Annotated in this window: 97 protein-coding genes and 2 tRNA genes (2 of these 99 running past the window's edge); 20 read left to right on the forward strand and 79 right to left on the reverse strand. The window is 71.9% G+C overall.

The window, feature by feature from the left end; genetic code table 11:
* From D0Z67_RS08985 to D0Z67_RS08995, 3 genes are all read right to left on the reverse strand, one after another.
* Positions 1-49, reverse strand: the 5' portion of a protein-coding gene (locus D0Z67_RS08985) for a questin oxidase family protein (protein ID WP_031179628.1). 959 nt of this gene lie to the left of the window's left edge; only the first 49 of its 1,008 coding nucleotides appear in the window; the start codon lies at positions 47-49; the stop codon falls past the left edge of the window.
* Positions 50-114: 65 nt separating this feature from the next.
* Complete coding sequence (locus tag D0Z67_RS08990) at positions 115-666, reverse strand: EF-hand domain-containing protein (RefSeq protein WP_031179627.1); 552 nt, start codon at positions 664-666, stop codon at positions 115-117.
* A 94-nt stretch (positions 667-760) separates the two neighbouring features.
* Positions 761-3,028, reverse strand: coding sequence for a tetratricopeptide repeat protein (locus D0Z67_RS08995; RefSeq protein ID WP_234312630.1), 2,268 nt, complete (start codon positions 3,026-3,028; stop codon positions 761-763).
* A gap of 244 nt (positions 3,029-3,272) precedes the next feature.
* On the opposite strand from D0Z67_RS08995, the gene D0Z67_RS09000 reads away from it, so the two are divergent.
* A complete protein-coding gene (locus D0Z67_RS09000; protein WP_051887493.1) occupies positions 3,273-3,644 on the forward strand; it encodes a hypothetical protein in 372 nt (123 codons plus the stop codon).
* Between the two features lie 6 nt (positions 3,645-3,650).
* On the opposite strand, the gene D0Z67_RS09005 is transcribed toward D0Z67_RS09000, so the two are convergent.
* The 4 genes from D0Z67_RS09005 to leuA form a co-directional block, all read right to left on the reverse strand.
* The gene (locus D0Z67_RS09005; RefSeq protein ID WP_051887492.1) at positions 3,651-4,439 is read right to left on the reverse strand and encodes an SCO4651 family lipoprotein; all 789 of its coding nucleotides are present in this window, start codon (positions 4,437-4,439) and stop codon (positions 3,651-3,653) included.
* A 102-nt stretch (positions 4,440-4,541) separates the two neighbouring features.
* A complete protein-coding gene (locus D0Z67_RS09010) occupies positions 4,542-4,955 on the reverse strand; it encodes a DUF3052 domain-containing protein (protein WP_037774437.1) in 414 nt (137 codons plus the stop codon).
* Positions 4,956-5,023: 68 nt separating this feature from the next.
* Positions 5,024-5,668: a hypothetical protein gene (locus D0Z67_RS09015; RefSeq protein WP_031179622.1), complete on the reverse strand. Its 645-nt coding sequence runs from the start codon at positions 5,666-5,668 to the stop codon at positions 5,024-5,026.
* A 190-nt stretch (positions 5,669-5,858) separates the two neighbouring features.
* Entirely contained in the window at positions 5,859-7,580 is a 1,722-nt protein-coding gene (gene leuA, locus D0Z67_RS09020) for a 2-isopropylmalate synthase (protein ID WP_031179621.1), read from the reverse strand.
* Positions 7,581-7,906: 326 nt separating this feature from the next.
* On the opposite strand from leuA, the gene D0Z67_RS09030 reads away from it, so the two are divergent.
* Genes D0Z67_RS09030 through D0Z67_RS09040 form a run of 3 tightly spaced genes read left to right on the forward strand, consistent with a single transcriptional unit; the run spans position 7,907 to position 10,649 of the window.
* Positions 7,907-8,983 (forward strand): M4 family metallopeptidase, encoded by a 1,077-nt coding sequence (locus D0Z67_RS09030; protein WP_031179620.1) that lies wholly within the window; start codon positions 7,907-7,909, stop codon positions 8,981-8,983.
* A gap of 23 nt (positions 8,984-9,006) precedes the next feature.
* Entirely contained in the window at positions 9,007-9,273 is a 267-nt protein-coding gene (locus D0Z67_RS09035; RefSeq protein WP_031179619.1) for a protealysin inhibitor emfourin, read from the forward strand.
* Positions 9,274-9,320: 47 nt separating this feature from the next.
* On the forward strand, positions 9,321-10,649 hold the full coding sequence (locus tag D0Z67_RS09040; RefSeq protein ID WP_165507341.1) for a GH1 family beta-glucosidase: 1,329 nt from the start codon (positions 9,321-9,323) through the stop codon (positions 10,647-10,649).
* Between the two features lie 21 nt (positions 10,650-10,670).
* Here D0Z67_RS09040 and era read toward each other — a convergent pair whose 3' ends face one another.
* Entirely contained in the window at positions 10,671-11,624 is a 954-nt protein-coding gene (gene era / locus D0Z67_RS09045; protein WP_030814808.1) for a GTPase Era, read from the reverse strand.
* A 180-nt stretch (positions 11,625-11,804) separates the two neighbouring features.
* On the opposite strand from era, the gene D0Z67_RS09050 reads away from it, so the two are divergent.
* Both D0Z67_RS09050 and D0Z67_RS09055 read left to right on the forward strand, forming a co-directional pair.
* A complete protein-coding gene (locus tag D0Z67_RS09050) occupies positions 11,805-13,091 on the forward strand; it encodes an ammonium transporter (protein WP_031179617.1) in 1,287 nt (428 codons plus the stop codon).
* A complete protein-coding gene (locus tag D0Z67_RS09055) occupies positions 13,088-13,426 on the forward strand; it encodes a P-II family nitrogen regulator (protein ID WP_031179616.1) in 339 nt (112 codons plus the stop codon). Before D0Z67_RS09050 ends, D0Z67_RS09055 begins: the two co-directional genes overlap by 4 nt.
* A 21-nt stretch (positions 13,427-13,447) precedes the next feature.
* Here D0Z67_RS09055 and D0Z67_RS09060 read toward each other — a convergent pair whose 3' ends face one another.
* Both D0Z67_RS09060 and D0Z67_RS09065 read right to left on the reverse strand, forming a co-directional pair.
* On the reverse strand, positions 13,448-13,798 hold the full coding sequence (locus D0Z67_RS09060; RefSeq protein WP_031179615.1) for a cytidine/deoxycytidylate deaminase family protein: 351 nt from the start codon (positions 13,796-13,798) through the stop codon (positions 13,448-13,450).
* On the reverse strand, positions 13,795-14,652 hold the full coding sequence (locus D0Z67_RS09065; protein WP_031179614.1) for a helix-turn-helix transcriptional regulator: 858 nt from the start codon (positions 14,650-14,652) through the stop codon (positions 13,795-13,797). The genes D0Z67_RS09060 and D0Z67_RS09065 overlap by 4 nt, the downstream gene beginning before the upstream one ends.
* Positions 14,653-14,773: 121 nt before the next feature.
* On the opposite strand from D0Z67_RS09065, the gene D0Z67_RS09070 reads away from it, so the two are divergent.
* Positions 14,774-16,189, forward strand: a complete 1,416-nt coding sequence (locus tag D0Z67_RS09070; RefSeq protein WP_031179613.1) for an MFS transporter — start codon at positions 14,774-14,776, stop codon at positions 16,187-16,189.
* Between the two features lie 100 nt (positions 16,190-16,289).
* Here the strand turns inward: D0Z67_RS09070 and D0Z67_RS09075 are convergent, their stop codons facing one another.
* The 7 genes from D0Z67_RS09075 to D0Z67_RS09105 form a co-directional block, all read right to left on the reverse strand.
* Complete coding sequence (locus D0Z67_RS09075) at positions 16,290-16,649, reverse strand: MmcQ/YjbR family DNA-binding protein (RefSeq protein WP_031179612.1); 360 nt, start codon at positions 16,647-16,649, stop codon at positions 16,290-16,292.
* Positions 16,646-17,944, reverse strand: coding sequence for a hemolysin family protein (locus D0Z67_RS09080; RefSeq protein WP_031179611.1), 1,299 nt, complete (start codon positions 17,942-17,944; stop codon positions 16,646-16,648). The genes D0Z67_RS09075 and D0Z67_RS09080 overlap by 4 nt, the downstream gene beginning before the upstream one ends.
* Positions 17,945-17,960: 16 nt before the next feature.
* Positions 17,961-18,458: an rRNA maturation RNase YbeY gene (gene ybeY / locus D0Z67_RS09085; protein WP_031179610.1), complete on the reverse strand. Its 498-nt coding sequence runs from the start codon at positions 18,456-18,458 to the stop codon at positions 17,961-17,963.
* Positions 18,459-18,470: 12 nt separating this feature from the next.
* A complete protein-coding gene (locus tag D0Z67_RS09090) occupies positions 18,471-19,523 on the reverse strand; it encodes a PhoH family protein (protein WP_078873070.1) in 1,053 nt (350 codons plus the stop codon).
* Positions 19,524-20,083: 560 nt separating this feature from the next.
* A complete protein-coding gene (locus tag D0Z67_RS09095) occupies positions 20,084-21,238 on the reverse strand; it encodes a carbohydrate kinase family protein (RefSeq protein ID WP_031179608.1) in 1,155 nt (384 codons plus the stop codon).
* A gap of 118 nt (positions 21,239-21,356) precedes the next feature.
* Positions 21,357-22,637: a glucarate dehydratase family protein gene (locus D0Z67_RS09100; protein WP_031179607.1), complete on the reverse strand. Its 1,281-nt coding sequence runs from the start codon at positions 22,635-22,637 to the stop codon at positions 21,357-21,359.
* The gene (locus D0Z67_RS09105; RefSeq protein ID WP_031179606.1) at positions 22,634-23,584 is read right to left on the reverse strand and encodes a 5-dehydro-4-deoxyglucarate dehydratase; all 951 of its coding nucleotides are present in this window, start codon (positions 23,582-23,584) and stop codon (positions 22,634-22,636) included. The genes D0Z67_RS09100 and D0Z67_RS09105 overlap by 4 nt, the downstream gene beginning before the upstream one ends.
* A 544-nt stretch (positions 23,585-24,128) precedes the next feature.
* Here D0Z67_RS09105 and D0Z67_RS09110 point away from each other — a divergent pair.
* Positions 24,129-25,445 carry an MFS transporter gene (locus D0Z67_RS09110; protein WP_031179605.1) on the forward strand — a complete coding sequence of 439 codons (1,317 nt, stop codon included), beginning with the start codon at positions 24,129-24,131 and terminating at the stop codon, positions 25,443-25,445.
* On the opposite strand, the gene D0Z67_RS09115 is transcribed toward D0Z67_RS09110, so the two are convergent.
* From D0Z67_RS09115 to hrcA, 10 genes are all read right to left on the reverse strand, one after another.
* Complete coding sequence (locus D0Z67_RS09115) at positions 25,446-26,450, reverse strand: adenosine deaminase (protein ID WP_031179604.1); 1,005 nt, start codon at positions 26,448-26,450, stop codon at positions 25,446-25,448.
* Positions 26,451-26,479: 29 nt separating this feature from the next.
* Positions 26,480-27,394: a ribonuclease Z gene (locus D0Z67_RS09120; RefSeq protein ID WP_031179603.1), complete on the reverse strand. Its 915-nt coding sequence runs from the start codon at positions 27,392-27,394 to the stop codon at positions 26,480-26,482.
* A gap of 6 nt (positions 27,395-27,400) precedes the next feature.
* On the reverse strand, positions 27,401-27,754 hold the full coding sequence (locus D0Z67_RS09125) for a histidine triad nucleotide-binding protein (protein WP_031179602.1): 354 nt from the start codon (positions 27,752-27,754) through the stop codon (positions 27,401-27,403).
* 97 nt (positions 27,755-27,851) lie between these two features.
* Positions 27,852-31,064 carry a S41 family peptidase gene (locus tag D0Z67_RS09130; RefSeq protein ID WP_031179601.1) on the reverse strand — a complete coding sequence of 1,071 codons (3,213 nt, stop codon included), beginning with the start codon at positions 31,062-31,064 and terminating at the stop codon, positions 27,852-27,854.
* 50 nt (positions 31,065-31,114) lie between these two features.
* Positions 31,115-31,642 (reverse strand): hypothetical protein, encoded by a 528-nt coding sequence (locus D0Z67_RS09135; RefSeq protein ID WP_078873068.1) that lies wholly within the window; start codon positions 31,640-31,642, stop codon positions 31,115-31,117.
* A gap of 77 nt (positions 31,643-31,719) precedes the next feature.
* Positions 31,720-32,112 carry a VOC family protein gene (locus tag D0Z67_RS09140; protein WP_031179599.1) on the reverse strand — a complete coding sequence of 131 codons (393 nt, stop codon included), beginning with the start codon at positions 32,110-32,112 and terminating at the stop codon, positions 31,720-31,722.
* A 1-nt stretch (position 32,113) separates the two neighbouring features.
* Positions 32,114-32,860 carry a 16S rRNA (uracil(1498)-N(3))-methyltransferase gene (locus tag D0Z67_RS09145; RefSeq protein ID WP_031179598.1) on the reverse strand — a complete coding sequence of 249 codons (747 nt, stop codon included), beginning with the start codon at positions 32,858-32,860 and terminating at the stop codon, positions 32,114-32,116.
* Positions 32,857-33,957, reverse strand: a complete 1,101-nt coding sequence (locus tag D0Z67_RS09150; protein ID WP_051887491.1) for a nitronate monooxygenase — start codon at positions 33,955-33,957, stop codon at positions 32,857-32,859. Before D0Z67_RS09150 ends, D0Z67_RS09145 begins: the two co-directional genes overlap by 4 nt.
* A 76-nt stretch (positions 33,958-34,033) precedes the next feature.
* Positions 34,034-35,173, reverse strand: coding sequence for a molecular chaperone DnaJ (gene dnaJ / locus D0Z67_RS09155; RefSeq protein ID WP_031179596.1), 1,140 nt, complete (start codon positions 35,171-35,173; stop codon positions 34,034-34,036).
* A complete protein-coding gene (gene hrcA / locus D0Z67_RS09160) occupies positions 35,174-36,190 on the reverse strand; it encodes a heat-inducible transcriptional repressor HrcA (protein WP_031179595.1) in 1,017 nt (338 codons plus the stop codon).
* Between the two features lie 169 nt (positions 36,191-36,359).
* On the opposite strand from hrcA, the gene D0Z67_RS09165 reads away from it, so the two are divergent.
* Together D0Z67_RS09165 and D0Z67_RS09170 are read left to right on the forward strand one after the other, a co-directional pair.
* A complete protein-coding gene (locus D0Z67_RS09165; protein ID WP_031179594.1) occupies positions 36,360-37,082 on the forward strand; it encodes an MBL fold metallo-hydrolase in 723 nt (240 codons plus the stop codon).
* Positions 37,083-37,116: 34 nt separating this feature from the next.
* Positions 37,117-37,926, forward strand: coding sequence for a DUF3097 domain-containing protein (locus tag D0Z67_RS09170; RefSeq protein ID WP_031179593.1), 810 nt, complete (start codon positions 37,117-37,119; stop codon positions 37,924-37,926).
* Here the strand turns inward: D0Z67_RS09170 and D0Z67_RS09175 are convergent.
* The 5 genes from D0Z67_RS09175 to lepA form a co-directional block, all read right to left on the reverse strand.
* Entirely contained in the window at positions 37,904-38,482 is a 579-nt protein-coding gene (locus tag D0Z67_RS09175) for a Uma2 family endonuclease (RefSeq protein WP_031179592.1), read from the reverse strand. The genes D0Z67_RS09170 and D0Z67_RS09175 overlap by 23 nt on opposite strands.
* Positions 38,483-38,586: 104 nt before the next feature.
* A complete protein-coding gene (gene hemW / locus D0Z67_RS09180) occupies positions 38,587-39,819 on the reverse strand; it encodes a radical SAM family heme chaperone HemW (RefSeq protein ID WP_031179591.1) in 1,233 nt (410 codons plus the stop codon).
* 47 nt (positions 39,820-39,866) lie between these two features.
* Positions 39,867-41,729 (reverse strand): SpoIIE family protein phosphatase, encoded by a 1,863-nt coding sequence (locus D0Z67_RS09185; RefSeq protein WP_031179590.1) that lies wholly within the window; start codon positions 41,727-41,729, stop codon positions 39,867-39,869.
* Positions 41,730-41,899: 170 nt separating this feature from the next.
* Entirely contained in the window at positions 41,900-43,774 is a 1,875-nt protein-coding gene (locus D0Z67_RS09190; RefSeq protein ID WP_031179589.1) for an AMP-dependent synthetase/ligase, read from the reverse strand.
* Positions 43,775-44,079: 305 nt separating this feature from the next.
* On the reverse strand, positions 44,080-45,957 hold the full coding sequence (gene lepA / locus D0Z67_RS09195) for a translation elongation factor 4 (RefSeq protein ID WP_031179588.1): 1,878 nt from the start codon (positions 45,955-45,957) through the stop codon (positions 44,080-44,082).
* A 228-nt stretch (positions 45,958-46,185) separates the two neighbouring features.
* Between lepA and rpsT the strand changes: the two genes are divergently transcribed.
* Positions 46,186-46,452, forward strand: a complete 267-nt coding sequence (gene rpsT, locus D0Z67_RS09200) for a 30S ribosomal protein S20 (RefSeq protein WP_030814907.1) — start codon at positions 46,186-46,188, stop codon at positions 46,450-46,452.
* Positions 46,453-46,633: 181 nt separating this feature from the next.
* On the opposite strand, the gene holA is transcribed toward rpsT, so the two are convergent.
* The 10 genes from holA to leuS form a co-directional block, all read right to left on the reverse strand.
* Complete coding sequence (gene holA, locus D0Z67_RS09205; protein ID WP_031179587.1) at positions 46,634-47,623, reverse strand: DNA polymerase III subunit delta; 990 nt, start codon at positions 47,621-47,623, stop codon at positions 46,634-46,636.
* A 64-nt stretch (positions 47,624-47,687) separates the two neighbouring features.
* The gene (locus tag D0Z67_RS09210) at positions 47,688-47,933 is read right to left on the reverse strand and encodes a hypothetical protein (RefSeq protein ID WP_037774430.1); all 246 of its coding nucleotides are present in this window, start codon (positions 47,931-47,933) and stop codon (positions 47,688-47,690) included.
* A 54-nt stretch (positions 47,934-47,987) separates the two neighbouring features.
* Positions 47,988-48,878 (reverse strand): YceI family protein, encoded by an 891-nt coding sequence (locus D0Z67_RS09215; protein WP_031179585.1) that lies wholly within the window; start codon positions 48,876-48,878, stop codon positions 47,988-47,990.
* 116 nt (positions 48,879-48,994) lie between these two features.
* The gene (locus D0Z67_RS09220) at positions 48,995-49,786 is read right to left on the reverse strand and encodes an arylamine N-acetyltransferase family protein (protein ID WP_031179584.1); all 792 of its coding nucleotides are present in this window, start codon (positions 49,784-49,786) and stop codon (positions 48,995-48,997) included.
* A 64-nt stretch (positions 49,787-49,850) separates the two neighbouring features.
* The gene (locus D0Z67_RS09225; RefSeq protein ID WP_031179583.1) at positions 49,851-50,963 is read right to left on the reverse strand and encodes an FAD-dependent oxidoreductase; all 1,113 of its coding nucleotides are present in this window, start codon (positions 50,961-50,963) and stop codon (positions 49,851-49,853) included.
* A 170-nt stretch (positions 50,964-51,133) separates the two neighbouring features.
* Complete coding sequence (locus tag D0Z67_RS09230; RefSeq protein ID WP_131589625.1) at positions 51,134-53,632, reverse strand: ComEC/Rec2 family competence protein; 2,499 nt, start codon at positions 53,630-53,632, stop codon at positions 51,134-51,136.
* The gene (locus D0Z67_RS09235) at positions 53,629-54,312 is read right to left on the reverse strand and encodes a ComEA family DNA-binding protein (RefSeq protein WP_420824429.1); all 684 of its coding nucleotides are present in this window, start codon (positions 54,310-54,312) and stop codon (positions 53,629-53,631) included. The genes D0Z67_RS09230 and D0Z67_RS09235 overlap by 4 nt, the downstream gene beginning before the upstream one ends.
* 438 nt (positions 54,313-54,750) lie before the next feature.
* Positions 54,751-55,596: a DegV family protein gene (locus D0Z67_RS09240; protein ID WP_031183660.1), complete on the reverse strand. Its 846-nt coding sequence runs from the start codon at positions 55,594-55,596 to the stop codon at positions 54,751-54,753.
* Positions 55,597-55,659: 63 nt separating this feature from the next.
* Entirely contained in the window at positions 55,660-56,373 is a 714-nt protein-coding gene (locus D0Z67_RS09245) for a hypothetical protein (protein ID WP_031183659.1), read from the reverse strand.
* 184 nt (positions 56,374-56,557) lie between these two features.
* The gene (gene leuS / locus D0Z67_RS09250; protein WP_031183658.1) at positions 56,558-59,455 is read right to left on the reverse strand and encodes a leucine--tRNA ligase; all 2,898 of its coding nucleotides are present in this window, start codon (positions 59,453-59,455) and stop codon (positions 56,558-56,560) included.
* A gap of 402 nt (positions 59,456-59,857) precedes the next feature.
* Between leuS and D0Z67_RS09260 the strand changes: the two genes are divergently transcribed.
* Complete coding sequence (locus D0Z67_RS09260; RefSeq protein WP_199812240.1) at positions 59,858-61,063, forward strand: cytochrome b/b6 domain-containing protein; 1,206 nt, start codon at positions 59,858-59,860, stop codon at positions 61,061-61,063.
* Positions 61,060-62,670: an NADH-quinone oxidoreductase subunit NuoF family protein gene (locus D0Z67_RS09265; protein WP_031183656.1), complete on the forward strand. Its 1,611-nt coding sequence runs from the start codon at positions 61,060-61,062 to the stop codon at positions 62,668-62,670. Before D0Z67_RS09260 ends, D0Z67_RS09265 begins: the two co-directional genes overlap by 4 nt.
* Before the next feature lie 60 nt (positions 62,671-62,730).
* Here D0Z67_RS09265 and D0Z67_RS09270 read toward each other — a convergent pair.
* From D0Z67_RS09270 to D0Z67_RS09305, 9 genes are all read right to left on the reverse strand, one after another.
* A tRNA-Ala gene (locus tag D0Z67_RS09270) sits at positions 62,731-62,803 on the reverse strand.
* A 105-nt stretch (positions 62,804-62,908) separates the two neighbouring features.
* Positions 62,909-63,142 (reverse strand): hypothetical protein, encoded by a 234-nt coding sequence (locus D0Z67_RS09275; protein WP_006136074.1) that lies wholly within the window; start codon positions 63,140-63,142, stop codon positions 62,909-62,911.
* 321 nt (positions 63,143-63,463) lie between these two features.
* Positions 63,464-63,536: transfer RNA gene (locus D0Z67_RS09280), tRNA-Ala, on the reverse strand.
* A 106-nt stretch (positions 63,537-63,642) separates the two neighbouring features.
* Positions 63,643-64,311: a histidine phosphatase family protein gene (locus D0Z67_RS09285; RefSeq protein WP_031183655.1), complete on the reverse strand. Its 669-nt coding sequence runs from the start codon at positions 64,309-64,311 to the stop codon at positions 63,643-63,645.
* Entirely contained in the window at positions 64,311-64,754 is a 444-nt protein-coding gene (gene rsfS, locus D0Z67_RS09290; protein ID WP_031183654.1) for a ribosome silencing factor, read from the reverse strand. Before rsfS ends, D0Z67_RS09285 begins: the two co-directional genes overlap by 1 nt.
* A 160-nt stretch (positions 64,755-64,914) precedes the next feature.
* The gene (locus D0Z67_RS09295; protein ID WP_031183653.1) at positions 64,915-66,591 is read right to left on the reverse strand and encodes a LytR C-terminal domain-containing protein; all 1,677 of its coding nucleotides are present in this window, start codon (positions 66,589-66,591) and stop codon (positions 64,915-64,917) included.
* Positions 66,592-66,607: 16 nt separating this feature from the next.
* Positions 66,608-67,285, reverse strand: coding sequence for a nicotinate-nucleotide adenylyltransferase (gene nadD, locus D0Z67_RS09300; RefSeq protein WP_031183652.1), 678 nt, complete (start codon positions 67,283-67,285; stop codon positions 66,608-66,610).
* A gap of 55 nt (positions 67,286-67,340) precedes the next feature.
* On the reverse strand, positions 67,341-67,505 hold the full coding sequence (locus tag D0Z67_RS29640) for a hypothetical protein (protein ID WP_031183651.1): 165 nt from the start codon (positions 67,503-67,505) through the stop codon (positions 67,341-67,343).
* A gap of 119 nt (positions 67,506-67,624) precedes the next feature.
* Positions 67,625-67,789, reverse strand: a complete 165-nt coding sequence (locus D0Z67_RS09305) for a hypothetical protein (protein WP_031183650.1) — start codon at positions 67,787-67,789, stop codon at positions 67,625-67,627.
* Positions 67,790-67,889: 100 nt separating this feature from the next.
* On the opposite strand from D0Z67_RS09305, the gene D0Z67_RS09310 reads away from it, so the two are divergent.
* Positions 67,890-68,978: a M48 family metallopeptidase gene (locus tag D0Z67_RS09310; RefSeq protein ID WP_031183649.1), complete on the forward strand. Its 1,089-nt coding sequence runs from the start codon at positions 67,890-67,892 to the stop codon at positions 68,976-68,978.
* Between the two features lie 10 nt (positions 68,979-68,988).
* On the opposite strand, the gene D0Z67_RS09315 is transcribed toward D0Z67_RS09310, so the two are convergent.
* The 5 genes from D0Z67_RS09315 to proB form a co-directional block, all read right to left on the reverse strand.
* Positions 68,989-70,056 (reverse strand): SCO2583 family membrane protein, encoded by a 1,068-nt coding sequence (locus tag D0Z67_RS09315; RefSeq protein ID WP_031183648.1) that lies wholly within the window; start codon positions 70,054-70,056, stop codon positions 68,989-68,991.
* An 89-nt stretch (positions 70,057-70,145) separates the two neighbouring features.
* Positions 70,146-70,706, reverse strand: a complete 561-nt coding sequence (locus D0Z67_RS09320; protein ID WP_031183647.1) for an SCO2584 family spore wall biosynthesis protein — start codon at positions 70,704-70,706, stop codon at positions 70,146-70,148.
* 84 nt (positions 70,707-70,790) lie between these two features.
* Positions 70,791-72,077, reverse strand: a complete 1,287-nt coding sequence (locus D0Z67_RS09325; protein WP_031183646.1) for a glutamate-5-semialdehyde dehydrogenase — start codon at positions 72,075-72,077, stop codon at positions 70,791-70,793.
* Between the two features lie 21 nt (positions 72,078-72,098).
* Positions 72,099-72,524: a hypothetical protein gene (locus D0Z67_RS09330; RefSeq protein WP_030815012.1), complete on the reverse strand. Its 426-nt coding sequence runs from the start codon at positions 72,522-72,524 to the stop codon at positions 72,099-72,101.
* A gap of 160 nt (positions 72,525-72,684) precedes the next feature.
* Positions 72,685-73,791 (reverse strand): glutamate 5-kinase, encoded by a 1,107-nt coding sequence (gene proB, locus D0Z67_RS09335; protein WP_031183645.1) that lies wholly within the window; start codon positions 73,789-73,791, stop codon positions 72,685-72,687.
* Positions 73,792-73,967: 176 nt separating this feature from the next.
* On the opposite strand from proB, the gene D0Z67_RS09340 reads away from it, so the two are divergent.
* Positions 73,968-74,696, forward strand: coding sequence for a L,D-transpeptidase family protein (locus tag D0Z67_RS09340; RefSeq protein ID WP_031183644.1), 729 nt, complete (start codon positions 73,968-73,970; stop codon positions 74,694-74,696).
* 69 nt (positions 74,697-74,765) lie between these two features.
* On the opposite strand, the gene galE is transcribed toward D0Z67_RS09340, so the two are convergent.
* Positions 74,766-75,737 carry a UDP-glucose 4-epimerase GalE gene (gene galE, locus D0Z67_RS09345; RefSeq protein ID WP_031183643.1) on the reverse strand — a complete coding sequence of 324 codons (972 nt, stop codon included), beginning with the start codon at positions 75,735-75,737 and terminating at the stop codon, positions 74,766-74,768.
* 280 nt (positions 75,738-76,017) lie between these two features.
* Between galE and D0Z67_RS09350 the strand changes: the two genes are divergently transcribed.
* Both D0Z67_RS09350 and D0Z67_RS09355 read left to right on the forward strand, forming a co-directional pair.
* Positions 76,018-78,249, forward strand: coding sequence for a bifunctional glycosyltransferase/CDP-glycerol:glycerophosphate glycerophosphotransferase (locus D0Z67_RS09350; RefSeq protein ID WP_031183642.1), 2,232 nt, complete (start codon positions 76,018-76,020; stop codon positions 78,247-78,249).
* Positions 78,250-78,276: 27 nt separating this feature from the next.
* Complete coding sequence (locus tag D0Z67_RS09355; RefSeq protein ID WP_031183641.1) at positions 78,277-81,840, forward strand: bifunctional glycosyltransferase/CDP-glycerol:glycerophosphate glycerophosphotransferase; 3,564 nt, start codon at positions 78,277-78,279, stop codon at positions 81,838-81,840.
* A gap of 73 nt (positions 81,841-81,913) precedes the next feature.
* On the opposite strand, the gene D0Z67_RS09360 is transcribed toward D0Z67_RS09355, so the two are convergent.
* The 10 genes from D0Z67_RS09360 to D0Z67_RS09405 form a co-directional block, all read right to left on the reverse strand.
* Entirely contained in the window at positions 81,914-83,974 is a 2,061-nt protein-coding gene (locus D0Z67_RS09360) for a glycosyltransferase family 4 protein (RefSeq protein ID WP_031183640.1), read from the reverse strand.
* A gap of 217 nt (positions 83,975-84,191) precedes the next feature.
* On the reverse strand, positions 84,192-85,637 hold the full coding sequence (gene obgE, locus D0Z67_RS09365) for a GTPase ObgE (protein WP_031183639.1): 1,446 nt from the start codon (positions 85,635-85,637) through the stop codon (positions 84,192-84,194).
* Between the two features lie 127 nt (positions 85,638-85,764).
* On the reverse strand, positions 85,765-86,019 hold the full coding sequence (gene rpmA, locus D0Z67_RS09370) for a 50S ribosomal protein L27 (protein ID WP_031183638.1): 255 nt from the start codon (positions 86,017-86,019) through the stop codon (positions 85,765-85,767).
* Between the two features lie 14 nt (positions 86,020-86,033).
* A complete protein-coding gene (gene rplU, locus D0Z67_RS09375) occupies positions 86,034-86,354 on the reverse strand; it encodes a 50S ribosomal protein L21 (protein WP_031183637.1) in 321 nt (106 codons plus the stop codon).
* A 203-nt stretch (positions 86,355-86,557) separates the two neighbouring features.
* Positions 86,558-87,619, reverse strand: coding sequence for an iron-containing alcohol dehydrogenase family protein (locus D0Z67_RS09380; RefSeq protein ID WP_031183636.1), 1,062 nt, complete (start codon positions 87,617-87,619; stop codon positions 86,558-86,560).
* Entirely contained in the window at positions 87,607-88,359 is a 753-nt protein-coding gene (locus D0Z67_RS09385) for a phosphocholine cytidylyltransferase family protein (protein ID WP_131589626.1), read from the reverse strand. The genes D0Z67_RS09380 and D0Z67_RS09385 overlap by 13 nt, the downstream gene beginning before the upstream one ends.
* Positions 88,360-88,475: 116 nt before the next feature.
* Positions 88,476-92,816, reverse strand: coding sequence for an Rne/Rng family ribonuclease (locus D0Z67_RS09390; protein WP_031182264.1), 4,341 nt, complete (start codon positions 92,814-92,816; stop codon positions 88,476-88,478).
* 267 nt (positions 92,817-93,083) lie between these two features.
* Positions 93,084-93,860, reverse strand: a complete 777-nt coding sequence (locus tag D0Z67_RS09395) for a TIGR03936 family radical SAM-associated protein (RefSeq protein WP_031182265.1) — start codon at positions 93,858-93,860, stop codon at positions 93,084-93,086.
* A 46-nt stretch (positions 93,861-93,906) separates the two neighbouring features.
* Complete coding sequence (locus D0Z67_RS09400; protein WP_031182266.1) at positions 93,907-94,974, reverse strand: hypothetical protein; 1,068 nt, start codon at positions 94,972-94,974, stop codon at positions 93,907-93,909.
* Positions 94,975-95,013: 39 nt separating this feature from the next.
* Positions 95,014-95,631, reverse strand: a complete 618-nt coding sequence (locus D0Z67_RS09405; protein WP_031182267.1) for a hypothetical protein — start codon at positions 95,629-95,631, stop codon at positions 95,014-95,016.
* Positions 95,632-95,816: 185 nt separating this feature from the next.
* Here D0Z67_RS09405 and D0Z67_RS09410 point away from each other — a divergent pair, with 185 nt between their 5' ends.
* A complete protein-coding gene (locus D0Z67_RS09410) occupies positions 95,817-97,058 on the forward strand; it encodes an alpha/beta hydrolase family protein (RefSeq protein WP_037775444.1) in 1,242 nt (413 codons plus the stop codon).
* 131 nt (positions 97,059-97,189) lie between these two features.
* A complete protein-coding gene (locus D0Z67_RS09415) occupies positions 97,190-97,543 on the forward strand; it encodes a DUF805 domain-containing protein (protein ID WP_031182269.1) in 354 nt (117 codons plus the stop codon).
* A gap of 64 nt (positions 97,544-97,607) precedes the next feature.
* Here the strand turns inward: D0Z67_RS09415 and D0Z67_RS09420 are convergent, their stop codons facing one another.
* From D0Z67_RS09420 to D0Z67_RS09470, 11 genes are all read right to left on the reverse strand, one after another.
* Complete coding sequence (locus tag D0Z67_RS09420) at positions 97,608-99,563, reverse strand: TIGR03960 family B12-binding radical SAM protein (protein ID WP_031182270.1); 1,956 nt, start codon at positions 99,561-99,563, stop codon at positions 97,608-97,610.
* Between the two features lie 106 nt (positions 99,564-99,669).
* Entirely contained in the window at positions 99,670-101,175 is a 1,506-nt protein-coding gene (locus tag D0Z67_RS09425; protein WP_031182271.1) for a CYTH and CHAD domain-containing protein, read from the reverse strand.
* 92 nt (positions 101,176-101,267) lie between these two features.
* Positions 101,268-102,464 (reverse strand): rod shape-determining protein RodA, encoded by a 1,197-nt coding sequence (gene rodA / locus D0Z67_RS09430; protein WP_031182272.1) that lies wholly within the window; start codon positions 102,462-102,464, stop codon positions 101,268-101,270.
* Entirely contained in the window at positions 102,461-104,707 is a 2,247-nt protein-coding gene (gene mrdA, locus D0Z67_RS09435; RefSeq protein ID WP_031182273.1) for a penicillin-binding protein 2, read from the reverse strand. The genes rodA and mrdA overlap by 4 nt, the downstream gene beginning before the upstream one ends.
* A 123-nt stretch (positions 104,708-104,830) precedes the next feature.
* The gene (gene mreD, locus D0Z67_RS09440; RefSeq protein ID WP_031182274.1) at positions 104,831-105,505 is read right to left on the reverse strand and encodes a rod shape-determining protein MreD; all 675 of its coding nucleotides are present in this window, start codon (positions 105,503-105,505) and stop codon (positions 104,831-104,833) included.
* A 13-nt stretch (positions 105,506-105,518) separates the two neighbouring features.
* Complete coding sequence (gene mreC / locus D0Z67_RS09445; RefSeq protein ID WP_031182275.1) at positions 105,519-106,475, reverse strand: rod shape-determining protein MreC; 957 nt, start codon at positions 106,473-106,475, stop codon at positions 105,519-105,521.
* A 166-nt stretch (positions 106,476-106,641) separates the two neighbouring features.
* On the reverse strand, positions 106,642-107,661 hold the full coding sequence (locus tag D0Z67_RS09450; protein ID WP_020940056.1) for a rod shape-determining protein: 1,020 nt from the start codon (positions 107,659-107,661) through the stop codon (positions 106,642-106,644).
* 341 nt (positions 107,662-108,002) lie between these two features.
* A complete protein-coding gene (gene ndk, locus D0Z67_RS09455; RefSeq protein WP_031182276.1) occupies positions 108,003-108,416 on the reverse strand; it encodes a nucleoside-diphosphate kinase in 414 nt (137 codons plus the stop codon).
* 61 nt (positions 108,417-108,477) lie between these two features.
* The gene (locus tag D0Z67_RS09460; protein ID WP_031182277.1) at positions 108,478-108,843 is read right to left on the reverse strand and encodes a DUF4233 domain-containing protein; all 366 of its coding nucleotides are present in this window, start codon (positions 108,841-108,843) and stop codon (positions 108,478-108,480) included.
* Between the two features lie 12 nt (positions 108,844-108,855).
* The gene (gene folC / locus D0Z67_RS09465) at positions 108,856-110,370 is read right to left on the reverse strand and encodes a bifunctional tetrahydrofolate synthase/dihydrofolate synthase (RefSeq protein ID WP_031182278.1); all 1,515 of its coding nucleotides are present in this window, start codon (positions 110,368-110,370) and stop codon (positions 108,856-108,858) included.
* 262 nt (positions 110,371-110,632) lie between these two features.
* Positions 110,633-113,257 carry a valine--tRNA ligase gene (locus D0Z67_RS09470; protein ID WP_031182279.1) on the reverse strand — a complete coding sequence of 875 codons (2,625 nt, stop codon included), beginning with the start codon at positions 113,255-113,257 and terminating at the stop codon, positions 110,633-110,635.
* 137 nt (positions 113,258-113,394) lie between these two features.
* Between D0Z67_RS09470 and D0Z67_RS09475 the strand changes: the two genes are divergently transcribed.
* Positions 113,395-114,441 (forward strand): membrane protein, encoded by a 1,047-nt coding sequence (locus tag D0Z67_RS09475; RefSeq protein ID WP_031182280.1) that lies wholly within the window; start codon positions 113,395-113,397, stop codon positions 114,439-114,441.
* 64 nt (positions 114,442-114,505) lie between these two features.
* Here the strand turns inward: D0Z67_RS09475 and clpX are convergent, their stop codons facing one another.
* Positions 114,506-115,343: the 3' portion of an ATP-dependent Clp protease ATP-binding subunit ClpX gene (gene clpX, locus D0Z67_RS09480; RefSeq protein ID WP_031182281.1), read on the reverse strand. It continues 449 nt past the right edge of the window; 838 of the gene's 1,287 nt are visible here — the last part of the coding sequence; the start codon falls outside the window, past its right edge; its stop codon occupies positions 114,506-114,508.

The raw sequence follows: 115,343 nt of genomic DNA on the forward strand, positions 1-115,343 counted from the left end.
CCCCGTGCAGCCGCTCCAACGCCTCGTCCAGTACTCCGGTGTCATCCATGCCGGGACGGTAGAGCGGGATGCGGGGGCGGCGTAACGGCCGGAAGTCCTAGGCCGGGTCCTAGGTCAGACCTGCCCGAAGAACATGCTGCCGGGCGCGTCGGGGTCGTTGGACAGGAAGTGCTCGCGGACGGCACGGATGAACTCCTGGCGGGAGATCGAGCCGTCCCCGTCGGTGTCCAGCCTGGTGAACGACTCCATCGCGTCCGGCGCCCCGCTGCGCCACACGTCCCGCAGGAAGCGCTCGAACTCGGCCCTGCTGATCTCGTTGTCCTGGTCCACGTCGATGACGTCGAAGATGGCGTGGCCGCCGCCCTCCATCACGTTGAGGCGGCTGGTGTCGATGACGGCGAGGCGGTTGGCGGTGACGAACTGCTCCCTTGTGAGCCGGTCGCCGTCGACCCCCGCGTGCCGCAGCAGCTCCAGCCAGGAGATCTGGCAGAACGCCTGGATCGCCCTGGCCCGCCGGTCGTTCCTGTCGAGCCGGTACGCCTGGATGTACCGGTCGCCGAGCTTCTCGTAGTCGCTCCAGGCCAGATACCCGTCACTGTCGGCGTCGAGAGCGTCGAACGCGCGCTCAAGCTTGACCGAGATGACGTCCTGCGCGGTGGTGGTCATGCTTCCAAGTCCTCCGTGATCTCGCCCTGATGGCACCTTCAGGATGGGGCGAAAAGTCACGAAGGCATAGCAAAATCCGCATATGCCACCCGATTCAGTGATCGTCGGGGAGTTCACGTTCATAGCGCGCCAAGGTGCTGCGGGCGCCCACGGTGTCGGAGTGTCCGCTGCCCAGCACGCGGTCGAGATCGGCCACGGCCCGCCGCAGGAGCGTGAGGGCTTCTTCCCTTCGCCCGGCCTCCCAGTGGGCGACGGCGAGGTTGCCGCGGCCCGTCAACGTCTCGGGGTGGTCGGCACCCATCAGCCGTTCCCGGTCGGCCACCAGTGCCTCAAGCAGACCGGCGGCCTTCTCCACGTGCCCGGCGCGCCAGTGGTAATAGGCGAGGTGGCCACGGACGTTCAGGGTCTCGGGGTGCTCTGCGCCGAGCACTCGCTCGCAGTCGGCCAGCAACCGTGTCAGCAGCCCGCCCGCCTCCGCCACCATGCCGGACTGCCAGTAGCAGTTGATGAGGTTGAGGCGTGCGCCCAGGGTGTCGGGATGCTCGGCTCCCAACAGCCGCTCGCTGTCGGCGATCACCCGCCTCTGCAGACCGACGGCCTCCACAACCCGCCCCGCCTCCCGGTACGCACTGGCCAGGTTGTTCCGAGCGGTCAGGGTGTGGGGGTGCTCGGGCCCGAACTGCCGCTCACAGTCGGCGACCAGGCGCTCGAGCAGGTCGGCGACCTCTTCGGCGCGGCCGGTCCTGCCGTAGGAGATCGCGAGGTTGTTCCGGACTCCGAGGGTGAGAGGGTGCTGGTCCCCCAGCAGCCGCCGGCAGTCGGCGAGCACCCGCTCCTGAAGGCCGGCCGCCTCCGGGACCCGCCAGGCGTCCGCGTAGGCAGTGGCCAGGGCGCTGCGCACCGTCAGGGTCTGAATGTGCTCGTGCCCCAGCCGCCGTTCGCACTCGGCAGCCGTCCGCTGCCAGTGGGCGAGGGCGGGCGCCACGAGCCCCGCCCTGCTCAGGCTCTCCCCGGCACGGCCGAGAACGGCATGAGGCGCGGAGTCCCAGAGACAGTCGGCCGCGTGGTCCGCGAGGGCGTCCGTGTTGGCGCGCAGGGTGGCGGCGAGATCGGGGCGGAGCTGGTCGGGGTCGGGCCAGATGTCCGTGAGCGCGTCCGCCGCCGCCTTGGCCAGCTCGGGCAGCCGCGCCTCCGGAATCCCCTCCCGTACCGCCCGAGCCGTCAGCGCGTGGACACGGACCGCACGGGGTTCCGCCCGGGTGTCGCAGGTGAGCAGGGCGTACCGGTGCAGGAGTCGCAAGGTCTTGTGGGCCTGGGCGGGAGTCGCCTCCCGGGGGCTCAGGCAGTTCAGAAGGGGCGGGGCGGACCAGAGCGCGTGGGGGTGGCCGGACGGGTCCAGGAGGGACACCAGGCGCAGTGCCGTCGTGGCGAAGCCCGTCGTGTCCGTCGCCTGGGCGGCCTCCAGGGACAGCAGCAGGGTGGTGGTGATCTGGCGGCCGTAGCCCTCGGTGTCGGCCGCCTCGGGGAGGGCCTCCTTCAGGGAGGTGCGGTGGTCCGTGAAGAGGGCCAGGTACGCCGTGCAGGTCAGTTCCTCGTTGCCCATGTAGGCGGTGGCGTGGCTCAGGGCCAGGGGTAAGTGGCCCAGCGCGGAGGCGAGTTCGGCGACCTGCTCGTCCAGCAAGTGCTCCATGCCCTCGCCCCTGAGGCGGGCCTCGACGAACGTACGCGCCTCCCCCGGGGTGTATACGTCGATGTCGATCCGCGTCCGCCCACCCCCCGTCATCCGCGCGTCCTTCAGCCGGGTCGTGGCCAGCACCCAGTCCGACCCCGTACGGCTCGCGGGCCACCAGGACGTGAGGACGGCCGGGTCGGTCACGTCGTCCAGCACCACCAGCCAGCGCCGGGAGGTGGTCGCCAGCCACTCCAGGAACAGGCGGGCGTCCGCCTCGGGCTCACCGCCCGCGACGCCCACCCGGGCGGCGGCCTGCGCGTACTGGGTGATGACCTGCTGGGCCTCCGTCGCGGCCGTCCACACCACGAGGTCGTACCCCTCGGCCACCGCGTCCGAGGCGCAGGCGGCGGCGAGTTGGGTCTTGCCGACGCCGCCGCCTCCGGAGAGGACCTGGGTCAGGACGACCGTCCCGCCCTTCGCCCGCGCCCCCTCCACCCGCTCACGCAGCTCGCGCCGGGGCTGGAACGCGGACGCCAGGACCGGGACCGGACCGATCTCCACCGGCCACGCCACGGCCGTCGGCACGGCCGGGGCCTCGTGGAAGTGGACGTTGGCGACCCGGCTGTTCTCCCCGAGCGCGCTCCCCTCGATGCCGCCCCCGGCACCGACGCCCCCGCGCCCCACGCTCACGTGCCCGGACCCGGCACGTGGCGCGTCCTCCTCACGGCGCCCCCACCGCCGTCCAGGGGGCTTCATCGCGGACCGCCGGTGTGCCCCGTCCCGCCCACGCCGCTCCCCCGTCCACCTCGAAGTGCCCTGCCCCATAACCGACTTGGCGCAGGTGCGGTAAAACGTAGCGCCACCCGCCGGGTTGCGTGAACATGTTCCTGTCGACCGAGGGCGGGGGCATGTGATGGCGCGGACATGGACATGGGTGACCGCCGTGGTGGCGGGCGCGGCCACCCTCGGGCTGGTCCTGGTCGCCGTGCTGGCCGACCTGGACACCGCCGGTCAGGCCGCGAGCGTGGTGGGCGCGGTGGTGGCGCTGGCCGCGCTGGTGGTCTCGGTGCTCGCACTGGGCGGCACGCCCACCCCGGGCCGCCGGGTACGCGCCGGCCGGGGCGCCGTCGCCGCCGGAGGCAACATCACCGGCTCCGCCCTCGGCCCCCACTCCAAGGTCACCGGCCCCCACACCCCACCCACCCCCACCCGCCGCACCCGGTCCGACGTCCACGCCTCCCGCGACGCCATCGCCACCGGAGGCGACATCACCGACAGCGCCCTGGGCGAGGGCAGCGAACGGTAGGGCCGGTCAGCCCGCCACCGGGCTCTTGACCAGCTCGCCCGGCACCGTGTCGGCCGGGTCCGGGACGGTCACGCGCACCGGCTTGCCGAGGTCGGTGAGGTTCATCGTCGCGGTCGCCTCGACACCGCCCAGGTTCACGGCCAGGCGGGTCTTTACGAGGCGGCCCCGGGCGTCGACCCAGGCGTCCGCGAAGACGGGCAGGTCGGCGCCCAACCGCTGGCGGGCGTCGCCGAGCTGCTTCCGCACGTCCGCCGCCATGCGCAGGGTGAGGGTGCGGTGGTCGAGGGTGCCCCGGTAGTGCCTGGCGCGCACGCCGTGGACGGTCTCGCTGCCCTCGTCGGAGACCTGGCGCATCGCGGCGACCTGACGCATGACGTGCTGCGGGTCGTTGAGCGGGGCGCGCAGCAGGTAGTGGGCCTCGGCCTTCTCGCGGGACACGCTCGCCCAGGTGCTCGCGGCGATCCCCGCGCTGCCCCTGGCGAAGACCTTGCCGTCGGTGAACACCTCGTCGGTGCTCGCCGCGCCCCAGGGCGGGTCGACCGTGAGGTGTCCCCGGTCGGCGCCGAAGTCGAAGCCGCCCGCGATGCCGAAGCGGTACTCGTCTCCGGCGGCCCCGAGCTCTATCGTCTCGTCGATCCGCGCCGTCCCCGCACGGGTCCCGGCCACGGCCGCGCGGACGACGGAGCCGGGATCGGGAGCGGGCGAGGCACTCGCGGACTTGTCCTCGGCGTCGGCGGTGGCACAGCCCGCGCACAGCAGCGCGACGGCGGCGGCCAGCACGAAGGGACGGCGCATACGGTTCTCCAGGTGTTCCGGTGGAACCGCGTCGCACCACGCGTCTGCTCACCCTGAACCGGAAACCCCGCCCATGCCGGCAGGCGGCCCCCGCCGGTGATCTTACGCGGCGGTCCCCCCGCGCACCTCCAGGCGGGTGCCTGTCCAGGACGGGGAGAGGGGGAGCGGGGGGTGGGCGGTGAGGCCTGCGGAGGTGGCGCTTTCGGTGATGTCGGCGGGGTCGATGTGGCCGTCGCGGCCGGGGCGGGGGGTGAGGAGCCAGATGAATCCGCCGGGCGCGAGGTCGCCGCGGGCGGCGATGAGGCCGTCGAAGAGGTCGCCGTCCTGCTCGCGCCACCAGAGCAGTACGAGGTCGGCGGCGCCTTCGGTGTCCTCGTCGGCCAGGGCGTCGCCGGTCCACTCCTCCACGGCCGCGCGCAGGCGGTCGTCGCTGTCCTCGTCCCAGCCCGTCTCGCGCACGAGCTGTCCGGCCGTGAGTCCCAGCCGGTCCGCGAGGGTCTGCTCGGCAGTGGTCATCGTCGTCCTCCATTTAAGAGACCGCGATGCTCAACGCCGAGGACGCTCCCGCGTCACGCCTGCCCTGGTCAGGACGGCATGCGGGCTGCCGTCAGAACCCGTTCCACCACCTCGGCGGGGAGCAGGAGGGCCTCGCCGGCCACGGTGAGGGCGGTGTGTTCGGCGGGGGTGTAGGGGCCGTCGGCGAGGGCGATGAGGGCCGCGTCCAGGAGGAGGGACTCGCGGCCCGGCGCGGCCAGGTGGGGGGCGAGGGCGGTCAGGGCGGGGCGGGGGTCGCCGCCGTCGAGGGTCATGGCGAGGCGTTCCGCCGCGTCCTCCTCGCAGCCCGCCGCGCGGACCGTCTCGGCGGCCGCCTCCAGCGCGGCCCGCGATCCGCTGCCCCCGGCGGCCAGCACCGAGACGGCCACCGCGTGGACCGCGTCGCGGAGCAGGACGGAGAGCCGGCGGGTGGTGGGGTGGTCGAGCGTCTCGACGCCGAAGCGGTGCAGACAGGACGCGCACTCCACGACCGGCCCGGTCGTCCCGCGCGCCAGCACGGGCACCCCGAGCACGGTGAGACGGGTGCGGCCGGTGAGGCGCTGGTAGTTGCGGTCGCCGCCGCAGCCGGGGCAGAAGAACTCCCCGTCGCCCTGGGGCGTCCAGGCGGTGCGGGAGCCCAGGAGGTGCCGCACGAACCCGGTGGCTCGGCCGTCTCGTCCCCGTACTGGCAGCACGTCGCACCTCCGCACGTCACCACGCGGCCCCATCGCCGCGCTGGCGTGATGTTAGCCACATCACGCGGCCCTAGTCAGCCCTCCGGGCGAGACCGGTCCGTGACCTGCGGCGTTCCCTGGCCGGAAGACGACGCCGCCCCGGCCGCCGTGGACAGCGGCCGGGGCGGCGAAGCGCCGGGTCGGGGCGGGGTCAGCGGGTCGCGCGGTTCACCGCGGACACGACCGCCTTCAGCGACGCACGTGTCGTGTTCGCGTCGATGCCGATGCCCCACAGCACCTTGTCGCCGACCGCGCACTCGATGTAGGAGGCGGCCTGCGCGGACGCGCCCTCGCTCATCGTGTGCTCCTGGTAGTCCAGCAGGCGTACGTCCACGCCGACCGACTGCAGCGCGTCGAAGAACGCCGAGATCGGACCGTTGCCGCTACCGGTCAGCACGGTGTCGGCGCCGTCCACCGTCGCCTCCACGGTCAGCGTGTCCACGCCGTCGGTGTCGGTGGTCGACTGGCCGGTACGAACCTGGATGCGGCCCCAGGGGTTCTCCGGGTTCGGCAGGTACTCGTCCTGGAAGGCGGCCCAGATGTCGCGCGGGGTGATCTCGCCGCCCTCGGCGTCCGTCTTGGCCTGGATGATCTTCGAGAACTCGATCTGCATCCGGCGCGGCAGCTCCAGCTTGTGGTCGTTCTTCAGGACGTACGACACACCGCCCTTGCCGGACTGCGAGTTGACCCGGATCACGGCCTCGTAGGAGCGGCCGACGTCCTTGGGGTCGATGGGCAGATACGGCACCGCCCACTCCAGGTCGCCCACGCCGACACCCCGCTCGGCCGCGTCGGCCTCCATGGCGTCGAAGCCCTTCTTGATGGCGTCCTGGTGGGAGCCGGAGAAGGACGTGTAGACCAGGTCGCCCACGTACGGGTGGCGCGGGTGGACCTCCATCTGGTTGCAGTACTCCCACGTGCGACGGATCTCGTCGATGTCGGAGAAGTCGATCTGCGGGTCGACGCCCTGCGAGAACAGGTTCATACCCAGGGTGACCAGGTCGACGTTGCCGGTGCGCTCGCCCTGCCCGAACAGGCAGCCCTCGACGCGGTCGGCGCCGGCCATCAGCGCCAGCTCGGCGGCGGCCACGGCGGTGCCCCGGTCGTTGTGCGGGTGCACGGACAGCACGACGTGCTCGCGGCGGGAGAGGTTGCGGTGCATCCACTCGAACCGGTCGGCATGCGTGGACGGGGTCGAACGCTCCACGGTGGCGGGCAGGTTGAGGATGATCTCGCGGCCCGGACCGGGCTGGTAGACGTCCATCACCGCCTCGCAGACCTCCAGCGCGAACTCCAGCTCGGTGTCGGTGAAGATCTCCGGGCTGTACTGGTACCCGAACTCGGTCTCCGGGCCCAGCAACTTCTCCGCGTACTCCACGACCAGGCGGGTGCCGTCGACGGCGATCTGCTTGATGTCCTCCTTGGAGCCCCGGAAGACCACCCGGCGGAAGACGGGCGCGGTGGCGTTGTACAGGTGGACGGTGGCGCGGCGGGCGCCCTTCAGGGACTCCACGGTGCGCTCGATCAGGTCCTCGCGGGCCTGGGTGAGGACGGAGATCGTCACATCCTCGGGGATCGCGCCCTCTTCCTCGATGATGGAGCGCACGAAGTCGAAGTCGGTCTGGCCGGAGGCGGGGAAGCCGACCTCGATCTCCTTGTAGCCCATCTTGACCAGCTGGTCGAACATCCGGCGCTTGCGCTCGGGCGACATCGGGTCGATCAGGGCCTGGTTGCCGTCGCGCAGGTCGGTGGAGAGCCAGCGGGGGGCTGCGGTGACGCGCTTGCCGGGCCAGGTGCGGTCGGGGATGTCGACCTGCTCGTACTGGCCGTAGCGCTGGAACGGCATGGAACTGGGCTGCTGGCGGTTCGCCATGATCGCGTGGGCTCCTCGGAAAGTCCTTGGGACGGCCGACGACGCAACGCCAATAGCACCGCGGGGAGGGAGTCGGCCTTGCTTACAGGCCCTCGCCGCGGCAGCTAAGGAGAAGCAGCCCGAAACGCATGATGCTGTGCAGCCTAGCCGAGGCCCGCCGGGCTCGCGGGGGCGTATCAGCATGCGGAACCGGGACGGCCGACGCGGGCCCCTGATGAGGCTTCATACCACTCGGTGACGGGGAGTGACGAGAGATATCACGGTATTTCATCCATCACGGTTACAGGTAGTGACTTTGACATCGCCCGGTGCGACCATTTATTGGCATGACGACCAACGGGGGCCATGAGCCCGTCTTCTGCACGATCGTGCCGCCGCACCTCCTCGACAAGCTCGCGCGCGACTCCGACCCGGCACTGTCCGGCCCGGCCCGCCGCTCGCTGGAGCGGGACGCGCTGGAGCGCACCCGCCGCCGGCTGACCACCGTGATCGGCGGGCAGCCCGCCGCCGCCACCGCGCCCGCCGGCTCCGGCGGGGACCAGCCGGAGCGCACGATCTTCGACGCCGGGCACAAGCAGGACCTCCCCGGCAAGAAGGTCCGCGCCGAGGGCTCCGAGCCGGGCTCCGACGCCACCGTCAACCGGGCCTACGCGGGCCTGGGCGCCACCTTCGAGCTGTATCTGAAGGTGTACGGCCGCCACTCCATCGACGGCCAGGGCCTCCCGCTCAACGCCACGGTCCACTTCGACAAGGACTACGACAACGCCTTCTGGAACGGCGAGCAGATGGTGTTCGGCGACGGGGACGGCGAGATCTTCCTCGACTTCACCATCCCGGTCGACGTCATCGGCCACGAACTCACCCACGGCGTCACGCAGTACACCGCCAACCTCGCCTACTTCGGCCAGTCCGGCGCGCTCAACGAGTCGCTGTCCGACGTGTTCGGCTCGCTGATCAAGCAGTACACGCTCCGCCAGACCGCCGCCGACGCGGACTGGCTGATCGGCGCCGGACTGCTCGCCCCGCGCGTCCAGGGCGAGGCCCTGCGCTCGATGAAGGCCCCGGGCACCGCCTACGACGACGACGTGCTCGGCAAGGACCCCCAGCCCGCCGACATGCAGCACTACGTGCACACCGGCCGGGACAACGGCGGCGTCCACATCAACTCCGGCATCCCCAACCACGCCTTCTACATCGCGGCCACCGCGATCGGCGGCTACGCCTGGGAGAAGACCGGCCAGATCTGGTACGACGTGCTGACCGGCGGCAAGCTCAAGGAGGACGCCCAGTTCGCCGACTTCGCCACGCTGACCGTGAAGGCCGCCCGCGAGCGGTTCGGCGCGGGCGGCGAACTCCAGGCGGTGGAGAAGGCGTGGGAGGAAGTGGGGGTGGAGACGCTGTAGCCGCCGTGCCGGACACTGGGGCCATGCGTATCCAAGTACGGCGTACGGGCGGCTTCGCGGGCATCGAGCGGCAGGCGGAGGTGGACACCTCCGGGCTCCCCGACGCGGCGGAGTGGCGCACCCTGGCCGACCAGGCCCTGACCGCCGCCCCGGCCACCCCGGTGGCGGGTGTCCCGGACGGCTTCCACTACGAGATCACGGTGGACGGCCGCACCGTCCACGCGGCCGACCCCCGACTGACCGAGGCGCAAAGGGAGTTGGTGTCACGGGTGCTGAAGGAGGGCGCCTGAAGGAGGGGGGCTGACGCGGGCGTTGACGCGGCGGGGGCCGGGTGCGGATGATCCGGCCCATGGTGACGGACGCGTACGGCCCTCTCCCCCGCTTCCCCGACGGCTTCCTGTGGGGGGTGTCGACCTCCGCGCACCAGATCGAGGGCGCCGCCGATCTGCGCGAACCCTCCGTCTGGGACGTGTTCACCGCCGAGCCGGGCCGGGTGAAGGACGGCTCGACGGCCGCCGTGGCCTGCGACCACTTCCACCGCTACCCGGAGGACGTGGCCCTGCTGGCCGATCTCGGCGTGGACGCGTACCGCTTCTCGGTCTCCTGGCCGCGCGTGAACTCCCCCGGCGGGCTGGACTTCTACGACCGGCTGGTGGACGCGCTGTGCGAGGCGGGGGTCCAGCCGGTGCCGACGCTGTTCCACTGGGATCTGCCGGCCGGGCTCGACTGGCTGGACCGGGACACCGCGTACCGGTTCGCGGACCATGTCTCCGCTGTCGCGGACCGGCTCGGGGACCGCGTGCCGCGCTGGATCACCCTCAACGAGCCCGCCGAGCACACCCTGTTGGGCCACGCACTCGGCACCCACGCCCCCGGCAAGGCCCTGCTCTTCGACGCGCTCCCGGCCGCCCACCACCAGCTCCTCGCGCACGGCCTGGCGGTACGGGCGCTGCGCGCGGCCGGGGTGACGAACATCGGCGTCGCCAACTCCCACTCCCCCGTGGAGCCCGCCTCCGCCGACCCGGCGGACGTGGAGGCGGCCGTCTTCTACGACCTGCTTCTGAACCGCCTCTTCGCGGACCCGATCCTGCTGGGCCAATACCCGGACGGCACGGCTGCGTTGATGCCCGAGGGAGCCGAGGACGATCTGCGGATCATCGCGGAGCCGCTGGACTGGTACGGGATCAACTACTACGCCCCGGCCAGGGTCGGCGCCCCGCAGGAGGAGCCCACCGAGTTCGGCGGGGTGGCGCTGCCCGCCGAACTACCCTTCTCACTGCGGGAGTTCGAGGGCGTCCCGGTGACCGACTTCGGCTGGCCGGTCGTCCCCGAGGCGCTGACCGGCCTGCTGACCGGGCTCCGCGACCGGTACGGCGACCGGCTCCCGCCCCTCGTCATCACCGAGAACGGCTGCTCGTACGAGGGGCTGGACGACCAGGACCGCATCGCCTACCTGGACGGCCATGTCCGCGCGGTCCACGCCGCGCTCGCCGAAGGGGTCGACGTGCGCGGCTACTTCGTGTGGTCGCTGCTGGACAACTTCGAGTGGGCCGAGGGTTACGCCCGCCGCTTCGGCCTGGTGGACGTGGACTTCGCCACGCTGCGGCGGACCCCGAAGGCGTCGTACCGCTGGTACCGGGAGCTGCTGCGGGCGCAGCGCGGCTGAACGGTCAAGAGAGGAGCGGCCTCAGAAGCCGAGCTTGCGCAGCTGCTTGGGGTCGCGCTGCCAGTCCTTGGCGACCTTCACGTGCAGGTCGAGGAAGACGGGCGTGCCGAGCAGGGCCTCGATCTGCTTGCGGGACTTGATGCCCACGTCCTTCAGCCGCTTGCCCTTGGGGCCGATGATGATGCCCTTCTGGCTGGGCCGCTCGATGTAGACGTTGGCGTGGATGTCGAGCAGCGGCTTGTCGGCCGGGCGGTCCTCGCGCGGGAGCATCTCCTCCACGACGACGGCGATGGAGTGCGGCAGCTCGTCGCGCACGCCCTCCAGCGCGGCCTCGCGGATCAGCTCCGCGATCATGACCTGCTCGGGCTCGTCAGTGAGGTCGCCCTCGGGGTAGAGCGCGGGGCCCTCGGGGAGCAGCGGCACGATCAGGTCGGCCAGCAGGCCCACCTGCTTGCCGCCGGTCGCGGAGACCGGCACGATCTCGGCCCACTCGAAGCCCAGCTCCTTGCCGAGCTGGTCGATGGCGATGAGCTGCTCGGCGAGGGTCTTGGAGTCGACGAGGTCGGTCTTGGTGACGATGGCGACCTTGGGGGTCTTCTTGATCCCGGCCAGCTCCTTGGCGATGAAGCGGTCGCCGGGGCCGATCTTCTCGTTCGCCGGGAGGCAGAAGCCGATCACGTCGACCTCGGCCCAGGTGGTGCGCACCACGTCGTTGAGCCGCTCGCCCAGCAGGGTGCGCGGCTTGTGGAGGCCGGGGGTGTCGACCAGGATCAGCTGGGCGTCGTCCCGGTGCACGATGCCGCGCACCGTGTGCCGGGTGGTCTGCGGCTGGTCGGCGGTGATGGCCACCTTCTGCCCGACCAGAGCGTTCGTGAGGGTGGACTTGCCCGCGTTGGGACGGCCCACGAAACACGCGAAGCCTGCGCGGTGGGCGTTCTCGCCCGACCGCTCGGATGACTGGGTACGAACGCTCATGCCGACCATTCTCCCTGATCCGCGAGCCCGTGCCGCACGGGCGTCCGCCGCACCCCCGCAACCGGCGTCTCCGGGCGCCCGCACGGGCCGAAACCTGCTGGAAACGCCCCTGTAGGCGACCGGAAACGCGCACCCGTGACCCTCTGACGAGCCCGCTCCCCCGGATCACTGGAGACGCCCGTGACCCTCGCCGCCGCGCACGCGGACACCGGTGACACCGCCTGGCTGCTCGCCGCCACCGCCCTGGTGCTGCTGATGACACCGGGCCTGGCCCTGTTCTACGGCGGCATGGTCCGCGCGAAGAGCGTGCTCAACATGCTGATGATGAGCTTCGTGTCCATAGCCCTGGTCACCGTGGTCTGGCTGGCGGCCGGCTACTCGCTCGCCTTCACCGACGACCTCGGCGGGGGCCTGCTGGGCGGGCTGGAGAACGCGGGGATGGCGCGTCTGACCCCGTCCAGCCTGCACGGCACGGTCCCCACCCTGCTCTTCGCCACCTTCCAGCTCACCTTCGCGATCATCACGGCCGCCCTGATCAGCGGCGCGGTCGCGGACCGCACCCGGTTCGGGGCGTGGCTGGTGCTGGTGCCGGTGTGGACGCTGCTCGTATACGTTCCGGTCACGCACTGGGTGTGGGGTCCCGGCGGGTGGATCGGCGCGAAGCTGGGCGCGCTGGACTTCGCGGGCGGTCTGCCGGTCGAGATCACGTCCGGCGCCTCGGGACTCGCGCTGTGTCTGGTGCTCGGCCCCCGGCTGGGCTTCAAGAAGGACGCCATGCGGCCGCACAGCCTGCCCATGGTCATGCTCGGTGCCGGGCTGCTGTGGTTCGGCTGGTTCGGGTTCAACGCCGGGTCCGCGCTCGGCGCGAACGGGCTCGCCGCGGCCGCCTTCCTCAACACCATGGCCGCCGGCTGCACCGGCCTGCTGGGCTGGCTCCTGGTCGAGCAGAAGCGGGACGGCCACCCCACCACGCTGGGCGCCGCCTCGGGCGCGGTCGCGGGGCTGGTCGCCATCACCCCGTCCTGCGGGACCGTCTCGCTGCTGGGGGCGCTCGCGGTCGGCCTGGCCGCCGGTGTCGTCTGCTCGTACGCGGTGGGCTGGAAGTTCAGGCTCGACTACGACGACTCCCTCGATGTCGTCGGCGTCCACCTGGTCGGCGGGGTGATCGGCACGCTGCTGATCGGCCTGTTCGCGGACAAGGCCATGACCGGCGGCCCGCAGGGCCTGCTGTACGGCGGCGGGCTCGCCCTGCTGGGCCGCCAGCTCGTCGCCGTCCTCGCGGTCGCCGCGTACGCCTTCGCGGTGACGTACGGGCTCGGCAGGCTGCTGGACCGCACGCTGGGCCTGCGCGCGAGCGAGGACGAGGAGCGCACCGGGCTCGACCTTACGGTGCACGCCGAGACGGCCTACGATCACGGGGTCCTGGGCCATGGCGCCCCTGTCCGGAAAGCCGAGAGCCCCCTATGAAGCTCATCACCGCCGTCGTGAAGCCCTACCGCCTGGACGAGGTGAAGTCCGCCCTGCGCGACCTCGGCATCGACGGCCTCACCGTCACCGAGGCCAGCGGCTACGGCCGCCAGCGCGGTCACACCGAGGTCTACCGGGGCGCGGAGTACGTGGTCGACCTCGTCCCCAAGGTCCGCCTGGAACTGGTGGTGGAGGACGCGGTGGCCGAGCAGGCGATCGACACCATCGTGGAGGCCGCGCGGACCGGCAAGATCGGCGACGGCAAGGTGTGGTCGGTACCGGTGGAGACGGTGGTGCGGGTACGGACGGGGGAACGGGGACCGGACGCGCTGTGACCGGTCCCCGGACCGCTGCCGTCAGCCGGTCGCGACGGTCGACCTGACGACACCGTCCGCACCGGCGAGCAGTACCGGTGTGCCCGCGCCCCCGAGGTCGGCCACCGCGGCCAGGTCCTCCGCCGGGACAGCTTCCGCCGTGCTGACGACCGCCGCTGCCTCCAGGGACTCCGCTCCGGACGCCACCGCCATGGCGACAGCCGTACGCAGCGCGCTGAGCCGGAGCGAGGGGAGGGACACCGTTCCGGCCGCGTAAGTCCGTCCCGTCGAGTCCCGCACAGCGGCCCCCTCCGGGACGCCGTTGCGGGCCCGTACCGACCGGGCCAGGGTCACGATCTTGCGGTCCTCGGGGTCAAGCTCGTTCTCGCTCATGCCCCGAGCATACGAACCCCGTCGGACCCGTTCGCCAGCCACTCCAGCTTCGCCGCGGTGTCCGCCTCCGGCAGCGGGGTGTGCAGCACGATCAGCAGGTCGGGCCGGGCGGGCACCCGCATGGCGGTGGACTCCACGGCCAGCAGCCCGGCGCGGGGATGCATCAGCTCCTTGCGGATCTGCCCCTGGTCCTCGATGTCCCGCTCGGCCCACAGCGCGTTGAACTCCGGGCTCAGGGCGCTCACTTCGGCGAGCACCGCCCGGAACCCCTCGTCCTCGGGATGCGCCGCGCAGGCCGCCCGGAACTGCGCGACGACCGTACGCGCGTTGGTCTCCCAGCTCAGCGTGCGGCTGCGGAACAGCGGGTCGGCGAAGAAGTCGACCAGGCAGTTGCGCGGGGTGGAGTCCTCCCCCATGCCGAACACCGCGGTCGCCGCCGCGTTGTACATCACGCAGTTGTAGTAGCGGTCCATGATGTGCGCCGGATACGGCATCCAGGTGTCGATCAGCCGCCGCAGCCCGTCGCACATGTCCCGGCGGGCCGAGACGCGTTCGGACGCGGGCGGGTTGAGGCCGGCCAGCAGGTACAGGTGCCGCACCTCGGCGGCGCTCAGCCGCAGCACCCGCGAGACCGCGTCCAGCACCTGCGGGGAGACGGAGATGTCCCGACCCTGCTCCAGCCACTGGTACCAGGACGCGCTCACCCCGGCCAGCACCGCGACCTCCTCCCGGCGCAGCCCAGGGGTGCGGCGCCGGGGTCCGCCGAGCGGGAGGCCGGCCTCCTGCGGGGTGATCCGGGCGCGCCGGGACACCAGGAACTCCCGCAGCTCGGTGCGCCGTTCACTTCTCGGCATGCTCGTCACGCTCGCCGTCGCAGCCACGTCCCGGTCCCCCTCGTCGCCGTGTCTGGTGGTGCCACCACCACCATAAGTTCCGACTCCCCACGTTTCTTCCGGCCGCCGGAAGCTCTTTGCCATGGCGATCGACACCCCAGCCCCCGTAACTCCCCCTACCGACCTGCCCGTCGGGCCCGTCCGGCTCTCGGCGCGGGACCGGCTCGTGCTGTTCGTGCTGTGCGCGGCCCAGTTCATGGTCGCGCTCGACTTCTCGGTGCTGAACGTGGCGCTGCCCGAGCTGGGCGACGGCCTCGGCATGAGCCGCACGGCGCTGCAGTGGGCGGTCACCGCGTTCGCGCTGCCGTCCGGCGGGTTCCTGCTGCTGTTCGGCCGCGTCGGCGACCTCTTCGGCCGCCGCAGGCTGTTCCTGACCGGGCTCACCCTGTTCGGCGCCGCCTCGGTGCTGGCGGCGATGGCCTGGGACCCGGCGTCCTTCCTCACCGGCCGCGCCCTCCAGGGGCTCGGCGCGGCGGCGATCGTACCGACCGGGATGTCCCTGCTGACGACGACCTTCCCCGAGGGCCCGGCCCGCAACCGCGCGCTCGGCATCTCCGGCACGCTGCTGTCGCTGGGCTTCACCACCGGCATGATCGCGGGCGGCGCGCTGACCGACGCCTTCGGCTGGCGCTCCACGATGGCGCTGCTGGCCGTGTTCGCGCTGATCGTGCTGCCGCTCGCGCCGGGTCTGCTGCCCGAGTCCCGTACCCCCGAGCGGCCCCGGCTGGACGTGCCGGGCGCGGTCACCGTCACCGCCGGGCTGCTGTCGCTGATCTACGCCCTGTCCACCGCCGCCGCCCAGGGCTTCGGCCGGGCGGACGTGCTGACCGCCCTGGTGGCGGGGCTCGCGCTGCTGACCGCGTTCACCGTGATCGAGTCCCGTACGGCCGCGCCGCTGGTCTCGCTGCCGATGCTGCGCCGCCGCACGGTGGCGTGGGGCAACCTGGGCGGGCTGGTCACCTTCTCGATGATGTCGGCCGTGGTGTTCGCGCTGACCCTGTACCTCCAGGAGGTGCTGCGGCTGTCGGCGTTCGAGACGGGCCTGGTCTTCGGGGTGCAGGGCGTGCTGTCGGCGGTGGCGGGCGTCTGCGCGCCGAGGGTGATCGGCCGGTTCGGCGCCCGGCGCACGCTGGCCGGCTCGCTGGCGGGGCAGGGGCTCCTCACCGCCGCCCTGCTGCCGCTGAGCGCCGACGGCCGGTCGGTGTGGCTGGCCGTGACCGCCGTGTCCCTGGCCAGCATGTGCCACCTCGGCGCGATCGTCTCGTACGGCCTCACCGTCACCTCGGGGGTCTCGGACGGCGAACAGGGCCTGGCCACCGGCCTGGTGACCTCCACCCAGCAGGTCAGCCTCACGCTCGGCGTGCCCCTGCTGGGCGTGGTGGCCACCACCTCCGGCGACCTGCTGGCCGGCGTTCACACGGTGGCCGGACTGTCCGCGGCGATCGTCCTCGCCGCGGCCACCCTGATCGCCCTCGGACTGCGCCCCGCACGGGCCTGACCTCAGTCCAGGATCCGGGTGATCGCGCTACGCGCGGCCGTGTGCTCCACGCGGCCGCGCGCGCCGTTGACACGGGCCCGCCTCGTACCCGTAGGGGTCTTCAGGGGCGGTCGAGTCTCAGGCGCTCGGACTTCGGCAGGCCCGCGACGACGAGGTCGTAGGAGTCCTCGATCAGTTCCTTCACCAGGGCGTCGGGCAGGTCGGCGTCCACCGTGACGGTGTTCCAGTGCCGTTTGTTCATGTGGTAGCCCGGCACGATCAGGCCCTCGTGGTCGGCCCGCAGGCGCTGGGCGTCCTCCGGGTCGCACTTGAGGTTGACCGTCAGGGGCCGCGCGTCCAGTGCCGCGAGGGCGAACATCTTGCCCAGCACCTTGAAGACCGAGGTGTCCGGGTTGAAGGGGAACTCCTCCTCCACCGCGTTGAAGGACAGGCAGAGGGCGCGCAGCTCCTGGGGCTTCATTCCGTGCTCTCCTCCCGCGCCGGGACCCCGGCGGGCTCGACCAGTACCGTCACGATCTTGTTCCGGCGACCGGCGGCGGCCTCGGCGGTCAGCTTCAGCCGTCGCTCATCGGGCAGTTCGACCTCGGCGCTCGCGCCGGCGATGGGCACGCGGCCCAGTGCCTTCGCGAGCAGTCCGCCTACGGTTTCCACGTCCTCGTCGTCGTACTCCTCCAGGCCGTACAACTCGCCGAGGTCGGTGATGTCCAGGCGGGCGGTGACCCGGTGGCGGCCCTCGCCGAGGTCCTCCACGGGCGGGAGTTCACGGTCGTACTCGTCGGTGATCTCGCCGACGATCTCCTCCAGGATGTCCTCGATGGTGACGATCCCGGCCGTGCCGCCGTACTCGTCGATGACGACGGCGACGTGGTTGCGCTCCTTCTGCATCTCGCGCAGCAGGTCGCCCGCGTTCTTGGTGTCCGGGACGAAGACGGCGGGGCGCATCGCGGTGGAGACCAGGTCGTTCTCGGCGTCGCGGTTGATGTGCGTCTTGCGGACCAGGTCCTTCAGATACACGATGCCGACGATGTCGTCCTCGCTCTCCCCGGTCACCGGGATGCGGGAGAAACCGGAGCGCAGGGCGAGGGTGAGGGCCTGCCGGATGGTCTTGTACCGCTCGATGACGACGAGGTCGGTGCGCGGCACCATCACCTCGCGGACCAGGGTGTCGCCCAGCTCGAAGACGGAGTGCACCATGCGGCGCTCCTCGTCGGCGATCAGCGACTCCTGCTCGGCGAGGTCGACCATGGCGCGCAGCTCCGCCTCGGAGGCGAAGGGGCCGCGCCGGAAGCCCTTGCCGGGGGTGAGCGCGTTGCCGAGGAGGATCAGCAGCGAGGGCACCGGGCCCATGACACGGGCCAGCGGCAGCAGCACGTAGGCGGCGGCGGTCGCGGTGGACAGGGGGTGCTGGCGGCCGATGGTGCGGGGGGAGACGCCGACGGCGACGTACGACACCAGCACCATCACCGCGATGGCGACCAGCAGCGCCTGCCAGGTGGCGTCGAAGGCGCGCAGGCAGGCGTAGGTGACGAGGGCGGCGGCGGCCATCTCGCAGGCGACGCGCACCAGCAGGGCCACGTTGAGATAGCGGGTGGGGTCGGCGGCGACCTGCGCCAGCTTGGCGCTGCCCCGACGGCCGGACTTGACGGCCTCCTCGGCGCGGAAGCTGGAGACGCGGGCGATGCCCGCCTCGGCGCAGGCGGCGAGCCAGGCCACGACGATCAGCGCGACCGCGCCGATCACGATCTGCGGACTCATTCGGGTACCGGCCGCCCTACGAGACGGTCGGCGCCGGCGACGGCCCGGTCAGGCCGCGCTCGGCCCGCCAGCCGTCGACGATGGCGGCCTGGAGGCCGAACATCTCGGCCTTCTCGTCCGGCTCCTCGTGGTCGTAGCCGAGGAGGTGCAGCACGCCGTGGACGGTGAGCAACTGGAGCTCCTCGTCCATGGAGTGCTCGGTGGGCGCGTCCTTGCCCTGCTGGGCCGCGACCTCCGGGCACAGGACGATGTCGCCGAGCAGGCCCTGCGGGGGCTCCTCGTCGTCCTTGCCCGGCGGGCGCAGCTCGTCCATCGGGAACGACATGACGTCCGTCGGTCCCGGCAGGTCCATCCACTGGATGTGGAGCTGCTCCATGGCGTCGGCGTCCACGACGATCACCGACAGTTCGGAGAGCGGGTGGATGCGCATCCGGGCGAGCGCGTAGCGGGCGATGTCGAGCACCGCCTGCTCGTCCACCTCGGTGCCGGATTCGTTGTTGACGTCGATCGACATGGTCGTGCTGGTCTACTTCCCCTTGGAGCCCTTGGCCCCGGTCTTGCCCGCGGCCTCGTGGCTGTCGTACTTCTCGTACGCGTCGACGATACGGCCCACCAGCTTGTGCCGGACGACGTCCTGGGAGGAGAGACGGGAGAAGTGCACGTCCTCGACGCCCTCCAGGATGTCCTGCACCTGCCGCAGACCGCTCTTGGTGCCGCCGGGGAGGTCGACCTGGGTCACGTCACCGGTGATGACGATCTTCGAGTCGAACCCGAGCCGGGTGAGGAACATCTTCATCTGCTCGGGGCTGGTGTTCTGGGCCTCGTCCAGGATGATGAAGGCGTCGTTCAGGGTGCGGCCGCGCATGTACGCCAGCGGGGCGACCTCGATCGTGCCCGCCGCCATCAGGCGGGGGATGGAGTCGGGGTCGAGCATGTCGTGCAGGGCGTCGTAGAGCGGGCGCAGGTACGGGTCGATCTTCTCGTACAGGGTTCCCGGGAGGAAGCCGAGCCGTTCGCCGGCCTCGACCGCGGGGCGGGTCAGGATGATGCGGTTGACCTGCTTGGACTGGAGCGCCTGCACGGCCTTCGCCATGGCGAGGTAGGTCTTGCCGGTACCGGCGGGGCCGATGCCGAAGACGATGGTGTGCTTGTCGATGGCGTCGACGTAGCGCTTCTGGTTCAGGGTCTTGGGGCGGATCGTGCGGCCGCGCGAGGACAGGATGTTCTGCGTCAGCACCTCGGCCGGGGTCTCGGGGCCGTCGCTCGTGCCGTTGTCGCTCGCCCTGAGCATCGCGATCGAGCGTTCCACCGCATCCTCCGTCATCGGCTGCCCGGTGCGGAGCACCAGCATCATCTCGTCGAACACACGCTGGATCAGGGCGACTTCCGCCGGTTCGCCGACCGCGCTGATCTCATTGCCCCGGACGTGGATGTCGGCCGCCGGGAAAGCCTTCTCGATCACGCGCAGGAGGGAGTCGCCGGAGCCCAGCACGGTCACCATCGGGTGCTGTGCGGGAACGCTGATCCGTGCTCTCGCCTGGTCCTGCGCGGAGGTGTGAGCTGTCGGTGTCTGAGTCATGGGCCGGCACTGATGGCCTGCGATTCCTCCTCATCCCGGCCACCCCCGACGGGGGCCTCGGCTCCTCAAGCCTACGCCGCACCCCCGTCAACCCCGCAGTGCTTTTCACCCACGAGAGTGCCTGCGGCGCCTTGGCGGGGGAGGAGGGGTGTCGGCGGGGCCGGACTGGAGGGTGCAGGTCTCGCGTCGAGCGCGGGTGCCTGCGGCGCTTCGGCAGGTTGGGGGGTGATCCGCAGTGGCGGGCGAGAAACGCCGGTCCGGTGGGGCACCGGGGCGGGGGCGGCGTCTCGGGTGACGGGGAGGTCGGGTGGCGTCGGTGTGAAGGGCAACGGTGCGGTGCTTTGGCGGGTGAGGGTGCTGGCACCGTAGGGGCCCAGCTGGTGCCAGGCGCCTGCGGGCGGCGGTCGTGGGTCTCGGCGCGGATGTCCGGCGTGCTCCGGTACGTGGGACCAGCGGTGGCGGGCCGGCGCGGCCGGGCGAGGTGGGGCCGTGTGGCCGCTGCTTCGGCGGGCCGCCTGGGCGCCGGGCCGGCGGCGAATCCCGGCCGGTCCGCCGGAGGCTTACGCGTTGCGGCCGAAGCCGATGGTCGGGACTGCCCGGCGGAGGGGCCAGGGGCGGTCGAGGTGGGCGGGGATGAGGGGGTCAAGGAAGGCGTAGCGGCGCAGGGCCGCCGGGTTCTGGGTGTCGAGGGACTGCACGCGGCGCCACCAGGCGCCGATCTCGGACCAGCCGGGGGCGGAGAGGGAGCCGCCGAACTCCTGGACGGAGAGGGCGGCGGTGAGGCCGGCGAGGGCGAGGCGGTCGGCGAGGGGCCAGCCGGCGAGGGTGCCGGTGACGAAACCGGCCACGAAGACGTCGCCCGCGCCGGTGGGATCGAGGGCCTCCACCGCGATGGCGGGCACCTCGGCGGTCTCGCCGGTACGCCGGTCCACCGCGTACGCCCCCTCCGCGCCGAGGGTGACGACCGCGACCGGTACGTGTTCGGTGAGGGCGTGCGCGGCCGCCTTGGGGCAGGTGGAGCCGGTGTAGCGCATCGCCTCCTCCGCGTTGGGCAGGAACGCCTCGCAGTGCTCCAGGTCGGCCAGCCCGGCCAGGTCCCAGGCACCGGTGTCGTCCCAGCCGACGTCGGCGAAGATCCGGGTGCCCTCACGGGCGGCCTGCGCGATCCAGGGCGCACGGCGGCCCGGCGTGAGCGAGGCGACGGCGGCACGCGCGGGCGGCGGGCAGTCCGGCGCGGGCTCCTCCGGGGGCGGCTCGTGGCCGTGGGAGATCATCGTGCGCTCCCCCTCGTACGCCATGGAGACGGTGACCGGCGAGTGCCAGCCGGGCACCGTGCGCGAGGGGGTGAGGTCGATGCCCTCGCCCCGCGCGAGCGCGTCCCAGCAGTACTCCCCGTAGTGGTCGTCCCCGAAGGCCGCCGCCAGCGAGGTGCGCAGGCCGAGGCGGGCCAGCGCGGCGGCCATGTTGGCGACCCCGCCGGGGCTGGAGCCCATCCCGCGCGCCCAGGACTCGGTACCGCGCACGGGGGCGGTGTCCAGGCCGGTGAAGACGATGTCCAGGAAGACGGTGCCGGTGAGGTAGACGTCCCAGGGCGGATCGCCGGGGGCGCGCAGCGCGGCGAGCGGGTCGACCTGGGCCTGGTGGCGCGCTGTCCGGGTGAGGTGCTCCGGGTCGCCTCCGGTTTCCTCTCCGGCGATCGCGTGGGACGGCATCAGTGCGGGCTCCCTGACGTGGTGCGGATCTGGCCAGTGTGCACCACCGACCGGCCGGTGACCGAGGGTTCGGCGGCCGGAACCCGATGGTTCCAGGGGGCTCGCGGGGTCGCGCGGGGGGTCACCAGCGGGGCATCACCGGGGTCTGCCAGTCCGGGTCCGCGACCCGCATCGCGGCGCTGTCGTCGCGGTCGCGGAAGGTGCCGTCGTCGTGGAGCCAGCGGTGGTGGAGGCGGGCGAGGGCGTCGTGGTCGAGTTCGACGCCGAGGCCGGGGCGGTCGGAGACGGTGACGTGGCCGGCGGTGAACGGGACGCGCTCGGTGAGCACGTCCTCGGCCTGCCACGGGTAGTGGGAGTCGCAGGCGTGGTGGAGGTTCGGCACGGTGGCCGCGACCTGGGTCATCGCGGCGAGGCTGATGCCGAGGTGGGTGTTGGAGTGCATGGACACCCCGACCCCGAAGGCCGCGCAGACCGCCGCGAGGTGCCCGGTGTTGCGCAGCCCGCCCCAGTAGTGGTGGTCGGAGAGCACCACCTGGACGGCGTCCCGGGTGAACGCCTCCTTGATCTCCCCGAACGTGGTCACGCACATGTTGGTGGCCAGTGGCACCCCGGTCCGCGCGGCCACCTCGGCCATCGCGTCGGTGCCCAGTACCGGGTCCTCCAAGTACTCCAGCAGGCCCCCGAGTTCGTCCGCCACCTTCAGCGCGGTCGGCACCGACCACGCCCCGTTGGGATCGAGCCGCAGCGGCCGCCCGGGGAACGCCTCGGCGAGGGCGCGTACCGCCTCGGTCTCCTCCTCCGGCGCGAAGAACCCGCCCTTGAGCTTGAAGGAGGAGAACCCGTGCCGCTCGGACAGCGCGCGGGCCTGCGCGACCACCCCGGCCGGGTCGAGCGCGGCACCCCACTCGTCCGGGGCCGCCCCGGGATGCGCGGCCCACTTGTAGAAGAGGTAGGCGCTGTACTCGACGGAGTCCCGCAGCCTGCCGCCCAGCAGCGCGTGCACGGGCAGTCCGAGCGCCCGCCCCTGCGCGTCCAGGCAGGCGACCTCGAAGGCGGAGAGCACGGACAGCCGGAGCTTGTCGGCGCTCTGCACCCCGCGCAGCCCGCCCGCGTCGACCGCGCCCCGCACCCGGCTCTCGTCCACCGCGAGGTCGAGGGAGAACAGCGCGTTCACATCCGTGACCGACCGCCCGACGAGCCGTTCGGCGAGCGGGCGGGCCAGCTCCAGGTACTTGGTGTCGCCGTACGTCTCCCCGAGTCCGGTGGCCCCGCCCGCCGTGACCACCTCCACGATCAGCCGGGGGGTGTAAGGCTGGTGCACGCCCTGGGTGTTCAGCAGCGGCGGGTCGGCCACCAGGACCGGGGTGAGGCGCACCTCGGTGACGGTCAGCTCCGGGATCACAGGGCGGCTCCCACGAGGTCGAGTCCGGCGGCGAGCACGTCCTTGAGGGCGGCGAGGTCGGCGGCCGAGGGGTCGGCCAGGGGCGCCCGCACCGGTCCCACGCGCGCTCCCCTGAGCCGGGCGGCGGCCTTGACCAGGGAGACGGCGTATCCGGGGACCCGGTCGCGGAGTTCCACGAAGGGGACGTAGAAGCCGCGCAGCAGCCGGTCGGCCGTGTCCTCGTCCCCGGCGCGCAGGGCGGTGCGGAAGGCGCCGGCGATCTCGGGGGCGAAGGCGTGCACGGCGGAGGAGTACGCGGGTACGCCGACGGCGGTGTAGGCGCGGGCCTGGACCTCGGCGGTGGCGGCGCCGTTGAAGAACAGGAACCCCTCGGGCGCGGCCAGGGTGAGCCGCTGGAGGCGGTCGAGGTCGCTGTGCCCGTCCTTGAGCCCGATGACGTTCGGGATGCGGGCGATGTGCCGCAACGAGTCCACGGTGTAGGCGACTTGGTCCCGCTGGTAGGCGATGAGCGGGAGCCGGGTGCGGGCGGCGAGCTGGGTGAGCTGAGCGACGAGCCCGCTCTGCGGGGCGGCGACGAGGTAGTGCGGCAGGACCAGCAGGGCGTCCGCCCCGGCCTCCTCCGCGATCCGGGCGAAGCGCGCGGCCTGCGCCCAGCCGTAGCCGGTACCGGCGACGACGGGGACCCGCCCGGCCGCCTCCTCGACAGCGACCGTGACGACCTGGCGGTACTCGTCCTCGTCCAGGGAGAAGAACTCCCCGGTGCCGCAGGCCGGGAAGAGGGCGCCGGGCGCGGCGGCGAGCCGGTCGGCCACATGGGCGCGGCAGCCCTCGCGGTCGAGGGTGCCGTCCTCGTGGAAGGCGGTGAGCGGGAAGGAGAGCACGCCCGCCGCCATCCCCTCCCGCAGCCGCCGGGCCACGTCCTGCGGAGCGCCGCTCACCCGCACCATCTCCTCTTGTGAATGCCGTCCATGTATGAGAACAGAGGCTAGATACACCCATCAGGGCCGTCAATGGGGTGAGCCGTCCACGGACGGAGGGAGCGACCGGGAGCGAGTGGAGGCAGGCGGGCGCGGAGCGGGGGCGCGCAACAAAGAGCCCCACCCCGCTCGGAAGCGGGATGGGGCTCTGTTCGGAGCGCCGGGCAGGCCTTGCACCTGCATTTCCCCGCAGGAAGCGGGGCGTCTTTCCTTGGACCACCAACGCACTGTCCGCCACCGGGAGTTCCGGCGACCGCGACGTGAACAACCATAGCGTATCCCGGAGTTCTGTGCGATCACCGTCCGCGCGTTCGAGCGCGAAATCTGTTGTGCCTACCCGTCGCCGCACGGGCCAAACGTGATAGTGATCTGAATCACATCGGCCCGGCTTCTTCTCGAAACCGCGTGCTTGATACAACTTGCTCGCGCGCTCCCGTCGAACAGACGGCCGTCGCCCCTCCCCCCTCTTTCACTCCTCGTCGAGCTGTCGCTCACGCCTGCCCTGGGAACGCCCGTGTTCGCCCCCCGCTCCTTGCCCTGGCCCCTCGTCGCCCTTTTCACGGCCGGGTACCTCGCCTCGTATCTGCTGCCGACCACGGTCGGCCGTCTCGACAGCGCGCTGCCGCTGTCCGCCACCCAGGCCGGTGCCATCGGCAGTGCCCTGCTGCTGAGTTCGGCGTCGGCCGGGTTCACGCTGGCCGCCCGCGTGGACCGGTTCGGCGCCCGTGCGCTGGCCCGGACGGGGATAGTCCTGGCCGTCCTCGGCTACGGCTCGGCCGCGCTCACCGGCTCCGTCCCCGCCGTGGTGCTGGGCGCGGTCGTCGGCGGGTTCGGCTCCGGCACGATGACGGCGGTCGCCGCGAGCGGCATCGCCGCCGGACGCGACCCGCACCGGGCCACCACGTCCGGGCTGCTGGTGGTCTCGGCGCTGGCGGGCGCGCTCTATCTGACGATCCCCCGCCTCGGTCCGGGCCACGGGCTGCCGCTCGGCGCGGTCGCGCTGACCGCGCTCGCGGTGTGGCCGTTCACCGGCCGGCTGCCCGCCCGCACCGCCCCGGCGGCCGGTTCCGACGGCATACGGCGGCCGCTCCCCCACCGCCGGGCCGGACTGCTGCTGGCCGCGACGATGCCGTGCTGGTCGCTGGCGCAGAACGCGCTGTGGGGCGTCAGCGGGCGCATCGGCCTCGGGCAGGCGCACCTCACCGAGATCACGGTCGGCGCGGTGTTCGCCATAGCGCTGGGCGCCGGTCTGCTCGGCGTGGCCGGCGCGAGCGCCCTCGGCCCCCGGCTGGGCCGCGCGCTGCCGATCGGTCTCGGCACCGCGCTGATCGCGGGCTGTATCGCGCTCAGCGCCTCGGCCACCGACCTGCCGTCCTTCGCGCTGGGCGAGATCGCGTGGAACCTCTGCTACCCGGTGGTGCTCTCCTACGTGATCAGCCTGGCCGCAGCGCTCGACGCACGCGGCCGCTGGGCGGTGCTGGTCGGCTCCGCCGCCTCGCTGGGCACGGCCGCCGGACCGCTGACCGGCAGCCTGCTGTCCGCTCGCGCGGGCTTCCCCGCGATGGGCGAGATCCTGGCGGCCATACTGCTGCTGGCGGCCGTCCCGATGGCCGCGGTCGCCCTGCGCACGGCCCCCCGCCGCCTGCGGGTGGTGGAGATCTCCCTGCGCCGGACGCCCGTGCCGGTGCCGGACCTGGCCGTCACGGACACGGCCGCCAGGGTCGCGCCGGTCACGGTCGGGGGTGTCACCGTCCGGGACCTGGCCGCCAAGGGCATCCCGGCCGTGCACATCCCCCTCACCGACACCCCGGCCGCGACCGTCTCCGCGTGACTACGCCTCGCCGCGCGGGAATTCGTACGCGTCGACCTCCGCCAGGTACCGCGCCCGGCGGGGTTCGTCGTCCTCCAGGAAGGAGGCGAGGAAGGAGTTGCGGGCCAGCTCGCGCATCCGGTCCTCGGTGAGGCCCAGGGTCTGCTGGACGGCGGTGAAGTTGTCGTCCGCGTAGCCGCCGAAGTAGGCGGGGTCGTCGGAGTTCACCGTGCACATCAGCCCCGCCTCCAGCATCGCCGGGAGCGGGTGGTCGGCCAGCGTGTCGATGGTGCGCAGGCGGACGTTGGACAGCGGGCACAGGGTCAGCGGGACACGGTCCCGGACCAGCCGCTCCACCAGCGCCGGGTCCTCCACGGAGCGCAGCCCGTGGTCGATCCGCTCCACCCCGAGCAGGTCCAGGGCCTGGACGACGTACTCCGGCGGACCCTCCTCACCGGCGTGCGCGACCCGGCGCAGGCCGAGCGCGGCGGCGGCGTCGTAGGCCTCGCGGAACTTCACCGGCGGGTGGCCCACCTCGGCGGAGTCCAGGCCGACCCCGGTGATCCGGTCCAGGTACGGCTTGGCCGCGTCCAGCGTGGCGAGCGCCGACTCGGCGGACTCGTCGCGCAGGAAGCACATGATCAGCTTGGTGGAGACGCCGTGGGTCTCCACGCTGCGGCCCAGCGCCCGCCACAGCCCCTCGATCACGGTCCCCATCTCCACCCCGCGCGCCAGGTGGGCCTGCGGGTCGAAGAAGATCTCCGCGTGCCGCACCCCCTGCGCGGCGGCGCGGGCCAGGTAGGCGTCGGCCAGCTCCTCGAAGTCCTGCTCGGTGCGCAGGACGGCCATCAGCTCGTAGTACAGGTTCAGAAAGGACTGGAGGTCCTCGAACCGGTACGCGTGGCGCAGGGCCTCGGTGTCGGCGTAGGAAAGCTCGACGCCATTGCGCTCGGCCAGACGGAACGCAAGCTCCGGCTCCAGTGTGCCTTCGATGTGCAGGTGCAGTTCAGCTTTGGGGAGGGGCATCGAAATATCGTACGCCCGCGTCGGGACGCTCAGCGGCGCTTGGGGAGCGGCACGCGGTCCAGGTCGCGGGCGACCGTCAGCTCGCCCGCGAAGCCGGCCGCGCGGGCCTGCCGCTCGAACTCGGCGGGGGATGAAGGACCGGAGTAGCGCTGGCTGAAGTGGGTGAGGACGAGGTGCCGCACCCCGGCGTCCCGGGCCACGGTCGCCGCCTGCCCGGCGGTCAGGTGGCCGTGCTCCTCGGCGAGCGTCACGTCCTCGTCCAGGAAGGTGGACTCGATGACGAGCAGGTCGCAGCCGTCGGCGAGGGCGTGCACACCGGGGCAGAGCCGGGTGTCCATGACGAACGCGAACCGCTGCCCGCGCCGCGTCTCGCTGACCTCCGCCAGCTCGACCCCGCCGAGCGAGCCCTCCCGCTGGATACGGCCCACGTCCGGGCCCGCGATGCCGTGCGCGGCGAGGCGGTCGGGCAGCATGCGGAGCCGGTCGGGCTCGACCAGCCGGTAGCCGTAGGACTCCACCGGGTGGGAGAGCCCGTACGCCTCCAGGGTGTAGGAGGGGGTGGTGGCCAGCGGGCCGTCGGTGTCGACCGGTGCCTCGGTGAGGCCGACCGTCTCCCGGTAGGCGGTGGCGTACCGGAGGCGGTCGAAGAAGCGCTGCCCGGAGCGAGGGTAGTGCGCGGTGACCGGGTGCGGCACCCGGTCCAGGTTGATCCGCTGGATCACCCCGGCCAGACCCAGGCTGTGGTCGCCGTGGAAGTGGGTGACACAGATCCGGTTCAGGTCGTGCGCGGCGACCCCGGCGCGCAGCATCTGCCGCTGGGTGCCCTCACCGGGGTCGAAGAGGATGCCCTCGCCGTCCCAGCGCAGCAGGTAGCCGTTGTGGTTGCGGTGCCGGGTCGGGACCTGGCTGGCGGTGCCGAGGACGACCAACTCGCGTACGGACATGGAGGGTTATCCGGGGGGCCAGTTCAGGCCGCGACCGCCGAGGACGTGCGCGTGGGCGTGCCAGACGGTTTGTCCGGCGCCGCTTCCCGTGTTGAAGACGGTGCGGTAGCTCTCCAGGGACTCGCCTTCGGCGACTCCGCGGGTCTCCGCGAGGACGTCCGCGGCGAGTTGCGGGGCTTCTGCGGCGAGTTCCGCTGCGTTTTTGTAGTGGGCCTTGGGGATCACCAGGATGTGGGTGGGGGCCTGGGGGTTTATGTCCCGGAAGGCGAGGGTGGTGTCGGTTTCCCTCACCACGTCTGCGGGGATCTTGCCCGCGATGATGTTGCAGAAGAGGCAGTCTTCTTGGGGTTCGCCGGCCATCTAGCTGCGCTCGCTTTCGCCGATGATCTTTGCCTTCGGCATCCTAGTCGTTCGGGTGCGGGTGCGTTGTGGTTGCTCGCGCAGTTCCCCGCGCCCCTCAGGTGGGCAGGCCCGGCGGGGTTTTTGCCGGGTCCCTCTCCAGTGCTTCCAAGGCCAGGTCTATTGCCTTGTCCAACTGGGGGTCCTCGTCCCGTGCCCAGTCCTGGGGGCGCATGGGGATTTCCACGTCCGGGTCCACGCCGTGGTTTTCCACGTCCCAGCCTGCGCCCTCCAGCCAGAAGGCGTATTTGGGCTGGGTGATGATCGTGCCGTCGACCAGGGTGTAGCGGCTGTCGATGCCGATGACTCCGCCCCAGGTGCGGGTGCCGACGACCGGGCCGATGCCGAGGGCGCGGATCGCGGCGTTGACGATGTCGCCGTCCGAGCCGGAGAACTCGTCGGCGACGGCGACCACCGGGCCCCGGGGGGCGTCCTGGGGGTAGCTCTCGGGGCGCATGCCCCGGGGGAGGTCCCAGCCGACGACGCGGCGGGCGAGTTTCTCGACGATGAGCTGGGAGGTGTTGCCGCCCCGGTTCTCGCGGACGTCGACGACCAGGCCCTCGCGGGCGACCTCCACGCGCAGGTCGCGGTGGATCTGGGCCCAGCCGGGGGCCTGCATGTCGGGGACGTGGAGGTAGCCGAGGCGGCCGCCGGAGCGTTCGTGGACGTGGGCGCGGCGGCCGGCGACCCAGGCGTGGTAGCGCAGCGCGTCCTCGTCGGCGAGCGGGACGACGACCGCGTGCCGGGGCTCGCCGCCGCCGGCCGGGGCGACGGTCAGCTCGACGGGCTTCCCGGCGGTGCCGAGCAGCAGCGGGCCGGGCCCGGCGACCGGGTCGACCGGGTGGCCGCCGACGGCGAGGAGGGTGTCACCGGGGCGTACGGCGACCCCGGGGGCGGCGAGCGGGGAGCGGGCCTGGGGGTCGGAGGTCTCCGAGGGCAGCACCCGGTCGACGCGCCAACCACCGTCCTCGTGGCGGGAGATGTCGGCGCCGAGCAGCCCCTGGCGGGCGTCGTCGCCCCATTCGCCGTGCGGCATGACGTAGGCGTGCGAGGTGCCGAGTTCGCCGTGCACCTCCCAGAGGAGGTCCACGAGGTCGTCGTGGGTGGCGAGGCGGTCGAGGACGGGGCGGTAGCGGTCCAGGACGCCGTCCCAGTCGACGCCGCCCATGTCGGGGCGCCAGAAGTTGTCCCGCATGAGCCGGCCCGTCTCGTCGTACATCTGCCGCCGTTCGGCGACGGGGTCGACGGTGTGCCGGATGCGGCCGAGGTCGACGGTGACGCGGGCGTCGCCGTCCTCGTCGTCGGGGGCGCGGCGGTCGGCGGGGACGACGCGGAGCCTGCCGTCGCTCCACAGCAGGACGCGGCGGCCGTCGCCGGTGACCTCGAACTCGTCGGCGTCGGCGGCCAGGTGCTCCAGCCGGTGCTGGGCGAGGTCGTAGCGCTCCAGCCCGGTCTTGGGGTCGGGGGCGTCCGGGGTGGCGCGGGAGGCGCCGAGGACACCGCGCACCGGATGGCGCAGCCAGAGCACCCCGTCCTTGGCGGCGCGCAGGTTGCCGTACCGGGCGGCCTCGACGGGGAAGGGCACGATGCGGTCGCCGAGCCCGTCGAGGTCGACGCGGGTGGTGGGGGTGCCCTCGGCGCCGGGGGTCTCGTCCCGCTCGGGGGTGCCGAAGGGGCGGCCGTGGCGCTGCGGGCCGAAGGGGGACGGTGTCGTGGCGGCGAGGGTGATGAGGTGGGGGCGGGCGCCTTCCACGAAGGCCAGGTCGAAGACGTGGGTGTCGAAGACGGGGTCGAAGGCGCGGTTGGAGAGGAAGGCGAGGTGGCGGCCGTCGAGGGTGAAGACCGGCTCGTAGTCGGCGAAGCGCAGCGGGGTGGCCTCGGTGACGGTGAGGTCGGTGGTGGCGGCGAGCCGGATCTGGGAGAGCGGGCGGGGGCCGGGGTGGGCCCAGGCGAGCCAGCCGGAGTCGGGTGAGAAGGCCAGGCCGTGCGGGTCGCCGTGCTCGCTGCGGTCGACCTCGCGGATCTCGCCGGTCTCCCGCTCGACCAGCAGCAGCCGCCCGTCGTGGGAGGCGACGGCGGCGCGGGTGCCGTCCGGGGACATGGCGAGTTCGAGGACGCGGCCGAGTCGCCCGGCGGCGAGCCTGCGCGGGGCGGTGCCGGGGGCGAGGCCGGTGGCGGGCGCGAACTCCAGCGCGTCGTCGCCCTCGGCGTCGGTCACCCACGCCACCCATTCCTCGCCGTCCGCGCGGAAGGCGCGCGGCAGCCGGGCCCGTACGCCGGGCGCGGCGGCCAGCGCGCGGGCCGGTCCGGCGCGGTGGGTTACCCAGTGGACGGTGCCGCGCACCGCGACCGCGCTGCCGCGCCCGGTGTGGTCGGGGGTGGCGGAGTCCAGCCAGCGGGCGGCGTCCAGGACGAAGGGCTGGAGGTCGGTACGGGGGCCGCCGAGCCGGATGCCGGGGCGGCGGGGTTCGGCGCCGTCGAGGTCGTCCAGCACCCAGAGCTGCCCGGCGCTGACGTACACGACCCGGGTGCCGTCGCTCGCCGCGTGCCGGGCGTAGAAGCCGCCGAGCGGGGTGTGGCGGCGTAGGTCGGAGCCGTCGGCGAGGGAGGAGTACAGGGCGCCGGTGCCCTCGTGGTCGGAGAGGAAGGCGAGCCGGTCGCCGACCCAGGAGGGGTACTCGAGGTTGCCGTCGAGTTCCTCGTGCAGCCGGACGAACTCGCCGTCGCCGTCCCGGTCGATCCACAGCTTGCCCGCGGTGCCGCCCCGGTAGCGCTTCCACGCGGAGGCGTCCCGGTTCATCGTGGCGGACAGCAGCACGGTGTGCGGGCCGTGGGCGACGGTGCCGACGGGGCCGTACGGGAGGGTGGCGGCCGGGCCGCCGTCCAGCGGGACGGTACGGGCCCAGCTGTGGCGGGTGCTGTGCCGTCCTGCGGCGGTGACCGCGAGGATCTCGCCGTCGGGGGTCCAGTCGCGGACCTGGGTACGGGCGTTGCCCCAGTGGGTCAGGCGCCGGGAGGGTCCGCCGTCCACGGGGGCGGTGTGCACCTCGGGGGCGCCGTCGCGGCGGGAGGTCCAGGCGAGGGTGGTGCCGTCGGGCGAGATGCGGGGGTGGTTCACGGGGACGCCGTCGGCGCTGACCCGCCAGGCCCGGCCGCCGTCCAGCGGGGCGACCCAGACGTCGCCCTCGGCGGTGAAGGTGACCAAGTCGCCCCGCACATGCGGGAATCGGAGGTACGAGGCGCTGTTTTCCGTAGCTGCACCGTGAGTCACGCGATCACCCTACGCGCGAACGCCCCTGATCGGACCCGGAATTGATCAGTCTATTTGCCCTGGACCGGCCGGCACGACGGGTCGTTCTCGCACCACAGGGTGCGGGTGACGGTGACGGTCACCGTGGGCCGGGGCTGTCCCGGCGGCCGGTAGGTGGCGGGCGGGGTGTAGGCGGGGGCGGCTTCGCAGTTGCCGAGTCCGTTCACCCGGAAGACCTGGCGTCCGCCGACTTTGCCGACGAGATCGCCGCGCACACAGGCCCCGTTCACCGCGCGGGTCACCTTGCCGGTGACGGTGATGTCCCGCCCGTCCTTGGTCTTCCCCTGGCAGTCGACGGTGACCACGGTGGACTCGCTCGGCGACCCACCTGCCGACGGCCCGCCGTCCTGCCGCCCGGTGCAGGTCAGCCAGCTCACGTCCACGTCACGCTTCTTCAGCGCGTCGGTGGCCGTCGAGTCGGTGGTGTACGCGACCGAGGCCGCCCCCAGCTCCCCCGGCTGACACGCCGTCACCGCACCGACGGCGAGCACCACGAGCCCACCGGCGGCGAGCACCCGAACCCCACGCGAAGCCCCCATACACCCAGCGTCCCACCGCCACCCTCTCGGCGGAAGCCCGCATACGGCCAGTCACCCGAACGTGCGGCACGGGCCCGTCAGCCCCGCATCAGCAGCCACTCCTGCAGCTCCACCAGGTTCCCCTCGGGGTCCTCGATGTGGGCCACCCGCATCCGGTCGGTGAACTCCGCCGGGCCGTGCGCCAGCCGACCACCCCGGCCGGTGATCCCGGCACAGTAGCCGTCGAGGTCGTCCACCCGGAGGACCACCAGCGAGCGGTGACCGGTGGCGGGTCCGGCCAGCTCCGGCAGGACCTCGGCCATCGAGGCGCGGTCCTGGAGGGCGATGCCCGCCGACCCGGCGTGCGGGCTGAACTTCTCGTACGGGCCCTCGGTCGCGCCCGACTGGGGGCGCAGGCCGAGGACTTCGGCGTAGAAGCGGTAGCAGGCGGCGAAGTCCGTGACGAGCAGGCGTACTTGGGCCAGTTCCATGTCAGGACCAGCGTCCGGTGCGGCCCAGCAGGAGGGCGGTCGCGGCGGTGCCGGCGGTGGAGGTGCGCAGGACGGACGGGCCGAGGACGCAGGCGCGGGCACCGGCCTCCTCGAAGAGGGCCAACTCGTCGCGGGAGACACCGCCTTCGGGGCCGACGACGAGCACGATCTCGCCCTCGGCGGGGAGTTCGGCGGTGGCCAGCGGGACGGACTCGTGGCCGAAGTCGGAGTGCAGCACGGCGGCGAAGTCGGCCTTCGCGAGCAGCGCGGCGACCTGCTTGGTGGAGGCGGCGTCCGCGACCTCGGGGAAGCGGACCCGGCGCGACTGCTTGCCGGCCTCCCGGGCGGTGGAGCGCCACTTGCCCAGCGCCTTCAGCCCGCGCTCGCCCTTCCACTGGGTGATGCAGCGCGACGCCTGCCAGGGCACGATCGCGTCGACCCCGGTCTCGGTCATGGTCTCCACGGCGAGTTCGCCCCGGTCGCCCTTGGGCAGCGCCTGCACGACGGTGATACGCGGCCGGGGCTCGGGCTCCTCGCGCACCTCGGGCAGGTCGACGATCAGCCGGTCCTTGCCCTCGGTGCCGGTGACCCGGCAGACCGCGTACCGCCCGGCGCCGTCGGTGAGGACGACCTCCTCACCGGGCTCCAGCCGCTTCACCGAGACGGCGTGCCGCCCCTCGGGTCCGTCGAGCACATAGCGGGTGCCGTCCGTGCGGAAGTGGTCGACGACGAAGACGGGCGCGGTCATCGCGCGTCCCCTCCCTGGGCTCGGACGGGTCGGTGGTGGCGCCCCGACTCGCCCCGTACGAGGTTGAGTTCGGCGGCGAGGGTGCGGACGAGTTCGGCGGCGGGCAGCGGGCGGGCCATTCGGTGGCCCTGGCCCGCCCAGAGCGACATGCCCTGGGCGTCCCCGGCGGCGGTGGCGGCCTTGCGCAGCGGCGAGGTCAGATGGTGCACGTCGGGGTAGGCGGGGGGCGCGTACGGCCCGTGCTCGCGCAGGAAGCGGTTGGTCAGGGCGCGCGCCGGGCGGCCGGAGAAGGCGCGGGTCAGTTCGGTGCGCGGGAAGACCGGGTCGGTCAGCGCCCGCTTGTGGACCTCGGGGGCGCCGGACTCGGGGGTGGCGAGGAAGGCGGTGCCGAGCTGGGCGGCGGTGGCCCCGGCGTCGAGGACGGCGGCGATCTGGGCGCCGCACATGATGCCGCCGGCGGCGACGACCGGGATCTCCACGGCCTGCGCGACCTGGGTGACCAGGGACAGCAGGCCGAGCCCGGCGCCGTCGTTCTCCGCGAGGTCGCGGTGGGTGCCCTGGTGGCCGCCCGCCTCGATGCCCTGCGCGATCACCGCGTCCGCCCCGGCCCGCTCGACCGCGCGGGCCTCCTCGACGGTGGTGGCGGTGACCAGGGTGACGGTCCCGGCCCGGCGCAGCGCGGCCAGCGCCTCCGGGTCGGGCACGCCGAAGTGGAAGGAGACGGCGGCGACGGGATCGTCCAGCAGGACGGCGAGCTTGGCGTCGTAGCCGTCGTCGCGGCCGCCGTCGGGGTCGCCGGTCTCGGTCTCGTACCAGGCGGCCTCACCGGCCAGTTGCTGCGCGTACAGCTCGACCGCGCCGGACTCGGCGTGGGCGGGCTGGGGCAGGAAGAGGTTGACGCCGAAGGGGCGGCTGGTCAGCCCGCGCAGGCGCTTGATCTCGCGGTACATGCCGTCGGCGGTCTTGTAGCCGGCGGCGAGGAAGCCGAGCCCTCCGGCCTCGGAGACGGCGGCGGCCAGTTCCGGCACGGCGACACCGCCCGCCATCGGGGCCTGCACGATCGGATGCACGACGAGATCGGCCAGTGCGGAGGACATGCCCGCATGGTGTCATGTCCGCCTGACAAGTCCGAATCCGGTCCGGACGTGGGGGCGCACGCGGCGCCCCCCGCCCTCAGCGTCCGTTGAACGCGTCCTTCAGCCGGGAGAACAGCCCCTGCTGGCCGGGCTGGAACTGACCCGTGGGCCGCTCCTCGCCGCGCAGCTTGGACAGCTCCCGCAGCACCCGCTCCTGCTCGGCGTCGAGCTTGGTCGGGGTGGTGACCTCGACGTGCACGATCAGGTCGCCCCGGCCGCCGCCACGCAGGTGCGTGACGCCCCGGGTGTGCAGCGGGATCGACTGGCCGGACTGGGTGCCGGGCCGGATGTCGACCTCCTCCATGCCGTCCAGCGTCTCCAGCGGCACCTTGGTGCCGAGGGCCGCGGCCGTCATCGGGATGGTGACCGTGCAGTGCAGGTCGTCGCCGCGCCGCTGGAAGGTGGAGTGCGGCAGCTCGTGGATCTCCACGTACAGGTCGCCGGCGGGGCCGCCGCCGGGGCCGACCTCGCCCTCGCCCGCGAGCTGGATGCGGGTGCCGTTGTCGACACCGGCGGGGATCTTCACGGTGAGCGTGCGCCGGGAGCGGACCCGACCGTCGCCCGCGCACTCGGGGCACGGGGTCGGGACCACGGTGCCGAAGCCCTGGCACTGCGGGCAGGGGCGCGAGGTCATGACCTGGCCCAGGAAGGACCGGGTGACCTGGGAGACCTCGCCGCGGCCGCGGCACATGTCACAGGTCTGCGCGGAGGTGCCGGGGGCCGCGCCCTCGCCGCTGCACGTGTTGCAGACGACCGCGGTGTCGACCTGGATGTCCTTGGTCGTGCCGAAGGCCGCCTCGTCCAGCTCGACCTCGATCCGGATCATCGCGTCCTGGCCGCGCCGGGTGCGCGAGCGCGGGCCGCGCTGCGACGCCGTACCGAAGAACGCGTCCATGATGTCGGAGAAGTTGCCGAAGCCGCCGGCCCCGAAACCGCCCGCGCCACCGGCGCCGCCGGCCTGCGAGAGGGGGTCGCCGCCGAGGTCGTAGACCTGCTTCTTCTGCGGGTCCGACAGCACCTCGTAGGCGGCGTTGATCTCCTTGAACCGCTCCTGGGTCTTCGGATCGGGATTGACGTCCGGATGCAGCTCGCGCGCGAGCCTGCGGAACGCCTTCTTGATCTCATCCTGCGACGCGTCGCGGCGCACGCCGAGAACGGCGTAGTAATCCGTGGCCACTTACGACTCCGCCAGGATCTGTCCGACGTACCGTGCCACTGCGCGTACCGCTCCCATCGTTCCCGGATAGTCCATGCGGGTCGGTCCGACCACGCCGAGCTTGGCAACCGCCTCGCCGCCCGAACCGTAGCCGACCGACACGACGGACGTGGAGTTGAGTCCCTCGTGGGCGTTCTCGTGCCCGATACGCACGGTCACGCCCGGATCTTTGGCTTCGCCGAGGAGTTTGAGGAGCACGACCTGTTCCTCCAGGGCCTCCAGCACGGGCCGGATCACCAGGGGGAAGTCATGTCCGAAACGGGTGAGATTGGCGGTGCCGCCGATCATCAGCCGTTCCTCGTTCTCCTCGACCAGTGTCTCCAGCAGAGTGGAGAGCACTGTGGAGACCGTACCGCGATCCTCCGCCTCGAAGGCATCGGGGAGGTCCTCGACCAGTCGCGGTACGTCGCTGAACCGGCGGCCGGCCACCCTGCTGTTGAGCCGCGCGCGCAGGTCCGCGAGCGGTGCCTCGCCGCACGGGGCGGGGCAGTCGACCATCCGCTGCTCGACCCGGCCGGTGTCGGTGATCAGCACGAGCATCACGCGGGCGGGCGCGAGTGAGAGCAGTTCCACATGCCGCACGGTGGACCGGGTCAGCGAGGGGTACTGCACGACGGCGACCTGCCGGGTGAGCTGCGCGAGCAGCCGGACGGTGCGGGCCACGACGTCGTCGAGGTCGACCGCGCCCTCCAGGAAGTTCTGGATCGCGCGCCGCTCGGGCGCCGTCATCGGCTTCACACCGGCGAGCTTGTCGACGAAGAGCCGGTAGCCCTTGTCGGTGGGGATGCGTCCGGCGCTGGTGTGCGGCTGGGCGATGAAGCCCTCCTCCTCCAGCGCGGCCATGTCGTTGCGCACGGTGGCCGGGGAGACGCCGAGGCTGTGCCGTTCGGTGAGGGCCTTGGAGCCGACGGGCTCCTCGGTGCCGACGTAGTCCTGCACGATGGCGCGCAGTACCTGCAGCCTGCGTTCGCTGAGCATGCGCACCTCCGTCACGTCGCCCCACGGCCCTTGCTTCGTCCCGCCTGGCACTCTGCGCGTGCGAGTGCCAGACATCCCCGGCCAGTGTACGGCCGTGGGGTGCCCACCGGGCAAGGTCGGTACGGTCCGCCCGGCTTGTCCCCGGCTCGTTCCCGGCTAGCGTGCGGGCATGACCGTGACTTGGGAAGACCTCGGGTGGGAGCGCCTGGCCGAGGGGGTGGGCCGGTGCCGGCTGCCGGGGTGGGACTGCACGGTGGGTCTGGTGGTGGGCGCGGGCACGGCACTGGTGGTGGACGCGGGGTCGGGCCTCGCCGAGGGGGCGGCGCTGCGGGCGGCGGTACGGCGGCTGGCCGGGCGGGATGTGACCCATCTCGCGCTGACCCACCCCCACTTCGATCATGTCCTGGGCGCTCCCGCCTTCGCCGGGGCGGAGGTCTACGGCGCGGTCGGCCTGGACGTGGTGTTCCGCCACGAGCGGGAGGCGCTGCGGCGGGACGCGGTCGAGCACGGGGTCCCGGCCGGGGAGGCGGAGGCCGCCACGGCCGCCCTGGTGCCGCCCGCGCACGCGGTGTCCGGCGAGTGGACGCTCGACCTCGGCGGCGGCCGCCAGGTGCTGCTGGCCAACGTCGGCCCCGGGCACACCGCCCACGATCTCGCGGTGCTGGTGCCAGGCTCCCCCGAGGTCGTCTTCTGCGGCGACCTGGTCGAGGAGTCCGGCGAGCCGCAGGCGGGGCCGGACGCGGTGCCGTCCCGCTGGCCGGACGCGCTGGACCGGCTGCTGGCCCTCGGCGGCGCGGACGCGCTGTACGTGCCCGGTCACGGAGCGGTGGTCGACGCGGCCTTCGTACGACGCCAACGCGACGCCCTGGCAGCCCGTTTCGGCGTGTCCTGAGAGTCGCGCGGCGACTTCTCCTATCGTCATTGGAATGCGCGACTACTCCCCCGACCTGACCGCCCCCTGGAAGAAGCCGCAGCCGGTGCCCGAGGTGGCGGCGGAGGCGGGACTGGTGGTGGAGGAGCCCGGTACCGGGTTCTGCGGGGCGGTGATCCGCTGCGAGGCGGGCACGGTGACGCTGGAGGACCGCTTCGGCAAGCACCGGGTGTTCCCGCTGGAGCCGCGCGGCTTCCTGCTGGAGGGCCGCCCGGTCACCCTGGTCCGCCCGACCGCCGCCCCGGTGAAGCCCGCCCGCACCGCCTCCGGCTCAGTCGCCGTGCCCGGCGCCCGCGCCCGCGTGGCCCGCGCCGGGCGGATCTACGTCGAGGGCCGGCACGACGCCGAGCTGGTGGAGAAGGTCTGGGGCGACGACCTGCGCATCGAGGGCGTCGTCGTGGAGTACCTGGAGGGCGTGGACGACCTGCCGTCGATCGTGGCCGAATTCGACCCCGGCTCCGACGCCCGCCTCGGCGTCCTGGTCGACCATCTCCTGCCCGGCACCAAGGAGTGGCGCATCGCCCAGTCGGTCACCAGTGACCACGCCCTGGTGGTGGGCCACCCGTACATCGACATCTGGGAGGCGGTGAAGCCCTCGGCCCTGGGCATCCCCGCCTGGCCCCGCGTCCCCCACGGCCAGGACTGGAAGAAGGGCGTCTGCAAGGCGCTGGGCTGGCCGGAAAACACCGGTGCGGTGTGGCAGGCGATCCTGGCGAAGGTGACGTCCTACCGGGACCTGGAGCCGGAGTTGCTGGGGCGGGTGGAGGAACTGATCGACTTCGTCACGGATAGCGGTGGGGCCTGACGGCCTTGTAGGTGCCAAAATCGGTGGTGTCGACCTCGACATCGAGGCACTCCAACGGGAGGGGCGCGCCGAACTTCGTGACTCTTTGCGCCCGGTAGTCGGCCTCCTCACCAACGCCGACCGGCTCCGTAAGCAGTACACAGTGGGCCATGACCGGATCGATGATCAGGTAAGCGGGCACCCCGCCAGCGGCGTAGATCGACCGCTTCACACCATAGTCGCGATCGACACTCGTCTTGGAGACGACCTCAACCACCAGGGTGACCAGTGAGGACGGCAGAAGACGCCACGAGTCCGGAGCCACTCCGGGCTCCAGCACCAACAGATCGGGCACGGACTCACTCGCCTCGTTCGCGATGTCCAGATCTGTCGTCTGGAGCCGTTCCCAACGCTGCGGCGGAATCTGGTCCTGCACTGCCGTCACGATCCGGTTGTGCACCAGATCAGGCGCGGCCATCATCACGACTTCCCCCCGGAGAAGCTCGATCTTGATTCCCTCGGGAGGCTCGAACTCCTCGAAGAACCTGGTCATGCCACGATCGTCCACAGCGGTCATCTCCGCAGCCCTCCGGTTTCTGCCACCGTGCACCTACGGGGGCAGCCCAGGGACCAGGTTAGGGATCGAACCGGCGTCCCGCACCGATTCATCCTGGCGAGTGATCAGTCCACCAGATCCCGCACCACCGCGTCCGCCAGCAGGCGGCCGCGCAGGGTGAGGGTGGCTCGGCCCTCGGCGTAGGGCTCGGGGTTCAGGAGGCCGTCGGTCAGGGCGCGGTGGGCGGCGGTGAGGCCGGCCGGCTTGAGGAGGGTCAGGGGGACGCCGTCGTGGAGGCGGAGTTCCAGGAGGATGCGTTCGACGCGGCGGTCCTCGTCGGAGAGGAGTTCGCGGCCGGCGCCCGGGGTGCGGCCGGCTGCGAGGGCCGCGGCGTAGGCACCCGGGTGCTTGACGTTCCACCAGCGCACCCCGCCGACGTGGCTGTGGGCGCCGGGGCCCGCGCCCCACCAGTCGGCGCCGCGCCAGTACAGCTCGTTGTGCAGGCAGCGGGCGGCCTCGGTGGTGGCCCAGTTGGAGACCTCGTACCAGTGCATTCCGGCCGCGGTGAGCAGCTCCTCGGCGATGAGGTACCGGTCGGCGTGCACGTCGTCGTCGGTCATGGGGACCTCGCCGCGCCGGATGCGCCGGGCGAGCTGGGTGCCCTCCTCGACGATCAGGGCGTAGGCGCTGATGTGGTCCGGGCCGGCGCCGAGAGCCGCTTCGAGGGAGGCGCGCCAGTCGTCGTCGGACTCGCCGGGGGTGCCGTAGATCAGGTCGAGGTTGACGTGCTCGAACCCGGCCGCGCGGGCCTCGGCCACGCATGCCTCGGGGCGGCCGGGGGTGTGGGTGCGGTCGAGGATCTGGAGGACGTGGGGCTTGGCGCTCTGCATGCCGAAGGAGAGCCGGTTGAAGCCGCCCTCGCGCAGGGTGGCCAGGTAGGCGGGGTCGACGGAGTCCGGGTTGGCCTCGGTGGTGATCTCGGCGTCCGGTGCCAGGCCGAACTCGTCCCGAATCGCGCCCAGCATCCGTACCAGGTCCTCGGCGGCCAGCAGGGTGGGCGTACCGCCGCCGACGAAGACCGTACGGACCTCGCGGGGGTCGTCGCCGAGCACCTTGCGGGCGAGGCGGATCTCCTCCACGACGGTGTCGGCGTAGTTGTCCCGCGAGGCGAGCACGCCGCCGGTGCCGCGCAGCTCGGTGGCGGTGTAGGTGTTGAAGTCGCAGTAGCCGCAGCGGGTCGCGCAGTACGGGACGTGCAGATAGAACCCGAGGGGCCGCTCGGCGGCACCGGCGAGCGCGGCGGCGGGCAGCGCGCCGTCGTCGGGGACGGACTCGCCGTCGGGGAGTGCGGAAGGCATGTCCTCCATTGTCCCGCACCGCGCGCGGGACCCGGTTCACCGCGCTTTCACTGTGCCTGGAGCACCAGGAGGGCGAGATCGTCCTCGGGGGCGTCCTCGCCGAAGCCGTGCACCAGGGCGCGGATGCGCTCCGCGATGTGCTCGGCGCTCAGACCCGTACAGCCGGACAGGGCGCGGGCGAGGCCGTCGCCGTCGTCGAACTGGTCGGTGCCGGAGCGGCGCTCGGTGACCCCGTCGGTGACGCACAGCAGGCTGTCGCCGGGGTACAGCTCGATGGTCTCGCTGGTGTAGGTCTCGTCCTCGACGACGCCGAGCAGGGTCTGCGGGCGGGCCGCCGGGGTGACCTGGCCGTCGGGGCGCAGCACCAGGGGCAGTGGGTGCCCGGCGGAGGCGAGGGTGCAGCGGACACCGCCGTCGACGGGGGTCAGCTCGCCGTAGAGCAGGGACAGGAACCGGGTCTGCGGGCCGTCGCCGGGGGCGAAGGGTCCGCCTCCGGCGGCGATCAGGGCGCGGGCGGCGGCGTCGGCGGCCTCGGTGGCGTCGTCCAGCAGGAGCTGGTTGAGGCGGTCGAGGACGTCCGCGACGCCGTACCCCTCGCGGGCGAGCAGCCGGAGCCAGGGGCGGGCGAGGCCGATGACGACGGCGGCCTCGGGGCCCTTGCCCTGGACGTCGCCGACGGCGAAGCACCAGCGGCCGCGGCCGGCCGGGAACAGGTCGTAGAAGTCACCGCTGGGGCCGCCCTGGTCGCGGGGTTCGTAGACGAGGGCGCTGGTCATGCCGGGGATCTCGGCGACCGCGCCGGGCAGCAGGCCGCGCTGGAGGACGGCGCTGATGGTGGCCTGGCGGGCGTACTGGCGGGCGGCGCCGATGGCGAGGGCGACCCGGCGGCCGAGGTCCTCGACCAGGCCGGTGACCTCGTCGGGGAAGCCGAGCAGGCCGCAGCGGCCGATGAGCAGGGTGCCGAGCGGGCGGCCGCCGGCGATCAGGCGGTAGGCGAGGGCGGTGCCGTGGGTGCCCTCGGCGCCGAGCGCGGTGCCGGGCCAGGGGTAGGGCTCGGGGCCGGAGCGCACGGTGTGGCGGGAGCGCGGCGGCTCCTTCTCCAGTGCCCGCTGGAGGTCCTCGGTGCGGGCCTCGCTGGTGTGCCAGACGCGGGCCGGACCGTCACCGCCGCCGCGTACGGTCGCCTCGTCCTCCAGCCAGATCGCGCACCAGTCCGCGAGCCGGGGCACGATCAGCTGGCCGGTGAGGGCGGCGACGAGGTTCTCGTCGAGCTGTCCGGCGAGCAGGTCGGAGGCTTCGGCGAGGAAGGAGAGCGCACCCCGGCCGAGCCAGTCCCGGTCACCGGCGGCGCGCGGCTGCGGGGCGAGGGCCTCGGCGGCGACCAGCGCGGGGGCGGGCGCGGGGCCGGCCGGTTCCTCGGTGCCGCCGGGCGGCAGGCGGGCCCAGACGGTCTTGCGGCCGGCGCGGTAGGTGACGCCCCAGGACTCGGCGAGCGTGGCGACCAGCCGCAGCCCGCGCCCGTGCTCGGAGGTCTCGTACGGGGTGTGGTCGGCCGGGTCGCGCGGGGCGCGGGCGGGGTGCTGGTCGTGGACCTCCACGGTGAACGCGCCGCTCTCCTCCAGCCGCCAGCCGACCTCGACCTCGGTGCCGGCGTGGACGACGGCGTTGGTGACGAGTTCGCTGACGACGGCGGTGGCGTCCTCGGCGAGCCGGTCCGCGCCCTCGGGTCCGGTGAGGCCGAGGGCGGCCCAGTCGGCGAAGGCGGCGCGGATCAGGGCGCGGGCCGAGCCGGGGGCGGCGGGGCTGCCAGGGAGGGTGGCCCGGTCCTCGGCGAGCGGGCGCGTGCCGGAGGGCGCCGGCGCCTCGTCCGCTCCGGCGCCGCCCGCCCGCTGCACGGGTATGGCCGCCATGTCCATGCGGCCAGGGTGACAGACAGGCGGGGCGCGTAAGCGTCGAGTCACCGAAGTGAACGCTCGTGGCGGCGAACCGTGTTACCGCCCGGCCAGAAGGCGCTCAATTCCGGTCATGGCCGAAAGAGAACCCACCAGGACGGCCGAAAAACCACCCCGGCGGGTACGGCTCACGCCTCGCGGGCCCCGTTGTACATCTCGTCGATCAGACCCTTGTACTCCCGCTCGACCACGGGCCGCTTCAGCTTCAGGCTCGGCGTGATCTCGCCGTGCTCCACGTCGAGGTCGCGCGGCAGCAGCCGGAACTTCTTGATGGTCTGCCAGCGCTGCAGCCCCTCGTTGAGCTGCTTCACGTACCCGTCGACCATCTCGACGGTCTGCGGCGCGGCCACCACCTCGGCGTACGACTTGCCCTCCAGGCCGTTGTCGGCCGCCCACTGGAGGATCGTGGGCTCGTCCAGCGCGATGAGGGCGGTGCAGTAGTTCCGGTCGGCGCCGTGCACCAGGATGTTGGAGACGTACGGGCAGACCGCCTTGAACTGGCCCTCGACCTCGGCGGGCGCCACGTACTTGCCGCCCGAGGTCTTGATGAGGTCCTTCTTGCGGTCGGTGATGCGCAGATAGCCGTCGGCGGACAGCTCGCCGATGTCACCGGTGTGGAACCAGCCGTCGGACTCCAGCACCTCGGCGGTCTTCTCGGGCTGCTGGTGGTAACCCTCCATGACGCCGGGGCCGCGCAGCAGGATCTCGCCGTCGTCCGCGATGCGCACCTCGCAGCCGGGCAGCGGCTTGCCGACCGTGCCGGTGCGGTACGCCTCGCCGGGGTTCACGAAGGAGGCGGCGGAGGTCTCGGTGAGGCCGTACCCCTCCAGGATGTGGATGCCGGCGCCGGCGAAGAAGTAGCCGATCTCGGGGGCGAGCGCGGAGGCGCCGGAGACGCAGGCGCGCAGGTTGCCGCCGAACGCCTCGCGCAGCTTGCCGTAGACCAGCGCGTCGGCGGCCTTGTGCTTGGCGGCCAGCGCGAACGGCACGGAGGTGGTGCCGGTGCGGCGGAAGCTGTCCTGGGACGCCTTGGCGTACTCACGGGCGACCTCGGCGGCCCACTGGAAGATCTTGTACTTGGCCGCGCCGCCCTCGCGCGCCTTGGCGGCGACGCCGTTGTAGACCTTCTCGAAGATCCGCGGCACGGCGGCCATGTAGGTCGGCCTGACCACGGGCAGATTCTCGATGATCTTGTCCACCCGGCCGTCGACCGCGGTGACGTGGCCAACCTCGATCTGGCCGGAGGTGAGCACCTTGCCGAAGACATGGGCGAGCGGCAGCCAGAGGTACTGCACGTCGTCGGCCGAGATCAGGTCGGTCGAGGCGGTGGCCCGCGCCATGTAGGCCCAGTTGTCGTGCGGCAGCCGCACGCCCTTGGGGCGGCCGGTGGTACCGGAGGTGTAGATGAGGGTGGCGAGCTGCTCGCGGGTGATCGCGCCGACCCGCTCCTTGATCAGCTCGGGGTGCTGCTCCAGGTAGGCGGTGCCGCGCTTCTCCAGCTCGGCGAGGGTGATCACCCAGTCGCCCGTCTCGGCGCCCGCCGGGTCGATCACGACGACCTTGGTCAGCGCGGGCAGCTCCCCGCGCCGCTCCACCGCCTTGGCGACCTGGGCGGCGTCCTCCGCGATCAGCACCCGGCTCTCCGAGTCGGACAGGATGAACGCCGACTCGTCGGCGTTGGTCTGCGGATACACGGTGGTCGTGGCACCGCCCGCGCACATGATGCCGAGGTCGGCCAGAATCCACTCGACCCGGGTCGAGGAGGCGAGCGCCACCCGCTGCTCGGACTCGATCCCCAGCTCGATCAGGCCGGCCGCGATCGCGTACACCCGCTCCGCCGCCTGGCCCCAGGTCAGCGACCGCCACTCGTCGGGGCCCTCGCCGGAGGCCGCCGGGACCGGGTATCGGTACGCCTCGGCGTCCGGTGTGGCCGCCACGCGCTCCAGGAAGAGGGCCGCCACGGACGGCGGACGGTTCTCGATCAGGGTCTGTGTGTCGCTCACGACATCCTCCGGGGCCCGCGACGGTGCGGCTGACTCGGTGCGGCTGGGTGGACTCACTCGGTACGAAGCTGTGGTGCGAAGCTGTGGTGCGAAGCTGTTGTTTAACCCGCGAGTAACTAGCGAGCAGGCATCAGGGTAAGGGGCGACCGGCCACCGCGTAAGAGGCCACGGCCTGTGACTTGGCACCCGAACCCCATCGGGATCGGCCCCCGGACGGCCCCCCGAACGAGCGGGGGCCCGCCGCACATGTGTACGGCGGGCCCCGCTTCGCCCGTTTCGCTCCGACAACCCGGTGCGATCGCGGGCTACTTCTTGCCCTTGCCCGAGCTTCCGGCGCTGTCGTCGCTGGAGAGCACCGCGATGAACGCCTCCTGGGGAACCTCCACGGAACCCACCATCTTCATCCGCTTCTTGCCCTCCTTCTGCTTCTCCAGCAGCTTCCGCTTACGGGAGATGTCACCGCCGTAGCACTTGGCGAGGACGTCCTTGCGGATGGCGCGGATGGTCTCGCGGGCGATGACCCGGGAGCCGATGGCGGCCTGGATCGGCACCTCGAACGCCTGCCGCGGGATCAGCTCGCGCAGCTTGGCGACGAGCCGGACCCCGTAGGCGTACGCCTGGTCCTTGTGGGTGACCGCCGAGAAGGCGTCCACCTTGTCGCCGTGCAGCAGGATGTCGACCTTGACCAGGGAGCTGCTCTGCTCGCCCGTGGGCTCGTAGTCCAGGGAGGCGTAGCCGCGGGTCTTGGACTTCAGCTGGTCGAAGAAGTCGAACACGATCTCCGCGAGGGGCAGCGTGTAGCGGATCTCGACCCGGTCCTCGGAGAGGTAGTCCATGCCGAGCAGGGTGCCGCGCCGGGTCTGGCACAGCTCCATGATCGAGCCGATGAACTCGGACGGCGCGAGGATCGTGGCCCGCACGACCGGCTCGTACACATCCGCGATCTTGCCCTCGGGGAACTCGCTCGGGTTGGTCACCGTGTGCTCGGTGCCGTCCTCCATGTCCACGCGGTAGACCACGTTGGGCGCGGTGGCGATGAGGTCGAGGCCGAACTCGCGCTCCAGCCGCTCCCGGATCACGTCCAGGTGCAGCAGGCCGAGGAAGCCGACGCGGAAACCGAAGCCGAGGGCGGCGGAGGTCTCCGGCTCGTAGACCAGGGCGGCGTCGTTGAGCTGGAGCTTGTCCAGCGCCTCGCGCAGCTCGGGGTAGTCGGAGCCGTCCAGCGGATACAGGCCCGAGAAGACCATCGGCTTCGGGTCCTTGTAGCCGCCGAGCGCCTCGGTGGCGCCCTTGGCCTGGCTGGTGACGGTGTCACCGACCTTGGACTGGCGGACGTCCTTCACACCGGTGATCAGGTAGCCCACCTCGCCGACGCCGAGGCCGTCGGCCGGGAGCATCTCCGGCGAGTTGGTGCCGATCTCCAGCAGCTCGTGGGTGGCGCCGGTGGACATCATCCGGATGCGCTCACGCTTGTTGAGCTGGCCGTCGATGACACGGACGTACGTCACGACACCGCGGTAGGAGTCGTAGACCGAGTCGAAGATCATCGCGCGGGCGGGGGCGTCCGCGTTCCCGACCGGGGCCGGGATCTCCTTGACGACCTTGTTCAGCAGCGCGTCGACACCGAGGCCGGTCTTCGCGGAGACCTTCAGCACGTCGTCCGGCTCGCAGCCGACCAGGTTCGCCAGCTCCTCGGCGAACTTCTCCGGCTGCGCGGCCGGCAGGTCGATCTTGTTGAGCACCGGGATGATCTTGAGGTCGTTCTCCATCGCCAGGTACAGGTTGGCGAGGGTCTGCGCCTCGATGCCCTGCGCGGCGTCCACGAGGAGGACGGTCCCCTCGCAGGCGGCCAGCGACCGCGAGACCTCATAGGTGAAGTCGACGTGGCCCGGCGTGTCGATCATGTTGAGGATGTGCGTCGTGCCCTGGTCGGGGCCCTCGGTGGGGGCCCAGGGCAGACGCACCGCCTGGGACTTGATCGTGATGCCGCGCTCGCGCTCGATGTCCATCCGGTCGAGGTACTGAGCACGCATCTGCCGCTGCTCGACGACACCGGTGAGCTGGAGCATCCGGTCGGCGAGCGTGGACTTGCCGTGGTCGATGTGCGCGATGATGCAGAAGTTGCGGATCAGAGCCGGGGCGGTTCGGCTCGGCTCGGGCACATTGTTAGGGATCGCGGGCACGCAGGGTCCTGTCTCTTGAGGCGCCTTGTGCCTCGGGTCGGATCGATACGTAGCTTCCATGGTCCCACGGGGAACGACCGGGAAGCGTTTTGGGCCGCCGCCGGGGCCGCTGGTACTGTAGAGCGCTGTGCCTCATGCCCTCTCAGCGCGAGGCGCGACGACAAATTTCTGGATCACCGGTACGGACCCCTCACAGGGCCCGTGCCTGAACCTGTAAAGGCTCCTTTCGTGGCGAACATCAAGTCCCAGATCAAGCGGATCAAGACCAACGAGAAGGCTCGGCTGCGCAACAAGGCCGTCAAGTCCTCCCTGAAGACCGCGATCCGCAAGGCCCGCGAGGCCGCTGCCGCGGGTGACGTCGAGAAGGCCACCGAGTACCAGCGCGCTGCCGCGCGTCAGCTCGACAAGGCCGTCTCGAAGGGCGTCATCCACAAGAACCAGGCCGCCAACAAGAAGTCGGCGCTCTCGGCCAAGGTCGCGGACCTCAAGGGCTGAACCTCTTTCTGATCTGACCGCCGGAGGGACTCAGAGCGGGCCCTCTCTATCCGCTCCCGTCCGGCACCCCGAAGCCACACGCGGCCTGCGTTCGCCACGCGGGTGTGGCTTCAGCATCTTGGTCCGAGGCCCCGGTGTCCTTCCCTTCCCAGGGAGGCGCCGGGGCCTTCGGCATGTCCCGCTACGCCCGCCCCCGGGAACGGGCCGCTCGGGCGATGGTCACGACCGCCTTCTCCAGCGCGTACTCGGGGTCGTCGCTGCCGCCCTTCACGCCCGCGTCGGCCTCCGCGACCGCGCGCAGCGCCACGGACACCCCGTCCGGCGTCCAGCCCCGCATCTGCTGGCGGACCCGGTCGATCTTCCACGGCGGCATCCCCAGCTCACGGGCGAGGTCGGTCGGCCGGCCGCCGCGCGCCGAGGACAGCTTGCCGATGGCCCGCACGCCCTGGGCCAGCGCGCTGGTGATCAGCACCGGTGCCACCCCGGTCGACAGCGACCAGCGCAGCGCCTCCAGCGCCTCCGCCGTACGCCCCTCCACCGCCCGGTCGGCGACGGTGAAGCTCGACGCCTCGGCGCGACCGGTGTAGTACCGGCCGACCACGGCCTCGTCGATCGTGCCCTCGACGTCGGCCACGAGCTGGGCCGCAGCGGAGGCCAGCTCACGCAGATCGCTGCCGATCGCGTCGACCAGCGTCTGGCACGCCTCGGGGGTCGCGGACCGCCCGAACTCCCGGAACTCCCCCCGCACGAACGCCAGCCGGTCCGCCGGCTTGGTCATCTTCGGGCAGGCGACCTCGCGGGCGCCCGCCTTACGGGCCGCGTCCAGCAGCCCCTTGCCCTTCGCACCACCCGCGTGCAGCAGGACCAGCGTGATCTCCTCGGCGGGCGAGCCGAGGTACGCCTTGACGTCCTTGACCGTGTCGGCAGAGAGATCCTGTGCGTTGCGCACGACCACGACCTTGCGCTCGGCGAAGAGCGAGGGACTGGTCAGCTCGGCGAGGGTGCCGGGCTGCAACTGGTCCGGGGTGAGGTCGCGTACGTCCGTGTCGGCGTCGGCAGCCCTCGCGGCGGCCACCACCTCCCGCACGGCACGGTCGAGCAGGAGGTCCTCCTGGCCCACGGCAAGGGTCACCGGGGCGAGAGGGTCGTCATTCGCAGTCTTTCTTGCCATCACCGACAGCATCCCACGCGGCACCGACAACCGGGCGGGGAGTGCGGGGGCGCGGGGTACCGGCTCACGGCTCCTCCCGCCAGCCCTCCCACTCGGCCGCGAAGGCGTCCAGCTCGGCGGGGTCCAGCCGGGCCGCCTCGTCGCGCAGGACGAGCAGCCACTGGGCGTCCTCCGCGTCGTCCTCGCCGGCCAGCGCGTCCCGGACGAGCCGGGGCTCCTCGTCGAGGCCGAACCGCGCCCCGAGCGCCTCGGCCGCCTCCTCGGCGGCGTCACGGTCGGGAAGCACCAGCACATGTCTCACGTCACTCACGGAGCCATTGTCCGGTACGGCGTGAGAGCGCGGCCGGGCGGACCTCGTGGCAGCTCAGCCGGTGAGGACCCGCGGCACGATCTGCACGTCCAGGTCGACCCGGATGCTCGGGCCGATCGCCGCGATGCCACGGGCCAGCAGGGTCTGCCAGTTGATCGTGTAGTCGTCGCGGTGGAGTTCGGTGGTGGCGCGGCAGGCGGCGCGGGTCTCGCCCTCCATGCCGTTGCCGAGGCCGAGGTACTCGGTGTCGAGGGTCACGGTGCGGGTCACGCCGTGCAGCGAGAGTCCGCCGGTGACACCCCAGCGGTTGCCGCTGCGGCGGACGAACCGCTCGCTGTAGAACTCCAGCGTCGGATACCGCCCCACGTCCAGGAAGTCGGGCGAGCGCAGGTGGTCGTCGCGCATCCGGACCCCGGTGTCGATGGAGGCCGCGTCGATCACCACGTGCATCGCCGAACTCTCGACCTGGTCGGCGATCCGTACCGCGCCCGCGAAGGCGTTGAACCGGCCGTGGATGCGGGCCAGTCCGATGTGCCGGGCGGTGAAGACGATGGAGGAGTGGACCGGGTCGATGTCCCAGTCGCCCCGCATCGGGGGTTCGGACGGGGGCGCCACCTGGAGGGTCACGTCACCGAGCGAGGCGAGGGAGTTCGCCGCGACCATGGCCGTGGCCCGGTAGGGCGTGTACCCCTCGGCGGACACCGCGAGCCGGTACTCGCCGGCCGGGACGGTCGCCATGAAGGAGCCGTAGGGGTCGGTGCCGCCGGTGACGACCTTGCGGCCGAGGCGGTCCGTGACGGTGAACTCGGCCCAGGGGACCGGCTGGTTGACCGGATCGAGCACCCGGCAGCTCAGCACGCCCGCGTCGGCCGGGGTACGGACCGCCGCCAGTGGACTCGTCCGGTGCACCCGGTCCGTTCGTTTCTCCAGCCACCGGCCGAACATGTACGCCACTCCCGTGCGCCTCGACATCCTGTGTTGCCGAAGGGTCATTCGATCACCGATGCGGCTTTCGAGCAAAACGGGCCCACATCACGGGAGTACGGCCCATGCGCCGGAAGTCACCCGAATTGGCGACCCCGGACGGTGGGCACTTGACGCAGCCCGATCCCGAAGCCGTCCCGGTACACCGCGAGCACCTCCTCGTCCGCGCCCAGTTCACGTACCGTCTTGTGCCCGTCGGCGTCCGTGGTCGTCAACGTCCGTCCGCTGAGCGTGATCCGCCCGCCGTCCTCCGTGATCCGCGAGCACACCAGGGACCGCGTGAAGTGCGACTCGGGCGAGGTGGAGTGCCACCAGGCTCCGGCGCGGAAGTCGGGGAGCGTGCGGGGGCGCGTCTCCAGGCGGTACTGCGGCCTGCCGTCCCGGAGGACGTCCAGGTCCCCGCCGGCCTCCACCACTCGGAAGGTCCCGCCGGGGTCGGCCTGGTCCCCGCGCTCGCCGAAGAGCAGCGGGCGGTGGCTGTGCGCCCCGAAGCCCACGTCGGCGATCAGATCGCCTCCGTCCACCGTCCGTACCCGCAGGGCGAGATGGTCGTACGGGATACCGAGCCGCCCCTCCTCCCCGTGGACCCGGCCTGCGAGGTGCTGGACGTCGTAGCCGAGCGAGGTGAGCAACAGGGCGAAGGCGCCGTTGAGTTCGTAGCAGAAGCCGCCCCTTCGGCCTGTCGTCACCTTACCCAGCAGGGCTTCCTCCTCCAGGACGACGGGCTCGCCGAGGTGGACCGACAGGTTCTCGAAGGGCACGGTCCGCAGGTGGCGCAGGTGCAGGTCCCGCAGGGCGTCGGCGGTGGGCCGCGCGGGACGCCCGGCGCCCAGGCGCCGGAGGTAGGCGTCGGTGTGGGTGGGGTTCATGGGGTCAGTGTGGCGGCCGAGGGGCCGCTCGGTCCCGCACCGGACGCGGCGGAGTGGCCCGCTGCTACTCCGTGAACATGCTGATCAGGCTGTACGGCGTGTCCTCGCCCAGCATCTCGCGGAGATCGACCCCGTCCCGCGCGGCCGTGGCACTGCGCGGGAACATCTCCCGCTCGTACGCGGTGAGCGCGGCCTCCACGTCGTCCGGGTGCGCGGCGATGGCCTTGCCGAGTTCGGCGCCGTCGTAGAGGGCGAGGTTGGCGCCCTCGCCGTTCGGGGCGGTGAGGTGGGCGGCGTCGCCGAGGAGCGTCACCCCCGGCGTCCGGTCCCAGCGGTGCTCGTCGGGCAGCGCGTGGATCTGGCGCGGCACCGGGGCGGTGTCGCCGTCGGCGATCAGCGCGGTGAGCCGCGGAGACCAGTCGTCGAACTCGTGGGCGATGTGCGCGAGCGCGGCGGCGTCGGAGAAGTCGATCCCGTCGACCCAGTCGCGCGGCCGGACGAGCATCACCCAGGTGTGCAGGGTCCCGCCCCGCTCCCGGTGCACCAGGACCCCCTTGCCCGGCGCGAGGCTCATCGTGGAGCCGTCGCAGACGAGCTTCGCGCTCTCCGGGTGCCGGGTGTCGGCGTCGAGCAGATGGGTCTCCACGAAGGAGACGCCGGTGTACTCGGGCGTCGCGCCGGACAGCAGCGGCCGGACACGGGACCACGCGCCGTCCGCGCCCACCAGCAGCTCCGTCTCCACCGTGGCGCCGTCGGCGAAGGCGACCTCGTGCCGGCCACCGCCGAGCCCCCGGACCCCGGTGACCTTCCGGCCCCACCGCACGGTACCGGCCGGCAGCGAGTCGAGCAGCATCTGCCGCAGCTCCCCGCGCGGGACCTCGGGGTTGGTGCCCGTACCGTCGTCGGGCAGGTCCAGCAGCACCTCCCCCTTCCGGCTCAGGACACGCATCGCCTGACGCCCCTCAAGAACGAGGGCGCGGAACTCGTCGTACAGCCCGGCGTCCCGCAGCGCGGGCTGGCCGTTGTAGTCCCGGATGTCCAGAAGCCCACCCTGCGCCCGCGCCGTGGGAGACGCCTCCGCCTCGTACACCGTGGACCGGATGCCGTGCACATGCAGAACACGAGCGAGCGTGAGGCCGCCGAGTCCCGCACCGATGATCGTTACGTGAGTGGTCATGGGACCACGCTCGCAAGGGGGGCCGACAAAGCTCCGACAGGGGGCCGACAGGCAGCTGGCGTGGGCGACAGGGCGACGACACCGTGCGGCGTGAACACCGGGGTTCGTCCACAGGCCGCCCGGACACACATGGCCGAAGCTCCCGCAGGCCCGGATGAGCTGTTCGCTGCTCAGTCCCGCATCACCTTCATCCCGCCCCCCGGTCCCCCCGACCCCGTCAGCGCGAGTGCGCCGTCTCGGTCCGTGCGGAGCACCGTGGCTCCGGCTGAGTGGAGGGCGGCGACGGTGGAGGGGGCTGGGTGGCCGTAGGGGTTTCCGGTGCCGCAGGAGATGAGGGCTACGCGGGGGGCCGCCAGGTGGAGGAGGTCGGGGTCCTGGTAGGCCGAGCCGTGGTGGGCGACTTTTAGGACGTCCACTCGGGACAGGTCGGCTCGCTGGGGGGTTTGGAGCAGCTCGCGTTGGGCGGGGGGTTCTAGGTCGCCCAGGAGGAGTAGGCGGAGGCCCGCCGTGTGGACCAGGAGGGTGATGCTGGCGTCGTTCGGGCCGTCGGGGGGTGCCGGGGCATCGGGCTGTGGCCAGAGGACGCGCCAGGTCAGGGGGCCGACTCGGCGTTCCTCGCCCGCCGCTGTCGTGGTGAGGGGGATGTGGTGGGTGGTGGCCTCTCGGCGTACGGACTCGGCCTGGTCGGGGGGCTCGGGGAACGGCGTGGTCTCGATCGCGGCTACCGAGCGGCCTCGCAGTACTCCGGAGAGACCCCCTACGTGGTCGGCGTGGAAGTGGGTGAGGACCAGCAGGGGGATGCGGGTGACGCCCAGCTCGCGGAGGCAGCGGTCGACCGGTGCCGGGTCGGGGCCGGCATCCACGACGACGGCGGTGCCGGGGCCCGCGGAGAGTACGGTGGCGTCGCCCTGGCCCACGTCGCACATGGCGTAGCGCCAGTTCGGCGGGGGCCAGCCGGTGACCGCTCGGGTCAGGGGGGTGGGGCGTACGACCACCAGGAGGAGGAGCAGGGCGAGCGCTCCGCACCACCAGGGGTGGCGGATCAGGCGCCGGCCGAGGACGGCGAGGGCCACGGTGACGGCGGCCAGCAGGAGTGCTCCGGGCCAGCTTCCCGGCCAGTCGACGCCCGCGCCGGGCTGGGCCGCGCCGGTACGGGCCACGGTGGCGATCCATCCGGCGGGCCAACTCGCGCACCAGGCGAGTGCCTTGGCCAACGGCATCGACACCGGTGCCGCCGCCAGCGCCGCGAACCCCAGTACGGTCGCCGGGGCCACGGCCAGCTCCACCAGCAGGTTGCACGGCACCGCCACCAGGCTCACCCGGGCCGACAGCACCGCCACGACCGGCGCGCAAGCCGCCTGCGCCGCCGCGGCCGCCGCCAGCCCCTCCGCGAGCCGGGCGGGCACCCCGCGCCGCAGCAGGGCCTCGCTCCAGCGCGGCGCCAGCAGGAGCAGCGCGCCGGTCGCCAGTACCGAGAGGACGAAGCCGTAACTCCGGGCGAGCCAGGGATCGTACAGGACGAGCAGGAGTACGGCCGTGGCCAGCGCCGGTACGAGCGATCTGCGGCGGCCGGTCGCCAGGGCCAGCAGGGCGACCGCACCGCACGCCGCCGCGCGCAGCACGCTGGGGTCGGGGCGGCACACGATCACGAACGCCACGGTCAGCGCGCCCGCGAGCAGGGCGGTGGTGCGCAGGGACAGGCCCAGGAAGGGGGCGATGCCCCGGCGTTCGGCGAGGCCGGCCATGCCCGGTGGGCCGATGAGGAGGGCCAGCAGGATGGTGAGGTTGCTGCCGGAGACGGCCAGGGTGTGCGCGAGGTCGGTCGCCTTGAAGGCGTCGTCCAGTTCGGGGGTGATGCGGGAGGTGTCGCCGACGACGAGGCCCGGTAGCAACGCCCGCGCGTCCGAGGGGAGTTTCTCGGTCGCTTCGCGCAGTCCGGCTCGGAGGCGGCCTGCCAGGCGTTGCGGCGCGGTGGGGCCCGCCGCGATCTCCGGTGGCGGCCAGTCGCGTACGCGGAGGACGGCGGCGGTGCGGTCGCCGGTCGTGGTGGGCGGTGCGAGTCTGCCGGTCAGGCGGAGGCGGGTGGAGGGGAGGAGGCGGAGCCAGGCCGCACGTGCGTCGGGGCCGGCGCCTCGGACTCCGGGCGCCGGTACGTCGGCGTCCACTACGAGGAGTACGGGGCTTCGGGTGAGGGCCCCCGCCCCCTCCCCTCCCCCCACCCCCTCCGCCTCCCCCACCCTCCGCACCTCACCCCGCGCCAGCACCCCCACCGGCGCCGCACGATCCCCCCGCACCCGGGGCTTGCTCAGCCACGGGTCGGCGGTCAGTTCCACCTCGGCCGTCACCGTGCCGAACCTCCGCGCCACCTCCGGCACCGGTCCGCGCCGTACGTCGGCCCCGTGCAGCCCGGCCGAGACGGCGGACGCGGCGACACAGAGCAGCACCGCCGCGACCGGAGCGCGACACCGGCCGGACCCCACCCGGAGCAGAGCGACCCCGCCGACGAGGCAAACCCCCGCCACCCCCAGACCCCACGCCGGCGGGACATCCAGGACCAGCGCCGCCGTTGCCCATGCCGCGAGCGCGGGCCCCGCGAGCCGCAGGTCTACCGGGCCCTCCTGACGGGGGTGGGCGTCGCCCTTCCAGCCGGGGTCGGACTCGGCGCTCATGGCCCCACCCGTGCGCGGAGGTCCGAGAAGCGCCGGTCGCCGATGCCGTCCACCTGACGCAGTTCGTCCACCGAGCGGAAACCGCCGTGCTGGGTGCGGTAGTCGATGATGCGCTGGGCCAGCACCGGTCCCACACCGGGCAGCGTGTCGAGCTGCTCCACCGTGGCCGTACCGAGCGAGACCGGAGCCGACGGGCCCCCGCCGGCCGGTGCCACCGCACCCACCCCCACTCCCACCGGAGGCGGAGCACCCGACGCCCCCACCACGATCTGCTCCCCGTCCACCAGGAAACGCGCCCGGTTCAGCCCCTCCTCCCGCACCCCCGGCCGTACTCCCCCGGCAGCCTTCAGCGCGTCCGCCACCCGTGACCCCGACGGCAGCCGCCGAATGCCCGGATCACGCACCTTGCCGCTGACATCCACCACGATCTGCGCGCCCGGTGAAGCGGCCCCCCCGACGGAACCGGCGCCGGCCCCCGGCACCTCCGCCCCCTTCACCCGCGCCGGAGCCTCCCGCACCACCTGAGGCGCGCTCACGCTCTCCGTGCGCCCCGCCCAGAAGTGCTGGCCGGCAAGCACGGCCGCCAGCGCCAGCACCACCCCGAGTGCCACCACCCCCCGCCGCTCCACCCCGCACCGCGCCTGCACCCACATCGGCAACCGGTCCCGCAGCGCGAGCACGACCCGCTCCCGTCGGCCGGAATCGCCACCCAGAGCCCCCGCACCGTGGGCCCCCGCACCCGGACCCCGCACCCCGAGAACCCGCGCACCCCGAGCCCCCACGTCCAAGCCCCCCGGCGGCCCGCTCCCCGACTCCCCCGGAGCCTCACCGAACAACAGCCCGGCCCGCCGCCGCGCCTCCTCCCCCGGCACCGGCGCACGATGCCGGCCGCGCGTCCGCTCGGTGGAACGCCGGTACCGCACACGGCTTTCGGAGGATGGCCCCCTGCCGGGACCGCTGGTCGGAGTGGCCGTACGAGTCAGTGATCGAAGTGTCATGACCCGAGGATGGGACACCTCGCCAAAATTAGTGGATCTTGGTCAATTCCCGTGGAAAAGCCCACAGTTGTGGATAACTCCGTCACTCACACGAGTGAGAGGGCGCCTCGCGGGTCCCCCCTACCGAGGCGAAACCACAACCCCCAGCAACCCCGGCCCCGTATGCGCCCCGATCACCGCCCCCACCTCACTGACATGCAACTCTCCCAGCCGCGCAACCCGTTCACGCAGCCGATCCGCCAGCACCCCGGCCCGTTCCGGCGCGGACAGATGGTGCACGGCGATGTCCACCTCCGCACCCCCCGCCCGCTCCACCACGATCTCCTCCAGACGGGCGATCGCCTTCGACGCCGTACGCACCTTCTCCAGCAGTTCGATCCGGCCGTTCTCCAGCCGGAGCAGCGGCTTCACGGCGAGGGCGGAGCCGAGGAGGGCCTGGGCGGTGCCGATGCGGCCGCCCCGGCGGAGGTAGTCGAGGGTGTCGACGTAGAAGTGGGCGGAGGTGTCCGCGGCGCGTTTCTCGGCGGCCGTCACCGCGTCGTCGACCGTGCCGTCGCCCTCCGCGGCCTCGGCGGCGGACAGGGCGCAGAAGCCGAGGGCCATGGCGACCATGCCGGTGTCGACGACCCGGACCGGTACCGGGGCCTCGCGGGCGGCCAGTACGGCCGCGTCGTAGGTGCCGGACAGTTCGGCGGAGAGGTGCAGGGAGACGATGCCGTCGGCGCCCGTGTCCGCGAGCTCGCGGTAGGTGCGGGCGAACTCCTCGGGGCTGGGGCGGGAGGTGGTGACCGGGCGCCGCTTCTGGAGGGCCTGGGCCAGGGAGCGGGTGGAGATCTCGGTGCCCTCTTCGAGCGCCTGGTCGCCGAGGACCACGGTCAGCGGCACCGAGGTGATGCCGTGGCGCTCCATCAGCCCCGGCGGCAAGTAGGCCGTTGAATCGGTGACGATAGCGACATGGCGGGACATGAGCTGGAGGTTACCTGGCGTAGTCCTGACACGGCAGTCCAGCCCCGGAGGAGGGTGCCGGCGTCAGGTGGTGCTCTCCGGGCGGGGCTTCTTCTGCCAGGGGTAGGTGGGCCGGGCGGTGGGCGGGGTGATGGCCTGGGCCTCCGGCTCCTGGGGCCAGGTCTGGCGGCGGGCGGCGGCCTCGTCCCCGGCGGCCGGGGCCTCGGGCCAGGGGGCGGTGGTCTGTGCCGTGGCGTGGGTCCAGTGCCGCAGGGCGCCCGCCTCGATGTCGATCTGGGAGCTGAGGGCGTCCAGGTCGTCCTCGGCGAAGCGGCTCGCGCGGTCGCGGGCGGCCCAGCGCAGGGAGTCGGCGGAGGCGGTGATGCGCTCGGTGCGGGTGCGCAGCTCGGGGAGGCGGGCGGTGAGCGTGGCCCGGTCGGGTTCGGACTCCAGGTGCCGCAGGACGACGTCCAGCTCGCGGCCGTGCACGCTGAGGCGCTCGAAGAGGCCGAGGGACTCGTTCAGCGAGGCGTCCTCGGCCGGGCCCGCGTTCAGGGCGTCCTGGGTAGAGCGCATGGAGGTGCGCAGGGTGAGCCTGAGCTGGGCGATCTCGCCTGCGGGGCCGGGGCGGGTGAGGGACTTGGCGCGCAGGGTGTGGTCCTCGACCGTGCGGCGGCCCTGGGCGATGGTGCGGTCCACGCTGCGTTTGGCGGCGCCGACCGCCTTCACCGTGGCGTAGGTGCCGAGGACGACGAGCAGCACGAAGAGCACGGCGAACACGGTAATCACTGCTTCCATGACCGTTCCTCCTCAGGGCGCGGGCCGCGAGCCGCCTCGCGCTTCACCGTCTCCACGGTAAACGCAGCGGGCAGGCCCCGGGTTCCACCGGAACCCGGAACCTGCCCGTAGGGGATCACCCCGACACCCGCCCCGGCACCCAAGGCACCGGCCGCACATCAGCCACCCGGCCGAGGAAAACCCCTCAGCCGCTGACGATGTTCACCAGCTTCGGCGCCCGCACGATGACCTTCCGGATCGGCGCCCCGCCCAGTGCGGCGACAACCTTCTCGTCGCTCAGCGCGGCCTTCTCCAGCTCCTCGTCGGAGATGGTCGGCGGCACCTCCAGGCGGGCCTTGACCTTGCCCTTGATCTGTACGACGCAGGTCACGGTGTCGTCGACCAGGTAGCGCGGGTCCGCCACCGGGAAGTCCTGGTGGACGACGGAGTCGGTGTGGCCCAGCGTGCGCCACAGCTCCTCGGCGATGTGCGGGGCCAGCGGGGCGATCATCAGCACCAGCGGCTCGGCGACCGTGCGGGGCAGGGAGCCGCCGCTGCCGTAGGCCTTGGTGAGGTGGTTGTTCAGCTCGGTGACCTTGGCGATGGCCGTGTTGAAGCGCAGCCCCTCCAGGTCCTGGCCGACGCCGTCGATGGCCTTGTTGAGGGCGCGCAGGGTGTCCTCGTCGGGCTCGGCGTCGGTGACGGTCGGGGCGCCGGTGTTCTCGTCGACGATGTTGCGCCACAGCCGCTGCAGCAGCCGGAACTGGCCGACGACCGCGCGGGTGTCCCAGGGGCGGGAGACGTCCAGGGGGCCCATCGCCATCTCGTACAGGCGCAGGGTGTCGGCGCCGTACTCGGCGGCGATCTCGTCCGGGGTGACGGCGTTCTTCAGGGACTTGCCCATCTTGCCGAGCAGCCGGGAGACCTTCTCGCCCTGGTACCAGAAGGCGCCGTCGCGCTCCTCGACCTCGGCGGCGGGGACGGCGATGCCGCGGCTGTCGCGGTAGACGTACGCCTGGATCATGCCCTGGTTGTACAGCTTGTGGAACGGCTCGGCGGACGAGACGTGTCCGAGGTCGAAGAGGACCTTGGACCAGAAGCGGGCGTACAGCAGGTGCAGTACGGCGTGCTCGGCGCCGCCGACGTACAGGTCGACACCGCCGTGCGGCAGGCCCTCGCGGGGGCCCATCCAGTACTGCTCGATGGCCGGGTCGACCAGTTCGCGGTCGTTGTGCGGGTCCAGGTAGCGGAACTCGTACCAGCAGGAACCGGCCCAGTTGGGCATGGTGTTGGTCTCGCGGCGGTACGGGCGCGGGCCGCGGCCGTCGCCCAGGTCCAGGGTGACGTGGACCCACTCGTCGTTGCGCGAGAGCGGGGTCTCGGGCTGGGTGTCGGCGTCGTCGGGCTCGAAGGTGCGCGGGCTGTAGTCCTCGACCTCGGGCAGTTCCAGCGGGAGCATCGACTCGGGCAGCGAGTGGGCGATGCCGTCCTCGTCGTAGACGATCGGGAAGGGCTCGCCCCAGTAGCGCTGGCGGCTGAACAGCCAGTCGCGCAGGCGGAAGTTGACGGTGCCCTCGCCGATGCCGGTCTCGGTCAGCCACTCGGTGATGCGGGCCTTGGCCTCGGGGACGGCCAGGCCGTCCAGGGTGACGGACTCGCCGGCGGAGTTGACCAGCTTGGCGTCGTAGGAGGAGAAGGCGTCGTCCCACGTGGACGTGTCCGTGCCGCGGCCGTCGGTGGGCTCGACCACGCAGCGGATCGGCAGCTCGAAGGCGCGGGCGAACGCGAAGTCACGGGTGTCGTGGGCGGGGACGGCCATGATGGCGCCGGTGCCGTAGCCCATCAGGACGTAGTCGGCGATGAAGACCGGGACCTGCTCGCCGTTGACCGGGTTCACGGCGAACACGCCCGTGAACACGCCGGTCTTGTCCTTGGCCTCGGCCTGGCGCTCGACGTCGGACTTGGCGGCGGCCTGCGCGCGGTAGGCAGCGACGGCCTCGGCCGGGGTGGCGTGCCCGCCGGTCCACGCCTCGTGGGTGCCCTCGGGCCATGCCTCGGGGGTGAACTTCTCCACCAGCGGGTGCTCGGGGGCCAGCACCATGTAGGTGGCGCCGAACAGGGTGTCGGGGCGGGTGGTGAAGACGGTGATGCGCTCGCCGTCGACGGGGAAGTCGACGCGGGCGCCCTCGCTGCGGCCGATCCAGTTGCGCTGCTGGAGCTTGATGGCCTCGGGCCAGTCCAGGCCGTCCAGGTCCTCGATCAGGCGGTCGGCGTAGGCGGTGATGCGCATGTTCCACTGGCGCAGCTTGGCCTTGAAGACCGGGAAGTTGCCGCGCTCGGAGCGGCCGTCGGCGGTGACCTCCTCGTTGGCCAGCACGGTGCCCAGACCCGGGCACCAGTTGACCGGCGCGTCGGAGGCGTAGGCCAGCCGGAACTCGCCCAGGACGTCGGCGCGCTCGGCGGCGGTCAGCTCGCTCCACGCGCGCGTGTGGCCCGGTACGGGGCGCTCACCGGACTCGAAGAGGGCGACCAGCTCGGAGATCGGGCGGGCCTTCTTCGCCTCGTCGTCGTACCAGGAGTTGAAGATCTGGACGAAGATCCACTGGGTCCACTTGTAGTACTCCGGGTCGATCGTGGCGAACGACCGGCGCTTGTCGTGGCCCAGGCCCAGCCGGCGCAGCTGGGCCTTCATGTTCTCCATGTTGGCCTCGGTGGACACGCGGGGGTGCGTGCCGGTCTGCACGGCGTACTGCTCGGCGGGCAGGCCGAAGGCGTCGAAGCCGAGGGTGTGCAGGACGTTGTGCCCGGTCATGCGCTGGAAGCGGGCGTAGACGTCGGTGGCGATGTAACCCAGCGGGTGGCCTACGTGCAGGCCGGCGCCGGAGGGGTAGGGGAACATGTCCATGATGAACTTCTTGGGCTTCGCCGCCAGCTCGGCGTCGTCCGCCAGGTCGCCGGTCGGGTTCGGCGCGGCGTAGGTGCCGTCGACGTCCCAGAAGTCCTGCCAGCGTGCCTCGATCTCGGCCGCCAGGGCGGCCGTGTAGCGGTGCGGCGCGGCCTCCGCCGACGCGGCAGCGGTGGCGGCGGGGTTCGTCTCGCTCATGATCCTCAAAGCTCCATCGATCGTCTCTGCCCGCGGAAACGAAAAAGCCCCTCACACAGGAGGGGACGCCGCGCCGATGCCGACCGCCCGGTGCGACCGGTGGTCGGTACTGATCAGCGCGGCTCGCTAAGCAGAAGGCGTACAGCACGCATGGCGCTAGGGTACCGCAGCCCTTGAGCAAGCCGCGACGCGCGTGCGTATGCAGGTGAGACATGTCCGTACGGCCGCCAGATCTGAATCCGGGTCAAGGATTACTTCGCGTAACAGTCACTAAGGGACGACGCCGCAGGTGATTCGTCCTTTGATAACAACGCAATAACTCAAACCTCGTACTGATCGGTATGGCTCCACCTAGAGTTCGGCAGCGGGACCGCCTTCCCGAAACTGCTCGGAGTTGCCCCCATGAACCCTCGTCGTAGTAACAGCTCGCTCCCCAAGCCCGGCCGGTCGGCCTATGGGGTGGCGTCCGCTGTCGTCCTGCTCCTCATACCGGTGGTCGTGCTGGTGGGAGGCAGTCAGTTCCAAGAGTTCCTGAACTTCGGCGCGGGCGTCCTCTCCCTCGTCTCGCTGAGCTGCTCGGTCATCTGGGGCCTGGTCGCCCAGGACCGGGTGCTGCTCAACACGCGCCAGCGGATCATCGGCCAGGCGGTGCACCGGACGACGGCGGTCGCCTCGATCGCGTTCCTGCTGCTGCACATCACCACCAAGATCGCGCTGGACCACACCCAGCTGATCGCGGCCCTCGTCCCCTTCTCCCTCGGCGTCACCGGCAGCGGCGGTCTGATCGGCCTGGGCTCGCTGGCCGGCCTGCTGATGGTCTTCGTCGGCGTCACCGGCGCCCTGCGCAGCAACTTCGCCACCCCGGCCCCCGTGGCCGCCCGCTGGCGCGCGATGCACATGCTGGCCTACCCGGCGTGGTGCGCGGCCCTGGTGCACGGGCTGTACGCGGGCCGCCAGGCCAAGCCCGTTTTCGTGATCCTCTACGGCCTCTCCCTGCTCGGCGTGATGGCCGGCCTGGCGCTGCGCGCCGCTCCCCGCCCGGTCAAGCGCCGGCTCGCCGACAACCTGGTCGGCCTCTTCGGCGGCGGCGACCCCTCGGACCTGGACCGCCTGGAGGCGAGCCGGAGCCGCCGCGACGAGCCCGGCTTCGACAACCGCCGTGAGCCCCGCCGCGAACCCCGCCGCGCCCCCGAGACCCCCTCCGGCCCGCTGTACCAGTCCCCGGCCGCCGCCGCGCCGGACCCCGGCTTCGCCGCCGCCTACCGCACCGCGGGCGGGCCGGACACCGCCCGACAGCCGGTGAACACCACCGCCCAGGCGTCGAGCTGGCCGGTGCCGTCCCCGCCCCCGGTCGGCGAGGCCCCGCCCTCCTCCTACGACCCGCTCCAGGACACCGGATACAACATCCCCGCCTATGGCAATCCGGGCACCCCCGGATACGGCGGAAGTGATGTGTACAACACCGGTGAGACGAACGCCCGCTACGGGACGTACAACTCCTCCGACACGTTCAACAGCGGTCCCGCCTCTGAAGCGACCCCCGGCGCCGGATACGACGCGCCGGGTTCGGGCGAGCCCTGGAACACGCCTTCCGGAGGCCATAGGTGAACGAGGCCCTTCCCGACGTCCCCGAGGTCCGCGTGGTCGGACTTCCCCAGCTCACGTCGGGTTTCGACCTTGTGGAACGGCTCGACCTGCCCATGCATCTGAAGGTGCACGGGCCGCTCGAGCCGCTCGGCGGTGAGCAGCTCGCGCAGCTCGCCGAGAAGATCCATCTCAAGGGGCGCGGCGGCGCGGGTTTCCCCTTCCACAAGAAACTCCGCTCGGTCGCCGAGTCGGCGATCAAGAAGGGGGTACGCCCGGTCGTCGTGGTCAACGGCAGCGAGGACGAGCCGGCCTGCCGCAAGGACACGGTGCTGATCAACCGTGCCCCGCACCTCATCCTGGACGGCGCGCTGCTGTGCGCCGAGGCGATGGGGGCGCGCACGCTGGTGATCGGCGTGACCCGCGAGTCCACCCAGCGCTCGATGGAGGCGGCCCTCGCCGAGCGCGGCCTGAGCAACTCGCGCCGCTCGGCCCTGCGCGCCTGGGTGCAGCGCAACCCGGTCCGCATGGTGACCGGGGCCGCCGCCTCCCTGATCCGCTCGGTGGACGGCGGCCCGGCGATCCCGCCCGGCCGGAAGATCAGCGCCTCGCAGAGCGGCGTCGGCGGCGTCCCCACCCTGCTCTCCAACGCGGAGACCTTCGCCCAGCTGGCCATCGCCGCCCGCATCGGCCCCGAGCGCTACGGCAACACCGGCCTGTACGACGAGCCGGGCACGGTGATGCTGACGGTGTCCGGCGCGGTGGCTCGCCCGATGGTGATCGAGGCCCCCACCGGCGTACCCCTGCGGTACATCCTCCAGCTGGCCGGTGCCCCGCCGGTGCCGCAGGGCGTGCTGACCGGCGGCTACCACGGCAAGTGGATCGACGCGGCGACGGTGAACGAGGCGGTCGTCTCCCGCAACTCGCTGGACGCGGTGGGCGGCGCGCTGGGCGCGGGCGCGATCCTGCCGATCAGTCAGGAGACGTGTCCGCTGGGCGAGTCGCTGCGGGTGGCGCAGTGGCTGGCCGATGAGAGCGCCGGGCAGTGCGGCCCGTGCTACCTCGGGCTGCCCGCCGCCGCGCGGGGCATGGAGGACATCATCAACGGCGGCGGCCCGGCCGCGCTGGAGGCGCTGAAGCAGGTCGCCAAGAACGTGAAGCGGCGCGGGGCGTGTTCGCACCCGGACGGCTCGGCGATGTTCCTGGAGTCGACCATCAAGGCGTTCACGGACGACCTGGCCGCCCATGTCCTCGGCAACGGCTGCGGACGCCCCGTGGAGGGCGTGCTGCCACTGTTCGAGGACGGCAAACTCCCCGCCGGCATCACGGGTGGCGCGGCGCCGGAGGAGTCCGGGGGCAGCCGCCAGAAGATCTACGTGGACTGGACGCTGTGCCGGGGCCACGGGCTCTGCGCGGACATCCTCCCGGAGGTCTTCGAGCTGGGCGCGGACGGTTTCCCGACGGTCGCCCAGGCCCAGGTCCCGCGCTACGCGGAGGCGAAGGCGCTGCGCGCGGTACGCCGCTGCCCGGCGCTCGCGCTGCGCATCGAGGAGGACACCCGGGGCCAGGCGCCCGCCCGGAACCTCCCGGTGGTCTCCCAGGGCCGGGGACGGCGCGCGCTGGGCCGCTGACCCGAGTCGTCAACACGACGAAGGCGGACCGTCTTTACGACGGTCCGCCTTCGCCTTCTGTGGAGCTAAGGAGAATTGAACTCCTGACCTCCTGCATGCCATGCAGGCGCTCTACCAACTGAGCTATAGCCCCTTGTTGTTTTCCGCCCGGTTTCCCCGGCGGCGATGCCAACATTACACGGACCCCGGGGTGGAACACCAAATCGGTTCCGCAATGTCCGTTATGCCGCGATGCCCGCTATGCGGTCACGAAGGAGTAGAACCGCTTGAGCGTGCAGTGCTCCTCCAGCAGCCGGCCGTAGATCGGCTCCCCCTCGAGTTCGCGGTACGTCTCGATGGGGTCGCCCTTTATGATCAGCGCCCGTGCGCATTCCTCGCACCAGTACTGGTAGTCGGGGTTGATCGGCTCCATGTCGCGCACGATCGGGGTGCCGCTCCCGCACCAGTCGCACTTCCGCCTGTGTGCACCCATCGCTCAGCTCCAGCTGTGGCCAGGGGCCACGTGCGCGGAACCTCCAAGGATGCTCGCAGGCATCGCCACTCCCTCCCGTCGGGCCGAGCCCCCTTCCGGCCGTCTGATTCTGCCACGGCCGGGCCTGCACGGTCAGCGACGCCTCAGTACCGGTCCGGACACGGTCGCCCCCGGGCGAAGACCGTTCGCAGAGGTATACGACCATGGAACGCGAACGACTCAAGTGAACGGCCCGAGCGGGGGGAAGCAGAAGATCCCGCCCCTCGAAGGGACGGGATCTTCATCACCGATCTCTGATCACTCACCAGGAGTGTCGATCTGTGGAGCTAAGGAGAATTGAACTCCTGACCTCCTGCATGCCATGCAGGCGCTCTACCAACTGAGCTATAGCCCCTCGCGTTCTTCCCGCTCCGCGGGCCGAACAAGAAGAACTTTAGCCTGTGACCTGCCGGAAAGTGAAATCCGGGTCCCGGGCCCCGGCCGGCGGGCTTCGGCGTGGCTCAGTCGTCGTCGCCGAGGACCGGCTCGGGCAGGGTGCCCGCGTTGTGCTCCAGCAGCCGCCAGCCCCGGGCGCCCTCGCCGAGCACCGACCAGCAGCAGTTGGTCAGGCCGCCGAGGCTCTCCCAGTGGTGCGACTCCAGGCCGAGCAGGCGGCCGATGGTCGTACGGATGGTGCCGCCGTGGCTGACCACCACGAGGGTGCCGTCCTCGGGCAGCTTCTCCGTGTGCCGCAGCACCACGGGGGCGGCCCGGTCGGCGACCTCGGTCTCCAGCTCGCCACCGCCGCGCCGGACCGGCTCGCCGCGCTTCCAGGCCGCGTAGTCGTCGCCGAACCTGGCGATGATCTCCTGGTGCGTCAGGCCCTGCCAGACACCCGCGTAGGTCTCGCGCAGCGCCTCGTCGCGCTCGACGTCGAGGCCGGTCAGGCCGGCCAGCTCGTCGGCCGTGTCCGAGGCGCGCTTCAGGTCCGAGGCGATGATCGCGTCCGGGCGCAGCGAGGCGAGCTGCCGGGCGGCCCGGCGGGCCTGGGCGATGCCGGTCTCCGTCAGCTCGACGTCCGTGGTGCCCTGGAAGCGGCGTTCGACGTTCCACGCGGTCTGGCCGTGCCGCCACAGGATGATGCGGCGGCCCCGGCCCGTGCTGTCGGTCACCTCACCGGTGGCGCTCATCAGCGCTCCTGGCCGGGCTCGTCACCGGCCTCGTCCGCGTGCAGCTTGGCGTGCTCCTCGGCCTTGCCCCGGGTGGCGCGGGCCTCCTCGGGCAGCTCCAGCTCGGGGCAGTCCTTCCACAGGCGCTCCAGGGCGTAGAAGACGCGCTCCTCGCTGTGCTGGACGTGGACGACGATGTCGACGTAGTCCAGCAGGATCCAGCGGGACTCGCGGTCGCCCTCGCGGCGGACGGGCTTGGCGCCGAGCTCCTTCTGCAGGCGCTCCTCGATCTCGTCGACGATCGCCCGGACCTGGCGGTCGTTGGGGGCGGAGGCCAGCAGGAACGCGTCCGTGATCGACAGCACGTCGCTGACGTCGTAGGCGATGACGTCGTGGGCGAGCTTGTCGGCGGCCGCCTGGGCGGCGGTGTTGATGAGTTCGAGGGAACGGTCGGTGGCGGTCACTGTGCGGCTTTCGTTCGAGGACGGGGTGCTGTTGCGAAGACTGGGGCGGGCCGCCGGGCGCGGGGCGCGTTTTCCGGAGGCACCGGGACTCCAAGGGTCTCACGCGCGGCCGGGCCCACCCCACGTGTTCCGGTGCTCACGTGGGGTGTGCCGCGCGGTTTCAGGAGGCGGCGGGCCGGTAGTCCTGGCCGAGGACGACGAGGACGTCGGCGCCGGAGGAGACCGCGCCCTTGCTCACGGCCGCGGCGCTCAGGCCCAGGGTCTTGGCGACCTCGGTGGCGTTCTGCTTGTCGGCGGGGTCGGAGTAGACCACCTTGGAGGCGGCCTGGGCGCCGGAGGCGGTGCCGCCCTCGATGAAGCCGAAGCCGCCGCCGAGCAGGGTCACACGGGCCTTCTCGGTGTCGTCCTTGGCGCCGGTGGCGTTCTGCACGGCGACCCGGACGGCGGAGCCGGCGTCGGGGCTCTTGGCGGTGCCGCCCAGGATGTTCTTGACCACGCTGTCGCTGGTCCCGGCACTCAGCGTGCCGTCGCTCTGCACCGGCAGCGGAACGGTCTGGTACTTGCCGTCCTTGGCGAGGTCGGCCAGCTTGGCGAGGAAGGTGCCCAGGTCCTTGTCGGTGAGCGGCGGGTCGAGGATCTGCGCGAGGGTCTGCACGGTGGTCGTCGCGGCCGACGGGTCGGACGACAGCTTGCGCAGCGCGCCCTGCATGACCTCACCGAACCGCTTGAGCTGGGCGTTCTCGGTCTCGCCCGGCCCTCGGTAGGTGGCGTAGGCGACGGCCATCTTGCCGCTGAGGGTCTGCGCGCTGCCCCGGTGCACCAGCGGGGCGGCGCCCTTCTTCTTGGCGTCCGGGTCGGGCACGTCGGTGTCGGTGTCGATCTCGATGTTGCCGACCAGCTCCACGAGGTTCTGGAGGTAGGGCGTGTCCAGCCGCCAGGTGCCCTGGATGTCGGTGCCGAGGACGGTGTCGAGCTGGTCGCGGGTACCGGAGGAGCCGTCGTCGTCCACCGACTTGGCGAGCGTGGTGGTGGTGCCCGAATCGTCGGTCAGGGCGAGGGAGTTGGGGAGCAGGACGGTGGTGCCGCGCCGGGTGGTGGTGTTGTCGACGAGCAGCACGGTGGAGGTGCCGCGCCTGCCGGTGTCGTGCAGGTGGACCACGATCACGTCGCGCTTCTGGGCGCCGGCGGCGACGGTGGTGCCGGTCGCGGTGCCGGGTGAGGAGACGCCGGGCAGCTTCCCGTCGTACCAGAGGTAGCCGACGCCGCCCGCGACGACCAGGGTGAGGACCACGCCGAGGGCGATGATCCGGCCGCGCGCGCGGCGGCGGGCCTCCTCGCGGCGCTCGGTGCGGTTCTCGGTGAACTTCAGCCAGTCGATGACGTCCTCGGAGTCGCCGTCCGGCTCCTCGACGAACGCGAACTCCCCGTCCTCGCCCGCCTGCCGGCCCTCGCCCGTCTGCAGGCTCCCGGCCGGAGGCACCTCGGTCCTGGCGTCGTCGTCGGGCTGGGTCTGCTGCGGGATGTACGCCGTCTGCTCGGTGACCCTCGGCTGCTGTGCGCCGGTCCCGTACGGGTCGTAGGGGGCCTGCTGGGTGCCGTATGGGTCGTAGCCGGGCGGTATGGGCTGCTGCTGCCCGGTGTCGTAACCGCCCTGGGCGTAGCCCTGTTGCTGCCCGTAGGGGTCGTAGGTCTGCTGCTGCGGCTGCTGTCGCGGCTGTTGTCCGTGGGACGGGACCTGCTGGTACACGGGGCGGCCGTAGTCGTCGTAGCCGACGATCTCGTACTGGTCCCCTCCGTAACCGTCGTCGCCGTACCCAGCCTCGTATCGGTCGTTCACCGGTGCCCCTCTCGGCTCACTCGCCGCGGTACAGCTCGCGCTTGTCGATGTAGCGGACGACCCCGTCCGGGACCATGTACCAGATGGGGTCCCCCTTGGCGACTCTCGCCCGGCACTCGGTGGAGGAGATGGCCAGCGCGGGCACCTCGACCAGGGAGACCCCGCCCGCGGGCAGGCCGGCGTCGGTCAGCTGGTGGCCGGGGCGGGTGACGCCGACGAAGTGGGCCAGGGAGAAGAGTTCCTCGGAGTCGCGCCAGGTGAGCAGCTGGGCGAGGGCGTCGGCGCCGGTGATGAAGAACAGGTCGGTGTCGGGGTTGAGGGCGCGCAGGTCGCGCAGGGTGTCCACGGTGTAGGTGGGGCCGCCGCGGTCGATGTCGATGCGGCTGACCGAGAACTGCGGGTTCTCCGCGGTGGCGATGACCGTCATCAGATAGCGGTCCTCGGCCGGGGAGACGGCCCGGTGCGACTTCTGCCAGGGCTGGCCGGTGGGCACGAACACCACCTCGTCCAGCCGGAACCGGGCGGCGACCTCACTGGCCGCCACGAGGTGCCCGTGGTGGATCGGGTCGAAGGTGCCGCCCATGACGCCGAGCCTGCGCCGGCCCGTGCGGGCGGGGCCGTGGTCCGCCGTGTTCCGTGGCGGGTCGTCAGCGGTGCCCTCCGCCGGACCGGTAGGCATGTCCTGCTCTCCCATGCGTGCAGACCCTACCGGCCCGGCCTGCGGCTTCTCGCCGGGGACCGGCCGGGCGTCAGCGGTCGCGGTTGAAGCGGGTGGTGATCCACAGCAGGAGCAGCAGGATGAACAGGGCGCCGCCGCCGGTGATCGCGGGGTTCAGGCTGTCGTGGTTGCCGCCGTGCTCTGCGCCCTCGGCGGCGAGAGTGACCAACTGGGCAGCGGTGCTGTGGAGGCTCATCTTCGGCGTGACCTATCGCGTGTGGGCGGGATAAAGACGTCTGCCCATCGTAAGCGGGCACCCCCTCGGCGATCACGTCGACTCCGGCAAAGGCGCCGGGCGGGAACCCCGGGGAGGTGTCAGTCGTCCTTCTGCTTGTAGCCGCGCAGCAGGAACCAGCCGGTCAGCGCGCAGCCCACGACCATCACGATCAGCACGATCCGGAGCAGGTTGCCCGGCCCCTGCTGCTGGACGGCGCTCGACGCGGCCTCGGTCAGCCAGGCGGCTGCGGGGTGGTGCTCCATGACATGACTCCTTAGGGGTGCTGCCCGTCCACGGTATATCCGCCTAGGCTGGGCCCGGTCCGGGGGGCGCAGCGGGTTTCCGAGACGCAGGGGGAACGACATGTCCGACGACCGCCACGAGCAGGCCGGCCAGGAGCGGGTGCCCGGCAGGCACCGCAGCCGCTTCCCGGGGATCTCCTCGCGCGCGTACGAGCATCCGGCGGACCGCTCCGCCCTGGTGGCGCTGCGCAAACTGACCGGATTCGACACGGTGTTCAAGGCGCTGAGCGGGCTGCTGCCCGAGCGGTCCCTGAAGCTGCTGTTCCTGTCCGACTCGGTGCGGGTCTCCGACCGCCAGTTCGCGCATCTGAACGACATGCTCCGGGACGCCTGCTACATCCTGGACCTGGAGAAGGTCCCGGCGATGTACGTCACGCAGGACCCGAAGCCGAACGCGATGTGCATCGGCCTGGACGAGCCGGTGATCGTGGTGACCACCGGTCTGGTGGAGCTGCTGGACGAGGAGGAGATGCGGGCGGTCGTCGGCCACGAGGTGGGCCACGCGCTGTCCGGCCACTCCGTGTACCGCACGGTGCTGCTGTTCCTGACCTCGCTGGCGCTGAAGGTGGCGTGGATTCCGCTGGGCAATGTGGCGGTCATGGCGATCGTGACGGCGCTGCGGGAGTGGTTCCGCAAGTCCGAGCTGTCGGCCGACCGGGCCGGGCTGCTGGTGGGCCAGGACCTGCGGGCGTCGATGCGCGGCCTGATGAAGATCGCGGGCGGCAACCATCTGCACGAGATGAACGTGGACGCGTTCCTGGAGCAGGCCGAGGAGTACGAGGCCGGGGGCGACCTGCGGGACTCGGTGCTGAAGATCCTCAACGTGCTGCCCCGCTCGCACCCCTTCACCACGATCCGGGCGGCCGAGCTGAAGAGGTGGGCGGAGTCCCGCGACTTCCAGCGGATCATGGACGGCCACTATCCGCGCCGCGAGGAGGACAAGGACGCCCGGGTCGGCGAGTCCTTCCGCCAGTCCGCCGCGAGCTACGCGAGCGAGGTGCGCACCAGCAAGGACCCGCTGATGAAGCTGGTCTCGGACCTGGCGGGCGGCGCGGGCGACCTGGGCGGCCGGGTGAAGCGGGGCTTCAACGGCTTCGCCGGGCAGCCCCCGAAGGACGGTCCCGCGAAGGACGCCCCGGCAGGAGGCTGAGCGCCCGCGCTCACACGCGCGGCTGGGCGGTGTCGGCGAGCGTGCCGCACAGGGCGGCGGCGCCGGTCCCGTAGGGGTCGGTGCCGGGCGGTCCGCCCGCCTTGGCGTGCTCCCCGGCCAGCAGCGGCCGCAGATAGGCGCCGGTGTCCGCGGCGCAGGACAGCGGGCCCGCCTCGGTACTGGAGACGGTCAGCCGGGTCTGGCCGATGCGCAGGGTGTCGCGGTCGAAGCGGAAGGTCAGCTCGCGGCGCACGGTGAACAGCGACACCGGGGTCTTCCCCTCGGTGCCGGCCGCGCGCACGGCGTAGACGAAGGTGCCGTCGGCCACGACCTGGAGGGTGGTCGGGTCGGTCTCGGTCACCTTCAGGGCACCCCGGGTGCGGATGTCGTCGTCGGCGAGGGCGGTGCGGGCGGGGTCGAAGCGGACCATCCAGCCGGTGGGCGCGTGCCGCCCGTCGGCCGCCGGGGCGTCCATGCTGCGGTCGAACTGGTCGAGCTGGTCGGCGGCGATCAGAGCCCGTACGGGGCGTACCTGGCGGCCGGTGAGCACGTCGGGGTCGAGCGCGGAGTGCAGGACGTACTTGCGGGCGGTGTCGAGGGCCGCGAGGACCTGGCTGTCGGAGAAGTGCGCGGTGGGCTGCGAGGGGGGCAGCGGCATCCCGGCGAGGCCCACCGCGAAGCCGGCGGCGGGGCTGCGGGCGTACAGCGTCCGGGCGTCGGGGCCGCCGGGCACCGGGCCGCGCGGGGCGAGGGGGACGACGCTCATGCGCAGCGGCTCGGTGGATCTCTTCACGGGGGCTGCGCCGTACGGGTGGCGGAAGCCCATGAAGACGGCGGTGCCGAAGGCCACGGCGAGCAGCAGCAGGAGCACCGTCGCCTGCCGGGTGATGCCCCGGCGCAGCGGCGGGCGGCGGCGTACGGCGGGGGCGTGGTCGCTGACGCGTTCGCGGGCCGAGGACTCCTGGAGCCGGGCAGCGCGGACGAACGACTCGTCGAACACGACGGATCGGTACTCGTCCTCGGCACCGCCGGGAGCGCCCTCGGGGGTGCCCTCCGGTGGGTCTCCAGGCCCGCCCATACCTTCAGAGTAGGTCGCGGCGGGCTCGGGTAAACGCGCTGGTACGCGACAACTTCTGACAGGTTCGCACCAAGGACGCCCGGCGGGTGTCAGGGGGTGGGCGGGATCGCGGAGACGGCCGGCCGGGACTGCTCGGCGGTGAGGGAGGGCACGGCCGCGCCGTCCCGGCCGAGGCCGGTGGAGGCGGGGGCGGGCATCCGGTCGCGGCTGCCGGAGGAGGCGCCCCGGTAGACGGCGGCGAAGGCCAGCGCGACCATGCCGACGCCCATCACCACGGCGAGCAGCCAGGCCACGGGCCGGTGCCAGCGCAGGCCCGCGAGGGGGCCCTCGTGGCCGTCGTGGGCGTAGCGGCCGTCGAGGTCGTCGTCGTCCAGGTCGTGGCCGAAACCGCTGCCCTCGGGGCCGTAGCCGTCGTCGTAGGGGTCGGCGGGGGCGTGGGTGCGGCGGGCCTCGCCCTCGGACGCCTCGGCCCTTGCCTCGGCGGCGGCGAGGAGGCGCTCCACGGCGGTGGGCTCGTGGACGGTGGCGGCGGCGACGAAGGCCGCGTCGAACACCACGGAGGCGAACTCTTCGTCCGACGCTCCGCGGTCGTGGTCGTCGTCGGGCTCCCAGCCGTCAGGGAACGGCGTGCCCCCCACGTCCTCCGGCACGGGTCCAGAGTAGACCTGGGGGGTCGATTTGGGCAGACGGTGGGGAAATTCGTCCGTCGTCCCGTGGGCGTCCCGTGGAGATGTTCAGGGGCGTACGTGGCCGTCGCCGGTGACGATGTACTTGGTGCTGGTCAGCTCCGGAAGGCCCATGGGGCCGCGGGCGTGCAGCTTCTGGGTGGAGATGCCGATCTCCGCGCCGAAGCCGAACTGGCCGCCGTCGGTGAAGCGGGTGGAGGCGTTCACGGCGACCGTGGTGGAGTCCACCAGACGGGTGAAGCGCCGGGCGGCCTGCTGACTGTTGGTGACGATCGCCTCGGTGTGGCCGGAGCTCCACAGCCGGATGTGCTCGACGGCCTTGTCGAGGGAGTCCACCACGGCGGCGGCGATGTCGTACGACAGGTACTCGGTCTCCCAGTCCTCCGGCACGGCCTCCACCACGGTCGCCTTCGTGCCCTCGGCGTGGGCCAGGACGCGGGGGTCGGCGTGCACGGTGACCCCGGCCTCGGCCAGCGCGTCCAGCGCGCGGGGCAGGAAGGCGGCGGCGATGTCCTGGTGGACCAGGAGGGTCTCGGCGGCGTTGCAGACGCTGACCCGCTGGGCCTTGGAGTTGACCAGGATGTCGATCGCCATGTCGATGTCGGCGTCGGCGTCCACGTAGACGTGGCAGTTGCCGGTGCCGGTCTCGATGACGGGGACGGTGGACTCGCTGACCACGGTCTGGATCAGGGAGGCGCCGCCGCGCGGGATGAGCACGTCGACCAGGCCCCGGGCGCGCATCAGCTCGCGCACGCTCTCCCGGCTGTCCCCCGGCACGAGCTGCACGGCGTCGGCGGGCAGCCCGGCGCCCCCGACGGCGTCCCGGATCACCCGGACCAGCGCGGTGTTGGACTCGTAGGCGGAGGCGGAGCCGCGCAGCAGGACGGCGTTGCCGGACTTCAGGCAGAGCGCGGCGGCGTCGACGGTGACGTTGGGCCGGGCCTCGTAGATGATGCCGACGACGCCGAGCGGGACGCGGACCTGGCGCAGGTCGATGCCGTTGGGCAGGGTGTTGCCCCGGACGACCTCGCCGACCGGGTCGGGCAGCTTGGCCACGTCGCGCACGTCGGCGGCGATGGCGCGCACCCGCTCCGGGGTGAGGGTGAGCCGGTCCACGACCGACTCGCTGGTGCCGTTCTCCCGCGCCTTGGCCACGTCGCGGGCGTTGGCGGCCACGATCTCGGCGGTGCGGACCTCCAGCGCGTCCGCGACGGCGAGCAGCGCGTCGTCCTTGTCGGCGCGCGGCAGCGGCGCGAGGTCGGCGGCGGCGGCCTTGGCCCGGTAGGCGGCCTGGGTGACCGGCGAGAGGGAGTCGTACGGGGAGAGCGTGGTCATGGGGGAAGGGTAGTGCGCGGCTCAGAAGGGGTGGACCCCCACGGGCGTGGCCGGTGCCGGGCCGTAGCCCTCGGCGATGCGCTGGTGGTAGGTCTCGCGGTCGATGACCTCCAGGCCGACGATCTCCCAGGGCGGCAGCCCGGCGGTCTGCCGGTGCTCGCCCCACAGCCGCAGCGCGACGGCGGCCGCGTCGTGCAGGTCGCGGGCCTCCTCCCAGTACCGGATCTCCGCGTGGTCACCGGCGTATCTGCTGGTCAGGAGGAAGGGGTGGTCGTGGGCGAGCTGTTCGAGGGCCCGCCGCAGATCCTGGACGGGGACGCGTTCCCCGGAGACGCTGAGGGTGACGTGCCACAGGCGGGGCAGGTCCTTGGGCTCCTCGTAGGTGTCCCCGGCCGCGACGCTCGTCAGAGCACCGCGGGACGCCGCCCCAGGACGGACTCGTCTCACGACGGCCTCCTTCACGCATGGCCCCTTGACGGGACGTGTCCCTTCAACACGCCCCCGCAACAAAGTTGAGCAGGCCGCAGGGCTCCGCGTGGCACTTTCACGGAACGTCCCCCACCGGGGTCGTCCGGCATGCCCGGCCTTTGCCGTGCCGGGCCGCCGGTCAGGGGTGCAGGAGTACCAGGTCGTCCCGGTGGACGACCTCGCGTTCGTAGGCCGGGCCCAGCTCGCGTGCCAGCTCGCGGGTCGAACGCCCGAGCAGCTGGGGCAGCTCGCGGGCGTCGAAGTTCACCAGCCCCCGTGCCACCGCGTGCCCGGCCCGGTCCCGCAGCTCCACCGGGTCCCCGGCGCTGAACTCGCCGGTGACGGCGGCGATCCCGGCCGGCAGCAGCGAGCTGTGCCGCTCGACCACCGCGCGCACCGCGCCGTCGTCCAGGGTGAGGGAGCCCTGCGGGGTGGAGGCGTGCTGGAGCCAGAGCAGCCGGCCCGCCGAGCGTTTGCCGGTGGGGTGGAAGCAGGTGCCGGTGTCGCCGCCCGCGAGGGCGTCGGCGGCGTGCACGGCGTTGGTGAGGACCACGGGGATGCCGGCGGCGGCCGCGATCCGGGCGGCCTCGACCTTGGTCACCATGCCCCCGGTGCCGACGCCCGCCTTGCCCGCGCTGCCGATCTCGACCCCGGCGAGGTCGGCCGGGCCGCGCACCTCGGCGATGCGGGAGGTGCCGGGGCGGGCGGGGTCGCCGTCGTAGACGCCGTCGATGTCGGAGAGCAGGACCAGCAGGTCGGCGTGGACGAGGTGGGCCACGAGGGCGGCCAGCCGGTCGTTGTCGCCGAAGCGGATCTCGTCGGTGGCGACGGTGTCGTTCTCGTTGACGACGGGGAACGCGCCCATCGCCAGCAGCTTGTCCAGGGTGCGGGAGGCGTTGCGGTGGTGGGCGCGGCGGCTCATGTCGTCGCTGGTGAGCAGGACTTGGCCGACGCGGACGCCGTAGCGGGCGAAGGAGGCGGTGTAGCGGGCGACCAGCAGGCCCTGGCCGACGCTGGCGGCGGCCTGCTGGCGGGCGAGGTCCTTGGGACGGCGCTCCAGGCCCAGGGGGGCGAGTCCGGCGGCGATGGCTCCGGAGGAGACCAGCACGATCTCCTTCTCCCCGCCGCCGCGTGCCTTCGCCAGTACGTCGACCAGCGCGTCCACCCGGTCCGCGTCGAGTCCGCCGGCGGCGGTGGTCAGCGAGGAGGACCCCACCTTGACGACGATCCGCCGGGCCTCGCCCACGCCCTGCCTTGCGCTTGCCACCTTGCCCGTTGCTCCTTCCACCCTGGTCACCCCGGTCCGTGTGCCCGCAATCTACGGGAATGCCGGTGGCCGGTGCAGCCGGGTTTCAGCAGGCGGACGGCGGTGCGGTGAAGGTACCGCGTACGGACGGGGCACGTTCTGAGACCATGGAGACCATGCGAAAAGGCGGTGCGATGCGAGCGGTTGCGGCTCTTGCGGGCGGGGCGTTGCTCGTCCTGGGTGCGACGGGGTGCGGGGGTCCGGACACGAAGGACTCGGGTGCCGCGCACGTCCAGGACGACAAGAAGGCGCCGGAGGCGGACCTGAAGCGGGTGCCCGGCGTCGGTGACCGGCTGTGGAAGCGCGTGCCCGGGGACTCCCGGCAGGTGCTGGTCGTCTCCGGCAAGGGACGGGACTCGGCGGACTCGGACGCGGCGCTGTACACGAAGAAGGGGTCGACCTGGACCCGGGAGCGCGCCTGGCCCACCCACAACGGCCGCAAGGGCTGGACGACGAACCATCACGAGGACGATCTGCGCAGCCCCGTGGGGGTGTTCACCCTCAGCGACGCGGGCGGGGTACTGGCCCAGCCCGAGGCGAAGCTGCCGTACACCGAGTCGGCCGGCTTCCAGGCGCCGCGCTACTGGAAGAAGTCGTACTGGCACGACTTCGACCTCGTCATCGCCATCGACTACAACCGCGTCAAGGGCACCCCGCCCAACGACCAGACGCGCCCGCAGGGGCAGTCCAAGGGCGGCGGGATCTGGCTGCACATGGACCACGGCAGCGGTACGTCGGCGTGCGTGAGCCAGTCCAAGGCGGACATGGAGTACCTGCTGCGCACGCTGGACCCGAAGCAGCGGCCGGTGGTGGTGATGGGGGACGCGGCGGATCTGAAGGTGTGAGCCTTCGGGTGTGAATACGGTGAAGCGCCGGTGCGGAGGTCCGCACCGGCGCTTCTCGCCGTGTCCGGATCAGCCGTGGCGGTGGCGCCAGCCCTGCCAGGCGGAGTCGATCATCTCGTCCAGTCCGTGCCGGGCCGTCCAGCCCAGCTCGGTGCGGATGCGGCTCGCGGCGGCCACCACGCGGGCGGGGTCGCCGGCGCGGCGCTCGGTGACCTCGGGGGTGACGTCCTCGTTGCCGGTGGTCTTGAGGATGCGGTCCACCATCTCGCGGACCGAACTGCCCTCGCCCCGGCCGATGTTGAGGACCAGCGAGGTGCCCTCGGGGGCCTCGCGCAGCCGGACCGCGGCGGCCTGGTGGGCGGAGGCGATGTCCTGGACGTGGATGTAGTCCCGTACGCAGGTGCCGTCCTCGGTGGCGTAGTCGTCGCCGAAGATGCGGGGGGCCTCGGACGCCTCGAGGCGCTCGAAGACCATGGGGATGAGGTTGAACACACCCTCGTCGGAGAGTTCGGGCGCGGCCGCCCCGGCGACGTTGAAGTAGCGCAGGCTGACGGCGCGCAGGCCGTGGGCGCGGGCGGCGGCCGCGATGAGCCACTCCCCCACCAGCTTGGTCTCCCCGTAGGGGCTCATCGGGGCGCACGGCGTGTCCTCGGTCACGAGGTCGACGTCGGGCATGCCGTAGACGGCGGCGGAGGAGGAGAAGACGATCCGCTCCACGCCGGTGGCCGTCATGGCGGCCAGCAGGGTCTGCAGGCCCGTCACGTTCTCGCGGTAGTAGTGGAGCGGGCGCTCGACCGACTCCCCCACCTGCTTCTTGGCGGCGATGTGCACCACGCCGGTCACGCCGTGCTCGCGGAGGGTGCCTTCGAGCAGCTCCTGGTCCAGCACACTGCCCACGACCAGCGGCACCCCGGCGGGGACCCGGTCGGCACTGCCCGTCGACAGGTCGTCGTACACGACGACGCTCTCGCCGCCCGCCGTCATCGCGCGCACCACGTGCGAGCCGATGTACCCGGCGCCTCCCGTGACCAGCCAGCTCATTCCAGGGCCTCCTCGAAGTTCACTACCGGCAGCAGACTCCTTGATGGCCCGGGGAAAATCGAATCCGACATTCCGTGACGGACATTCCCAGACGGGACGCGAGCGGAGATATGAGATGGACCACCTCGCGCGGCGGAAAGGAGCGATTCGCGCTGCGGGAGCGTCCTTGTACTCTGTGGCGGCGGCACGATTGGGCCCGTCGGCGGACAGAGTTCACTCAAGGTTCACTCCGGTCCCGGCCCACACTCACGTGATCGGTTCTCGGAACAGGTTGTAAAGGATGCCCAAACTCTCTCTCGTCGTCCCTGCGTACAAGGTGCAGGCGTACCTCGCGGAGTGCCTCGACTCGATTCTCGAACAGGACTTTTCGGACTTCGAGGTCATCGCCGTCGACGACTGTTCCCCGGATGCCTCGGGCGCCATTCTGGACGAGTACGCCGAGCGTGACCCCCGTGTTCACGTGATTCACCTCACGGAGAACGTGGGCCTCGGCCGTGCGCGCAATGTGGGCATGGAGAAGGCGACGGGCGAATACCTCCTTTTCCTCGACAGCGACGACACCCTCACCGAGGGCGCGCTGCGGGCGATAGCCGGGCGGCTCGAGGCCGCCGGTGACCCGGAGATACTCGTCTACGACTACGCGCGCAGCTACTGGGACGGCAGGGTCCGCCCGAACATGCGCGCCGCCCTGCTCCGCCCCGACGGCCCGGAGTCATTCCCGCTGTCCGAGCGTCCGCAGCTGCTGGACCTGCTCCAGATCGTCTGGAACAAGGCGTACCGGCGCGACTTCGTCCTCCGCATGGGCCTGAGCTTCCCGCCCGGCTACTACGAGGACGCCCCCTGGACGTTCTGCTCGATGATCAGCGCCGAGCACATCGCCCTGCTGGACCGGGTCTGTGTGATGTACCGGCAGCGCCGCGAGGGCGGCAACATCCTGAAGACGGTCAGCCGCAAGCACTTCGACGTCTTCGACCAGTACGGGCGCGTCTTCGCCTTCCTCGACGCGCACCCCGAACTCGACCAGTGGCGCGGGCCGTTGTTCCGCAAGATGGTCGACCACTATCTGACCGTCCTCACCAAGCCCGGCCGGCTGCCGCAGAACGCGCGCGCCGAGTTCTTCCGCCGTGCCTCCGCCGACTACCGCGCCCGGCTGCCGAAGGGCTTCGCCCGGCCCGGCGGCAACCTCGGCCACAAGTACGCGATGCTGGAGCGGGGTTCGTACCTCACGATGGCGGGCGCGCTGGGCGCGGTGAAGCTCCGCCAGGCGGTCCGCCGCCGGGCCCGCACCACCCTGAACCAGTCCAAGCGCAACGCGATGGGCGTCTTCTACCAGTCCCAGCTCAAGCTGCCGCTGGACGAGAACCTGGCGCTGTTCTCCGCCTACTGGAGCCGCAGCGTCTCCTGCAACCCGGCGGCCATCGACGCCGAACTCGCCCGGCTGGCGCCGAACGTGCGCCGGGTGTGGGCGGTCCAGGCGGACGCGGTGGACCGGGTGCCGGCCGGGCACGAGTTCGTGCGGGTCGGCTCGCGCGAGTACTGGTCGGTGCTGGCTCGCGCCAAGTACCTCGTGAACAACGTGAACTTCGCGGACAGCGTGGTCAAGCGCGAGGGCCAGATCCACCTCCAGACCCACCACGGCACCCCGCTGAAGACCATGGGCCTGGACCAGCGCAAGTACCCGGCGTCCACCAACATGAGCTTCGACAAGCTGCTGGAGCGGTGCGACCGCTGGGACTACAGCCTCAGCTCCAACCGGTTCTCCACCACGGTGTGGGAGCGGGTCTACCCCTGCTCGTACGTCTCGCTGGAGACCGGCTACCCGCGCAACGACATCCTCGTCAACGCCACCGCCGAGGACGTGCGGCGGGCCCGTGCCTCCCTCGAACTGGCCGACGGCACGCGGGCGTTCCTCTACATGCCGACCCACCGCGAGTACCAGGCCGGCTTCACCCCCAGCCTCGACCTGGTCCGGCTCGCCGACGAACTCGGCCCGGACGTCACGCTGATGGTGCGCGGCCACTACTTCTACGGCAACTCCAGCCACGTGGAGGAGCTGCGCCGCAGCGGCCGTATCGTCGACGTCTCGGGCCACCCGCGCGTGGAGGAGCTGTACCTCGCCGCGGACGCCCTGATCACGGACTACTCCTCCGCGATGTTCGACTACGCGGTGCTGGACCGTCCGGTCATCGTCTACGCCTCCGACTGGGACATCTACTCGGCGGTGCGCGGCACCTACTTCGACCTGATGAAGGAGCCGCCCGGCGCGGTGGCCACCTCGCAGGCGGAGCTGATCAGACTCCTCGAATCGGGCGAGTACGACGGGCCGGAGGCGGCCCGCTACCGTGACCGGTTCCGCAGGCGCTACTGCGAGTTCGACGACGGCCGCGCGGCCGAGCGGGTGGTGCGCCGGGTCTTCCTTGGCGAGGAGGACCTGCTGCCCCTCGTCCCGTTCGCCGACCGTCACCACGCACCGACTCCCCCGCAGGCGCTCGAATCGCTCGAGCGGGCCTGACCACTCATGAGGAGAGACAACCCGACCATGGCCCCTCGGCTCAGTGTGATCGTTCCCATCTACAACGTGGAGCGCTACCTGCCCGCCTGCCTCGACTCGCTGGCCGCGCAGACCTTTACGGACCTCGAGGTCCTGATGGTCGACGACGGTTCGCCCGACGACTCGGCCGCGATAGCCGCCGAGTACGCGGCCCGCGACGAGCGGTTCCACCTCATCCGCAAGGAGAACGCCGGCCTCGGCGCGGCCCGCAACACGGGCATCGCGCACATGTCCGCCGACGCGGAGTACCTGACCTTCGTCGACAGTGACGACATCATCCCGCCGGACGCCTACCGGCTGATGGTGAGCAGCCTGGACGAGACCGGCTCGGACTTCGCCACCGGCAACGTCTTCCACCTCAAGGGCGAGCGCTCCTGGCAGGTGCCGCTGCTGAAGATGCTGGCCGGCGAGGCCCGCAAGCGCACCCACATCTCGAAGAACCCGAAGCTGGTCGCCGACCGCATCGCCTGCAACAAGGTCTTCCGCCGGACCTTCTGGGAGGGCCGGGGCTTCACCTTCCCCGAGGGCATCCTCCACGAGGACATCCCGGTCGTGCTCCCGGCGCACTACCAGGCCGAGGCGATCGACATCATCGGCGAGCCGACGTACTACTGGCGGCTGCGCGAGGGCGAGTCGGCCCCGTCGATCACCCAGCGCCGCCGCGAGCCGCAGGCCATCCGCGACCGGGTCACCGCGGTCAGCATGGTCAGCGACTACCTCGCCCAGCAGCCCGGCGCCGAGTTCGCCGAGTACAAGCGGCAGTACGACGACCGTGTGCTCCGCGACGACCTGCGCCTGTTCATGCGGGTCGTGCCGGACGCGACCGCCGAGTTCCACGAGGCGTTCCTGGAGGCGACCAACCGCTTCCTGGACACCATCGACCCGAAGATCGTCATGGCGCTTCCCACGGACCTGCGCGTCCAGTGGCTGCTGGTGCGCAAGCACGCCATGCCCGAGCTGATCGCCCTGCTGGCCTCCCAGCGCCGCAAGGACCCGGTCGAGGTCTCCGGCACCTTCCGCAAGTACGCCAGCTTCCGCACCCTTGAGGAGAGCGGCTTCGAGCTGCCCAAGGCGGCGCTGCGCATCGACGGCGACCTCGGTCTGCGCGCCCCGCTGCGCGCGGCGACCTGGCGCAACGGCAAGCTGCTGCTGACCGGCGACGCCTACATCGACAAGATCGACATGTCGGCCAAGCGGAGCAGCCTGAAGGTCGTCCAGCTCAAGCGGTCCGGTTCGCGCCAGCGCATGTTCCTCCCCGCGAAGAACATCTACCGCCCGGAGACCACCACCGACTCCGGCCAGAAGCGCTACAACTACGACTGGGCCGGCTGGGAACTGGAGCTGGACCCGGCGAAGCTGCGCAAGGGCGGTGCCTGGCGCGAGGGCCTGTGGCACGTCGGCATCAACGTCTACGCCTCCGGCCTGGTGCGCCGCAGCGCGGTGTGGGCCCGCGGCGGCTCGGCGGCCAACTTCGCGCCGTACCAGTGGCTGGACGACGACTTCCGGATGCTGCCGGTCGTGGAGCGCGGCGCGCTCAAGCTGCGCGTGGAGAAGGTGCGCGCGCTGATCACCGACCGCCGGATCACCGCGGACTCGGTCGAGATCGACGGCGAGCTGCGCACCGCCCTGAAGTCCGGCGAGGAGCTGTCGCTCCGGCTGACGAACTCCAAGAGCGGCGAGGTCCGCTGGTACCCGATCGACATCGGCCGGGCCGGGACGCGCACCACCTTCCAGGGCCGGGTGCCGCTGTCCGACGTGGTGCTGCTGGCCAGCGAGGACGTCGAGGACCACGCCCAGCCCGAGCGCCGGCTGTGGAGTGTCGCGCTGCTGGCCAAGTCCCCGGACGGCACGCAGCGCCAGTTCGGCAGCGTCATGAGCGAGGGCCTCGCGGACCTGTCCGCCGACGTGCCCGAGTCCTTCGGCGCGGCCGGTGCCAACCGCGAGGTCGCCCTGATCTCGGGCAACAACGGCTATCTGAAGATCGTCGGCCGGTTGCGCCGGGCCGTGCTGACGTCGGTCGCCGTCCGGGAGGGCCGGATCGCGCTCGGCGGCCGCGCCTCGCGCGAGCTGGCCGGCTCCGAGCTGGTGCTCAAGGCCAGCAACCGCTTCGACGAGCGCAAGGCGTCGGTGGACTGGGCGGACGACGGCACCTTCACCGTCTCCTTCGACCCGTCCGTGATGGGCGGCTCCGGCGGGGTCCCGCTGAAGGCCGGCCGCTGGAACCTGCTGCTGCGCAGCGAGAACGAGGCCGTGCCGGACGCCGAGTTCGTCATCGACCGGCTCGCCGCCTCGCAGTTCCCGCTCCACACCGAACTGGGCGGCCGCCGCTACTGGTTCGAGAGCCGCTGGGGCGACTTCCCGCAGCTCAACTGCCGCTCGGAGCTGACCGACCTGGAGCGCGGCCCGTACCGCATGCTCCAGCTGCGCCGCGAGGTGTACGAGACCGGGCGCCAGCAGCCGCTGCGCGACCAGGTGTTCTTCCTCAGCTACAACGGCAAGCAGTACTCGGACAGCCCGCGTGCCATGCACGAGGAACTGCTGCGCCGGGGCAGCGACCTGAAGTACCTGTGGGCCGTGCGCGACGGTCAGGTCAACCTGCCGCCCACCGCCGACAAGGTCCGCATGTGGGGCAAGGAGTGGTTCGAGGCGCTGGCCACCTCGCGCTACATCGTCACCAACGGGCACCTGCCCGAGTGGGTGGAGCGGCGCCCCGGCCAGGTCATCGTGCAGACCTGGCACGGCACCATGCTGAAGAAGATCGGTCACGACATCGAGACCCTCTACTTCGACCGGGAGTACCAGAACCGGCTGGCGCTGGAGGCGAAGAACTGGAGCCTGCTGGTCTCCTCCAACCGCTTCTCCACGCCGATCCTCAAGCGCGCCTTCTCCTACGACGGTGAGATCCAGGAGGCGGGTTACCCCCGCAACGACTACCTGTACTCCCCGGACAAGGACAAGATCGCGGACAAGGTCAAGGAGTCGCTGGGCATCCCGAAGGACAAGAAGGTCGTGCTGTACGCGCCGACCTGGCGGGACGACCAGTCGCACAGCGCCGGCCAGTACCTGTTCGACCTGCGGATCGACCTGGAGGACGCGCGCCGCCGCCTCGGCGACGACCACGTGCTGCTGATCCGCCGCCACTCCAACGTCGTCGACGCGGTGCCCGGCGCGGGCAACGGCTTCGTCTTCGACGCCTCGGAGTACCCGGACATCGCCGACCTGTACCTGGCGGCGGACATCATGATCACCGACTACTCGTCCGTGATGTTCGACTACGCCCACCTCAAGCGGCCGATGCTGTTCTTCACGTACGACCTGGAGCACTACCGCGACAAGCTGCGCGGGTTCTACTTCGACTTCGAGCAGGACTCGCCCGGCCCGCTGATCGACAACTCCGAGGACCTGGTGAGCGCGATCCGCGACATCGACACGGTGTCCGCGGAGTACCAGGAGCGCTTCGACCGCTTCCACCACCTGTTCTGCGACCTGGACGACGGCCACGCCTCGGCGCGGGTCGTGGACCGGATGCTGGAGCAGGCCAAGGAGAGCTGAGCCCGCACGCGTGAAGGGGCCGGGCCCGGAGGGAATGTCCTCCGGGCCCGGCCCCTTTTCCGTGCCGGTGTGCTCAGAGGCGGACGGTCTTCACCGCGAACTGGCCGGTCAGGGTGAAGTAGGGCCGCAGCTCGGTCTCCCGGCGGCGGACCTCCGGCTGCGGGCGCGGGGCCGGCCTCAGCACCCGCTTCGCCTCCCGCAGGGCGCGCTCGCCCAGGGAGAAGGACCGCTCCTGGAGGGCGCCGGCCACGGCCTCCTGGGTGACCAGCACGGGCCTGGGCAGCACGAACACGTCGATCGGGCTGAGCACGTCGGTGGCCAGCTTCGCCAGCGCCACCCGGGCGGCACCGGCGGCGGGGCGCACCCAGAAGTCCCAGACGATCTCCGAGCCCGTGCCGCCGGTGTGCTCCCCGGCCAGGGCCGCGCAGTCCACGACGGCGGTGCCGGTGCCGTCCCCGGCGTCCTGGAGCGGGAAGACCAGCACGCGTTTCTTGTCGCGCCGGTGCACCGCCTCCAGCACGGCGCCCTCGCCGACGGCCGCGCCCCACAGCGCCGCCCGCACCCGCAGGGTCCGCTCGTCCGCCTCGATGTCCCCGGCCTCGGCGTGCGTCGCGCGCAGCACGCTGCGCACCCGCAGCCGGCCGTCCTGGTCCCGGTGCGGCAGCAGCAGCGCGAGCGCCGGGCCCTCGGTGCGGGGCAGCCGGACCGCGAGGAGGTCCCGCGTGTCGCAGCCGAAGCCGTCGGCGGACAGCGGCACCTCGGCGCCCGCCGGGGTGGTCAGCGCCAACTGCCAGGTGCCCTGCGGGAGTCCGCCGTCCCAGGGCACGAGCGCCTCGCCGCCGGGGGTCAGCGGGAACCGGCGCTCCTCGGGGGTCTTGCCCTCCTTGCGCAGCACCACCTCGGCGCCCTCGGCGCTCGCGGGCAGCGGGCCCACCGCGATGTGCAGGCTCCCCTCGTCGTCGACCCGTGCGGTGGCGTCACGGGGCAGCTCCTTGCGGGCGTACGCCTGCGCGAGGATCTCCTCGAACCGCTCGCGGCTCGCCGTCTCCTGGAACCGCTCGGCGCCGCGCACCGCGGCCTCGGCCATCTTCCGCCGCAGCTCGTCGTCCCGTACCAGCCGCAGGACGGCCGACGCCATGGCGTCCACGTCGCCGCACGGCACGATCAGGCCGTCCTCGCCGTCGGTGAGGACGTTGCGCGGGCCGTGGTCGGCGTCGGTGCTGACGACGGGCAGCCCCGCCGCCATGGCCTCCACGAGGACGTTGCCGAACGCCTCCCGCTTGGAGGGCAGCACGAACAGCGAGCCCTTGCCGAACTCGGGCGTCACCGGCGCGGCCGGCCCCATCAGCAACACGTGGTTGGACAGCCCGAGTTCATGGATACGGGCGCGCAGCCGGGCCTTCTCGGCGCCGCTGCCGTAGATCCGCAGCGTCCAGTCCGGGGCCTCGGCGTGCACCTGGGCGAACGCCTCGACGAGCAGCAGGTGGTTCTTGTTGTCGGTGAGATGCCCGGCGGAGATCACCATCTTGCCGGTGCCGCGCGAGCGGACCGGCGCGGCCGGCACGCAGTTGGGCATCACCGCGAGCCGGTCGCGGACGCCGGGCACCTGCCCGGCGATGCTGTCGGCCTCCTCGGGGGTGAGCGCGGTCAGCGCGTCCAAGTGGAGGTAGGCCGGGAACAGCTTCTTCTTCATGTCGTCGGCGTAGATCAGCGGCATCGAGTGCTCCTGGGCGACCCGCAGGAAGTCACCCTGGGCGTGCGCCAGCAGCACGGTGATGCGCGGGTTGGAGCTGACCACCACGTCGGCGTCGGTGGTGGCGAGGTACTCCAGCAGCCGCTTCTCGGCCAGCCGGCTGACCACCGGCTTCTGCACCCCGGTGTTCGGCGGGTAGACCAGCGTGAACCGGTCGGCCAGCGGATCGTCCACGTCCGAGACGGGCGAGTACGGCCGCAGGTCGGTCAGGGACCGTACCGTCACCTGCGGGTCCAGCGGGAAGTACGACTCGTCACGGACCTTGCGCAGCGCGACGATCTCGACCTCGTGCCTCTCGGCGAGGGCCCCCGCGAGGTTCTGGGTCGCGCTCACCACCCCGCCCATATGGCAGAGGTCGCGGACCAGGAATGCGATCTTCACTGTGTGTTCTTCCCCCATGGCGCCAAAGCGCCTCCCATGTTCCAAGTCAGGTGACTAGACGGGGAGAAGCGGTAAAAGGTTACTCGCCAAGAGGTCATATGTCGGTCACACCTCCCGGTCGCGGGTACGGCGAAGGCCGGGCGCTGTGCCCGGAAACCCTGTTCAAAGAGGGTTTCCGGGTACCGCGGTCCCGGCCCGGGTGGCTGACATCCGCGTCCTAGAAGGGCTCGAAGTCGTCGAACTCCTTCTGCGCGTCGTCGCGTTCCGCCTGGCGGTCCCGGCGGCGCTGGGCGGCCGGGCGCTCCTCCTCGAAGCGGTGGTCCTCGCCGCGGCGGCCGAGCATCTCGGCGCCGGCGGTGACGGTGGGCTCCCAGTCGAAGACGACCGCGTTCTCCTCGGGGCCGATGGCGACGGCGTCGCCCGCGCGGGCGCCCGCCTTCGTCAGCCGGTCCTCGACGCCGAGGCGGTTGAGGCGGTCGGCGAGGTAGCCGACGGCCTCGTCGTTGTTGAAGTCGGTCTGGCGCACCCAGCGCTCCGGCTTCTCGCCGCGCACCCGGTAGACCGGCTCGCCCTCCAGCTCCTCGCGGCTGACGGTGAAGCCCGCGTCGTCCACGGCCTTGGGCCGGATGACGATCCGCGTCGCCTCCTCCACCGGCTTGGCGGCACGCGCCTGGCCGACCAGGTCACCGAGGGCGAACGTCAGCTCGCGCAGCCCGGTGTGGGCCACCGCCGACACCTCGAAGACCTTGTAGCCACGGGCCTCCAGGTCGGGGCGGACCATCTCGGCGAGGTCCTTGCCGTCGGGCACGTCGATCTTGTTGAGGACGACGATGCGGGGCCGGTCGTCGAGACCGCCGTACTGCCGCAGCTCCTCCTCGATGATGTCGAGGTCGGAGAGCGGGTCGCGGTCGGACTCCAGCGTGGCGGTGTCCAGCACGTGCACCAGCACCGAGCAGCGCTCGACGTGGCGCAGGAACTCCAGGCCCAGGCCCTTGCCCTGGCTGGCGCCGGGGATGAGACCGGGCACGTCGGCGATGGTGTAGACGGTCGAACCGGCGGTCACCACACCGAGGTTGGGGACCAGGGTGGTGAAGGGGTAGTCCGCGATCTTCGGCTTGGCGGCGCTGAGCACCGAGATCAGCGAGGACTTGCCCGCGCTCGGGTAGCCGACCAGGGCCACGTCGGCGACGGTCTTCAGCTCCAGCACGACGTCGTGGAGGTCGCCGGGCTCGCCGAGCAGCGCGAAGCCGGGGGCCTTGCGGCGGGCGCTGGCGAGCGCCGCGTTGCCGAGGCCGCCCCGGCCGCCCTGTGCGGCGACGTAGGAGGTGCCGTGGCCGATGAGGTCGGCCAGGACGTTGCCGGCCTTGTCCAGGACGACCGTGCCGTCGGGAACGGGGAGGACCAGGTCCTGGCCCTCCTTGCCGGAGCGGTTGCCGCCCTCGCCGGGCTTGCCGTTGGTGGCCTTGCGGTGCGGGGAGTGGTGGTAGTCGAGCAGCGTGGTCACGGACTGGTCGACGGTCAGGATGACGTCGCCGCCCCGCCCGCCGTTGCCGCCGTCGGGACCGCCCAGCGGCTTGAACTTCTCACGGTGGACGGAGGCACAGCCGTGGCCTCCGTTACCCGCGGCGACATGCAGTTCGACGCGGTCCACGAAGGTGGTCATGGTTCGGTGCCTCCAGAAAAGTACGGGTAATACCTATGTCAACACGCGAAAGGCGGACCCGCCTTCCCGACCGGGAAGTGAGGTCCGCCTCGCGCAGCTTTTACGCTCGCGGCCGTGAATCGGGGATTCAGGCGACCGGAACGATGTTCACGACCTTGCGGCCGCGGTGGGTACCGAACTCCACCGCGCCGGGCAGCAGCGCGAACAGCGTGTCGTCGCCGCCACGGCCGACGCCGGCGCCGGGGTGGAAGTGGGTGCCGCGCTGACGGATGAGGATCTCACCAGCGCTGACGACCTGACCGCCGAAGCGCTTCACGCCGAGCCGCTGGGCATTGGAGTCGCGACCGTTCCGGGTGGACGATGCGCCCTTCTTGTGTGCCATGTGTTCTCAGTCCCTTACTTCGCAGCCGCGGGGATCTCAGTGACCTTGATCGCCGTGTACTGCTGGCGGTGGCCCTGACGACGGCGGTAGCCGGTCTTGTTCTTGTAGCGCAGAATGTCGATCTTCTGGCCCTTGTGGTGGTCCACGACCTCGGCCTGGACCTTGATGCCGGCCAGCACCCACGGGTCGCTGGTCACGGAGTCACCGTCGACGACGAGCAGGGTCGAGAGCTCGACCGTGTCACCGACATTGGCCGTGGAAATCTTGTCAACCTCAACGATCTCGCCGACAGCAACCTTGTGCTGACGACCGCCGCTGCGCACGATGGCGTACACGCGAATCTCGCTTTCGCTCGAAGGACGGCACCCCCGCAGGCCAGCCGGACCGGCAGAACACCATGAACGACCTCTCCCGACCGCACCCAGGCGACCGGGAGGAGAAGGTTTACGGGGATGTGGCATGTTCAAATGACACGCCGACGGTCAAGAGTACGGGGGGCGTCCCGGACGGGTCAAACCGGGCCCCGAGCAGCCCGGCCTCAGCGCTCCAGCGACGCCGTGTAGTCGGCGTACGCCTGCCGGATCCGGTCCGGGGCGAGGTCCAGGTGCTCCAGGATCGTGTACCGGCCGGGACGGGTCTCCGGCGCGAACTCCACGGCCCGGACGAACTCGTCCACGTCGAACCCGATCTCCTCGGCCAGCACCGGCAGCCCGTGCCGGCGCAGCGAGGCGGCCATGAGGAACGAGCCCTCGTGGTCGCCGCGCAGATGCATGGCGAAGGCGGCGCCGAGGCCCACCTGCTCGCCGTGGCTGGCGGCCCGCTGGGGGTAGAGCAGGTCGAGCGCGTGGCTGATCTCGTGACAGGCGCCGGAGGACGGGCGGGTGTGGCCGGCGATCGACATCGCGATGCCGGACAGCACCAGGCCCTCGGCGAGCACCGCGAGGAACGCGTCGTCGCCGCAGCCGCCGGGGTGCCGGAGCACCGCCTCGCCCGCCTGGCGGGCCATGGCGGCGGCGAGACCGTCGATCTTCTCGCCGTTGACCCGGTTGGCCAGCTCCCAGTCCGCGACGGCCGAGATGTTCGACACCGCGTCCCCGATGCCGGAGCGCACGAAGCGCACCGGGGTCTCGCGGATGATGTCGGTGTCGATCAGCAGCGCGATGGGCGTGGGCACGCCGTACGAGCCCCGGCCCGCGTCGTTGTCCAGGATGGACACCGGCGAGCAGATGCCGTCGTGGGACAGGTTGGTGGCGACCGCGACCAGCGGCAGGCCGATACGGGCCGCCGCGTACTTGGCGCAGTCGATGACCTTCCCGCCACCGAGCCCGACCACGGCGTCGTACCGGCCGGACTTCATCTCGTCGGCCAGTCGCACCGCGTCGTCCAGCGTGCCTCCACCGACCTCGTACCAGGTGGCGCCCGGCAGCTGCGGGGCGACCCGCTCGCGCAGCCGGGCGCCCGAGCCGCCGCTGACGGCGACGGCGAGGCGGCCGGAGTGCGAGATGCGCTGGTCGGCGAGGATGCTCGCCAGGTCGGCGAGGGCACCCGGGCGGATGTCGACGACGACCGGCGAGGGGATGAGCCGGGTCAGTATCGGCACGCGATCTTCCGTCCCTTGGCGAGGTCGTCGTGGTTGTCGATCTCGACCCAGGAGACGTCGCCGATGGGCTGGACGTCGATCTTGAAGCCGCGGTTCACCAGCTCCTGGTAACCGTCCTCGTAGTACAGCTGCGGGTCGCGCTCGAAGGTGGCGCGCAGCGCGTCGGCCAGCTCCTCGGCCGCGTCGCCCTCGATGAGGGTCACGCCGATGTACTCACCGGTCGCCTCGGCCGGGTCCATCAGCTTGGTGATCTTCTGGACGCCCTTGTCGGGGTCCACGACGACCTTCATCTCCTCGTCCGCCAGGGACTTCACGGTGTCCAGCGCGAGGATGATCCTCTTGCCGTCGCCACGGGCCGCGAGCAGGGTCTTCTCGACGGAGACCGGGTGCACGGTGTCGCCGTTGGCGAGGATCACGCCGTCCTTGAGGGCGTCCCGGCCGCACCACAGGGAGTAGGCGTTGTTCCACTCCTCGGCCTTGTCGTTGTCGATCAGCGTGATCTTCAGGCCGTACTTGGCCTCCAGCGCGGCCTTGCGGTCGTAGACGGCCTCCTTGCGGTAGCCGACGATGACACCGACCTCGGTCAGGCCGACCTCCGCGAAGTTCCCCAGCGTCAGGTCCAGCACCGTCAGCGACTCCTCGTCGCCCTCCGGGCCCACCGGCACCAGCGCCTTGGGGAGGGTGTCGGTGTAGGGGCGCAGACGCCGTCCGGCGCCGGCCGCCAGCACGAGACCTATCATCGCGGGTTCTCCTTAACTTCCCCGGTGCCCGGGGTGACATCCCCGGTTCGCGGGGTGGGGGGGTAAAGCCGTGTGGCCCTGTCGCGAACGACAGGACCACACGAGGGGTGTCCGGTTCAGCTCTCGTCGTCCGGCGCGGAGACCTTGGCGGTCTTCCTCGCCGTCGACTTGGCGGCCGTCTTGGCGGTCTTGGTGGCCGCCTTCTTGGCCGTCGTCTTCTTCGCCGTCGTCGTCTTGGCGGCCGTCTTCTTCGCGGCCGTCGTCTTCTTGGCGGCCGTGGTCTTCTTCGCGGCCGTCTTCTTCGCCGGTGCCTTCTTGGCCGCCTTGCGGGCGGTCTTCTTGGCGGGCGCGGCCTCCTCGGACTCCGCCTCGGCGGCGGGCTCCTCGGTGGCGGGCTCCTCGGTGGCGGCCGGCTCCGGCGCGGACGACGGGACGACCAGCACGGCCGTCTCCTCCGACGCGGTCGGCGCGGTGGCCTTGCGCACCGCGCGGCGGCGCGGACGGGCCGGGGCGGCGCTCTCCTCGGCCGCCGGGGCGGCCTCCGGCAGCTGCTCCGGCTCGGCCACCGGCGCGGACTCCGCGACGGTCACCACGGCGGCCTCGGCCCCGGCCGGCGAACCGGCGGGCGCGGACACCTTGCGGGTGACCCGGCGACGGGCGCGGCCCTTGGGCGCGGCCTCCTCGGCGGCGGGCTCCGGCGCGACGACCGGGTCCTCGGCGGCCATCGGCTCGGCGTGCGCCTCGGTGGCCGGCTCCGGCAGCACCGGGGCGGCGGCGGTCTCCTCGGCGGTCACCGACGCGGCGGTCGGCGCCTCCTCGGCGGCCCGCTCGAACCGCTCGGCCCGCTCGGTGGAACGGCGGCTGCCCTCCTTGGGCGCACCGGCCGGGGCCGAGGCACGGCGGCCGGCCTTGCGGCGCGAACGCCCGCGTCCGGCGGCGGCCTCCGCCTCGGCGACGGAGCTGTACAGCTCCTCGTCCGGGGTGAAGTCCGGCTCGGGCAGCGCGACCGGCTCGGCGGCCTCGGCGGTCACCTCGGCGACCGTCTCGGTCTCCACCGGCGCGGCACTCTCGTGCTCGTGGCCCTGGCCGTCGCCGCGGCCGCGCTTCTTGCGCTTGCCGCCACCGCCGCCTCCGACGGAGGTGGGCTGCTCCATGTGCACGATGACACCGCGGCCGTTGCAGTGGACGCAGTTCTCGGAGAAGGACTCCAGCAGGCCCTGGCCGACCCGCTTACGGGTCATCTGCACCAGGCCCAGCGAGGTCACCTCGGCCACCTGGTGCTTGGTCCGGTCCCGGCCCAGGCACTCCAGCAGACGGCGCAGCACCAGGTCCCGGTTGGACTCCAGCACCATGTCGATGAAGTCGATGACGATGATGCCGCCGAGGTCGCGCAGCCGGAGCTGGCGCACGATCTCCTCGGCCGCCTCCAGGTTGTTCCTGGTGACCGTCTCCTCCAGGTTGCCGCCCTGGCCGGTGAACTTGCCGGTGTTGACGTCGACCACGACCATCGCCTCGGTCCGGTCGATCACCAGCGAACCGCCGCTGGGCAGCCAGACCTTGCGGTCCAGCGCCTTGGCGAGCTGCTCGTCGATCCGGTAGGTGGCGAAGACGTCGGCCTCACCGGTCCACTTCTGGAGCCGGTCGGTGAGGTCGGGGGCGACGTGGGAGACGTAGCCGTGGATGGTCGACCACGCCTCGTCACCGCTGACGATGACCTTGGAGAAGTCCTCGTTGAAGATGTCGCGGACGACGCGGACGGTCATGTCCGGCTCGCCGTACAGCAGCGCCGGGGCGTTGCCCGTCTTCGCCTTCTTCTTGATCTCCTCCCACTGCGCCTGGAGCCGCTCGACGTCACGGCGCAGCTCGTCCTCGCTCGCGCCCTCGGCGGCGGTGCGCACGATGACGCCCGCGTCCTCGGGGACGATCTTCTTGAGGATGGTCTTCAGCCGGGCCCGCTCGGTGTCGGGCAGCTTGCGGCTGATGCCGGTCATCGAGCCCTCGGGGACGTACACGAGGTAGCGGCCCGGCAGCGAGACCTGGCTGGTGAGGCGGGCGCCCTTGTGGCCGATCGGGTCCTTGGTCACCTGGACCAGGACCGGCTGGCCGGACTTGAGGGCGGACTCGATGCGGCGCGGCCCGTTGGCCATGCCGAGCGCCTCGAAGTTGACCTCACCGGCGTACAGCACGGCGTTGCGGCCCTTGCCGATGTCGATGAAGGCGGCCTCCATGGACGGCAGCACGTTCTGGACCTTGCCCAGGTAGACGTTGCCGACGTACGAGGTGGCCTGCTCCTTGTTGACGTAGTGCTCGACGAGCACGCCGTCCTCCAGGACGCCGATCTGGGTACGCTCGCCGTGCTGGCGCACGACCATCACCCGCTCGACGGCCTCGCGGCGGGCCAGGAACTCGGCCTCCGTGATGATCGGCACGCGGCGGCGGCCCTGCTCGCGGCCCTCGCGGCGGCGCTGCTTCTTGGCCTCCAGGCGGGTCGAGCCCTTGATGGACTGGACCTCGTCGGACGGCTCGGCGGCCTTGCGGGGCTCGCGGACCTTGACGACGGTGCGCTCGGGGTCGTCCCCGGACGCCGGCTCGGCGTCGCCACCGGAGTCCCCGGCGCGACGGCGACGGCGCCGGCGGCGACGGCTGGAGCTGGAGCCACCGGACTCCTCGCCCCGGGCGTCGTCGGTGTCCTCGGCGTCCTCTTCCTCCTGCTCGGCGGTGTCCTCGGCGTCCTGCTCCGCCTGCTCGGCGGCCAGCTCGCCGGACTCGGCGTCGTCGGAGTTCTCGCCGTTGTCGTCACCGTCGTAGGCGTCGCCACGGCGGCGGCGACGGCCGCCCCGGCGGCGACGGCGGCGCGAACCGGAGTCGTCCGAGCCCTCGGCGTCGTCGGAGTCGTCGCCCTCGTCCTCGACGGGCTCCTCGACGGGCTCCGGCTTCTCCTCGACCGCGCGGGTCTCCTCGGCGGGGGCGCCACGGCGGCGACGGCGACGGCGACCGTTGTCACGCTCGTCGGTGGCAGCGGCCTCGGGGGCGGGGGTGGCCGCCACGGCCTTCTCGACCTGCTCGGCCTGCTCGGTCTCCTCCGCCTGCTCCGGCTCCCGGACACCGGCGGCTTGGGCCGCGGCCTCGGCGGCGGCGCGCTGCGGGGTCTGGAACCTGGGCTCGGTGAAGACCGGCGCCTGGAAGGTGGCCACGGCGGGCCGGGCGGTACGGCGGGGGGCGTCGCCCTCGGCGGGGGCGGGCGCGGAGAACCCGCCCGCGGCCTGGCGCACGGAGCGGCGACGGCGGCGGCCCTCGGGCTCGGCCGGCTCGGACTGCGTCGCCTTGCGGGCGGGGCGCGGCTCGGGCTCGGCGGCCCGGGGCTTGTCCGCGGGCTTGTCCGCGGGCTTGTCCTCGGCCTTCGCCTCGGCCTTCTCCTCGGCGGCGGCCGGGGCACCGGCGGGCGCGGAGGCCCGGCGGGTGGCGCGACGGCGGGCACGGCCGGGGGCGGCCTCGGTCTCGGCGACCGGCTCGGCGGCCGGCTGGGCCTCGGCCTCAGCGGCGGGCGCCTCGACGGCCGGGGTCTCGACGGCCGGGGTCTCGGCGGCCGGGGTCTCGGTGGGCGGGGTCTCGGTGGGCGTGGAGACACGACGGGTCGCGCGACGGCGCGTACGACCGGCCGGAGCGGCCTCGGGCTCGGCGGCCGGGGCCGGCTCGGCCTCGGGCTCGGCCTGGGCGGCGGGGGTCTCGGCGACAGCGGCCTCGGCGGCCGGCGCGGAGGCACGGCGGGTGGCCCGACGGCGCGGACGCGCGGCCGGAACCTCGGTCTCCGTCTCCGTCTCCGTCTCGGCGGCCGGCGCCGGCTCGGCGGGCTTCTCCGTCTCGGACGCCTCGGACGCCTCGGCGGCCTTCGGCGCGCCGGCCGGGGCGGAGGCGCGCCGGGTGGCACGGCGGCGCGGGCGCGCGGCGGGGGTCTCGGTGGCGGACTCGGCCGGCTCGGCGGCCTTGTTGTCCTCGGTGTCCTGGGCCACGTCGGCCTCCTCGGCCTTGTTGTCCTCGGCGGTGACCTGCGTGGGCGCCCCGGCGGGCGCGGAGGCCCTGCGGCGGGTGCGGCGCGGCGCGGGTGCGGTGGTCTCGGCGGCGGCGTCGGCCTGTTCGTCGGCGGACGCGGCCGGTACGGCCGGCTCGGTGACGGTGGCGGCCTCGGCGGCCGTCGGGGTCCCGGCGGGCGCGGAGGCGCGGCGGGTGCTGCGGCGGCGCGGGCGCGGTGCCGTCTCGGCGGGGGGCTCGGTGGCCCCTGAAGTCCCGGATTGCGCTGCCGGGGCGGTGGCCTCGGGCTGCGCGGTGGTCTCGGTGCCGCTGCCGGCGGCGGGCGCACCCGCCGGGCGGGACGCGGCCCGGCGACGCCTGCGCGGGGGCAGCGTGTCGCTCGGGGTGTTCGGTTCGGAGCCCTCGTTGGGCTCGGTCGGTTCGAGCATGCGGGCATTTCTCCCGTCGGAGCTCCCGGGTCGCCGCGCCTGGTCCGGGGCCGGATCTCCGGGGAGAGCCGGCCACCGCTGACGTCCGCGGCCCGCGCGATGCGCGGTGGCCGCCGTCCGGGGCGCGGGCGCCTCACGGGAGCACTCTGTGTCCTGTCTCGCCGGTTCCGTACGCCTTGTCGGTACGGCCTGGCGAAAGTCTTCTGGTCGGTGCGCTGCCCGATCCAGGTGGCTCCCGGATCAGAGGGCGGCGCTACGGCGTGCGTCCTACGCGGGACCTTCCGGCGCCGGCGCCGTCGCGGCGGCAGCGGGTTCGGCCTTCGGGGCCGTGGCTGCCTCGCGGTCGGGCGCGAGCGGGTCGGTCACCGTGCCGGTCTCTTCATCGAACAGCCCCTGCGCCAGCCTGGTCACCGCTGCGGGGACCGGCGGCGCCAGGTCGGCCACGGCGCGAAGACCGGACAGGACGTCGTCGGGTCGTACGGCAGGCGTCACGTGCCGAACAACCAGGCGCAGTATCGCACAGGGCCGGTCGCTGGGCCTATCAGCCGGCTCGTCCCGCGTTTCCAGGGTCGCGACGGCGGCGCGGGCGTCGAAGGTACGGATGCCGTTCTTGGCCATCCGCTGCACCTCGACCGTCTCCGCCGCCATGAACGCCTCGGTGGCGGCCCTGGCGTCCTCGGTGGTCACGCCGTCCAGCCGCAGCTCCCACACGGAGGCGGTGAGCCGGTCGGCGAGGCCCGAGGTGCGGCCCTCCACGGCGTCGACGATGTCGAGCCCGGCGGGCATCGACTCGTCGAGCAGGGCGCGCAGGGTGCCGGGATCGCGCGGTGCGGTCAGCGCGATCTCCAGGTACTCCGCCTCACTGCCCGTGCCGGTGGGTGCGGCATTGGCGTACGACACCTTCGGGTGCGGCGTGAACCCCGCCGAGTACGCCATGGGTACGTCGGCGCGGCGCAACGCGCGCTCGAAGGCGCGCTGGAAGTCACGGTGGCTGGTGAACCGGAGGCGGCCGCGCTTGGTGTAGCGCAGTCGGATGCGCTGCACCGCGGGTGCGGGCGGCGGGCCTTCGGGCTGTCGCTTGCCCAGTGTCCTAGTCCTTCGTGAGAACGGTCGTACTGCTACCAAGAGTACGTGGATCGCGCACCGGAGGTTCCCGCCGGTCCACCGCGACCCCCTGCCCGGGTTCCCCGAAGAGGGCCCGGCGCACCTCCCGGCGGGTCTCGCGCAGGGTGTCGCGGGCGGCGGCGAGGGTCAGCCGGGTGACCCGCCCCACCTCGCGCGCGGCCCGTGCGGCGGGCCGGAGCACCACGTCCCGTACGACGTGCCCGACCGGGGTGAGGACGGTCCGGTACACCCAGCGGGCGGGCTCCACGAAGATCCACCGGAAGAGGGTCCCGAGGGCGCGGCCCACCACCCGGGAGAGGTGCCCGGCGATCCGCCAGGCGTGCCCGAGCGCGTCGGCGACCTCCCGCGCGACCACGGCCAGCACCCGGCCCACGGGGGCCAGCACCCAGCGCCACAGGGCGAGCGCCGGCAGCACGAACAGGACGCGCGCCGTCCAGTACAGGACCGCCCCGGCCCCCGCGACCAGCGCCTCGGCCAGCCACAGCAGCGCCCGCCCGGCCGGGCTCAGCACCTGGACGTACAGCCGGCGGGCGGGGACGACGAGCAGGTACCGGACGAGCCAGGCGGCGCCCGTGAACAGCCCGAGCCCCACGGCGGCCAGCAGCGCGCCGATCCCCCGCGCGAGCCAGGCCAGGCCCCGGCCGACCGGTGCCAGGAGGAAGGTGAACACCCCCCGCGCGGCCCAGCGCAGCGCGTGGCCGAGGGGGGTCAGGAGATGGACGTACGCCCAGGTCAGCGGCGCGACGACCAGGACGTGCCCGAGCCACCGCAGCGCGGTGCCGACCGGGACCAGTACCCAGCGCCACAGGGCCACGAAGGGCCAGACGAACAGGGCCCGGCAGATCCAGAGCAGCGCGCGGCCGAGGGGCCGCAGGACGGTGGCGTGCAGGAACCGTCCGGCCGCCACCAGCGCGTCCCAGACGAGCCGCACCGGCACCACGAGCACCAGTACGACGATCCGGACGGGCAGCCGGAGGGCGACGACGAGGCAGCCCTCCGGGGGCTGTGGTGCGGGCGGCTTGTCGAGGTCCATACCCTCATGGACGCCGCCGACCCCCTTTTGGATGCCTTTTCAGGTCGCGGGAACCGCCCGGGACTTGTACGCCTCCGGGTAGCGCTGGGTGAACTTCACCGCGCCGACCAGCAGCACGACCGGGATGACCCAGTTGAACCAGTCGTCCTGGCGGGGGAAGTGGATGGCGAGCCAGGTGGAGGCCGTCATGATGGCGAAGGTGACGCCCCAGTACGTGGTGAGGACCCGGTTGATGTGCCGGAACACGGGCGAGTCCCAGTACTGGCGCGGGGTCGCCTCGCGGGCGTACTGGGCGGTGAACGGGTCGTACAGCAGCGAGGCGAAGGCGACGACGGCCACCAGGCCGTTGGAGATGACCTGGGCGTAGGTCTCCAGCCAGAGCAGGTCCGAGCGGCTCAGGGCGAGGGCGAGGACGGACAGGACGGCGAAGAACACGATGCCGGCCGCGTCGAGGATGCGGATCTTTCCGTGCATCAGGTCCTGCGAGGACAGCACGATGGCCGCGATCAGGGCGGCGAGGGCCGCGTACTCCCAGGTGCTGGGGCTGGCCACCACACCGAAGATGATCCAGGGGGCGAAGGAGAGGAACACACTGGCGGTGCCGAGCGGCTTCTTCTTCTCGCGCGTGGTCTGTTCCGTGGTCGCCTGCTCGACCATGAGGACGTCCTCTCCTGAGGTGTGCCGTCGTGGGATGTCGCGGCCCGCCCCCCCCTTCCATCGTCGCGCCGCACTCCCCCGCCCGCACGCCACCCGCCCGTGGTGCGCGGTGGCGGGCGCGCGCTTACGGTGGGAGGTGCGGTCCGGACCACCCAGGGGTTCGCTCGGCGTGTCCGGGAGCCGTCATGACGTATCGCTTCAGCGAGAACGACCAGTTCAACTTCGAGATCCTGCTCGCCCTCGGTTCGGTGTGGCGGCGGGGAGCCGACGCGGGAGAAGTGCTCAGCACCGCCGCTTCGGTGGCGGACGGGGACGGGCAGGCGTGGTTCGACGCCTGGCTGGACCTGGGCCGCCGCGTCCGGATGGAGGCGGAGGAGTGCGCGGCGGCCGGTCATCCGGTGAGCGCCCGTGAGGGCTGGCTGCGCGCGGCCGGCTATCTGGGCACCGCGATGGTGGGCGTGGACGCGGTGCCGGACGCGGAGAAACGGGCGGCGGAGGCGTTCACCGAGCACCGGGCCTGCCTCGACCGCTTCCTGCTGGCCCTGGACCCGCCCGCCGAGCCGGTGTCGATCCCGTACGAGGACACCACGCTCCCCGGCTATCTGATCAGTCCGCCCGGCACGGACGAGCCGCTGCCGACGCTGATCGCCAACAACGGCAGCGACGGTCCGCTCAGCGCGGCCTGGACGATGCTCGGCGCCCCGGCGGTGGAGCGGGGGTACCGCGTCCTGCTCTTCGACGGGCCCGGACAGCAGTCGATGCTCTTCGAGCGGGGGGTCACTTTCCGGCCGGACTGGGAGAACGTCATCACCCCGGTCGTGGACTTCCTCCTCGCCCGTGTCGACGTCGACCCGCGCCGGATCGCGCTGGCGGGGATCAGCCAGGGCGGGTACTGGGTGCCGCGCGCGCTGGCCTTCGAGCACCGGCTCGCGGCTGCGGTGGCCGATCCGGGGGTGGTGCGGGTCGCGGAGAGCTGGTGGCAGCACCTCGGGCCGGATCTGCGCGAGCTGTGGGAGTGCGGGGACCGGGACGCGTTCGACGCGATCATCGGGGAGGCGCTGGAGCAGAACCCGGCGCTGGCCGCGACGTGGCGCTGGCGGGCCAAGCCGTACGGGGTCGAGACGCCCTACGACCTGCTGTGCGAGGTCTCGCGGTACGACCTGCTGACCGAGGTGTCCCGGCACGAGCTGACCCGGGTCGTGGACCACATCACCACCCCGCTGCTGATCACCGACCCGGAGGGCGAGCACTTCTGGCCCGGCGCTTCGGAGCAGCTGTACGACGCGCTGTCCTGCCCCCGCGAACTGGTGCGCTTCACCGAGGAGGAGGGGGCGCATCTGCACTGCGAGCCGCTGGGGCGGGCGCTGTTCGAGGAGCGGGTCTTCGACTGGCTGGACGCCCGGCTCGCCACCGCCGGCACGGTGTGACGACCGGGTTTGATCACCGTACGGCTGCGGCCCTGTAACGCCTTGATCCGACCACGTCAAAGCTATGGATTCCAGCCAGTGCCACTGGTTCCATGGGAGGCCAATCACGCACTTCCCTGGGGGGACGACAAATGAACTGGTACGTGGACGTGCTCAAGAAGTACGCCGTGTTCAGCGGGCGCGCGCGGCGCAAGGAGTACTGGATGTTCACGCTGTTCAGCGTGATCATCAGCATCGTGCTGACGATCCTGGACAACGCGCTGGACATCAACTTCCTCGCCGGTCTCTACGCCCTGGCGGTCCTGCTGCCCTCCCTCGCCGTCGGGGTGCGCCGCCTGCACGACACGGGCCGCACCGGCTGGTGGCTCCTGATCGCGCTGATCCCGTTCATCGGCGCCATCGTCCTGCTCGTCTTCTTCGTCTCCGAGGGCAAGCCGGAGGTCAACGAGTACGGCCCCAACCCGAAGTACGCCCCGGCCGCCTGACGCCGCCGCAGCCACGACGAAGGGCCCACCGGAACATCCGGTGGGCCCTTCGTCGCGTCCGCACTCAGTGGGAGTGGCCGCCCGGTGCCGGGGCGGCGTTCTTCACGGCCAGGGGCAGGAGCTTCTGGCCCGTCGGGCCGATCTGGATGTGGGTGTCCATCTGGGGGCAGACGCCGCAGTCGAAGCAGGGGGTCCAGCGGCAGTCCTCGACCTCGGTCTCGTCGAGGGCGTCCTGCCAGTCCTCCCAGAGCCAGTCCTTGTCGAGACCGGAGTCGAGGTGGTCCCAGGGGAGCACCTCCTCGTAGGAGCGCTCGCGGGTGGTGTACCAGTCGACGTCGACGCCGAACTCGGCCAGCGCCTTGTCCGCGCAGCCCATCCAGCGGTCGTAGGAGAAGTGCTCGCGCCAGCCGTCGAAGCGGCCGCCGTCCTCGTAGACCGCGCGGATGACCGCGCCCACCCGACGGTCGCCGCGCGAGAGCAGGCCCTCGACGATGCCGGGCTTGCCGTCGTGATAGCGGAAACCGATGGAGCGGCCGTACTTCTTGTCGCCCCGGATCTTGTCGCGGAGCTTCTGCAGGCGCGCGTCGGTCTCCTCGGCGGAGAGCTGCGGGGCCCACTGGAACGGGGTGTGCGGCTTGGGCACGAACCCGCCGATGGAGACCGTGCAGCGGATGTCGCCCGAGCCGGAGACCTCGCGGCCCTTCTGGATGACGTGGGTCGCCATGTCGGCGATCTGCAGGACGTCGTCGTCCGTCTCGGTGGGCAGGCCGCACATGAAGTACAGCTTCACCTGACGCCAGCCGTTGCCGTACGCGGTGGCGACCGTGCGGATCAGGTCCTCCTCCGAGACCATCTTGTTGATGACCTTGCGCATGCGCTCGGAGCCGCCCTCGGGGGCGAAGGTGAGACCCGAGCGACGGCCGTTGCGGGTCAGCTCGTTGGCAAGGTCGACGTTGAACGCGTCGACACGGGTGGAGGGGAGGGAGAGGCCGATCTTGTCGTCCGTGTAGCGGTCGGCGAGGCCCTTGGCGATCTCCCCGATCTCGGAGTGGTCCGCCGAGGACAGCGACAGCAGGCCGACCTCCTCGAAGCCGGTCGCGTTCAGACCCTTCTCGACCATGTCGCCGATGCCGGTGATCGAGCGCTCGCGCACCGGGCGCGTGATCATGCCCGCCTGGCAGAACCGGCAGCCGCGCGTGCAGCCGCGGAAGATCTCCACCGACATCCGCTCGTGCACCGTCTCCGCGAGCGGCACCAGCGGCTGCTTCGGGTACGGCCACTCGTCCAGGTCCATCACCGTGTGCTTGGAGACGCGCCACGGCACACCGGAACGGTTGGGGACCACACGGCCGATCCGGCCATCGGGCAGGTACTCCACGTCGTAGAACGCCGGGATGTACACCGCGCCCGTCTTCGCCAGCCGGAGCAGGACCTCCTCGCGGCCACCGGGACGGCCCTCCGCCTTCCAGCCGCGGATGATCTCCGTCATGTCCAGCACGGCCTGCTCGCCGTCACCGATGATCGCCGCGTCGATGAAGTCCGCGATCGGCTCCGGGTTGAACGCCGCGTGCCCGCCGGCCAGCACGATCGGGTCGTCGACCGTACGGTCCCGGGACTCCAGCGGGATGCCCGCCAGCTCCAGCGCGGTGAGCATGTTGGTGTAGCCCAGCTCGGTGGAGAAGCTCAGGCCGAACACGTCGAACGCCTTCACCGGGCGGTGGCTGTCCACCGTGAACTGCGGGACACCGTGCTCCCGCATCAGCGCCTCCAGGTCCGGCCACACGCTGTACGTGCGCTCGGCGAGGACGCCCCGCTGCTCGTTGAGCACCTCGTAGAGGATCATGACGCCCTGGTTGGGCAGACCCACCTCGTAGGCGTCCGGGTACATCAGCGCCCAGCGGACCTCGGCCTCGTCCCAGGGCTTGACGGTGGAGTTCAGTTCTCCGCCGACGTACTGGATCGGCTTCTGCACATGCGGGAGCAAGGCTTCGAGCTGCGGGAAGACCGAGTCGACAGACATCGCGGCATAACCTTCGTGAGCTGACTGGAGGGCATCTCCCGGCCGGAGGCTGGAAGGGTGACCATCAAGCCTAACCCGTTCGGACGCCTCCCCCGTACGCCGAGCCTCAGCGCGGGAAGGCCGAGCGGGCCTTCGTCCAGGTGCCGGGCAGCTTCTCCTCCGTGCGCCGGGCCGCCCGCACCTCCCGCTCGTACAGCACCCCGTACGTGAACGCGCTCTCCCCCGCCGCGTGCGCCACCGCCGCCAGCTCGCGCAGGGTGTGCCGGGCCAGCACGCTGTCCTGGTGCTCGCCGAGCAGACTCGTCAGCTTCTTCGCCGCGCGGGCCAGGGCGCGGGCGGAGCCGCCCAGCGCGGGGACGGCCGCCTCGGCGGCGTACCGGGCGCGCTTGGCACGCTTACGGGCCTGGTGCAGGGCGTGGTCGCGGTCCTCGCCGGGCGGCAGCTCCAGCGCGGCCGTCACCAGCCGGGCCAGCTTGGCGCCCTCCTTGCTCAGCGCCCGGGTGAGCACCTTGCCCGGCTTCAGCGCCGCCCGCTGCCGCAGCGGCGGGTCCGCGAGCAGGGTGTCGAGGCTGTCCAGCAGGGCGAGATAACGGGCGGAGTCCAGCACCCCGAGCAGCCGGCCCCGGGTACTGCCGTGCCGGGTGGCGGCCCAGGAACCGAGGCGCTCGCGGACCGGGCCGGTGACCTCGCCGGGCGGGAGGGCGTCCAGCGCGTCCGACAGCCGTTCCGCCAGCACCTCCTGGTCCCGGCCCACCCCCAGCTCGCCGGCCAGCCACTTCAGCTCGGCCTGCACCGGGTCGGTGGCGTTCCGGTCCAGCACCGAGCCGTAGCTGCGGAGGGCGGAGCGGAGCCGGCGGGTGGCGACCCGCATCTGGTGCACGGAGTCCGGCAGGTCCCGGCGGACGCCGGGGTCCCGGGCGAGGATGGCCTCGCGCTGCTCGCGTAGGTACGCGAGGACGTGGTCCCCCGCCGTCACCGGCTCCGCCGCCCGCCCCGGCGCCCCGGCACGGGAGCCGCCGGTACGGCGCAGCGCCTCGGCCACCTTGGAGGCGGCCTTCGACGGCCGCACCCCCGCCTCGGCGAACCGCTGCTCGACGGCGTCCAGCACGGCCGGGTCGGCGCCGTCGGCCAGCTCCACCTCGATCTCGGTCCACCGGGCCGTGCCGCCCGCGCGGTTGAGCCGCTCGGCGTCGACGGTGTCCACGCTCGCCTCGGCCAGCAGGGTCCCGTCCGCGCCGAGCAGATGCCGTACGTCGCGCGCGGACCGCAGCCGGACCACGGGGACCAGCTCGGCGCCCCGGACGCGTGAGCGGACCAGCGCGGCGATCTCCTCCGGCACGGTGTCCGAGAGCGGGGCCCGGATCTCGTCCCGGACACCGGGGGCGACCGGGAACTTCAGATGCCATCCGGCGTCCGCGCCCCCGGTACGGCGGCGCAGGGTGAGCGAGGCGGCGCCCAGCCGCTCGTCGGCGGTGTCGTAGTAGACGGCGTCCAGCTCGACCACGCCCCGGCCGACGACGTCCGTCACCGCCCCGGCCCCGGCCAGCCCGGGAAGCGGCTCACCGTCCGCGACCTCGTACTTCCGCTCGATCTCCCGCTTCACGTCCGCCATGAACCGAATCTAGAACGCGCCGGCCGTCCCAACCAGCCCCCGGACACGCGAGAGGGCCGGGAGACAGGCTCCCGGCCCTCGGCGCTACGGGCTCACGCGGACATCGGCCGCTGCACTCTGATCGACTGCAGCAGGCCCACCGCGATCCACACCGCGAACATCGAGGACCCGCCGTAGGAGACGAAGGGCAGCGGGAGACCGGTGACCGGCATGATGCCGAGCGTCATGCCGACGTTCTCGAACGCCTGGAAGGCGAACCAGGCGACGATGCCGGCGGCCACGATGGTGCCGTACAGCTCGGTCGAGTCGCGGGCGATGCGGCAGGCGCGCCACAGGATGACGCCGAGGAGGAGGATTATCAGGCCGGCCCCGAGGAAGCCGAGTTCCTCACCCGCGACGGTGAAGACGAAGTCGGTCTGCTGCTCCGGCACGAACTGGCCCGTGGTCTGCGAACCGTGGAACAGCCCGGAACCGGTCAGCCCGCCCGAGCCGATGGCGATGCGCGCCTGGTTGGTGTTGTAGCCGACGCCCGCCGGGTCCAGCTCCGGGTTGGCGAAGGCCGCGAACCGGTTGATCTGGTAGTCGTCCAGGATGTGCAACTGCCACACCGCGAGGGCACCGAGGGCACCGGCCGAGATCAGGCCGAACACCCAGCGGTTGGAGGCGCCGGAGGCGAGCAGCACGCCCAGGATGATGATCACCATCACCATGACCGACCCCAGGTCGGGCATGAGCAGCACGATCAGGATCGGCACCGCCGCCAGCCCGAGCGCCTGGAGCACCGTGCGGTGGTCCGGGTACGCCTTGTCGCCCGCGTCGACCCGCGCGGACAGCAGCATCGCCATGCCCAGGATGATCGTGATCTTCACGAACTCCGAGGGCTGGACCGAGAAGCCGCCGCCGAACACGATCCAGGAGTGGGCGCCGTTGACGGTGGAGCCCAGCGGGGTCAGCACCGCGAGGATGCCGGCCACCGAGAGGCCGTAGAGGATCGGCACCGCGTTGCGCAGGCCGCGATGGCCCAGCCACAGGGTGCCGATCATCAGGGCGAGCCCGATGCCGGTGTTCATGAAGTGCCGGATCAGGAAGTAGTACGGGTCGCCCTGGTTGATCTCGGTGCGGTTGCGGGTCGCCGAGAACACCAGCAGGGAGCCGATCATCGACAGCGCGAGCGCCGCCAGCAACATCGGCCAGTCCAGCCGGCGGGCCGCCGAGTCACGGGCGAAGATCCTGGTCCAGCCGGCCCGCTGGGGGCCGTAGCCGGAGACGGAGAAGGTGTTGCCGGTCATGTGCGCGTCCTCCGGCTCCCCCTCCGGCGGGGCCGCCTGCGGGTGTTGCTGTTGGTGTTGGGCGAGGGCGAGGTGGCGGGGGGCTGGTCCTCGCCGTTGCTGGTGTTGTCCTGCTGCGCCTTCTCGACGTCCTTGGCCGGGTCGCCGGCGACCTTCGGAGAGGCCACCGTGCCGTCGGGACGGACCTTCGGGAGGGTCTGCTGCGGATGCGGCAGCATCGCCCGCTTGTTGTCGATCGAGCCGTCGCCCTGGACGCCGTACAGCGCGCTGTAGATGTTGCGCACGGCCTCACCGGAGGCTCCGGAACCCGTACCGGCCTGGGCGATCGTCATGATCACCGTGTAGTCCTTGGAGTAGGTGGCGAGCCACGAGGTGGTCTGCTTGCCGTAGACCTCCGCCGTACCGGTCTTGCCGTGCAGCGGGATCTTGTCCTGCGGCCAGCCGCCGAACTTCCACGCGGCGGTACCCCGGGTGATGACGCCCGCGAAGGCGTCGTCCATGCCCTTGAGGGTGGCCTTGCTGACCGGCAGCTTGCCCGAGGGCCTCGGCTTCAGCTCGCGCACCGACTTGCCGTCCGCGCTGATGACCGCCTTGCCGATGCTCGGGTGGTACATCGTGCCGCCGTTGGCGACGGCGCCGTAGATCACCGCCTCCTGGATCGGCGTGACGAGGGTGTCGCCCTGGCCGATGGAGTAGTTGATCGAGTCGCCCTCACGCATCTTGTTGCCTTCGAGGCAGTTCTCGTAGGCGATCTTCTCGACGTACGACCCGTCCTTCTTGCCGTACTTGCACCAGGCGTCCTTGTTGGCCTTCCAGTAGTCCAGCTTCCACTGGCGGTCCGGGACGCGGCCGGTGACCTCGTTGGGCAGGTCGACGCCGGTCTCCTTGCCGAGGCCGAACTGGTGGGCGGCCTTGTAGAAGTAGTCCTTGGGCTGACCCTTCTTCGGGTTGATCCCGCCGTCCTTCTTCCACTGCTGGTCGGAGAGGTAGTAGAAGACGGTGTCGCAGGAGACCTCCAGCGCCCGGCCCAGCGGGATCGGGCCGAAGCTCTCGCCCTCGAAGTTCTTGAAGACCTGGCCGCCCACCGAGTACGAACTCGTGCAGGGGTAGCGGCCGTTGAAGTCGTAGCCCGCCTCGACCGCGGCGGCCGTGGAGACCACCTTGAAGGTCGAGCCCGGTGCGGCCTGGCCCTGGATGGCCCGGTTCAGCAGCGGGTAGTCGGAGTTCTTGCCGGTGAGCGTCTTGTAGTCCTTGGCGGAGATGCCGCCGACCCAGACGTTCGGGTCGTAGTCGGGCGCCGAGGTCATGGCGACGATGCGGCCGGTCTTGGCCTCCATCACCACGGCGGCACCGGAGTCCGCCTTGTAGTTGGTGCCGGTGATGCTGTCGAACTGCTGGCGGGCGACCTTCATCGCCTTGTCCAGCTCGAACTCGGTGACCCGCTGGATGCGGGAGTCGATGCTGGTGACCAGGTTGGAGCCGGACTCCGCCGGGTCGGCCTGGGCCTTGCCGATGACCCGGCCGAGGTTGTCCACCTCGTACCGCGTGACGCCGGCCTTGCCGCGCAGCTCCTTGTCGTACTGCCGCTCCAGACCGGAACGGCCGACCATGTCGGAGCGCAGGTAGGGCGAGTCGGTGTCCTTGGCCTGCTGGATCTCGTCGTCGGTGACCGGGGAGAGGTAGCCGAGGACCTGGGAGGTGTGGGCCTTGCCCGGCGCGCCGTACCGGCGGACCGCCTCGGGCTCGGCGGTGATGCCGGGGAAGTCCTCGGCGCGCTCCCGGATCTGGAGGGCCTGCTTGGGCGTGGCCTCGTCGGTGATCGGGATCGGCTGGTAGGGCGAGCCGTTCCAGCAGGGCTGGGGGGTCTTGGCGTCGCACAGCCGGACCTTCTGCTGCACGTCCTCCGCCTTCAGGCCGAGGACGGCGGCGAGCTTGGCCAGGACGCCCTTGCCGTCGTCCTTCTGCTTGAGCAGGTCGGTGCGGGAGGCGGAGACGACGAGCCGCGTCTCGTTGTCCGCGAGCGGGATCCCGCGGGCGTCCAGGATGTCACCGCGCACGGCGGGGTCCACGACCTGCTGGACGTGGTTGCCGGACGCCTCCTTCTGGTACGCGGCGCCCTCGCGGATCTGGAGGTACCACAGCCGGCCGCCGAGGGTGCCGAGCAGGGAGAGCACGAGGATCTGGATGACGACCAGCCGGATCTGGACCCGCGGGGTCCGCCCGGTCTCGGGGATATTGGTCATGGGCGCAGCCCATTCATGGGAAGGGCGGTGGCGGGCGACGGGTGGGCGGTCACTGCTGCTGACTCCCCCTCTCAGCGCGGGAAACGATGTGCGCGTACGGACGACAGGTGAACTCGGGCGTCATCACAGCCGCTTGACCCCCTTGATCCGGCCGACGCGGGCGGAGCGGGTGCGGGCCCTGGCCTTCAGCGCGCCGAAGCCCCGCTGGGAGCCGATGCGCAGCCCGGTGCCGGAGGAGAGCCAGCCCGAGGAGATGTTCCCGGCCTTGGCTGCGGGGCCGGACTCGGCCAGCGGGTCGTTGTCCGCGCGGCGGGCCAGCCACATCACGCCGGGCACCACGAAGGGGGCCAGCAGCAGGTCGTACAGCGCGGCCGAGAACAGCAGGCCGGGCAGGCCGACATGGCGGGCGGCGGTGTCGCCGACGAGGGCGCCGACGCCCGCGTAGAGCAGGGTGGAGCCGATCGCGGCGGCGACCACGACGGCCATCGGGCCGGTCGCGGACTTCAGCCGGCCGGTCTCGGGCTTGACCAGACCGGCGAAGTAGCCGATGACGCACAGCACGAGGGCGTAGCGGCCGGCCGCGTGGTCGGCGGGCGGGGCGAGGTCCGCGAGCAGTCCGGCGCCGAAGCCGACCAGGGCGCCGCCGACATGGCCGTACACCAGGGCGAGGCCGAGGACGGTCAGCAGCAGCAGGTCGGGCACGGCGCCGGGCAGGTGCAGGCGGGCCAGGACACTCACCTGGATCACCAGGGCGACGACCACCAGCACGGTGGAGAGCAGGACGCGGTTGAGGCGCATGGGGGTTCAGCTCCTACTGCTGCTGGCCGTCGGTGTCGGTGCCGTCCGGCGCGGAGCCGTTCGCCGACGGGGTGACGGTGACGGTCACCGTGGGCGTCGGGACCGGCTTGGGCTTGGCCGGGAGGACCTCGTCGCGCGGGTCCTTCTTCGGTCCCGCCACGACCACGCCGACGATGTCGAGCTTGCTGAAGCCGACGTACGGGGTGACGTAGAGCGTGCGGGTCAGGCCGCCGCCGGAGGGGTCGACGCGGGAGACCACGCCGACCGGGACGCCGGGCACGAACGGCTTGTCGGCCTGGGAGCCGAAGGTGACGAGCCGGTCGCCCTTCTTGACCTCCGCCTTGCCGTTGAGGAGTTCGACGCGCAGCGGGCGGTCGCCCTGGCCGGAGGCGAAGCCGAGTTCGTCGCCCGCCTCCATCCGGGTGCCGACGGTGAAGTCGGGGTCGTTGGCGAGCAGCACGGTGGCGGTGTCGGGGCCGACCGTGGTGACGCGGCCGACCAGGCCGTCACCGTTCAGTACGGTCATGTCCCGCTTGATGCCGTTGTCGGCGCCCGCGTCGATGGTGATGGTCCAGGAGAAGCCCTGGGCCGCTCCTATGGCGATGACCTGGGCGCCCTTGATGCCGTACTGGCCCTGACCCGCGACCTTCAGCATCTTGTCGAGCTGGTTCAGGCGGCTGCGGGTGCGGTCGTCGCTGCCCAGCTTGGCCTTGAGCGCCGCGTTCTCCTTCTCCATGACGGCGAGCCGGTCATGGCGGTCTCCGGAGTCCCGTACGGCGGAGACGGCGTTGCCCACCGGGTCCACCGCCGAGGACATTCCGTTCTCGATCGGGCCGAAGGCCGCTGCCGCGGCCTGCCGGGCTCCGTCGACCGGGGAGTTCCGGCCTCCGCGGATGTCCACCGTGATCAGTGCGAACGCGATGGCGATCAGCAGGACCAGGAGCAGCCGGCTCTCTTTCGTGTCCCTCACGTGCGGCGGCCGTGCCCTTCCTCTATAGGAATTCGGGGAACCCCCGATAAAGCGCCGTTGCCGATGCGCGAATCGAAGGGGGTCCGTTGGGGGAGCTTATGCCTCTATATCAACGATCCGCCGCACGAGAGCAGAACGTCTCATGCGGCGGAATCGGAGTGTCATGTCATCGGCGCGGCTGCGCGTCGAGCACCTGCTGCAGCGCCTCGAACTCCTCGACGCACTTGCCGGAACCGAGCGCGACGCTGTCGAGCGGGTCCTCGGCGATGTGGATCGGCATGCCGGTCTCCCGGCGCAGCCGCTCGTCGAGGCCGCGCAGCAGGGCGCCGCCGCCGGTCAGCACGATGCCCCGGTCCATGATGTCGCCGGACAGCTCCGGCGGGCACTTGTCCAGGGTCGTCTTGACGGCGTCGACGATCGCGTTGACCGGTTCCTCGATCGCCTTGCGCACCTCCGCCGCGGAGATGACGACGGTCTTGGGCAGCCCGGACACCAGGTCCCGGCCGCGGACTTCGGTGTGCTCGTCGGAGTCGAGGTCGTACGCCGAACCGATCGTGATCTTGATCTGTTCGGCCGTCCGCTCACCCAGCAGAAGGCTGTACTCCTTCTTGATGTACTGGATGATCGCGTTGTCCAGTTCGTCACCCGCGACGCGGATGGACTGGGCGGTGACGATGCCGCCGAGGGAGATGACCGCGACCTCCGTGGTGCCGCCGCCGATGTCCACCACCATGTTGCCCGTGGCCTCGTGGACCGGCAGGCCGGAGCCGATGGCCGCGGCCATGGGCTCCTCGATGATGTGCACCTGGCGGGCGCCCGCCTGGGAGGAGGCTTCGATGACGGCGCGCCGCTCGACGCCGGTGATGCCCGAGGGCACGCAGACGACGACCCGAGGCCGGGCCAGATACCGCCGCTTGTGGATCTTCAGGATGAAGTAGCGGAGCATCCGCTCGGTGATCTCGAAGTCGGCGATCACGCCGTCCTTCAGCGGCCGCACGGCGACGATGTTGCCCGGCGTGCGGCCGATCATCTTCTTCGCTTCGGCGCCGACCGCGAGGATTCCACCGGTGTTGGTGTTGATCGCCACGACGGACGGCTCGTTGAGTACGATCCCGCGACCCCTGACGTACACCAGCGTGTTGGCGGTCCCGAGGTCGACAGCCATGTCACGGCCGATGAACGACATTGAGTTCCCCATCAGGATTCGACGGGCCTTCCCTGGAAGCTTTTGAGGGCTTTTCAGGTCGGCGAGGTGGGTGCGGTGACGTGAAGGCTTCCATCGTAGACGCGCCTGCACGAACACCGCGCGAGGGTCTTCGCCCATTGTCAGCAGATGGCGCGCCGCCTCGCTTGTGGAGACGGTCCATCGGGGGCATGCGTTCCCCCGAACGGCAACGCATATGCCGAGGGACGGCCGAAATGGTACGGCCGCCCGGTGGCGGGATATCCGGAAGGTCTGACGGACCCTCAGAAAAAATTCCCTAAAACTCCTTACGGCGTGGCCCCGACGGGCCCGCACCGCACCGGTCAGTCACGACCCGGAAAGAAAATCTTCACCTCGCGCTCGGCGGACTCCTCCGAGTCCGAGGCGTGGATCAGGTTCTCGCGCACGATGACACCGAAGTCGCCCCGGATGGAACCGGGAGCCGCCGCGATCGGGTCCGTCGGCCCGGCGAGCTGCCGCACACCCTCGATGACCCGCTCCCCCTCGACGATCATCGCGACGACGGGGCCGGAGGACATGAACTGCACCAGCGGCTCGTAGAACGGCTTGCCCTCGTGCTCGCCGTAGTGCGTCTCCAGCGTGCCCCGGTCCAGCTCGCGCAGCTCCAGCGCCGCGATCCGCCAGTCGGCCTTGCGCTCGATACGGCCGATGATCTCGCCGATCAGGCCACGCCGGACGGCGTCGGGCTTGAGCAGGACGAGGGTGCGCTGGGTCACGAGGGGCTCCTTACGACTGACGTGCGGTGGCACGAGGTTACAGGGCGTGTCCGTGCCCTCGTCACGCAGCGTCAGCCGTAGGGGAGGAGCCGGCCTCGGCGGCCGCCGCGAAGCGGGCCTTGGCCTCGTCGACCTTGCGGCCGTAGTGGACCGAGGCCCACCACAGGGCCGCGAAGACGGCGCCCATGAAGTACATCATCGGGACGAAGAAGCCCGAGGCGATCAGAGCGAGCTGGAGGGCCCAGCCGAGGGCGACGCCGCCCGGCCGGGTCACCATGCCGCACAGCAGCACGGACAGCACCATGGCGACCCCGCAGACCCACCACACCGTGGACACGGCCAGCGAGGGGTCCTTCATGGCGACCAGACCGGCGAACCCGATGACGAAGAACTCGCCGATCAGCGTCGATGAACAGAGCGTACGCACGAGCGGTTTACCTCAGCCCTTCCGAAGCAGCAGGCGTGCCTCGCCCACCGTGATGACCGAACCGGTGACCAGCACGCCGCCGCCGGCGAACTCGCCCTCCTCCTCGGCCAGCGTGATCGCGGCCTCCAGCGCCTCCGGCAGCCGGGGCTCGACCTGGACGCGGTCCTCGCCGAACACCTCGACGGCGATACCGGCCAGCTCGTCCGCGTCCATCGCGCGGTGGCTGGAGTTCTGCGTGACGACGACCTCCGCGAAGATCGGCTCGAACGCCTCCAGCACCCCGCGCACGTTCTTGTCCGCGCTCGCCCCGACCACACCGATCAGCCGGCTGAAGTCGAACGACTCCCGCACCGCCTCGGCGGTCGCCGCGGCGCCGGCCGGGTTGTGCGCGGCGTCCAGCACGACGGTCGGGGAACGGCGGACGATCTCCAGCCGGCCCGGCGAGGATACGGCGGCGAACGCCTTGCGCACGGTGTCGATGTCCAGCGGCTCGGCGCGCTCGGCACCGACCCCGAAGAACGCCTCGACGGCGGCGAGCGCGACGGCCGCGTTGTGCGCCTGGTGGGCGCCGTGCAGCGGGAGGTAGACGTCGGGGTACTCGCCACCCAGTCCGCGCAGGGTGAGCAACTGGCCGCCGACGGCGACCTGGCGGTCCACCACGCCGAACTCCATGCCCTCGCGGGCCACGGTGGCGTTCTCCTCGACGGCCTTCTTCAGCAGCACCTGGGCCGCGTCGACCGGCTGCTGGGCCATGATCACGGTCGAGTCCGGCTTGATGATGCCGGCCTTCTCGGTGGCGATCAGCTCGGGCGTCCCGCCGAGGCGGTCGGTGTGGTCCAGCGAGATCGGCATGACCACGGCCACGTCGCCGTCGATCACGTTGGTCGCGTCCCAGCTGCCGCCCATGCCGACCTCGACCACGGCGACGTCCACGGGCGCGTCCGCGAAGGCGGCGTACGCCATGCCGGTGAGCACCTCGAAGAAGGAGAGGCGGTGCTCCTGGGCGGTGTCGACCATCTCGACGTACGGCTTGATGTCGTCGTACGTCTCGATGAACCGCTCGGCGCTGATCGGGGCGCCGTCCAGGCTGATGCGCTCGGTCACCGACTGCACGTGGGGGCTGGTGTAGCGGCCGGTGCGCAGTTCGAAGGCGCCGAGCAGGGCCTCGATCATGCGAGCGGTGGAGGTCTTGCCGTTGGTGCCGGTGATGTGGATGGAGGGGTACGCGCGCTGGGGGTCGCCCAGGACGTCCATCAGGGCGGCGATCCGGGTGACGGACGGCTCCAGCTTGGTCTCGCCCCAGCGGGTGGCCAGCTCGGTCTCCACCGCGCGCAGGGCGCGGTCCACCTCGGGGTCCTCGGGACGGGCCGGTACGTCGGCCTCCGGCGGGCCGCCCTGGGTACGCAGGGTGCGGCTGCCGGCCTCGATGACGGCGAGGTCGGGGTCGCGGTCGGTCTCCTCGGCGACGATGTCGTCGAAGTCGGCGAGGGGGTCGGGCGTGTCGTTGTTACCGGGCGAGTCGCTCACGCCGCCCAGTCTACGGAGCGGGTGGTGTCTCGCGCGTGGTGGTCTCCACCCACGTGTTCGGCCGCGGCGCCGTCGTGGCCGGTCGCGCAGTTCCCCGCGCCCCTGGGTAGGCGCAGCTCAGCCTCACTGGAATCCTCCCCCCTGCCCAGCTGCGGGCAGTCGTGCCGCTGGGCGGCACGGGTGGGCGCAGCGGCACCACTCGCGGCGCCGCGGGCAGACGACGGCCCCCGGCGTCGCGTGGACGCCGGGGGCCTTCGCTCGGTTACGCCTGCGGCAAGCGGTCCAGCTGGGACTGGAGGCGGAGCATGTCCTCCTCCGCCTTGGCCAGGCGGCCGCGGATCTTGTCGACGACCGCGTCCGGGGCCTTCGCGAGGAACGCCTCGTTGCCGAGCTTGGCCGTGGCGGCGGCCTTCTCCTTCTCCGCCGCGGCGAGATCCTTCGCGAGCCGCTTCCGCTCCGCCGCGATGTCGATCGTCCCGGAGAGGTCGAGCGCGACCTCCGCCCCGGCGACCGGCAGGGTGGCCGTCGCCGTGAAGGACTCCCCCTCCGGCTGGAGCCGCAGAAGCTGACGGATGGCAGCCTCGTGCGGAGCGAGCGCCGTACCGGTCAGGGTGAGCCGCGCCGGAACCCGCTGACCCGGCTGGAGGCCCTGGTCGGCACGGAAGCGGCGGACCTCGGTGATGACGGACTGGAGGGACTCGATCTCCCGCTCGGCAGCGGCGTCACGGAACCCGGAGTCGGAGGGCCACTCGGCGACGACCAGCGACTCCCCGCCGGTCAGCGTCGTCCACAGCGTCTCCGTGACGAAGGGGACCACCGGATGCAGCAGCTTCAGCGTGACGTCGAGGACCTCGCCGAGGACCCGCTTGGAGACCTCGGCCGCCTCGCCGCCCGCCTGGAACGTGGTCTTGGACAGCTCCACGTACCAGTCGAAGACCTCGTCCCACGCGAAGTGGAACAGCGCGTCCGAGAGCTTGGCGAACTGGTAGTCCTCGTAGAACGCGTCGACCTCGGCCACGACCGAGTTGAGGCGGGAGAGGATCCAGCGGTCGGTGGCGGACATCGCGGAGGCGTCCGGCAGCGGCCCCTCGATGGTCGCGCCGTTCATCAGCGCGAAGCGCGTCGCGTTCCAGATCTTGTTGGCGAAGTTGCGCGAGCCCTGGACCCACTCCTCGCCGATCGGCACGTCGACGCCGGGGTTGGCGCCGCGCGCGAGGGTGAAGCGGAGCGCGTCGGAGCCGTACTTGTCCATCCAGTCCAGCGGGTTGACCGCGTTGCCGAAGGACTTCGACATCTTCTTGCCGAACTGGTCACGGACCATGCCGTGCAGGGCGATGGTGTGGAACGGCGGGGTGCCGTCCATCGCGTAGAGGCCGAACATCATCATCCGGGCGACCCAGAAGAAGAGGATGTCGTAGCCGGTGACCAGGACGGAGTTCGGGTAGAACTTCGCGAGCGACTCGGTCTGCTCGGGCCAGCCCAGGGTGGAGAAGGGCCACAGGCCGGAGGAGAACCAGGTGTCCAGGACGTCGGTGTCCTGGTGCCAGCCCTCGCCGGTGGGCGCCTCGTCGTCGGGGCCGACGCAGACGACCTCGCCTTCGGGGCCGTACCAGACCGGGATGCGGTGGCCCCACCAGAGCTGGCGCGAGATGCACCAGTCGTGGAGGTTGTCGACCCAGTCGAAGTACCGCTTCTCCATCTCCTGCGGGTGGATCTTGACCTTGCCGTCGCGGACCGCGTCACCGGCGGCCTTGGCGAGCGGGCCGACCTTGACCCACCACTGCATGGACAGGCGCGGCTCGATGGTGGTCTTGCAGCGCGAGCAGTGCCCCACCGAGTGGACGTAGGGCCGCTTCTCGGCGACGATCCGGCCCTCGGCGCGCAGCGCGGCGACGATGGCGGAGCGGGCCTCCAGGCGGTCCAGGCCCTGGAAGGGGCCGGGGGTGGTGATGACGGCGTGCTCGTCCATGACGGTGATGGACGGCAGGTCGTGCCGCTGGCCGATCTCGAAGTCGTTCGGGTCGTGCGCCGGGGTCACCTTGACGGCGCCGGTGCCGAACTCGGGGTCGACGTGCTCGTCGGCGACGACCGGGATGGCGCGGTCGGTCAGCGGGAGCTTGATCAGCTTGCCGATGAGGTGCTGGTACCGCTCGTCCTCGGGGTGGACGGCGACCGCGGTGTCCCCGAGCATCGTCTCGGCGCGGGTGGTGGCGACGACGATCGTCTCGTCACCCTCGCCGTACTTCATGGAAACGAGCTCGCCGTCGTCGTCCTGGTACTCGACCTCGATGTCGGAGATCGCGGTGAGGCAGCGCGGGCACCAGTTGATGATGCGCTCGGCGCGGTAGATCAGCTCGTCGTCGTAGAGGCGCTTGAAGATGGTCTGGACGGCCTGGGAGAGGCCCTCGTCCATGGTGAAGCGCTCGCGGGACCAGGCGACGCCGTCGCCGAGGCGGCGCATCTGGCCGGAGATCTGGCCGCCGGACTCGCCCTTCCACTGCCAGACGCGGTCGACGAACGCCTCGCGGCCCAGGTCGTGGCGGGACTTGCCCTCCTTGCCCAGCTCGCGCTCGACGACGTTCTGGGTGGCGATGCCGGCGTGGTCCATGCCGGGCTGCCACAGGGTCTCGTAGCCCTGCATGCGCTTGCGGCGGGTCAGGGCGTCGATGATGGTGTGCTCGAAGGCGTGGCCCAGGTGGAGGCTGCCGGTGACGTTGGGCGGGGGGATGACGACGGTGAAGGGCGGCTTGTCGCTCTTCTCGTCGGCTTCGAAGTAGCCCCGCTCCACCCAGCGCTCGTACAGCGGCCCCTCTACGTCGGCCGGCGCGTACTGGGTCGGCAGTTCGGTCTCGGGCGCTGATGGCTGCTGCTGAGCGTTCTCGGTCACGGGGGTCAGTTTAGAGGTGCCACGGGGTGCTCCCGAAACGCGTTTGTTCTGTAACGGTGCGGCCCCCGGTGCCACCTGTCCTCGCGCCCTGGGCAAGGATGGCGGCAACACCTGAACATCTGGAGGGGAACCCAGCCATGAGCAGCAACCAGCCGGGCCCGTACGGCGGACAGCCCCCGCAGCCGGGTCCTTACGGTCAGGCTGGTCAGCCCGGCCCCTACGGCCGGCAGCCCTCGGCCCAGCCCGGCCCGTACGGGCAGCCGGGGCCCTACGGTCAGCCCCCGCAGACGCCCCAGCCGGGCTGCGGCTACCCGCAGTCCCCGCCGCCCCCGCCCGGTCCCCCGGCCCCGCCGCAGGCCCCCTACGGGTACCCGCAGCAGCAGGGCGTGCCCCAGCAGCCGGGCCCCTACGCCCAGCCCCAGCAGAACCCCTACGGGCAGCAGCCCCCGCAGGCCCCTTACGGGCAGGCCCCCTACGGCGCCCCGCAGCCGCCGGTGCAGGGCCGCAACAACTCCAAGCGGAACGGGCTGATCATCGGCGCGGTGGCCGTGGTGGCCGCCGTGGCGGTGGGCGTCTACTTCCTGACCAGTGGCGGTGGCGGTGGCGGTGACATCGCCGACGACGGCCCGCACAAGCTCACCACGCCCTCGACGGTGCTCTCGGAGTACAAGAAGGGCAAGAGCGACAACGGCGCGATGACCAAGGACGATCTGAAGGACGCCGAGAACTGGGGCGTCGAGGACCCGAAGGACGTCAGCGCCGAGTACGCGGCCGGGAACGTCGACAACCCGCTGAGCAAGAAGGTCATCGAGTTCGGCGGGGTGTACGGGAAGATCGCGGACCCGGAGAAGACGGTCGACGGGCTGTTCGCCTACATGAAGGACCAGAGCAGCAAGGACGCCGAGCACAAGTACAAGCTGATCGGTGAGCCGAAGCGGTACGAGCCGTCGGCGCTCGGGGACGCGGTCCTCAAGTGCCAGCAGGCCAAGGGCGACACCTCGGGCAGCGGCGAGGGCGTGCCCAAGGAGATGACGTTCTCCTTCTGCGTGTGGGGCGACCACAGCACCGTCGGTTTCGTGATGCCGATGGACATCGCCACCCTGGCGGCGGGCCGCAGCAGCGACCCGGCGCAGGACGCGGAGCTGACCGCCAAGTTCCGCTCGGCGGTGCGCGTCAAGGCGTGACGGGACACATGCAGAAGGGCCCCGGCCGACCGGCCGGGGCCCTTCTTCGTGCTGCTGGGGGGGGTTACGCGGTCTTCTGCTCGCCCTGGCCGCGTCCCCGGGAGTCCCTCGGGATCAGCGTCGGGTTGACGTTGGAGTGCACGACGTCGGCCGTGACGACCACGCGGGCCACGTCCTTGCGGGACGGCACCTCGTACATCACCGACATCAGCACCTCCTCCATGATGGCGCGCAGGCCGCGCGCGCCGGTCTGGCGGAGGATGGCCTGGTCCGCGATGGCCTCCAGCGCCTCGCGCTCGAAGTCCAGCTCCACGCCGTCGAGTTCGAAGAGGCGCTGGTACTGCTTGACCAGCGCGTTGCGCGGCTCGACCAGGATCTTGAGCAGGGCCTCGCGGTCGAGGTTGTGCACCGAGGTGATGACCGGGAGACGGCCGATGAACTCGGGGATCATCCCGAACTTCACCAGGTCCTCGGGCATGATGTCCTCGAAGATGTCCTTGGCGGCCAGCTCGCGCTTGGAGCGGATGGTGGCGCCGAAGCCGATGCCCTTCGCGCCCGCCCGCGCCTCGATGATCTTCTCCAGGCCGGAGAAGGCACCGCCCACGATGAACAGCACGTTCGTCGTGTCGATCTGGATGAACTCCTGGTGCGGGTGCTTGCGTCCGCCCTGCGGCGGCACCGAGGCGGTGGTGCCCTCCAGGATCTTCAGCAGGGCCTGCTGGACGCCCTCGCCGCTCACATCGCGGGTGATCGACGGGTTTTCGCTCTTCCGGGCGACCTTGTCGATCTCGTCGATGTAGATGATGCCCGTCTCGGCCTTCTTGACGTCGTAGTCGGCGGCCTGGATGAGCTTCAGCAGGATGTTCTCGACGTCCTCACCGACATAGCCCGCCTCGGTCAGC

The organism is Streptomyces seoulensis (assembly GCF_004328625.1).
GTDB classification, from domain to species: domain Bacteria; phylum Actinomycetota; class Actinomycetes; order Streptomycetales; family Streptomycetaceae; genus Streptomyces; species Streptomyces seoulensis.

Bases quoted from the DNA above. Each gene is read 5' to 3' on its own strand.
- D0Z67_RS08990 (WP_031179627.1), bottom strand. From the start codon at position 666: ATGACCACCACCGCGCAGGACGTCATCTCGGTCAAGCTTGAGCGCGCG.
- D0Z67_RS09005 (WP_051887492.1), bottom strand. From the start codon at position 4,439: ATGCGCCGTCCCTTCGTGCTGGCCGCCGCCGTCGCGCTGCTGTGCGCG.
- D0Z67_RS09010 (WP_037774437.1), bottom strand. From the start codon at position 4,955: ATGACCACTGCCGAGCAGACCCTCGCGGACCGGCTGGGACTCACGGCC.
- leuA (WP_031179621.1), bottom strand. From the start codon at position 7,580: ATGGCGAACCGCCAGCAGCCCAGTTCCATGCCGTTCCAGCGCTACGGC.
- D0Z67_RS09030 (WP_031179620.1), top strand. From the start codon at position 7,907: ATGACGACCAACGGGGGCCATGAGCCCGTCTTCTGCACGATCGTGCCG.
- D0Z67_RS09035 (WP_031179619.1), top strand. From the start codon at position 9,007: ATGCGTATCCAAGTACGGCGTACGGGCGGCTTCGCGGGCATCGAGCGG.
- D0Z67_RS09040 (WP_165507341.1), top strand. From the start codon at position 9,321: ATGATCCGGCCCATGGTGACGGACGCGTACGGCCCTCTCCCCCGCTTC.
- era (WP_030814808.1), bottom strand. From the start codon at position 11,624: ATGAGCGTTCGTACCCAGTCATCCGAGCGGTCGGGCGAGAACGCCCAC.
- D0Z67_RS09055 (WP_031179616.1), top strand. From the start codon at position 13,088: ATGAAGCTCATCACCGCCGTCGTGAAGCCCTACCGCCTGGACGAGGTG.
- D0Z67_RS09060 (WP_031179615.1), bottom strand. From the start codon at position 13,798: ATGAGCGAGAACGAGCTTGACCCCGAGGACCGCAAGATCGTGACCCTG.
- D0Z67_RS09065 (WP_031179614.1), bottom strand. From the start codon at position 14,652: ATGCCGAGAAGTGAACGGCGCACCGAGCTGCGGGAGTTCCTGGTGTCC.
- D0Z67_RS09070 (WP_031179613.1), top strand. From the start codon at position 14,774: ATGGCGATCGACACCCCAGCCCCCGTAACTCCCCCTACCGACCTGCCC.
- D0Z67_RS09075 (WP_031179612.1), bottom strand. From the start codon at position 16,649: ATGAAGCCCCAGGAGCTGCGCGCCCTCTGCCTGTCCTTCAACGCGGTG.
- D0Z67_RS09080 (WP_031179611.1), bottom strand. From the start codon at position 17,944: ATGAGTCCGCAGATCGTGATCGGCGCGGTCGCGCTGATCGTCGTGGCC.
- ybeY (WP_031179610.1), bottom strand. From the start codon at position 18,458: ATGTCGATCGACGTCAACAACGAATCCGGCACCGAGGTGGACGAGCAG.
- D0Z67_RS09090 (WP_078873070.1), bottom strand. From the start codon at position 19,523: ATGACTCAGACACCGACAGCTCACACCTCCGCGCAGGACCAGGCGAGA.
- D0Z67_RS09105 (WP_031179606.1), bottom strand. From the start codon at position 23,584: ATGGTGCGGGTGAGCGGCGCTCCGCAGGACGTGGCCCGGCGGCTGCGG.
- D0Z67_RS09115 (WP_031179604.1), bottom strand. From the start codon at position 26,450: ATGCCCCTCCCCAAAGCTGAACTGCACCTGCACATCGAAGGCACACTG.
- D0Z67_RS09120 (WP_031179603.1), bottom strand. From the start codon at position 27,394: ATGTCCGTACGCGAGTTGGTCGTCCTCGGCACCGCCAGCCAGGTCCCG.
- D0Z67_RS09125 (WP_031179602.1), bottom strand. From the start codon at position 27,754: ATGGCCGGCGAACCCCAAGAAGACTGCCTCTTCTGCAACATCATCGCG.
- D0Z67_RS09135 (WP_078873068.1), bottom strand. From the start codon at position 31,642: ATGGGGGCTTCGCGTGGGGTTCGGGTGCTCGCCGCCGGTGGGCTCGTG.
- D0Z67_RS09140 (WP_031179599.1), bottom strand. From the start codon at position 32,112: ATGGAACTGGCCCAAGTACGCCTGCTCGTCACGGACTTCGCCGCCTGC.
- D0Z67_RS09145 (WP_031179598.1), bottom strand. From the start codon at position 32,860: ATGACCGCGCCCGTCTTCGTCGTCGACCACTTCCGCACGGACGGCACC.
- D0Z67_RS09150 (WP_051887491.1), bottom strand. From the start codon at position 33,957: ATGTCCTCCGCACTGGCCGATCTCGTCGTGCATCCGATCGTGCAGGCC.
- hrcA (WP_031179595.1), bottom strand. From the start codon at position 36,190: ATGCTCAGCGAACGCAGGCTGCAGGTACTGCGCGCCATCGTGCAGGAC.
- D0Z67_RS09165 (WP_031179594.1), top strand. From the start codon at position 36,360: ATGACCGTGACTTGGGAAGACCTCGGGTGGGAGCGCCTGGCCGAGGGG.
- D0Z67_RS09170 (WP_031179593.1), top strand. From the start codon at position 37,117: ATGCGCGACTACTCCCCCGACCTGACCGCCCCCTGGAAGAAGCCGCAG.
- D0Z67_RS09175 (WP_031179592.1), bottom strand. From the start codon at position 38,482: ATGACCGCTGTGGACGATCGTGGCATGACCAGGTTCTTCGAGGAGTTC.
- hemW (WP_031179591.1), bottom strand. From the start codon at position 39,819: ATGCCTTCCGCACTCCCCGACGGCGAGTCCGTCCCCGACGACGGCGCG.
- D0Z67_RS09185 (WP_031179590.1), bottom strand. From the start codon at position 41,729: ATGGCGGCCATACCCGTGCAGCGGGCGGGCGGCGCCGGAGCGGACGAG.
- holA (WP_031179587.1), bottom strand. From the start codon at position 47,623: ATGGCAAGAAAGACTGCGAATGACGACCCTCTCGCCCCGGTGACCCTT.
- D0Z67_RS09215 (WP_031179585.1), bottom strand. From the start codon at position 48,878: ATGTTCGGCCGGTGGCTGGAGAAACGAACGGACCGGGTGCACCGGACG.
- D0Z67_RS09220 (WP_031179584.1), bottom strand. From the start codon at position 49,786: ATGAACCCCACCCACACCGACGCCTACCTCCGGCGCCTGGGCGCCGGG.
- D0Z67_RS09225 (WP_031179583.1), bottom strand. From the start codon at position 50,963: ATGACCACTCACGTAACGATCATCGGTGCGGGACTCGGCGGCCTCACG.
- D0Z67_RS09230 (WP_131589625.1), bottom strand. From the start codon at position 53,632: ATGAGCGCCGAGTCCGACCCCGGCTGGAAGGGCGACGCCCACCCCCGT.
- D0Z67_RS09240 (WP_031183660.1), bottom strand. From the start codon at position 55,596: ATGTCCCGCCATGTCGCTATCGTCACCGATTCAACGGCCTACTTGCCG.
- D0Z67_RS09245 (WP_031183659.1), bottom strand. From the start codon at position 56,373: ATGGAAGCAGTGATTACCGTGTTCGCCGTGCTCTTCGTGCTGCTCGTC.
- leuS (WP_031183658.1), bottom strand. From the start codon at position 59,455: ATGAGCGAGACGAACCCCGCCGCCACCGCTGCCGCGTCGGCGGAGGCC.
- D0Z67_RS09260 (WP_199812240.1), top strand. From the start codon at position 59,858: ATGAACCCTCGTCGTAGTAACAGCTCGCTCCCCAAGCCCGGCCGGTCG.
- D0Z67_RS09275 (WP_006136074.1), bottom strand. From the start codon at position 63,142: ATGGGTGCACACAGGCGGAAGTGCGACTGGTGCGGGAGCGGCACCCCG.
- D0Z67_RS09285 (WP_031183655.1), bottom strand. From the start codon at position 64,311: ATGAGCGCCACCGGTGAGGTGACCGACAGCACGGGCCGGGGCCGCCGC.
- nadD (WP_031183652.1), bottom strand. From the start codon at position 67,285: ATGGGAGAGCAGGACATGCCTACCGGTCCGGCGGAGGGCACCGCTGAC.
- D0Z67_RS29640 (WP_031183651.1), bottom strand. From the start codon at position 67,505: ATGAGCCTCCACAGCACCGCTGCCCAGTTGGTCACTCTCGCCGCCGAG.
- D0Z67_RS09305 (WP_031183650.1), bottom strand. From the start codon at position 67,789: ATGGAGCACCACCCCGCAGCCGCCTGGCTGACCGAGGCCGCGTCGAGC.
- D0Z67_RS09310 (WP_031183649.1), top strand. From the start codon at position 67,890: ATGTCCGACGACCGCCACGAGCAGGCCGGCCAGGAGCGGGTGCCCGGC.
- D0Z67_RS09315 (WP_031183648.1), bottom strand. From the start codon at position 70,056: ATGGGCGGGCCTGGAGACCCACCGGAGGGCACCCCCGAGGGCGCTCCC.
- D0Z67_RS09325 (WP_031183646.1), bottom strand. From the start codon at position 72,077: ATGACCACGCTCTCCCCGTACGACTCCCTCTCGCCGGTCACCCAGGCC.
- D0Z67_RS09340 (WP_031183644.1), top strand. From the start codon at position 73,968: ATGCGAAAAGGCGGTGCGATGCGAGCGGTTGCGGCTCTTGCGGGCGGG.
- galE (WP_031183643.1), bottom strand. From the start codon at position 75,737: ATGAGCTGGCTGGTCACGGGAGGCGCCGGGTACATCGGCTCGCACGTG.
- D0Z67_RS09350 (WP_031183642.1), top strand. From the start codon at position 76,018: ATGCCCAAACTCTCTCTCGTCGTCCCTGCGTACAAGGTGCAGGCGTAC.
- D0Z67_RS09355 (WP_031183641.1), top strand. From the start codon at position 78,277: ATGGCCCCTCGGCTCAGTGTGATCGTTCCCATCTACAACGTGGAGCGC.
- obgE (WP_031183639.1), bottom strand. From the start codon at position 85,637: ATGACCACCTTCGTGGACCGCGTCGAACTGCATGTCGCCGCGGGTAAC.
- rpmA (WP_031183638.1), bottom strand. From the start codon at position 86,019: ATGGCACACAAGAAGGGCGCATCGTCCACCCGGAACGGTCGCGACTCC.
- D0Z67_RS09385 (WP_131589626.1), bottom strand. From the start codon at position 88,359: ATGATAGGTCTCGTGCTGGCGGCCGGCGCCGGACGGCGTCTGCGCCCC.
- D0Z67_RS09390 (WP_031182264.1), bottom strand. From the start codon at position 92,816: ATGCTCGAACCGACCGAGCCCAACGAGGGCTCCGAACCGAACACCCCG.
- D0Z67_RS09400 (WP_031182266.1), bottom strand. From the start codon at position 94,974: ATGGACCTCGACAAGCCGCCCGCACCACAGCCCCCGGAGGGCTGCCTC.
- D0Z67_RS09405 (WP_031182267.1), bottom strand. From the start codon at position 95,631: ATGGTCGAGCAGGCGACCACGGAACAGACCACGCGCGAGAAGAAGAAG.
- D0Z67_RS09410 (WP_037775444.1), top strand. From the start codon at position 95,817: ATGACGTATCGCTTCAGCGAGAACGACCAGTTCAACTTCGAGATCCTG.
- D0Z67_RS09415 (WP_031182269.1), top strand. From the start codon at position 97,190: ATGAACTGGTACGTGGACGTGCTCAAGAAGTACGCCGTGTTCAGCGGG.
- D0Z67_RS09420 (WP_031182270.1), bottom strand. From the start codon at position 99,563: ATGTCTGTCGACTCGGTCTTCCCGCAGCTCGAAGCCTTGCTCCCGCAT.
- D0Z67_RS09425 (WP_031182271.1), bottom strand. From the start codon at position 101,175: ATGGCGGACGTGAAGCGGGAGATCGAGCGGAAGTACGAGGTCGCGGAC.
- rodA (WP_031182272.1), bottom strand. From the start codon at position 102,464: ATGACCGGCAACACCTTCTCCGTCTCCGGCTACGGCCCCCAGCGGGCC.
- mrdA (WP_031182273.1), bottom strand. From the start codon at position 104,707: ATGACCAATATCCCCGAGACCGGGCGGACCCCGCGGGTCCAGATCCGG.
- mreD (WP_031182274.1), bottom strand. From the start codon at position 105,505: ATGCGCCTCAACCGCGTCCTGCTCTCCACCGTGCTGGTGGTCGTCGCC.
- D0Z67_RS09450 (WP_020940056.1), bottom strand. From the start codon at position 107,661: ATGTCGTTCATCGGCCGTGACATGGCTGTCGACCTCGGGACCGCCAAC.
- D0Z67_RS09475 (WP_031182280.1), top strand. From the start codon at position 113,395: ATGAGCAGCAACCAGCCGGGCCCGTACGGCGGACAGCCCCCGCAGCCG.